This is a genomic window from Pseudomonas sp. NBRC 111139, from assembly GCF_001753955.1.
Taxonomy (GTDB): Bacteria; Pseudomonadota; Gammaproteobacteria; order Pseudomonadales; family Pseudomonadaceae; genus Aquipseudomonas; species Aquipseudomonas alloputida.
Window position 1 is genome coordinate 1 of the sequence record NZ_BCBP01000023.1, and the last position, 115,343, is coordinate 115,343.

Below are 115,343 nucleotides of genomic sequence, written 5' to 3' on the forward strand. Positions count from 1 at the left end.
GATGCTGCTGATGGTGTTGCAGCGCGACGAGGAGTGAACCGTGATAACCCAGGCAGGTCTTACGTTTTGATCGCTACGCCATACCTGTGAGCGCGGGTTTGCCCGCTGCCACAGGTTTTAGCGGCGACAGTAAGGCAGGGTTAACTTCAGGAGGATTTGTGAGCCTCGAAGCCGGCAGTAATGGTTTCGCCAGCGTCAGCCAGGCCCCAGCCGTGAAACGCCTGCGGGTACTGACGGTGAACACCCACAAGGGCTTCACCGCCTTCAACCGGCGCTTTATCTTGCCAGAGCTGCGCGAGGCCGTGCGCAGCACCCAGGCTGACATTGTCTTTCTTCAGGAAGTGCTCGGCAGCCACGACCGCCACGCCGCGCGCTACCCCGGCTGGCCACAGACCTCGCAGTACGAATTCCTCGCCGACAGCATGTGGAGCGACTTTGCCTACGGCCGCAATGCGGTCTACCCTGACGGCCACCACGGCAATGCGCTGCTGTCCAAATACCCGATCGTCGAGCACCGCAACCTGGACGTGTCGATCACCGGCCCCGAACGCCGCGGCCTGTTGCACTGCGTGCTGGAGGTGCCGGGGCAAGGCCAGGTGCATGCGGTCTGCGTGCACCTGTCGCTGCTGGAAAGCCACCGGCAAAAGCAGCTGCAGTTGCTGCGTAAACTGCTGGACGCCCTGCCGGCCAACGCCCCGGTGATCATCGCCGGCGACTTCAACGACTGGAAAAGCCACGGCAACCGCACCCTTGGCCTGCAACGCGACTTGCACGAAGCCTTCGAACGCCACCACGGCCACCTCGCCCGCACCTATCCTGCCCGCCTGCCACTGCTGCGACTGGACCGCATTTACCTGCGTAATGCCGAAAGCCATGGGCCGCGGATTCTGGGGCACAAACCTTGGTCGCACCTGTCAGATCATCTGCCACTGGCAGTGGAAGTGCGCCTTTAGCAATCATTCTTCATAGCCACGGCACGGCAAATAGCGATCCCCGCTATACCCTGCTGTTTTTACCAATAAAACAACAGGTTGAGCGTTACGACATACCTTGAACACTTCCTTCACGCTTTCTTGACGCAAGCGGTGACCTCTCCTTAGCTGAACGATACCAAGCTGTAAAAAACTTGCGCCGGGCCTCTAGCTCGCGCCTTCGTGCGCGCTTGCGATAACTGGCGTACTGGTTTGGGTCGCCCACTGTTTTTGCCGTACAGCTCGTGACAACAGGCCAGGTTCTCGGGCTGCACCACAAAAACAAAGGAGATCCGCCATGAAAAGCACCTCGAACCCCTCGCGCTTCGATAGCATTTTCTACGCGGTTTCCACGTCGCTGCTTCTGGCAACCCCAGTGGAAACGATCGCGTACGAACTGCAGGGTGACCCCACCTCCCCCGGCTTTCTGCAGCAACCCGTGGCGGCGCAACTGTCGCTCGACCCGCTCAGTGCCAGTGGGTTGAGCCTCGGCACCCTCAATGCGTTTTCGCAGCAGATGAGCGAACGCCACCAGCAGCCGGCACCGGACCTGATTGCCAGTCAGTGGGCGCAGTTCTTCCCCACCAGTGCGCGCGGCCGCGCGCTGCCCCCAGCACAGCTGGAGGCGCCCAGCCAGCAACTGATGATCGGCCCGGACCTGTTCGTGCGTGAAACTGCAGCGGGCGATGTGCACCGCGCAGGGATTTTCGTGGGGCACAACAACCTGCAAAGCAGCTTCAAAGGCGCGCGCCCTCTGCTGGGCGACAAGCAGCGCAAAGCGGTGAACTTGAGCGGTGAAAGCCTGGGGGTGTACTGGAGCATGACCCATGAACAGGGTTGGCACCTGGATGCCGTGGCCATGGGCTCGCGGATCGACGTGATGGGCCGTGGCGAAAACGGCCAGCGCCTGGACGACAGTGGCCACGCAATGACCTTCTCGGTAGAGGGCGGTTACCCGATCCGCCTGAGTGGCAACTGGGTCATCGAGCCCCAGGCACAGTTGATCAACCAGCAATTCTTCCCTGGCAACCAGGTGCAGGAGGAGACCTTGCAAGCCTTTGACAGCCAGCCGAGCTGGAGCGGCCGGGTCGGTGCCAAGTTGTCCGGGCGCTACGAAGTGCGCGGCATGCCCATCGAACCCTATGTGCGGACCAACGTGTGGTATGACTTCAGCAATGCCGATGAGGTGAAGCTGGACGAGGTCGACAAGATCTCCAGTTCGCGCTACTCCACCACGGTGGAGTTAGGCTTGGGGCTGGTGGCGCGGGTGACGCCTTCGGTGGCGTTGTTCGTCAGCGCCGATTACAGCAGTGATGTGGACGACAATGACCTGAACGGGCTGATCGGCAGCCTTGGGGTGCGGATGCGGTGGTAGGCAGGGCCGGCCTCTTCGCGGGTAAACCCGCTCCTACACACTGATCGGGGCCACACGCATCGGTGGCTCGGCACAGGCCGTTGTAGGAGCGGGTTCACCCGCGAAAGGGCCGGGCCTGCCGGCCAATTTCCAAAGGCCATTCACGGTTGCCGCCGCTACCGGATTCGCGGGTAAACCCGCCCCTACAGGCGAAAAGGCCAGTGCGGTCAACCGGTCAGGCGGGCTTCATGATCAACACCCCCAGCGGCGGCAAGTTCAGGGCCAGCGATAATGGCTGCCCGTGGCTGGCCACTGCCTCACTGGCCACCGCCCCCAGATTACCCACGTTCGACCCGGCATACAGCTCGGCATCGCTGTTCAGCAGCTCCTGCCAACGCTCGCCGAACGGCACGCCAATGCGGTAACCCTCACGGGGTACCGGGGTGAAGTTGGCCACCACCAGCACCGGCTCGCCGCTGCTGCTCCAGCGCAGCCAGGCGTACACGCTGTTTTGCGCGTCGTCACCGATCAGCCACTGGAAGCCCTGCGGCTGGCAATCCTGCTCGTGCAGCGCCGGCACTTCGCGGTACAGGCGGTTGAGGTCACCCACCAGGCGCTGCACGCCCTGGTGCTCGGGATACTGCAGCAGGTACCAGTCCAGTTCGCTGTCGTGGTTCCACTCACGCCACTGGCCGAACTCGCAACCCATGAACAGCAGCTTCTTGCCCGGGTGTGCCCACATGAAGGTGAGATAGGCACGCAGGTTGGCGAACTTCTGCCAGCGGTCGCCGGGCATCTTGTCGATCAGCGAATGCTTGCCGTGCACCACCTCATCATGGGAAATGGGCAGGATGAAGTGCTCGGAATAGGCATAGATCAGCCCGAAACTCATCTCGTTGTGGTGGTAGGTGCGGTGCACCGGATCGTTCTGGATGTAGTGCAGGGTGTCGTGCATCCAGCCCATGTTCCACTTGTAGGCAAAACCCAGGCCGCCCTGTTGGGTAGGCTGGCTGACCCCAGGCCAGGCGGTGGACTCTTCGGCGATGATCAGCGCACCCGGGGCCTCGTGGGCAGCGACGCCGTTAAGGTGGCGGATGAAGTCGATGGCTTCCAGGTTCTCGCGCCCGCCGTGACGGTTGGGTACCCATTCGCCAGCCTTGCGCGAGTAGTCGCGGTACAGCATCGAGGCCACCGCATCGACGCGCAGGCCGTCGATGTGGAAATGCTTCAACCAGTGCAGCGCCGAAGCCATCATGAAGCCGCGCACTTCATTGCGCCCGAGGTTGTAGATCAGCGTGTTCCAGTCCTGGTGGTAGCCCTCCAGGGGGTTATCGTATTCGTACAGCGCAGTGCCATCGAAGCGCGCCAGGCCATGTTCGTCGGTGGGAAAATGCGCCGGCACCCAGTCCAGCAGTACACCGATGCCTCCCTGGTGGCAGGCGTCGATGAACGCGGCGAAATCCTCGGCACTGCCGTAGCGCGAGGTGGGCGCGAACATCGACAATGGTTGATAGCCCCAGGAGCCGCCGAACGGGTGTTCCATGATCGGCAGCAATTCGATATGGGTAAAGCCCAGTTCCTGCACATAGGGCACCAGCCGCTCGGCCAGTTCGCGCCAGTTGTAGAAACGCCCGACTTCGCCCGCTTCGTCCAGCTCGCAGCGCCATGACCCTGGGTGCAGCTCGTAGATCGACAACGGCGCGTTGTAGGCATGGCGCTGGGCGCGTTGCGCCATCCAGTCATGATCCTGCCAGGCGTGGCTGAGTTCACCGGCTACCTTGGACGCCGTGCTCGGCGGCAGCTCGGTGGCACGGGCCAGCGGATCGGCCTTCAGCGGCAGTATGCCGTCCTTGCCAAGCACTTCGAACTTGTAGGTTTCGCCCACGCCCAGACGCGGAATGAACAACTCCCACACCCCCGCGCCGTGCCGCAGGCGCATGGGGTGGCGGCGGCCATCCCAGTTGTTGAAATCACCCACCACCGACACCCGCCGGGCATTCGGCGCCCAGACCGAGAAACATACGCCGTCGATGCCATCGACCTGAGTCGGCTGGGCACCGAAGCGCCCGGACAAATCGCGGTGATTGCCTTCCGCGAACAAGTGAAGGTCCATGTCACCCAGTTGCGGGCCGAAACTGTAGGGGTCTTCGGTAACCTGTTCGCCACCGGCCCAGACGATATGAAACTGGTAGGGCTGTGCCTCATCAAGGTGCGCGCTGAACAACCCAGGTAGGCTGCCCTGCTCCATTTCGGCAAGGACCCGCCCGTCATCCCGGGCCTGAACGCGCACTTTCAGGGCATTGGGCAGAAAGGCGCGGACCACCTGCCCGCCTGCGCCGTCGCCGTGGGGGCCGAGTACCGCAAAAGGATCGGCGTGTTCGGCGCGGGCCAGGGCGTCGAGGTCCCGTTGCCGAAGGCCACCGTTTTCACGCGTTGTAACGTTCATTCTGACTCTCCCCAGGTACTGATCAGTCCATGCAGACCATGCAAAGGCACGGCCAGCCAGCTCGGACGGTTTTCGGCTTCGTATGTAATCTCGTAGGCGGCTTTTTCCAGGCAGAACAATTCCAGCGCCGCGCGCTCACCCTCGGCGTGCTGCCAGGCGTGAGGCATGGCGGCGGTGGCCAGCCCATAGGCTTCGACAAAGGCATGCCGGGACTGGTGCAGGTACTGCCGGGCAACCCGCTGCCGGGCTTGCCGCGCCGGCTCGGAAAGGTCCACCGCAGACGCGCTGCGCAAGATCATCGCAGCAGCATAGTCGAAGGAACGCAGCACGCCGCTGACATCCTTGTAGGGGCTGTGTTTTGCCCGGCGCTCTTCAAGGGGCCGGGCGGGTTCACCTTCAAAATCGATGAGGTAGGCATCACCCTGCACCACGAGCACCTGACCCAGGTGCAGGTCGCCGTGCACACGCATCAGCAGGCCACCCTGAGCCTGCTTGCTCAGGGTGTCGATGTGCTGGGCCAGGCCGTCACGCTGTTGCTGCAGGTCGTCGACCAAGGACTGGCTGTCGCTGTCCAGCGTGTCGCGATGCTGCGCCAGCAGGTCGAGGGCGTGGGTCAGTTCGGCGCTGATCTGTGCACGCCAGCGCTCGCTGTCCTGCGCATCGCTGGGGCGCGGCTGGAAGGCCGGGTCTTCGGTGGGGGCGGCCAGCAGCAGGTGCATCTCGCCCAGGCGCTGGCCAAGCAAGGCCGCAAAGCCGCTGAGTTCGGCCAATGCGTCAGTGTGCGTTTCGGTGTCGTTGCGGGGGGGCTCCATCTGGTCACGGATGGCCCGTTCCAGCGTGTTCTGGGTCCAACCCCAGGCATCGCCCTGGTTGCTCAGGTAACCCTGGGCAATCATCAGCAGGTGCGGCGCGTGTTGTTCGTCCACCCGGCTGACCCAGGCCAGCAGCGGCGAGATGTTGGCAAAGCCGGCGGCGGTCAGGTAGGCACTCATTTCCAGCTCTGGATGGATGCCCGGGTTGACCCGGCGGATTAGCTTGAGCACCACGCGGTCGCCGATGACCACCGAACTGTTGGACTGCTCGGCACTGAGGTAGCGCACTTCGCTTTCGTCGTCGAGCGCCAGGCCGGCCAGCTGCTCTGTGCATTCAAAGCGCAATTCACCCTCACTGTCGCCACACGGCAGACGCAGGCCATCCTGGCAGGCTTGCATCACAGCGTGAATAAACGGCTCAAGGACGAAGGCGTCTGTGATCAAGCCAACCTGGTGGGTACGGCGCACCCGCGACAACGCCAGCTGCTGAGGCAGCGCGGTGTGGATCTGTTCCTCACGCAGCAGGCCGAAAGGCAGCTGGTAGCGGGTAGCCGTGCCGTCGCTGAGTACTTCGATTTCGCTGAGCAACACCGGCGTGGCGGCGGTGCCGAAACGCACGCCGTAACACAGGCGCACGGCGTCGATCGGCCCTTCCTTGCCGGCGAACCAGCGGCGCTTGGGCAGGTACTGCGGCAGGATGGTGCTTTGCAGCGTATCGCTTGCGGGGGCTTGCAGCAGTTCTTCCATGCGCTTGCGCAGTACCAATGTGGTCAATTCGGGTAACCCCTCGGTGGCCTGGATGTGCCAGCTGGGCATGCGATCGCGGCTGGCCAGCAGGAACCAGTAGAAGGCATAAGGTGGCAAGGTCAGCAGAAACGGCAGTTGGCCGATTGGCGGGAACGCGCTGCCGCCCAGCATCTCCACCGGTACTTTGTCGGCGTATTGTGACAATTCGAGTTCGGCAGCCTGGGCGGCGCGGGACACGTTGGCCACGCAGAGGATGACCTCGGTATTGCCGTCGGCGTCGGTGTACTCGCGGATATAGGCAAGGATGCGCCGGTTGCTGGGCGTGAGGGTACGCAGGCTGCCGCGGCCAAAGGCCTTCTGCTGCTTGCGCACCGCCAGCATGCGCCGGGTCCAGTTCAGCAGCGAATGCGGGTCGTGGCTTTGCGCCTCGGCGTTGACGGTCTGGTAACCGTAGAGCGGGTCCATGATCGGCGGCAGCACCAGGCGCTGCGGGTCGGCGCGAGAAAAACCGCCGTTGCGGTCTGGCGACCACTGCATGGGTGTGCGAACACCATCGCGGTCACCCAGATAGATATTGTCGCCCATACCCAGTTCGTCGCCGTAATACAGGGTTGGCGTGCCCGGCATCGACAATAGCAGACTGGTCAGCAGCTCTATGCGCCGACGGTCACGCTGCAGCAGGGGCGCCAGGCGCCGGCGAATGCCCAGGTTGATGCGCGCGCGGCGGTCTTCGGCGTAGTAGTTCCACAGGTAGTCGCGCTCGCGGTCGGTGACCATTTCCAGGGTCAGTTCATCATGGTTGCGCAAAAAGATCGCCCACTGGCAGTTGGCCGGGATTTCCGGGGTCTGGCGCAGGATATCGGTGATCGGGAAGCGGTCTTCCATGGCCAGGGCCATGTACATGCGCGGCATCAACGGAAAGTGGAAAGCCATATGGCACTCGTCGCCGTCGCCTTCGCCGAAGTACGGGCGCGTGTCTTCCGGCCACTGGTTGGCTTCGGCCAGCAGCATGCGATCGGGGTAGTTGGCGTCGATCTCGGCGCGGATCGCCTTGAGCACGTCGTGGGTTTCGGCGAGGTTTTCGTTGTTGGTGCCGTCGCGCTCGATCAGGTAAGGGATCGCGTCCAACCGCAGGCCATCTACACCCAGGTCGAGCCAGAAGCGCATGACGCCGATCACCGCCTTGAGCACCTGCGGGTTGTCGAAATTGAGGTCCGGCTGGTGGGAATAGAACCGGTGCCAGAAGTACTGGCCGGCGACCGGGTCCCAGGTCCAGTTGGACTTTTCGGTGTCGAGGAAGATGATGCGCGTACCGTCATACTTCTGGTCATCGTCCGACCACACGTAGAACTCACGCGCCTTGCTGCCGCGCTTGGCGTGGCGGGCGCGCTGGAACCACGGGTGCTGGTCGCTGGTGTGGTTGATGACCAGCTCGGTGATCACCCGCAGGCCGCGCTTGTGGGCCTCGGCGATGAAACGGCGGGCGTCGGCCATGCTGCCGTAGTCGGGGTGCACGGCCTTGTATTCGGCGATGTCGTAGCCGTCGTCACGGCGTGGCGAGGGATAGAACGGCAGCAGCCACAGGGTGTTGACGCCCAGCTCGGCGATATAGTCGAGCTTGCTGATCAGGCCGGCGAAATCACCGATGCCATCGTTGTTCGAGTCGAAGAATGACTTGATGTGCAGCTGATAGATGACAGCGTCCTTGTACCAAAGCGGGTCGTCGATGAAGGCTGCCGGGCGGGAACGCTTGGCCATGTGCGACTCCTTTCAATTGCATGCACAGACATCCGAGCTTGCTCGATCCCCCGTAGGAGCGGGTTTACCCGCGAACACCGGCGAAGCCGGTGCCATGCACCGCGGCACCGCGGTGTCATCTTCGCGGGTAAACCCGCTCCTACAGGGGCACAGTCTGAGCCTTGTTAACGGGCTTTCTCGATGCGCCAGATGCCGAACGGCAGGTGCCAGGGCTCTATGCGCATCCATTGGGTCTTGCCGTACCACGACCAGCGGTGGCCGTTCATCAGGTCTTCACCCCGGGTTTCGGCGTTGTCGTCCAGCCCCAGCTCCCACAGTGGCAACTCGAAGTGCGCCTCCTGGGCGTTGTGCGGGTCGAGGCTGACGGCCACCAGGATGTAGTTGTCACGCTCGGGCGTACGCTTGGCGAAGTACAGGATGTTGTCGTTCCAGCAATTGAAGAAGGCCACACCCAGGTGGGTTTGCAAGGCGCGGTTCTGCCGGCGGATGCGGTTGAGCTGGGCGATCTCGGCGATGATGTTGCCGGGCTGGGTGAAGTCGCGTGGGCGGATTTCGTACTTCTCCGAATCCAGGTACTCCTCCTTGCCCGGCAACGGCGTGCCCTCACACAGCTCGAAGCCCGAATACATGCCCCACAAGCCTGAGCCCATGGTCGCCAGCGCGGCACGGATAAGGAAACCTGCGCGGCCGGAGGTGTGCAGGAAGAACGGGTTGATGTCCGGCGTGTTGACGAAGAAGTTGGGCCGGTAGCACTGGCTCCACGGCGGCTGGTTGAGCTGCTCGAAATATTCGCGCAGCTCCTGCTTGTGGTTGCGCCAGGTGAAATAGGTATAGCTCTGTGCGTAGCCGACCTTGCCCAAGCGCGCCATCATCGCCGGTTTGGTAAAGGCTTCGGCAAGGAAGATGACGTCGGGGTGCTGGCTGCGCACATTGGCGATGAGCCATTGCCAGAACGGCAGCGGCTTGGTGTGCGGGTTGTCGACGCGGAAAGTCTTTACGCCCTCCTCGACCCAGCCGACCACCACATCGCGCAGGGCCAGCCACAGCGAGGGCACGGCCTCCGGCGCATAGAAATCGACGTTGACGATGTCCTGGTACTTTTTCGGCGGGTTTTCAGCGTAGCGGATGGTGCCGTCCGGGCGCCAGCTGAACCAGCCCGGGTGCTCCTTGAGCCAGGGGTGGTCCTGGGAGCACTGGATGGCGAAATCGAGGGCAATTTCCAGGCCGTGTTCCGCCGCTGCGGCCACCAGACGGCGGAAGTCATCGCGGTTGCCCAGTTGCGGGTGAATGGCCTCGTGGCCGCCTTCCGGGCTGCCGATGGCATAAGGGCTGCCCGGGTCGCCCGGCTCGGCCTTGAGGGCGTTGTTGCGGCCCTTGCGATGCTGCATGCCGATGGGGTGGATGGGCGGGAAGTACAGGACGTCGAAGCCCATGTCGCGGATCATCGGCAGCCGTTCGTGCACGTCGTTGAAGGTGCCGTGGCGCTGCGGGTCGTCGGTCATCGAGCGCGGGAACAGCTCGTACCAGCTGGCGAACAGGGCGGCCGGGCGGTCGACATCAAGGGGAAACTCAGGGCTGCGGGTCAGGTAGCTGCGGTGTTCGGCTTCGCCCATCAGGCGGGCGGTGGTCGGGTCGAGAAAGACGGCTACCTGGTCATCGGTACTGAGGGTGGCCAGGCGGTGTTGCACGGCCTCGAGCTCTTCGCGCAGGGCGCCGCTGCACAGCTCGATGCCTTTGCCCAGCATCAAACGGCCTTCTTCCAGCTCCAGTTTCACCTCGACGCCGGCGTGGTACTTCTTCTCCAGGTCGTGGCAATAGGTGGCAAACGGGTCGATCCAGGCCTCGATACTGAACAAGTGCGGGCCCAGCTCGGTGGGGGTGAATTCGGCCTGCCACAGGTCGTTGCCCGCCGCCTGCATCGGCACGCAATGCCAGCGCCTGCTGTGCGCCTGGCGCCAGTTGAGCATCACCGCCAGGCGGTCGTGGCCGTCGCTATAGGCCTTGGTGCTGACTGCCACAGGCTGGCCGCTGACGGCCTTGGCGGCGAAGCTGCCGGCGTCGAGCACGGGTTGGGTGTCTTCGATCACGATGCGTGGCGCCAACAGCGCCTGGGCCAGGCTAATGGCCTGGTCCGGGTGATCGTTCGCCATGGGCACGCTTTCAAAGGGCTCGTTTCGTGACATCGACCTTGCTCCCTCAGGCTGGTGGCGGTAAGGGTTCAGAGCCGGGCACAGGCGGGGGGTTCAAAATAATTGAGCGAACGGCAGCTGCCAGCGGTCAGAGCCTACAGCACCTCTTCACCCACCCACGCGAGGTCAGGCCATGAACATTCCCATTCCACCGGAGACACCCGATCCCAACATTGACGACCCAAGCTTGCCGCCACCCGTACCGGAAGAAGACCCGGACGAGCTGCCGATCAAGCCGACCGTGCCGCCGACAGTGGGCGACCCACCGAGCCAGGACCCACCGGTGAAGGCTTAAGGGTAGACCACGGAACTGATATGTCTGTCAGTTGCGTTCAACTGGAGCTCGCATGATCATCGGGCCTCCTCAAACCGGAGGTGGTTGAGTCATGTCAGAAGCGCGCGATTACATCAGGTAGCACGGGATGACGTGAGGGGCCAACTTTCGCAGTTTGGCGTCGCGGGTTCATCCCGGGCAATCTGGACTATACGTTATCGCTGCTTGAATTACGCTATACGGTAGGCGTGCGGCGGCATGCACTTCGCCCCATCAGGGCAATTATTTTCGACGCCCGCGCAACGCGGGATCTGTGGTCCCCTTTTACAACTGTTATTTTTACCAGTTTCGTAAGATCGCTGCTTGCGCTATATAAACCACACAACACCCGTCGGGAGAGCGACCACCGCCTTGTTGCTCAAACTCGTGAACTCGCCGAACCGATGAACACCACCTATTCAGCGCCAATAAAACTTGTCAGACGCCTCATTACTAGACTGAAGTTTCGACAATATTGATTTTCACACAGGGCAATACCATGTCAGCATCCAACACTGTCATCCCTGACACTCATGTCAGCTACTGCGTTTACGGCTACAGCAAAGCGCTGACCCTGAAACCTCGCCTAACCGGCTTTAATGGCGCACATTTTGACCCTCACGCACATTACTACCATTTGGGACAAGGCTATCGCGCCTTCAGCCCTACACTAATGAGATTCATCTCCCCGGATCGTATTAGCCCCTTTGGACGTGGAGGAATTAATAGCTACGCCTATTGCAATGGCGATCCAGTCAACCGCACAGACCCAAGTGGAGCCGTTGCTTTCGCTCGACTCGCTCATCTCGCTTTACGCCCCCTGAATTGGGCATACAAAATCTTTTTCAAAAAACCAAATATAAACGTTAATTTTAACAAGCAGAATGTACAGCTCCCCGGCCAAAGCCCTGAAGAAACTGCACGGCTCAGATTGATAGCTATGAAAAACGGCCTACGCGTAATGGATGGTCTTTTAGACAAGAAGCCCGATCTAGTAGAAAAAGTAGGCCAATATTTAGCACCTGGGGATTTAACCGCAGCAGCAGCAGCCTCAGACCCCTTCAAAACCGGTGTAACGCCAAGAATCGTCCACCGCATCACAACAGAAAGATATTTGAAACAAGCTGCAAACATCATGGGTGGAGAAGTAACCGACTATCGGAACGATGCCTTGCTAACCAAAGTAGATATATCCAGCCTTGACAGAATAGAAGCAGAGGTAAGAAAAATGCAAAACCCTAGTTATTTCGGAGATTCAGATCACTATATCAGCCCACAGGAGCGATATAGAAAGTTAATGGGACATATAAATATTATTCGTAGTACCTTGGAACATCCGGAACTCTGGTCTTAGTTAGGATGGCTTGACCAAAACGGGCTAGCTGTGCCGGCCATTCGCGGGTCTTGCCCTGCGGACCGGCACCGCTACAACGTTACTCGGTCGATCCCACCATAAACTCCACGACACTGATCTCCCGCATCCGGAACTTCTGCACCTTGCCCGTCACTGTCATGGGGTATTCGTCGACGAAACGGATATACCGCGGCACCTTGAAGTGGGCAATGCGCGCCTTGCACCAGCCCTGCAGTTCCTCGACCGTGGCGCTATGCCCCGGGTGCAGCTTGATCCAGGCGACGATCTCTTCGCCATAGCGGCTGCACGGAATGCCGATCACCTGCGCATCGGCCACCGCCGGGTGGGTGTAGAAAAACTCTTCCAGCTCACGCGGGTAAATGTTCTCGCCGCCGCGAATGATCATGTCCTTGTTGCGCCCGACGATGCGCACATAGCCCTGCTCGTCCATCACCGCCAAGTCACCCGAATGCATCCAGCCGGCCGGGTCGATAGCGTCCGCGGTGGCCTGGGTCGAGCGCGATCATTGTGTGCACGTTTAACCGCGAAATAGGGGCCGGACAGCCCAGCACATCATTCATGTTGACGCGGTTTAACTGTGCTCGCCGCTAGGACTGACCGTTACTGGATCACTGAGTCGCGAAAGCTATTAAATCCATTAGCCTAGGATTTACACAGAGTTCAATACAACTGACATTTCTGCCAGTAGCACAGGTGCTCTACTTTAGAGCATGCTTCCCGTGATTACCCTACTAAAAGCGGCTTGGCTTGGCCGTACATAGACCGAGGCGAAATCACAGCACTTTCAAGAAGCAAGCCGACAACTGCGCGAAGCAAAGGAGTCATGAATGCCCCCATCAACGCCACACACTCAAAGCCCTCAGCCGATATGCTTTACCCCCTATGGCCACAGGGGGGGGATCGGCGACGCGGCCATCGCCACTGGTTTCAATGGTGTTCCGTTTGATATTCACGCCAATTGCTACCACTTAGGCCAGGGCTATCGGGCATTCTTTCCTGGGTTAATGCGATTCTCCAGCCCCGATAGCCTGAGCCCGTTTGGGCTCGGTGGACTGAACGCGTATGCCTATTGTAATGGCGACCCTGTTAACTACGGCGACCCCCAGGGCACAGCCGGGGTGCCGATTGGGCGGACTGGGAACACCCCTCGTTCTGGGAGGGTCACCGCGAAAGGGCAATTTGGTATTGGCAACACATCGCATCAAGTAAAATCCTATAGGAACGCAATGCGGGAGAATGAGAAGGTGCAGGGAGTCGATATCGCTCTGGACCTCTTAGATCATGAAGTTGATCTATTCAATGCCGTGACAAAGGATCTGAAAAAATTGGATAATACCGCCGTTCGTAAAAACCCCTTCGTCCGGGAAAAGCTCATCAAGGCTAGTAACAAGGCGTTTTCAGAGCACACGAAGAATATATTAGGCGGCCGCACGCAACGGTATGCTAATGATGTTATTTTAACCGATAGGCACATTAACTACTTAACCCTCTTAGATGAAAGCTTGATAAACGCCTACGCGCCGTTCCGGGAAGAGCATAGCTGGAGGTACAATACTGGGTGGCTCGAGCATAGAGACCTGTCATCGGCACAATGGGGAATAAGAGATGCTGAATCCTTTCTCAATGGCGATGATAGTTTCCATTCCTTAGCAGTTCGAAGGTGAGTGCGCTTGCCAAAGGGTGACCTCTGTCTTTGACCACGACGAGCGACGTGGAAAGCTGAGGAATGCAACTCTTCCTGGTATGCAGTGACCTTACTATCGAGCCGATGTAAGGGTAGATCCGAAATCTCATGCTGGCATGGCTTGGCCTCATCGTGGGTTCACCCGCGAAGAGGCCGGATAACCCAGTGCATCAACCTGCAGAAACAGCCGAAATTTCTGCGACACTGATCTCCCGCATCCGGAACTTCTGCACCTTGCCCGTCACTGTCATCGGGTATTCGTCAACGAAACGGATATACCGCGGCACCTTGAAGTGGGCAATGCGCGCCTTGCACCAGCCCTGCAGCTCCTCGGCCGTGGCGCTGTGCCCTGGGTGCAGCTTGATCCAGGCGACGATCTCTTCGCCATAGCGGCTGCACGGAATGCCGATCACCTGCGCATCGGCCACTGCCGGGTGGGTGTAGAAAAACTCTTCCAGCTCACGCGGGTAAATGTTCTCGCCGCCGCGAATGATCATGTCCTTGTTGCGCCCGACGATGCGCACATAGCCCTGCTCGTCCATCACCGCCAGGTCACCCGAATGCATCCAGCCGGCCGGGTCGATGGCATCCGCCGTGGCCTGGGGGTTGTCCCAGTAGCCCAGCATCACGCTGTAGCCGCGGGTGCACAGCTCGCCAATCTCGCCGCGGGCGACGATGCAGCCATCAGTGTCCACCAGTTTGTTTTCCAGCTGAGGCTGGGTGCGGCCGACGGTGGTCACGCGCAGCTCCAGGTCATCGTCCGGGCCGGTCTGCAGTGACACCGGGCTGGTTTCGGTCATGCCGTAGGCGATCTGCACTTCAGCCATGTGCATCTGGTCGATGACCCGGCGCATCACCTCGATCGGGCAGGTGGCGCCGGCCATGATGCCGCTGCGCAGGGTGGACAGGTCCATCTGCGCGCGCGACGGGTGGTCGAGCATGGCGATGAACATGGTCGGTACGCCGTACAGGATACTGGCACGCTCCTCGGCCACGGCGCGCAGGGTGAGCTCGGCGTCGAAGGCGTCGTTGGGGTAGATCATGGTGCTGCCGTGGGTGATGCAGCCGAGGTTGGCCATGACCATGCCGAAGCAATGGTACAGCGGCACCGGGATCACCATACGGTCGCGGGCCGTCAGGCCTAGGCTTTCACCCACCATGAAACCGTTGTTGAGGATGTTGTAGTGACTGAGCGTGGCACCTTTGGGCGCACCGGTGGTGCCTGAGGTGTACTGGATGTTCACCGGCTGGTCGAATTGCAGGCTTTGCTGACGGGCGGTGAAGGCTTCGGCAGACGTCTGCCCTGCCCGCTCGGCCAGTGCGTGCCAGGGCAGGAAACCGGCAGGCGGGTTGGCGGCCAGGCTGATGACGCCACGCAACTGGGGCAGGCATTCACTGGCCAGCTCACCAGGCCGGGCGCTGGTAAGCTCAGGTATCAGCGCCTGCACCATGGCGTGGTAATCAGACGTCTTGAAGGCTTCAGCGCAGACCAGCCAGCGGCAGCCGGACTGACGCAACACGTATTCCAGTTCGCCCACACGGTAGGCCGGGTTGATGTTGACCAGGATGGCACCGACCTTGGCACTGGCCAGCTGCAAGATGCACCACTGGGCGCAGTTGGGCGACCAGATGCCAACACGATCGCCAGTGTTCACGCCCAGTGCGATCAGGGCGCGGGCATATATTTCGACCTGTTCGGCCAACTGCCGCCAGCTGTAACGCAGGCCCTGGTGGCGGGACACCAGGGCCTCGCTGTCGCAACAGCGGGCCACGGTGGCATCGAAGGCCTGGCCGATGGTCTGGGTCAGCAAGGGTCGGTCCTGGCGACCGCGGGTATAGCTCGGTTGACTCATGGGTGTCCCTTCTTGTGGTTGTTTTGGGCACGGCTGAAGCAAGCGGGAATACTCTGGCGCAGATTTACGTTTACGTAAAGGTGACGAGTGGATTGACAGTGCCTCCCCGCAGGTTTACGTTAACGTAAAGGTGATGAACGATACCGGAACCTCCGGCATGACGCCGACCCTTGCAGGAGCGGGCTTGCCCGCGAATGCGATCACCCAGGCAATGACGGTGGTCCTGCTGACGCATTCGCGGGCAAGCCCGCTCCTACAGGGGTCGGCGGTTAGGCTTTGAGCTACGGTGTTACCCAATTTCCAAGAACAAGAAGGTGCCCCAGCATGCATTACCCCTCCCTGAACTTCGCCCTGGGCGAGACCATCGACATGCTCCGCGACCAGGTGCGCACCTTCGTCGCCGCTGAACTGGCCCCAAGGGCCGCGCAGATCGACCACGACAACCTGTTCCCCGCCGACATGTGGCGCAAGTTCGGTGACATGGGCCTGCTGGGCATCACCGTACCGGAAGAGTACGGTGGCGCTGGCCTGGGCTACCTGGCCCATGTGGTGTCGATGGAAGAAATCAGCCGTGGCTCCGCCTCGGTGGCGCTGTCCTACGGCGCCCATTCCAACCTGTGCGTCAACCAGATCAACCGCAACGGCACCCATGAGCAGAAGCTCAAGTACCTGCCCAAGCTGATCAGCGGCGAGCACATCGGCGCCTTGGCCATGAGCGAGCCCAATGCCGGCTCCGACGTGGTGTCGATGAAACTGCGCGCAGAAAAACGCGGCGATCACTACGTGCTCAACGGCAGCAAGACCTGGATCACCAACGGTCCAGACGCCAACACCTACGTGATTTACGCCAAGACCGACCTGGACAAGGGTGCGCACGGCATCACCGCGTTCATCGTCGAGCGTGACTGGAAGGGCTTCAGCCGCAGCAACAAGTTCGACAAGCTTGGCATGCGTGGGTCCAACACCTGCGAGCTGTTCTTCGACGGCGTGGAAGTGCCGGCAGAGAACATTCTGGGCCAGCTTAACGGCGGCGTGCGCGTCCTGATGAGCGGCCTGGACTACGAACGTGTGGTGCTGTCCGGCGGCCCGACCGGCATCATGCAAAGCTGCATGGACCTGGTGGTGCCGTATATCCACGACCGCAAGCAATTCGGCCAGAGCATCGGCGAGTTCCAGCTGATCCAGGGCAAGATTGCCGACATGTACACCCAGCTGAACGCCAGCCGCGCCTACCTGTATGCCGTGGCCCAGGCCTGCGACCGTGGCGAGACCACCCGCAAGGATGCTGCCGGGGTGATCCTGTACACCGCCGAGCGCGCCACGCAAATGGCCCTGGAGGCGATCCAGATTCTTGGCGGCAACGGCTATATCAACGAATTCCCGGCTGGGCGCCTGTTGCGCGACGCCAAACTGTACGAAATCGGTGCCGGCACCAGCGAAATCCGCCGGATGCTGATCGGCCGCGAACTGTTCAACGAAACCCGCTGAACATAAGGGACGGGCGCACATGGCTACCTTGCACACCCAGATCAACCCGCGTTCGGCAGAATTTGCCGTCAACAGCGCGGCCATGCTCGAACAGGTCCAGGCCCTGCGCGGCTTGCTCGCCCAGGTTGCCCAGGGCGGCGGGCCCAAGGCCCAGGAACGGCATACCTCGCGTGGCAAACTGCTGCCGCGCGAGCGTATCGACCGCCTGCTGGACCCGGGCTCGCCGTTCCTCGAGATCGGCCAGTTGGCCGCCCATGAGGTGTACGGCGAAGACGTGCCAGCGGCGGGCGTGATTGCCGGCATCGGCCGCGTGGAAGGCGTGGAATGCATGATCGTGGCCAACGACGCCACGGTAAAAGGCGGTTCGTACTACCCGCTGACGGTGAAGAAGCACCTGCGTGCACAAACCATCGCCCTGCAGAACCGCCTGCCGTGCATCTATCTGGTGGACTCCGGCGGCGCCAACTTGCCACGCCAGGACGAAGTGTTCCCCGACCGCGAGCATTTCGGGCGCATCTTCTTCAACCAGGCCAACATGAGCGCGCAAGGCATCCCGCAGATCGCCGTGGTGATGGGCTCGTGCACCGCTGGCGGCGCCTACGTGCCGGCCATGGCCGACGAAGCGATCATGGTGCGCCAGCAGGCGACCATCTTCCTCGCCGGGCCGCCGTTGGTAAAAGCCGCCACCGGTGAAGTGGTGAGCGCCGAAGACTTGGGGGGCGCCGATGTGCATTGCCGCACCAGCGGCGTGGCCGACCACTATGCCGACAACGACGAACATGCCCTGGCCCTGGCCCGGCGCAGCGTGGCCAACCTCAACTGGCACAAGCAGGGCAAGCTACAACGCCTGGCACCGGTGGCACCGCTGTATGCGGCCGATGAGCTGTACGGCGTGGTGCCGGCCGATGCCAAGCAACCGTTCGACGTGCGCGAGGTGATCGCCCGCCTGGTCGATGGCTCGGTGTTCGATGAGTTCAAGGCGCTGTTCGGTACCACGCTGGTGTGCGGTTTCGCCCACCTGCATGGCTACCCGGTGGCGATCCTGGCCAACAACGGCATCCTGTTCGCCGAAGCCGCGCAAAAAGGCGCGCACTTCATCGAACTGGCCTGCCAGCGCGGCATCCCTTTGCTGTTCCTGCAGAACATCACCGGTTTCATGGTCGGCAAGAAATACGAAGAAGGCGGCATCGCCAAGCACGGCGCCAAACTGGTCACCGCCGTGGCCTGCGCCCAGGTGCCGAAGTTCACGGTGATCATCGGCGGCAGCTTTGGTGCCGGCAACTACGGCATGTGCGGCCGCGCCTACGACCCGCGCTTCCTGTGGATGTGGCCCAACGCACGGATTGGCGTGATGGGCGCCGAACAGGCCGCCGGGGTGCTGGCCCAGGTCAAGCGCGAGCAGAGCGAACGCAGCGGCCAGCCATTCAGTGCCGAAGACGAAGCCAGGCTCAAGCAGCCGATCCTCGACCAGTACGAGCGTCAGGGCCACCCCTATTATTCCAGCGCCCGCCTGTGGGACGACGGCGTCATCGACCCGGCACAGACCCGCGACGTCCTCGGCCTGGCGTTGTCTGCCGCGCTGAACGCGCCGATCGAACAGAGCCGCTTCGGCATTTTCCGGATGTGACCCATGAGCGATTTCAGCACCCTTGAAGTGATCCGCGACCCGCGCGGCTTTGCCACCCTGTGGTTAAGCCGCGAGGACAAGAACAACGCCTTCAACGCGCAGATGATCCGCGAGCTGATCGTGGCCATCGACCAGTTGGCCGAAGACGCCAGCCTGCGCTTTGTGCTGCTGCGCGGCCGTGGCCGGCACTTCAGCGCCGGTGCCGACCTGGCCTGGATGCAGCAGTCGGCACAACTGGACTTCAACACCAACCTGGATGACGCCCACGAACTGGGTGAGCTGATGTACGCCCTGCACCGCCTCAAGGCCCCGACCCTGGCCGTGGTGCAAGGCGCAGCCTTCGGCGGCGCACTGGGCCTGATCAGCTGCTGCGACATGGCCATCGGCGCCGAGGACGCCCAGCTGTGCCTGTCGGAAGTACGCATCGGCCTGGCCCCGGCGGTGATCAGCCCGTTCGTGGTCAAGGCCATTGGCGAACGCGCCGCGCGACGCTACGCCCTCACCGCCGAGCGTTTCACTGGCGTGCGCGCCCGCGAGCTGGGCCTGTTGGCCGAGGTATACCCGGCCAGCGAACTGGACGACCACGTGGAAGCCTGGATAAGCAACCTGCTGCAGAACAGCCCACAAGCATTGCGCGCCACCAAGGACTTGCTGCGCGAAGTGGACGACGGCGAACTCAGCCCGGCCCTGCGCCGTTACTGCGAAAACACCATCGCCCGTATCCGCGTCAGCGCCGAAGGCCAGGAGGGCCTGCGCGCTTTCCTGGAAAAACGCCGCCCTGCCTGGCAAACCGTTGACAAGAAGGAGCCGCGCCCATGAGCCGCCCCGCTTTGACCACCCTGCTGGTCGCCAACCGCGGCGAAATCGCTTGCCGGGTGATGCGCACCGCCAAGGCCATGGGCCTGACCACTGTCGCCGTGCACAGCGCCACCGACCGTGACGCCCGTCACAGCCGCGAAGCCGACATCCGCGTCGACCTGGGCGGCACCAAGGCTGCCGAAAGCTACCTGCTGGTCGACAAGCTGCTGGCCGCAGCCAAGGCCAGCGGCGCCCAGGCCATCCACCCTGGTTATGGCTTTCTGTCCGAGAACGCAGGTTTCGCCCGCGCCATCGAGCAGGCCGGGCTGATATTCCTCGGCCCACCGGCCAGCGCCATCGACGCCATGGGCAGCAAATCGGCAGCCAAGGCGCTGATGGAGGCCGCCGGCGTGCCGTTGGTACCGGGCTACCATGGCGAGGCCCAAGACCTGGACACCTTCCGCGCCGCGGCCGAACGCATCGGCTACCCGGTGCTGCTCAAGGCCAGCGCTGGCGGCGGTGGCAAGGGCATGAAAGTGGTCGAGGAAGAAAGCCAGTTGGCCGACGCCCTGGCGTCGGCCCAGCGAGAGGCACAGTCGTCGTTCGGCGATGCGCGCATGCTGGTGGAAAAGTACGTGCTCAAGCCGCGCCATGTCGAAATCCAGGTGTTTGCCGACCAGCACGGTAACTGCCTGTACCTTAACGAACGCGACTGTTCCATTCAGCGCCGCCATCAGAAGGTGGTGGAAGAGGCCCCTGCCCCCGGCCTGTCGCCCGAACTGCGCCGGGCCATGGGCGAAGCGGCGGTGCGTGCCGCCCAGGCTATCGGTTACGTGGGTGCTGGCACCGTGGAGTTTCTACTTGATGCACGTGGCGAATTCTTCTTCATGGAGATGAACACCCGCCTGCAGGTGGAACACCCGGTCACCGAGGCCATCACCGGCCTGGACCTTGTTGCCTGGCAAATTCGCGTGGCCTGTGGCGAAGCCCTGCCGATCACACAGGAACAGGTGCCGCTGATCGGCCATGCCATCGAAGTGCGCCTGTATGCCGAAGACCCGGCCAACGATTTTTTACCCGCGACCGGCAAATTGGCGCTGTACCGTGAATCGGCACCTGGCGAAGGTCGGCGGGTGGACAGTGGGGTCAGCGAAGGCGATGTGGTGTCGCCGTTCTACGACCCGATGCTGGGCAAGCTGATTGCCTGGGGTGAAAACCGCGAACAGGCACGCCTGCGCTTGCTGGCCATGCTCGACGAGTTTGCCATTGGCGGATTGAAGACCAACATCGCCTTCCTGCGCCGCATTCTCGCGCACCCTGCGTTCGCGGCGGCAGAGCTGGACACCGGCTTCATTCCCCGCCACCAGGATGTGCTGCTACCGGCGCCACGTGCGCTGCCGGCCGGCTTTTGGGAAGCGGCAGCCGAAGCCTGGCTGCAGGGCCAGGCGGGGCATCAGCGCGAAGACGATCGCCATTCGCCGTGGAGCGGGCGTAATGGACTTCGCTTGGGCCTGCCGGCACGCAGCAGCTTGCATCTGGTGAGTGCTGGGCACGATCAGGCAGTGGCCCTGGAACGCAGCGCTGCTTCTACCTGGCAGCTGCAAGGTGAGCAGTTGGTGCATGACCAGAACGGCGTGCGTCGCCAGCATCTGGCAATCCATCGGGGTGGCACGCTGTACCTGCACTGGGATGGCGAAATGCATGCCATCGAAGCCTTCGACCCGATTGCCGAGGCCGAAGCCAGCCACAGCCATCAGGGTGGGCTGGGTGCGCCCATGAACGGCAGTATCGTGCGGGTGCTGGTCGAACCTGGGCAGGTGGTGGAAGCCGGTACTGCGCTGGTGGTACTGGAGGCCATGAAGATGGAGCACAGCATTCGTGCGCCGCATGCCGGCACAGTGAAGGCGCTGTTCTGCCTGGAGGGGGACATGGTCAGCGAAGGGACTGTGCTGGTCGAACTGGTGGAATAACGGTGCCGTAGGGCCGCTTTGCGGCCCTAACGCAACACAAGGCCGCCCCTGCAACAGCCCGTAGGAGCGGGTTCACCCGCGAAGAGGCCGTGACTGCTGGCCAATTTCCACCCGCCGTTCACGGTTGCCGCCGCTACCGTATTCGCGGGTAAACCCGCTCCTACGCAGATTGGTGGTGGACACACACCGGAGGTTGGACACAGCCCGTCCTGTAGGAGCGGGTTCACCCGCGAAGAGGCCGTGCCTGCTGGCCAATCTCCATCCGCCGTTCACCGTTGCCGCCGCTACTCAAACCCTTTCAAAAGGCCCCATGCACCCGCACGATCACCCCAAGAAATTCGCAACCCTCTTCGCACAACAGCGCCGGGTAGTTACTGTTCAATGCCTTCAGATAACGCTGCCCACCTTCCTCGGCCAGCTCGCGGAAAAACGCCGGTTTGCCGGGCTGACGAGCGATAACCAAACGCCCCGCCTCAGCCTCTACACCCGGGTCCACCAGCATCCGCATGCCCTGCGGCACACTGCGGCCACTGACAGCGCTCATGGCATCGTTTTCCACGGTTAGCCAGAACGCCTTGCCCTGTGCCAGGTAGTCAGTCTGCTCGAAAACAGCAGGCTCTACAGCCGTTGCAGCCTCTAACTCACTCCAACCCAGCACCGGGTAACGGAAGCAGACGATGTATCGCATGAGGTCGGGTTCGTCATCATCGTCATCCACCCCAGAAACACAACGTTCACCATCAGCCTGCCCGTGAATACGCAATTGCAAGCGGACGCAGTAGTGGGGCATGCCAATCTCAACCAAAGTGCGGTTCATCGACTCGAGCTTCGGTTGGCGCCGCTTGTTCACCCAATGTCCTACACTGCCTTGCGACACGCCTACGCGCTCGGCAAGCTGCTCTTGGGTAAGCCCTAATTCCTCCATCCGGTCGCGAACGAGGGCAATCCACTTATCCATGTTCATGGCTGGCATGCCCCTCACGTATAGCGGCCTTGTGGCGTGACACAGCTTCGCAGCAACCCGGCAGCCTAGAAGGCCCCATGTACCCGCACCACCACTCCCAGAAACGCGCAGCCTTCTTCACACAAAACCGTCGGATAGCGCGTATTCAGTGGCCTGAGCATCTTGTCTCCACCCTCTTCGACCAACTGCCGCAATACCGCCGGGCGCCCCGGCTGCCGTGCAATGACCAACCTGCCGGGCTGTGCCTCCAGCCCGGTATCTACCAGCACGCGCATGCCCTCGGGCACGCTCTTACCACTGGCCGCGTTCATCGAGTCGTTTTCCACCACCAGCCAGAACGCATTGCCGGCGGGCATATAGTCCGTCTGCTCATGGGACGTGCTCGTTTCAGGCAATGGCCCCTGCAGGTCAGCCCAACTCAGCACCGGGAAGCGGAAGCTGGCATAGAGCAGCGCCTCGGCTGAAACCGGCTGCTCGGCCGTATAGAGCCCTTGCGCTTCACGCACGATGTCGCGCTCGACCACCATGACCTGGGCTTCCAGAAACACCAGCCCAAGCTTCTCCAGCTTTTCATTGATGGTTTCCAGCGTCGGCCGACGCGTGCCACGCAGCCAATGCCCCACGCCCCCCTGCGTCATGCCCAGGCGCTCGGCCAGTTGGAGCTGACTGAGGTTATGTTCGCGCTTGTAGCGCTTGAGAAATGCGTTCCAGTTTTCCATGAGCGGCAACAATACGGACTGTATTAACCGCTGCAATACACAATCTGAATTATTTATTTGGCACTACATAGTACAGCTTGACCTATTCTGTGATTCCAGTGTGCTTGAAGGGAAATCAGCAGGTATTGCCATGAAACCATCGAAAAACGACGAAACAGATCTCGACAGCGAAGCCGCACGCCGCGCGCTCGACTATTACCTCAACCCCAACCCACCGCGGCCCACCCTGGACAACAGAATCTGGACCCTGCACGAAGGCGTAACCGGCGACCAGGCCCAGGAACACGCCATCGCCCTGCTGCGCTGCGCTGCAGCCACCGCCCAGGAAACCGCCACTCACCAGCACGGCAGCCAGCGAGAACTGACGTTCGCGTTGATGCACATGATGGACATGGCTCGCGCACTGCTGGAGCACAAACGCACCGAGTGAGCGGGTTTATAGACAAAAAAGAAGGGAGAGAACGTGATGGCCAGGTAACGGCAAAGGCCCCGATTGCCGGGACAAGGAAGCGCGCCGGTAAAACTTTTTTACCGGATTAGCGAAAATTCATTTGACTGGCAAATGATAACGATTATTATTGCACTCAGCTGATCGCGAGATCCGCTGGATAACCTGAAAGCTTAGGTCGCTCTCAGATTATCTCCTCATCAGGCTAATCACGGTTTTTGACCCGGCTTTTTTGCCGGGTCTTTTTTTTTGGCTCTTCAGGCTAATGAAGATCGTGATGGCGCGCATGATAGCAAAGGTGTTTCAGGGCGTGAACGCTCGTTACAAAACTTTGCGGAATCAGCACTTGAGAATCAATCTCGTTTCGCCTACGCTGTTTCCGCATCAAGGAAGATGCCCCCCTCCTCCCCTTTATAGAGCAAGGAGCTGTCCATGACCCGTCTGCTGCTGCCCCTTGAGCACCCCACGCCTGCTGCCGAGCACGATGCCGACGATGCCCTGCTGCATGCACTGAAGCGGCTACCACGGCGCGTACAGCAAGTATTTCTGCTCAACCGCCTCGATCAGCTGGACTTCGCCAGCATCGCTGCGCGCCTTGACCTGCCACTGGCGACTATCGAGCGCAACATGGGCCAGGCGCTGCAGGCTGGCCGCTCGCGCCGGGATGTGCTGGCGAGCGTGGCCGGGCAATGGTATGTGCGCTTGCAGAGCCCGCAGGTGACGGCGTGCGAGCGTATCGACTTCCGCCGCTGGCTGGATGCCGATACAGCGAACTTGCAGGCGTTTCACGATACGGAACTGCGGTGGCGCAGCCTGCTGGCGCCGGCACGGCAACTGGGCCATGACGGCTGGTATCGGCAAGGCCGGGCGGCGCTGTCGCTGGGCGGCTGCTCGGTTGCGGTCGGGCTGGGTGTGGCGGCGTTGGTGCTGGTTGGGTTCTGGGCTTGATCAGCGCTTCAGCATGCCTGTACGTCCCCGCCCCTGAGCATGCACCGTGCGCATGTCCGACTTCAGCTGCTCGATAGCGTGGGTACAGTCATGCAGTGCCTGGACGCGCTCTTCGTTTCGCACCGCCTCCTGCTTACATGACAGGCACATCCGCCTGTTCGACCAACGCCACCCTGGCTGGCTGTTGCAACAACCCTCGGGGCAACCGAAAACCTTTGAACGGTTGTTGAGTAATTGGGTTGAAGGCCTTTTCCGCGTTCAGCCGATAGCGCATCACACCATCACCCGTCCTGAAGCTCAGGTCCACGCTGGTTGCCGTACGTCCATTGAGCGAACCGCGGCTGAGCAGGCGGAACATCGACCAAGGCCCTCGATACTCCAGGCTGCTGCTATTGCCGTTCTGCCTGAGCAGGGTCAGGTTGCTGCGCACGTGTTGCCCCAAGGTATTGGGCCAGACAATGCCGGTGATCTGACTTGGGCCGTGGGTGTAGGAAATCAGCTGGCCATCCAGATCCAGCAGGCTGGTGCGTTGATTTGCACTGAGCCCCAAAGGCTCGATGCTGAACTGCACGCTGAGGTTACCGCGCTGATCAAAGAACGTTTCGCGGATGCGATCAGCCAGTGCCAGCTGCTCGATCACATCGGGACGGATCAGGGAACGCCCCTGCAGACCAGCCTGCAAGGCTTCCAGATTGTCCTTGAGGAAAAGCTTCAGGTATTGATCCTGGAAATGCTGCAGTCGCCCCTTCGGTCCGAAGAACGCTTCAAAGTCTTCCAGCGAAGCGTCGGGTGCCCTGACGACGAATGGGTAGCGCTCGGCCAGGCGCTGCTGGAAGAAGCTGTAGACTTCAGCATCCCACCGTCGCTCCAGCTCGCGCAGCGCTTCAACGTTCAGCACTTGCGCCGTTTGCTCTGCCACCTTTCTGACGTGATGGTTGATTGGCTCCGGCAAGCCAGTGGCGATGCGTTGCAAGGTGCCGATGGGGTCGTGCCCGGTCATTGAAAAGCGCTGATGCACCGCGTGCAGCGCGGCCTTGCCCCGGTCTGGGCTACCCTGTACCGCCTTGGCATAGTCGTGGACGGCGGCTATGGCTGCGTGCATTTCATCGTAGTAGCTCGGTTTTTCGCCTGCAGCGTGCAACATGGCGCTCAAGCCTGCAAACGCCCGCTGGATGGCCAGCGCGTGTTGTTGCTCGGGCTTGCTGTTGACCGAAACAAGCGAGGGGGCCTCATCCGCCACGCCAACATTCACCGGTGATGACAGCGAACTGTTGTCGCGAACCGTCTCCAGCAATCGGTGCACCGGTGCCGCTGGCCCGGCCAACTGTTCAAGGATCGTGACGCCATGATCCAGGTCTCGAAAATCCGCCACGGAGAATGCGTTCAAGGCGCGGCGCCAGCTGTCGATGTAGTCGGCGCTGTACAGATTGCGCAGGCGCTCGTTCAGCGCAGCCTGGTCGGCATCGGAGTAGTCCAGTTGAGCACGTTCCCCCAGTGCCCACTGGTCGATCATTGCCATTTCCGTAAAGCGCTGACTACGCGGTTCAAAATACTCCTTGAAGCCTTTGGCGGTGAGCATGGCCGCCAGCAAAACACCGTTGTCGCCCTGGCTCGAGCCGGAAGACGGCTGGTAAACGACATCGAACGCAGGGCCCACCTGATGACGCAGGTCCAGACCAGTATGCAACTGCTCCTGGGCCTGCTGCTTCAGGCCCGCATACACGCGTTGTGGCAACGGCACCTTACGCAGGGTCTGCTGCACGTCGCTGACCCGCTGGCGATACTGCGGCAGGTCGGTATCCGCGTAGGCCAGGGCATACTTCAGGTGCCGCATGAGGTCACGTTGCAGCTGCCCCTGGCCGGGGAAGGCCTGTTGCCACTGTCGCGCCATCCAGTCCTCGACCCATTCCGCTCGGCGGTTCCGGCGATCCTCGAGCATCCGGTAAACCCGGAGCGCGGCCATTTGCTGCTCGCTGCCGGGGGGGCGCCGCATCCATGGTATCGATCACGCCACTGGCCAACGCAGGCAGGAAGCGCCTGGACAACAAACTGAGGTACGCCTCATCCACGGTCGGCCCGATGGCACGGCCCTGATACAGCCCCAGATCAGCAACACCCGGCCACGCAGCGCGGTAGTCGCCAAACACTGCTACCGCATCGCGGATCTGGTCCAGCGGCGCCAGCAAGTTGCGCCCGGTCGGGTCCAGACGCTGATCCACTTCGTGATGGCTGTATTCCCGGCTCTTGGCCAGCACGCTGGCGGCCTTGACGCCATTGATGTCGAAGTAACGATGCCAGCTGGCAATAGCGATACAGAAGGCCAGAACGCCTACAGAAGCACCCACCCACAGCAATTGGCGCTTGCGCCGTGCCACCCTGACGTTGTCGCCGGCAAGGCCGGCCTCCTTGTAGATGACCCGCCCAAAGGCCTGTTGAATGAAGTAGGCCAACGCCTTGCCCTGCGCCTTGCCCTCCAGCAAGGGGAGGCTGGTCTTGTAAGGCTGCGCCGCCTCACGGACAAAGGCGTTGCGCACGTCACCGTGCTGTACGACTGACGACCAATACACACCGCGCACCAGCGCCGGGGTGGTGAAACGGTCACTTGCCAAGGTCTCGCGCAGAAAACTCAACAGCATTGGACGCAACCCGAGCAACTGCCTATGCAGTGAGTAGAGACGTGAACGCAACGCAGGGCTACCCTGCACGTCCAGATGATCGATCACCTGCTCGAACAGCTGCTCCAGCAACCGATCGTAGTGTTCGCCATACTCGCCCAGCCAAGCGTCGAAGGTGTCGACAGCATCCAGCTTGAACGTGAATCCAAACAGGCTGTTGCGCTTGGCGGCCGAAAGCTTGTTGTAGAATTGGTCGAAGCCGTCCAGCAGATCGAATTTGCTCAACACGACATACAGCGGCAAGCGCGAGCCCAACTGGCTGCTCGCCTCGTAAAGACGTGTGCGCAGCAGGTGGGCAAGTGCCGTGCGTTGCTCGACGGTACCCTGCAGCAGCGCGGGCAGGTCGACAACCAGCACCAGGCCGTTTAGGGCTCTCTGGCTTCGATTGCGCTGCAGCCAATCCAACAGATGCTGCCACAGTTTGGCTTGGGTTCCAGACGGTACCGAAGACTCAACGTCAGTGGAGTCACTGCCCAGCGAATCTGCGGGGCCGTTCTGGCTGATAAAGGCACCGGGCGGGTCGATGATCACCGCGTCATTGCTGATCCACCACCCCACGGGGTAGGCGAGCGCCTGCGCTGGCCGTCCCCGTGCCTGCGCCTTGTCGATGCGGGTCAACGAGAAACTTTGATCGGTGCAGTCAATAAAGCTGCTCTTGCCGGCCTGCCTGGCGCCCAGCACGAGGTACCACGGCAATCGGTACAGCGCACGACGCCCACCGGCATTGTCCAGGTAGCGTGCGAGCCCTTGGCTCAACGCCTTCTCTTGTGCATGAACGAACGGTTGCGCCGGATCCACCTCGGCAGCCATCGCCTGCTGACGTTCTGCTTGCAAGCGGCGAAAGCGCGTTCTCAAGACAACCAGCCAGCACAACAGCGCCACCAACACGAACACCAGGCTGGCCATACTACGATGCGCCACACTGGCCAACGGCTGCTGATCGCGCCACGTCCATTGCGGGCCGAGCCACCAGATGGCGACCAGCATCAGCACAGCGCCAAGCCCAAGTAGCAGCGGCATTGCCAGACCGATACGACCTCAACGAGCAACTGCAAACCGTTCAGCAGTCACGCCCCAACTGGCAAGCCACGCAGGTCGAGGATTTCAAGTACGACAAGGCCGGCAATCTGTTCGACGGCCCCAAGCTCAATGGCCTGATCAAGCACAACCGGGTGTTGGTGTATCAGGACAAGCGCTACCGTTATGACCGCTTTGGGCGGCTGTGCGAGAAGCGGATCGGTAGCAATTGGGTACAGTATTTCGAGTATGACGCCGAGCAGCGGCTGGTTTGCGTGGAGCAGTACCGCAGTGGCGAGCGTGAGCGGGTGGTGTTTGCCTATGACCCGTTGGGGAGGCGGATTAGCAAGGAGGTTTATCAGAGGGACTATCCAGAACCGCGTCGGCGGGTGTTGTTTCACTGGCAAGGGTTGCGCTTGCTGCAAGAAGTGCAGAGTGGGCTGGCTAGCTTGTATGTGTATGCCACTCCGGACAGTTACGAAGCCCTGGCACGCATTGACGGGCGGCCCGGCAGCGAAGAAATCAATTACTTTCATACTTCTTTACCAGGTTTACCTGAGCAACTTACAGATAGTAAAGGGCGCACCATTTGGCGGAGTGAGTTCCGGGGATGGGGAACCCCTACAGACGAATGGCATTCTCAGGAAGAAGCGAGGGAACAAAATTTAAAATACCAAGGACAATACTACGATCGCGAAATAGCACTTTCCTACAACACATTCAGATTTTACGATGCCCACAGCGGTCATTTCACGCAACCTGATCCAATAGGAATTTCCGGCGGCGCAAATCTCTACAGATATGCACCGAGCACAACAAACTGGATAGACCCACTCGGTCTATCCTGCAATCAATCTACTCCAACAATACCTACTTTAATTTTGCGCCTACGTGCCACCCTAAGGCTTTACCCTAAAATTACAGATCCGAGAACTGGGCGCAGCATTCCATTCCCAACCCAAATAGACGGCAAAGTACCTCTCTCACATCGCGTACCATGGGGCGCATCCGAACGTGGTGCATTCATTAAAGGATGGTATGATCGGGGGTATGCGACGCCTCGCGGAGGTTGGGGCGAGTATGATATACATCACATAAAACCCCGTGAATATGGTGGCGATAATAAATTCTGGAACCTAGTTCCCGTTCAGCGTAAAACCCACCAAGAAATGTATAACAAATTCTGGCAAGAATATAATGAACCATGAAAAATTAAGATTGATAGTAAAAAAAATAAAGTCCGAATGGAGCAGCCCACGAACCGCCTTCCACTTCGGAGAGGAGTGCCCCTTTCTACTAACCTCCTCGTTTTCCGCTGGGGCCACCGAACGAAAAATATCTAAGATACCCACACAGATGCGTAGCGAACTTAAAGAGCTTTGGAGAATCAGCGAAAAAACAGAGTTATTTAAGGATCAGCTATACCAGCAGTGGGGAATTGAAATACTTACCCCAGAAGAGTGCATCACTGAAACAAGCAACCAGCAATACACAAGAGCCAAGGACGTACACGAAAACGATCTTATATTTGGCCGTTTTTACGGCGATTCCGAGCTTTTATTGATAACTGATAAAGGTAATATTTTGTTATGCATGCCTTTAGACCCAAGGAAAGAATGGCCAGAACTTGCGAAAACCTTGTCAGACTTCTTGGAAAATTTAATAAACTCCCAAGGAGCCAAATATTGGGAACCCCCAAAACCCAAGAACCCTTGAAACATTGAAACAATGAAACAATGAAACAATGAAACAATGAAATATAAAAGCACTGAAGCAATCTTCAAAATAGCGCTAAATAGCTGAGTCGCCTGAGCCCGAGTGATTCCTTTCGTCATTGACTTAGAAAGCTTGATCCTCTTCCATTTGTAGGTCGTTGAGCATGTAACTAAAGAGCTGAACCGGGCTTTCGACATCGGTCCATTGAATTCCAGTGCTCTCGCCTGAATTTCCAGACGAGCAGCCACCGCTGTCCGACAACGCCCCGCCGACACGGACGACTGCCATCCGCCACGACTTTGAACGGGACGCCATCGGCCGGCTTGTCAGCAAGCGCACTGAAGATGGCACCACCGACTATCGCTACGACGCGGCCGACAATCTGCTGTCCATCACCTTCACAGACAATCAAGGCAAGAAGCAGCAACTCGACTACACCTACGACGCCAACGGGCAACTGCTCAGCGAAACCAACAGCGCTGGCTTGCTGCAGTACCGCTACGACGAACTGGGCAACCTGCAGACGCTAGTCCTGCCCGACCAACGCGAACTCAACCACCTGTACTACGGTAGCGGGCACCTGCACCAGATCAACCTGAACGGCCGGGTCATCAGCGATTTCGAGCGTGATGCGGTGCACGACGAGGCCCTACATACTCAATGCAAGGCGGACTCTCCGTACTGCACCAGTAAACTCGCTCAGGATAGGGGGGCGTCCAAAGTGGCAATGGCAAACATCAGCGAGAATGCCATGCTCCTTAAGAACCTGCACAATCATCTGCTCGCCGTCATCGCGTGGAAAATCCGTTGATTCGTGCGTCAATCCAGATACGCAAGACAAGGCAACAGGACCAGAGAGTAACGCTTCAGCCGCTTGCCCGATTCGCCTTGGCCTACCTGAGGAATCAAACCGCGAATCCCCTCGCGAGCAAAACCGAAGCTCAGAAAAGCTGGCTGATTGAGCAGGGCTTCCAGGTTCAGGCATGCACCTGCGCTGACGCATGCTGCCTGCAGGCCATGCGTTTAAGGGGCAGCGGGACATCGTGTGAATTTACTTCCAAACCGCCGCGGCGCCACTTCTATCGAAAGCGTTTAACCCCGCAGCGTCCATCGTTGAAACAAAGAAGGAGCCGTAGCTCCGCACCGTGCCACCCGTTCGTAACTGGCACCGGCGATGACGGAACCTGAAGAGCAAGCCAGCGTCATAGCCTCATGCAGCAACTCGGCATCAGTGGACTCGATGCCGCCCTCCGCATGACTCAGGATGGAAACGGCGCAACGGTTTCGAGCCGTTCGATCTGGAATTGCCAGGAGCAACAACATGCGCAAACGGATGAGTGCAACCAACCTAAAGTGGGCCTGCGGCTGGCTCGCAGCTGCGGTTTTGGCACTGTGCTGGTGGCTGCCGCTACCTTTTCGTTCCACCGCCGATGATGGCCCGCCGCGGATCTACGGCAACCCCGAAGCGCGCTTCACCCTCACCCTCTACGCCGAACTCGAATGCCCGCACTGCCAGGCCTACCTGCCGCAACTGCAGCGCTGGATCGTCACCAACGATCACGTCAACCTGGCCTGGCATCACCTGCCCCTCCCCCAGCATGAACCGGCCGCCAGTCGGGAAGCGCGGCGGGTCGAATGCCTGGGCCAGCGTGAGGGGCGCGAAGGCGTTTGGGGGGCGGTGCTCTGGGTCTACCTGCATACTCAAGGCCACGGCCGTGGGTTGGCTGCTGGACACGACTATCCGGACATCGGCCCGTCCCTGCAACGCTGCCTGGCCGGCGAACAGGCTGCCCAAGTCGTGAACACGCAAAAAGCGCAAGCCTTGGAGAACGGATTCAACGCTACTCCCACGCTGCGCCTGACCGACAATCACACCCAGCACACCCTGATCCTGGAAGACCCAATCGATCCCGATGCCTTGCTGTCCGCAGTGGACCTGTTGAGCGCACCCGAGATCTTTGAAATGCCCGCTGACGTGATCAGCGATATGTCCAGGTAGCCCACGGCGTCACGGCCAGGGCGCCGCGTTGTGGTGTTTGTACTTGAATTTCGTGGAGGGAGGGGATTGAGACAGAATGCATTCGAACGAAAAAAGGCCCCGAAGGGCCTTTTTTCAACGACTTACAGACTTCGACTGAAACCTGTAGATCTTTATTTGGAGCGGGAAACGAGACTCGAACTCGCGACCCCGACCTTGGCAAGGTCGTGCTCTACCAACTGAGCTATTCCCGCGTCGTGATGGGTGCCATTCTAGCGATTTCTAAAACAGCGTCAACCCCTTGATTCAAAAAACTTTTATTTTTTTTCCGAGCCTTCGCGCAGGTGCGGCCAGGCGGCTAGCAGGTAGTGCACCATCGACCACAGCGTCAGCCCCGCTGCCACCAGCAGCAGCCCGTAGCCCAGGATCACCCAGAAGGTCACCGCCGGTGGGTTGCCCAGCAGGATCACCAGCGCCAGCATCTGCGCCGCAGTCTTCCACTTACCGAGGTTGGACACCGCCACATGCGCCCGCGCGCCTAGCTCAGCCATCCACTCGCGCAGCGCAGACACCACGATCTCGCGGCCGATGATGACCGCGGCGGGCAGGGTCAGCCAGAAGTTGGCGTGGGTCTGCACCAGCAGCACCAGGGCCACTGCCACCATCAGCTTGTCGGCCACCGGGTCGAGGAAGGCGCCGAACGGCGTGCTCTGCTGCAGTCGACGCGCCAGGTAGCCGTCCAGCCAATCGGTGGCGGCGGCTACGGCGAATACGCTGCTGGCGGCCATGTAACTCCACTGATAGGGCATGTAGAACAGCAGAATGAAGCACGGAATGAGCAGGACGCGTAGAACGGTGAGCAGGTTTGGAATATTCATCGGTACGACTGGCTGCAAGTTGAGCCCGGCATTCTACTCGCTATGCAGGCTGGCATAAATCGACTCGGCAAGCTTTTTACTGATGCCGGGGGCTTTGGCGATTTCATCGATACTGGCGCGGTTGAGCTCCTGCAGGCCGCCGAAATGTTTCAGCAGGTCGCGGCGGCGCTTAGGCCCTACCCCAGCCACATCTTCAAGGCTGGAGACTCGACGGGCCTTGCCACGGCGGGCGCGGTGGCCGGTGATAGCGAAGCGGTGGGCTTCGTCGCGGATCTGTTGGATCAGGTGCAACGCCGATGAATCGCCCTTGAGGGTAAATTCGTGATGCACATCGTTCAGGTACAGGGTTTCGAAACCCGCCTTGCGTGTAACGCCCTTGGCCACACCCAGCAGGGTGAGGTCGGTGAAGCCCAGCGCCTGCATCACATCGCGGGCCATGTTCAGCTGGCCCTTGCCGCCGTCCACCAGCAGTACGTCGGGCAGCTTGCCCTCGCCGTCCTTGATGCGCCCATAGCGGCGGGTCAGGGCCTGATGCATGGCCGCGTAATCGTCACCTGCGGTGACGCCTTCGATATTGAAGCGGCGGTAGTCGGACTTGATCGGCCCTTCGGGGCCGAACACCACGCAACTGGCCACGGTCGCTTCACCACTGGAGTGGCTGATGTCGTAGCATTCCAGGCGTTGCGGCACTTCATCCAGGCCCAGCACTTCGGCCAGGGCTTCGAAGCGCGCAGCCATGTGCTGGCGGTTGGCCAGGCGGGCATTCAGCGCCTGCTCGGCATTGGTCACGGCCAGTTGCTGCCAGCGGGCGCGGGTGCCGCGTACCCGGTGGCTGATGGTCAGTTCGCGGCCACGCAGCGTGTGCAGCGCTTCGGTGATGGCGTTGAAGTCTTCGTGAACAACGTTGACGATCAACTCACCGGGCAGTTCGCGCTCTGCGTTGCCCAGATAGTACTGGGACAGGAATGCGGCCATGACCTCGGCCACCTCCTCCTCGATGCCCACCTGCGGGAAGAAGTTCTTGCTGCCCAGTACTCGCCCGCCGCGCACGCTGATCAGGTGCACACAGGCACCACCCGGGTTGACGAAGGCGGCGATGACGTCGACATCGCCGCTGCCGCCCTCGATGTACTGCTGGTCCTGCACGCGGCGCAACAAGGCGATCTGGTCACGCAGCTCGGCGGCTTTTTCGAAATCGAGGGCCATGGCGGCCTTTTCCATCTCGGCGTTCAACTCATTGCCCAGTTGCTGGCTACGCCCTTCCAGAAACATCACCGAATGACGCACGTCCTCTGCGTATTCCTCGGCAGTCACCAGGTCGGTGCAGGGCCCTTTGCAGCGCTTTATCTGGTACTGCAGGCATGGCCGGGTGCGGTTGGCGTAGTAGCTGTCTTCGCACTGACGCACAGAAAAGGCCTTTTGCAGCAGGCTAAGGCTTTCGCGAATGGCCCCGGCGCTGGGGTACGGGCCAAAGTAACGGCCCTTGGCCTTTTTCGCCCCACGGTGAATGCCCAGGCGCGGGAACTCGCCATCGGACAGAAACACGTAGGGGTAGGACTTATCGTCGCGCAGCAGGATGTTGTAAGGCGGCCGCCACTCCTTGATCAGGTTCTGCTCCAGCAGCAACGCCTCGGTTTCGTTGGCGGTGATGGTGGTTTCAACCTGGGCGATGCGCGCAACCAGCGCGGCGGTCTTGGGCGCAAGGCCAGCCTTGCGGAAATAGCTGGCCAGGCGCTTCTTCAGGTTCTTGGCCTTGCCCACGTAAAGCAGCCGGGCTTCGCCGTCGAACATCCGGTAAACGCCCGGGCGACCGCTGCAGGTCGCCAGGAATGCGCTGGCATCAAAGACTTGGGACATGAGGTTTTACAGGCTTGCGTCAACCATACCGTGGCGAACGGCCAGCAAGGTCAATTCGACGTCGCTGGTGACCGAGAGTTTTTCAAAGATCCGATAACGGTAAGTATTGACGGTCTTGGGCGAGAGGCACAACTTGTCGGAGATGATCTGCACTTTCTGGCAGCCGACAATCATCAGGGCAATCTGGATTTCCCGCTCGGACAGCGCGTCGAACGGCGAGCCCTGCGGCTGGAACGGTTTCAGCGCCAACTGCTGGGCGATCTGTGGGCTGATATAGCGCTGGCCGGCAAAGGCCAGACGAATGGCCTGGACCATTTCGTCAAGGCCTGCACCCTTGGTCAGGTAGCCGGCAGCGCCGGCCTGCAACAAGCGTGTGGGGAACGGGTCCTCCTCGCACACCGTCACCGCCACTACCTTGATGTCAGGGTGGCTGCGCAGCAGCTTGCGGGTGGCCTCCAGGCCGCCGATGCCGGGCATTTTCACATCCATCAGCACAACGTCCGGTTTCAGCTCCCGGGCCAGTTTCAGCGCCGACTCGCCGGAATCTCCCTCACCCACCACCTGCAGGCCGTCTATGTCGGCCAACATGCGTGTAATACCGGTTCGTACCAGATCGTGATCATCGACCACTAAGACCCTAATCAAGCACACACCTCGTCAGCAGGGCGATTGGATCCCGCCACCTTAACAAAATTTTTCACGGTGGGCCTAACGCATTGCTTCCGTCAGAAACGACTGACGTTCGACTGTGAGAGGCCGCACTATTTGCCGGGGCTTGGCGTCGTTGGCCAACCGCTCCAAAAGGTGCAAGAGCGCCGCCTGATCATCCGACCGCAATTTCCGAAAAGCCCCCAGCAAACCGGACTCATCCGTGTTCAAACCTTCGTGTGCTGCCGGGGTGCGCAGGCCGCTGAGGACATACAACGCATCCACGCCCCGGGTCGCCAATGCCGCCAGGTAATCTAGCCGCGGCGTGCGCTCACCGCTTTCGTACTTGCCCTGAGCGTTGGGCTCGACGCCACCGATATCGCCAAATACACGCTGGGTCATACCCAGCCGCTCACGCTCTTCCCGCAGCCGTGGACCGATTCCGTTCATAGGGGCTTCTCCTTTTCCCTTATCCTCTCAAGTACGGCCTGCCCGCCTGCAGGCAGCCGTAAAGGTGCGGATCCACTATGCCCATGCTCTGCGGTCGCGACAAGCCATCATTTAGCTACTACGTTGATATCCCGCTGCATCCGCACAAAGCATTCGTCTTCACCCATTTCGATGAAGCCATGGCGCTGGTACAGCAGGCGGGCCGGGTTGCTGCGGAACACCATCAGCCGCAACAGAGGAAGGCGCCGCTGCCTGGCCCACAGCGCCAGTTCTTCCAGCACCCAGCTACCGACGCCCCGCCCACGGTGCTCAGGCAACAGGTGCAACTCGCGGATGAACAGCGCCTGGCGGTCCTGGCTGAGGCTGCAAAAACCCAACAGCGTATCGCCTTCGATCACCAGCCACTGCTCGCGCCAGCCCCAGGCCGCGTCGAAGGCGTCCTCGATCCACAGCAGGTCGTATTCACGGTAGTAGGGCAACATGGCGCGGCGCGTAAGGTCGCGGGCGAAGGTGCAGTGGATGTCTTGGGCGGGAATCAACTGTAAGAACATCGCATCGCACTCATTGGGCATAACAAACTGGCGAACTGCCAGGGCCACTCCTGTCCAGTTCGTTTTCCAACCAGTCGGCCAGCACCCGGGCATTGTTGTGCTCGCTGTCCTTGCCGGCATAAAGCAATGTCAGCGTCCCCTTCCTGGCCATGTCCAGCAGCGGGTACCAGTGTTCGGGGTGGGCCGCCAGCGCTTGCTGGTACCGCTGGGTAAAACCGGCGAAATCCACTTCACCCTGATGGAACGCCTTACGCAATTCATTCGAAGGTGCCACTTCGCGCAACCACTGCCCATGGAGGTCTTCCTTGCGTTTGTTGCGCGGCCAAAGGCGGTCGACCAGCACACGCTGGCCATCTTCATCCTCAACCGCATCATAGACACGTTTGCAGCGAATCATGGGCGTCTCCTGCCATTACCGTCCGTCTTGAGCCTAGATAATTCATTGATCGAGGTCACGGCCGGGTTACGAATTGTTTCTATGCTCAAGGCCTTCGGCACTTTCGCCCAACGCCAACCGGAGCCCCCATGGCAACCCCGTCAGTGGCCAGCAGCCCACTACTGGCCAAACACGACGCTCGCCCGCAGCTCTCCCACAAACCTGGGCGTGCCACCTTAACGTTGTTCTTCAGCCTGCTGCTGGCGGGTATCGCCTACACCGCCTGGAGCCTCAAGCAGGATGTGACCGCAAGCGGTACGGTCATCACCACGGCCACACCGTTCCTTCTGCTGGGCCTGGCGCTGGTGATTGCCCTGGGCTTCGAGTTCGTCAACGGCTTCCACGACACCGCCAACGCGGTAGCCACCGTGATATACACCCATTCATTGCCGGCGCCGGTAGCGGTGGTGTGGTCTGGGCTGTGCAATTTCCTGGGCGTGCTTTTTTCCAGTGGCGCGGTGGCTTTCGGCATCATCGCCTTGCTACCGGTAGAACTGATTCTGCAGGTGGGTTCTTCGGCCGGCTTCGCCATGGTCTTCGCCCTGCTGCTGGCGGCGATCATCTGGAACCTTGGCACCTGGTGGCTGGGCCTGCCGGCATCGTCCTCGCACACCCTGATTGGCTCGATCATCGGCGTGGGCGTGGCCAATGCGCTGATGCATGGGCGTGACGGCACCAGCGGCGTGGACTGGGCCCAGGCCAGCAAGGTGGGTTATGCCCTGCTGTTCTCACCGCTGATCGGTTTTGCTTGTGCAGCCCTGCTGCTGCTGGCCCTGCGCGCGCTGGTCAAACGCAAGGCGCTTTACCAGGCACCGGAAGGCCAAACACCGCCACCGTGGTGGATCCGCAGCCTACTGATTCTGACGTGCACCGGGGTCTCTTTTGCCCACGGCTCCAACGATGGCCAGAAAGGCATGGGGCTGATCATGCTGATTCTGGTCGGCACCCTGCCGATGGCCTATGCGCTGAACAAGACCATGCCCAACGCGCAGGCCCTGCAGTTTTCCGCCGTCGCCGAGGTGACCCGCCAGGCACTGGTGCGCAGCAACCCGCAAGCGGCCCCGGATGACCCGCGCCAGGTTCTTACCCTGTTCATTGCCCAGCCCAAGGCCAGCCCGCACCTGGTACCGGCATTGGCGGCGCTGACCGGGATGATCGGCGAAGAGGTCAAAGGCTATGGCTCGCTCAAACGCGTACCGGCTGAAGCCATGGCCAACGTGCGCAACGACATGTACCTGACCAGTGAAGCCATCCGCCTCATGGAGAAAAACCACCTGGTGACATTCGATGCCGACACCCGCAGCCAAGTGCTGTTGTTCAAGGCCCAGCTGGACGACGCCACCCGCTATATTCCGTTGTGGGTGAAGGTGGCTGTAGCCATCGCGCTCGGGTTGGGGACCATGGTTGGCTGGCGGCGTATTGTGGTCACCGTTGGCGAGAAGATCGGCAAGACCCACCTCAGCTATGCCCAAGGCGCATCGGCTGAAGTGGTGGCGATGTGCACCATTGGCGCGGCGGATATGTTCGGGTTGCCGGTGTCGACCACGCATGTGCTGAGTTCGGGGGTGGCCGGCGCCATGGTCGCCAATGGGTCGGGGATTCAGAAACGCACGTTGTTCAATCTGCTGATGGCCTGGGTGCTGACCCTGCCAGCGGCAATGCTGTTGGCTGGCAGCCTGTACTGGCTGCTGAACCACATCTTCTGAACCCGTACGCCGCCTTCTGTAGGAGCGGGTTTACCCGCGAATACGGTAGCGGCGGCAACCGTGAACGGCGGGTGGAGATTGGCCAGCAGGCCCGGCCCTTTCGCGGGTAAACCCGCGCCTACACGACGGCCTGCGCCCAATCACCGACATGTGTCCACCCCCGATCAGGTGTAGGAGCGGGTTTACCCGCGAATACGGTAGCGGCGGCAACGCTGAACGGCGGGTGGAGATTGGCCAGCAGGCCCGGCCCTTTCGCGGGCGAACCCGCGCCTACGGGCCACCGCGCAGGCCTTTCAACGTTTGCACAAGGCAGTTGTCCCTGCACAGGTTGATCAGCCCGGGATTTTCAGGCCACGCTGCACGGCTGGCCGTTCGAGGAAATTCGCCAGCACGCGCTGCACTTCCTTGAACTGGTCGAAGCCCACCAGGTCACGGGCGTTGTAGCGCTCCACCAGGTTGCGCACCCAAGGGAAGATGGCGATGTCGGCAATGCTGTATTCCTCAGCCATCCACTGCCGACCTTTCAAATGCCGATCCAGCACGCCCAGCAGCCGCTTGGACTCGTTGACATAGCGGTCGCGCGGGCGCTTGTCTTCATATTCCTTGCCCGCAAAGAAATGGAAGAACCCGACCTGGCCGAACATCGGCCCGATGCCGCCCATCTGGAACATCAGCCACTGCAGGGTCTGGTAGCGCTGGGCGGGGTCCTGGCTGAGCAGCTGGCCGCTCTTCTCCGCCAGGTACTGCAAGATCGCCCCCGACTCGAACAGCGGCAGCGGCTGACCGCCCGGCCCGTTCGGGTCGAGGATGGCGGGGATCTTGTTGTTCGCGCTGAGCGAGATGAACTCGGGGCTCAATTGGTCATCGTTGTCGAAGCTGACCTTGTGCGCCTCGTAAGCCAAGCCGATCTCTTCGAGCATGATCGACACCTTCACCCCGTTGGGCGTCGGCAGCGAGTACAACTGCAGGCGTTCGGGATGTTTGGCGGGCCATTTGCGGGTAATGGGAAAAGCACTGAGTTCGGTCATGATCAACCTTGCCAAGGGAATGAGCCTGTCACTCTAGAGACATCCCCAGCCGCTGACCATCACCGACCACTCATCAGCGTTGGCAGCTCAGGCCTGGCCGTGGGCCTTGAGCTTGAGCTTTTCGGTATCGACGCGGACAAACACGGAGTCGGCCGTCACCGTCAGTACATCCTCTGCCCAGACTTCGCAGATGACCCGGCTCTTGCGCCCCACTTCGCCTTCGACACGCGCCTTGAGCAACAGCTCGACGCCCATCGGCGTAGGTTTCAGGTAGGTCAGGTTGAGCGTGCCGGTAACGCAGTCGATACGCGGCAGGCTGCCCGGTTCTCGGCCTTCGTTACGGTAGTGGTAGGCCATCGCCGTCCAGTTGGAGTGGCAGTCGACCAGCATCGCCAGCAGGCCACCGTAAACCAGGCCAGGCCAGCCAATGAAGGTGCTGTCGGGCGAGTGCCGGCACACCAGGTGAACACCGTCGGCGTCCCAGTGGCTTTGCAGGTGCAGGCCGCTGGGGTGGGAACAGCCGCAGCCATAGCAAGTACCCTCAGGGGCCGCGAGGGCTTGAAGGGAAAGTGTGTGATCAGTCATACGCTTCCTGTGCTTGTTGGAATGGGGGCGCGCAACGCCCCCATTAAAGCAGAAACATCAGACCGTCTGGGCAACCATCTTCGTACGCCGCTGGGTCAGTGAAACCAGCAGGATGAACGCGGTCACCCCGGCAGTCATCAGCGTCTCATAGCGGTAGGCGTCGCTGAACAGCATGTAGCCCAGCACCATGACGATGGTGCCGATCACCAGCCAGGTCAGCCATGGGAACAGCCACATCTTCAGTTCCAGCGGGCGCCCTTCACGCTCGGCACGGGCACGCATGCGCAGCTGCGACACGGCAATGACCAGGTACACCAGCAAAGCGATGGCGCCAGTGGTCGACAGCAGGAAGCCAAACACCTTGCCCGGGAACACATAGTTGACGAGGCAGCCAGCGAAACCCGCCAGGGTCGAGAAGATCACTGCCACGGTCGGCACGCCGGAACCGGAGATGCGCTTGGTCACGCTCAGCGCCTGGCCACGCGCGCCAAGCGAATAGAGCATGCGCGACGCCGTGTACAGCCCCGAGTTCATGCAACTTGTCACCGCCACCAGCACCACCAGGTCAACCAGCAACTTGGCGCCCGGCACGTTCAGCACTTCCAGTACACGCTGGAACGACCCTACTGCTTTCAGCCCGGGGTCGTTCCAGGCCACCAGCGACACCACCAGGAAGATCGACGCCAGGTAGAAAATGGCGATGCGGTACACCACAAGGTTGGTGGCGCGGCGAATCTTGTCTTTCGGGTTGGCGGTTTCGTCCGCCGCGATGGTGACAATTTCGGCACCGAAGAACGAGAAGATGGTGATCAGCACGCCCCCAAGCACCGTCCCGAACCCATTGGGCATGAAACCACCGCTGTCCCACAGTCGGCTGACCCCGGAGACCTCGGCCAGCGGCCAGAAACCGAACACCGCCAAGGTGCACACCCCGATGAAGCCAATGATCGCGACCACCTTGACCAACGCGAACCAGTACTCGAAAGCACCGAAGTTCTTCACGCTGACCAGGTTGGTGCCCGACAGCACCAACATGATCAGGAAGGCGAACAGCCAGGACGGCACGCCAGGGAAGTAGGCATGCAGGATGTCAGCACCGGCAATGGCTTCCACCGGAATGATCAACACCCAGAACCACCAGTACAGCCAGCCAATGGTAAAGCCCGCCCAAGGCCCGATGGCCTCCGAGGCGTAGGTGGAAAAAGAGCCGCTGTTGGGGTTTGCGATGGCCATTTCACCCAGCATGCGCATCACCAGCAAGACCAGCAGGCCAGTCATGGCGTAGGAGATGAGGATGGCCGGGCCGGCGGTGGCAATGGCGTTGGAGGACCCGATGAACAGCCCGGCGCCGATGATGCCGGCAATGGAGATCATGGAAACCTGACGGGAAGTCAGGCCGTGCTGCAGTGAGCGCTGTTTCTTGTTGTCTTGCGAAGCCATGAAGAACCCTCGAATGGGTCGGCCGCAGCAAAGCGGCTGAAGGTCTGAGCAGAATTCTTATAAATTTCTGATGTGTGTTGTTGTTGTTTTTTGCAGATGACCGAAGCGGGTATTGACCTCCTCTTCGCATGACCGGTTGTAATCGTTGATCCAGGTCAGTATTAATCTATAGGCCGGGGTCAACAAACGACCTTTTCGAACCACATAATTCCTTTATGGAATGAACTCCTTCCTTTTTTGCTCGGTATTCGCCCGTCATGTCCAAACGCCTGATGCCTTCGACCACCGCCCTTCAGTGCTTCGAAGCGGCCGCTCGCCACCTCAGCTTCACCCGCGCGGCCCAGGAACTGCACCTGACCCAGAGCGCCGTCAGCAAGCAGGTCGCGCAGCTTGAAGACATGCTCTCGCACTCGCTGTTCCAGCGCATTCGCCGGCGCCTGCACCTGACCCCGGCCGGCGCGCTGTACCTCACCGAAGTGAACAAGATCCTCACCCAGATCGACATATCCAGCCGCTATATCCTCAGCTACGGCGACGAAACCGAAGTGCTGCGCATCGCCACCCAGCCGACCTTCGGCGCCCGCTGGCTGGTGCCCCGGCTCAAGGGTTTTGGTGACCGCTACCCACGCATTCACCTGGATGTGCGCAACGAGCTGGAGCCATTCGACCTGGTACAGGCCAAGGCTGACGTCGCCTTTTTCTTCGGCCAGGGCACCTGGCCCGGGGCGACCTGCATCGAGTTGTTCAGCGAAGAAGTGGTGCCGGTGTGCAGCCCGCAGCTGCTGGCCAGCCACCGTTTCGACAGCGCCCAGGCATTGACTGAGCACCGCCTGTTGCAATGCGTGTCACGGCCGGAGGCCTGGCATGAGTGGTTCCTGGGGCTTGGCTTGCATAGCCAGAACAGCTACCACGGGCCGCGCTTCGACACGTTCTACCTGTGTATCCGCGCGGCCATCTCCGGCTGCGGCATAGCCCTGATTCCCCGCTATCTGGTGGCCGAAGAGCTGAGCGAAGGCAAGCTGGTGGTGGCCTGGGACCACCCTGTGGCAAGCAACGGGAGGCACTTCATTGCGCATGCCGAGCATGCGGCCGAAGTGCCCAAGATCAGGGCCTTCGTGCAGTGGATCCGGGAGCGGGTGGCTGAAGGCGATTGATTTGACCTGCCGTGGCCTCTGGTAGGAGCGGGCTTGCCCGCGAAGAGGCCGGCACAGCCAACCCAAAAAACCGGCCAGATCACGAATCCATGGAATGATCGCAATCGAATAATTCGTTTGCGGAATAACCCGCCGACACGCTTGGATAATAAGAAACTCGAACAAGGTCCGCGTGCCCCCATGAACCAGGAAAGTATCAGCCAATCCATTGCCATCGTTCACCCGATCACACTTTCCCATGGCCGTAACGCCGAAGTCTGGGACACTGACGGCAAACGTTACATCGACTTCGTCGGCGGTATCGGCGTGCTCAACCTGGGCCACTGCAACCCCGATGTAGTCGAGGCCATCCAGGCTCAGGCCACCCGCCTGACCCACTACGCCTTCAACGCGGCCCCTCACGGCCCGTACCTGGCCCTGATGGAGCAACTGAGCCAGTTTGTGCCAGTCAGCTACCCACTGGCCGGCATGCTCACCAACAGCGGCGCGGAAGCGGCGGAAAACGCCCTGAAAGTGGCCCGCGGCGCCACCGGCAAACGCGCCATCATCGCGTTCGACGGCGGCTTCCATGGCCGCACCCTGGCCACCCTGAACCTCAATGGCAAGGTCGCCCCCTACAAGCAGCGGGTCGGCGAACTGCCCGGGCCGGTGTATCACCTGCCCTACCCTGGCGCGGATACCGGAGTTACCTGCGAGCAAGCGCTCAAGGCCATGGATCGCCTGTTCAGCGTCGAGCTGGCCGTGGAGGACGTCGCGGCGTTCATCTTCGAGCCGGTGCAGGGTGAAGGCGGCTTCCTTGCCCTGGACCCGGCCTTCGCCCAGGCCCTGCGCCGCTTCTGCGACGAGCGTGGCATCCTGATCATCATCGACGAGATCCAGTCGGGCTTCGGCCGCACCGGCCAGCGCTTCGCGTTTCCGCGCCTGGGTATCGAGCCCGACCTGCTGCTGCTGGCCAAGAGCATCGCTGGCGGTATGCCGCTGGGTGCAGTGGTCGGGCGCAAGGAATTGATGGCGGCGCTGCCCAAGGGCGGCCTGGGTGGCACCTATTCGGGCAACCCGATTGCCTGTGCGGCGGCCTTGGCCAGCCTGGCGCAGATGACCGACGAAAACGTTGCAACCTGGGGTGAACGGCAGGAACAGGCCATCGTCAGCCGTTATGAGCGCTGGAAGGCTTCGGGCCTGAGCCCGTACATCGGCCGCCTGACCGGCGTGGGCGCCATGCGAGGGATCGAGTTCGCCAATGCCGATGGCAGCCCGGCACCGGCACAACTGGCCAAGGTGATGGAAGCGGCCCGCGCCAAGGGCCTGCTGCTGATGCCCAGCGGCAAGGCGCGGCACATCATTCGCCTGCTGGCGCCGTTGACCATCGAGGCCGAGGTGCTCGAGGAAGGGCTGGATATCCTCGAGCAGTGCCTGGCAGAACTGAACTGAGGCTTACAGGCCGAGTTCTTCCGGGGTAAGCATGTCGGACTCGAAGGCGATCCAGCCGCCTTCCAGTTCGGCATGGCCGTTGACGATCGGGCCGTAATAGGTCAGGCCGTTCTCCAGGGTCACGCAAATGTGCGTGGCCGGTTTCTCAGGGGCCGCGAGCGTACCGACGAAATGCACCTTCTTCAGGGTTTCGGTCACCGCTTCCAGGCCCACGCGCATCCTGGGGTTTTCCGAAGCCTCGGTATCTCCGCCACGGTCTTCAGCGCTGATGGTCACGGTGGCGATGTACGGGTACTTGATGCTCAAACGGGGTTACCTCGGTGGGTGTATAGGCGTACGGGCGCGTAGAGTACGGCAGGCCGTCTCTGTTGTCTCTACTGGCCTCTTCGCGGGCACGCCCGCTCCCACGGGGATCGCATGTTGCTCAGGGTATGCAGGACACCTGCAACAGGTGATCTGAATGCCCCGATCTGTTAGGGTGCCCGCCGATGCACGCCACACCACACGAGGATCCCGAGTGAGCGCCGAAGAACCCCTGATCGCCGACCTGTTCGAAGTCGACAAACGCCTGTCCCTCAAGCCCGTCGTGGACTTCAACAGCTACCTGCGCAATGCCTTCGGCGAGGGCCCATGCCGCTGCCACCGCTGCGTAGAAGGCGCCGACCAAAGCACCTACAGCCACGCGCACAACTTCACCTTCGAAGGCCGCCAGTGGCACCGCCGGTTCGCCACCACCGCCGGCAGCGACGTCGCCCAGGTGTTGAAAAAAGCCTGGCTGTCGTACACCAAGGCTGATCTCAACCTGGTCGGCGCGCTGGACCTGACCACCCTCAAGACCTTCACCGAGGCCGCCCTGCACACGCGCCTGCTGGCCTTGCTGCCGGCCAGCGGCCTGGCCCGTGAAGTAGATGGCCAGTGGATGCTGCAAGCCCAGGCCGACTGACGGCCCGGTGGCAGGGCAGGATTCCACCGGTCTGCTAACTTGGTGGAATCCGTCCACCCACAGGTAGTCCGCCATGGCCCGCACAACGCCCATCGAGCTGTACCGCAATATCGGCATCGTCGCCCACGTGGATGCCGGCAAGACCACGACCACCGAGCGGATCCTGTTCTACACCGGGGTCAACCACAAGATGGGCGAAGTGCACGATGGCGCGGCGACCATGGACTGGATGGCCCAGGAGCAGGAACGCGGCATCACCATCACCTCGGCGGCGACCACAGCGTTCTGGCAAGGCTCGACCAAGCAGTTCGCCCACAAGTACCGTTTCAACATCATCGACACCCCAGGCCACGTCGATTTCACCATCGAGGTGGAGCGCTCATTGCGCGTGCTCGATGGCGCGGTCGTGGTATTCAGCGGCGCGGACGGCGTCGAGCCGCAGTCCGAGACAGTCTGGCGCCAGGCCAACAAGTACCACGTGCCACGCTTGGCCTACATCAACAAGATGGACCGCCAGGGGGCCGACTTCCTGCGCGTGGTCAAGCAGATCGATCAGCGCCTGGGGCACCACCCGGTACCCATCCAGCTGGCCATCGGCAGCGAAGAAAACTTCATGGGCCAGATCGACCTGGTGAAGATGAAGGCCATCTACTGGAACGATGCCGACCAGGGCACCAGCTACCGCGAAGAAGAAATCCCCGCCGATCTGCAGGCGCTTGCCGACGAATGGCGCGCGCACATGATTGAAGCAGCCGCCGAGGCCAATGACGAACTGCTCAACAAGTTCCTCGAAGGCGAAGAGCTGAGCGTCGACGAAATCAAGGCCGGATTGCGCAAACGCACCATCGCTAACGAAATCGTGCCGACCATCCTCGGCTCCTCTTTCAAGAACAAGGGCGTGCCGCTGATGCTCGATGCGGTAATCGATTACCTGCCCGCCCCCTCGGAAATTCCTGCCATCCGCGGCACCGACCCGGACGATGAAGAAAAGCACCTGGAACGGCACGCCGACGACAAAGAGCCGTTCTCGGCACTGGCTTTCAAGATCGCCACCGACCCGTTCGTCGGCACCCTCACCTTCGCCCGCGTTTATTCCGGCGTGCTCAGTTCAGGCAATGCGGTACTCAACTCGGTCAAAGGCAAGAAGGAACGCATCGGCCGCATGGTGCAGATGCACGCCAACCAGCGCGCAGAAATCAAGGACGTGTGTGCCGGCGATATCGCCGCGCTGATCGGCATGAAGGACGTGACCACCGGTGACACACTGTGCGACATGGACAAACCGATCATCCTCGAACGCATGGACTTCCCCGACCCGGTGATTTCCGTCGCAGTAGAGCCGAAAACCAAGGCCGACCAGGAAAAAATGGGTATCGCGCTGGGCAAGCTGGCCCAGGAAGACCCCTCATTCCGCGTGCGTACCGATGAAGAGACTGGCCAGACCATCATCTCGGGCATGGGCGAGCTGCACCTGGATATCATCGTCGACCGCATGCGCCGCGAGTTCAACGTCGAGGCCAACATCGGCAAGCCGCAGGTGGCCTACCGGGAAAAAATCCGCAATACCTGCGAGATCGAGGGGCGTTTCGTGCGCCAGTCCGGTGGCCGTGGCCAATACGGCCATTGCTGGATCCGTTTCGCCCCCGGTGATGAAGGCAAAGAAGGCCTGGAGTTCATCAACGAGATCGTCGGCGGCGTGGTACCCCGCGAGTACATCCCGGCAATCCAGAAGGGTATCGAAGAGCAAATGAAGAACGGCGTGCTTGCCGGCTACCCCCTGATCAACCTCAAGGCCGCCGTGTTCGATGGCTCGTACCACGATGTCGACTCCAACGAGATGGCCTACAAGATCGCCGCGTCAATGGCCACCAAGCAGTTGTCGCAGAAAGGCGGCGCAGTGTTGCTGGAGCCGGTGATGAAGGTAGAGGTGGTGACGCCCGAGGAATATCAGGGCGACATCCTCGGCGACTTGAGCCGACGTCGCGGCATGATCCAGGACGGTGATGAAACACCGGCAGGCAAGGTGATACGTGCCGAAGTGCCGCTGGGTGAAATGTTCGGCTACGCCACCTCGATGCGCTCGATGACCCAGGGCCGGGCCAGCTTCTCGATGGAGTTCACCCGCTATGCCGAGGCCCCGGCGAGCATTGCCGATGGCATCGTCAAGAAGAGCCGCGGAGAGTAAGTGGTTCTCCTGTGCCGGCCTCTTCGCGGGTAAACCCGCGCCTACAGGGGTATGCGATCCCCCGTAGGCGCGGGTTTACCCGCGAAGAAACCGACACAGACAGCAACCGTTTTCAGTGCTGCTCGCCCGCCCGCTTCAACAGCTTCTTGCACCGCTCGGACAAATGCACCACGCGCAAATGCTTGCCCGCCTTGGCATAGCGCTCGCGCAGGGTTTTCAGCGCCGCAACCGCCGAATAGTCGACAAAGCTCAAATGCTGGCAATCCAGCGTGACCTGGGCCGGGTCCCCGGCCGTGTCGAACTGGTTGAGGAACGAGGTGGTCGAGGCAAAGAACAGCGTGCCATGCAGTTGATAACGCTTGCCGCCCTCCGCGTCCTCATGGGTGTCGGCATACAGCTCCCGCGCATGCTGCCAGGCAAAGTTGAGCGCCGCGATGATGATACCGAACAGCACTGCCATGGCCAGGTCGGTGAGCACCGTGACCACAGTCACCGCAACGATCGCCAGCACATCATTCACCGGCACCTTGTGCAACACCCGCAACGACGCCCAGGCAAAGGTCTGCTGGGCCACCACGAACATCACCCCAACCAGCGCCGCCAGGGGAATGCGCTCGATCAGCGGCGACAGGAACAGCACAAACAGCAGAATCATCACCCCGGCCACTACCCCCGACAACCGGCCCCGGCCATTGGAGCTGAGGTTGATCACCGTCTGCCCGATCATCGCGCAGCCGCCCATGCCGCCGCACAGGCCCGACACCATGTTCGCAGCGCCCAATGCCACACACTCGCGGTCCGGGAAGCCACGGCTCTCGGTGATCTCATCGGTCAGGTTGAGGGTGAGCAGGGTTTCCAGCAGGCCGACCATGGCCATCAGCACCGCGTAGGGGGCGATGATCTTCAGGGTTTCCAGATTCCAGGGCACATCCGGCAGTGCCAGCCCCGGCAGGCCACCGGCGATATGCGCCATGTCGCCCAGGGTGCGGGTAGGCAGCCCGAGCACGTACACCAGCAGGCCAACACCGAGGATCGCCACCAGGGCCGGCGGCACCGCACGGGTCAGTTTCGGCAGCACATAAACCACCGCCATGGTCAGCGCGACCAGGCCGATCATCAGGTACAGCGGCGTGCCACTGAGCCAGTGTTCGCCGTCCTTGAAATGCTCCAGCTGAGCCATGGCGATGACGATGGCCAGGCCGTTCACGAAGCCAAGCATGACCGGGTATGGCACCAGGCGCACCAGTTTGCCCAGACGCAGCAGGCCGAACAGGATCATCACCACACCGCCCAGCAGCACCGTGGCCAGCAGGTACTGCACGCCGTGCTGCACCACCAAGGCGACGATCACCACCGCCATCGAGCCGGCAGCGCCTGAGATCATCCCCGGCCGCCCGCCGAACAGCGCCGTCAGGGTACAAATGATGAACGCGCCATACAGGCCCATCAGCGGGTTGAGATGGGCCACCAGAGCAAAGGCGATGCACTCGGGGACCAAGGCAAACGAGGTAGTGAGGCCGGCGAGCAGGTCGGCGCGTAGTCGGGCGGGCTTCATGGGCTTCCTGTGGTGCAGTCCTGACGGACGATAGAAAAACGAGGGGCGCGATGTTACGGAATTTGTCTGACAGCGGCCACCGCTCAACGCACCCGTTCCAGGCTCTGCACGGCCAGGTCCAGCGCACGCTGCATGTCCAGGCGCGCCGAACGGCCCAGGTCCGGGTCGTTCAGGCGGCCACCACGCTCTGAGGGCAGGATCGGCGCCGTCAGGTCTTCGGCATCCATCGCTTCAAAATCCTGTTCGGCGCCCAGGGTCAAGGCACTGCGCCGCAACAGCATGCGCACCTGTTCCGGGGTAAGTGCCGGGTTGATCGACAGCATCGTCGCCACAGTGGCAGTCACCAAGGGTGTTGCGTACGACGTGCCGCAATGCGCAGTCTCGGCAGACACTGGGCGTATGCAGGCAGCAGCACTGACGTCCACGCGCATGTCGATATTGGAACTGTGACGCTTGCGCACGTGATCGTGGGCTTCAACTGCCGTAGCCTTGTCACTGCGCTGATGCCCGCCCACCACCAGCAATTGCTCGGTGATAAACGACGAAGGCAGGCGATATTCATCGGTCCCCGACCAGGACGCACCATTGCCCGCCGAATTCACCACCACCACATCAGGGTGCTCCTTGCGCAGCCAGAGGAAGAACTCCTCAAGTAACTCCTCGTAGCCACTCATTGCCAGCCCGGAGCGCACCAGCGAATCGACCTCATCACCCTTCACATTGCGTGCCCCGACCCGGTGAATGCCCCAGCTCCAGTTCAGCACCCGCACGCCATCTTCGACCAGGTTCACCGAGGCAGCGATGTTGGCGGTGATACCGGCATCCGAGTTGCGCTCTACCACCACCTCGAAGCCAGGGCTGTGCTTGCCCAGCCCTGGCAAAAAGCCCTCACCCTGCGCAGCGAGAATGCCTGCGACATGGCTGCCGTGGCCTGCCGGGCGATCACCGTCGCGCGCGTAGAGGCATGTCTGGCCTTGTTCGCAGCCCCCTCGATAATGGCTGAACCCTGGGGCGTCAAAGTCCACTTCGCGCTCGATTACCCCGACCCGCACGGGCTTCACCGGCAAGCGAGATGCGGCAATCCGGCGCCGGTAGAAATACAGCGCGTCCATGAAGCGGTTGGCGGCCCATTCGTCCGCCTGGTCGATGGCCCGGGTGCTGCGCCCATTGCCCTCCTCCCCGCGCTCGGGGCCGGACTCTTCGACAATCACGGCATCCACGCTGACTTCACTGCCCATGCGCAGGACCATCGCATCGCGCTGCACCAGGTCATCTACCGGCAAGCGCAACTGGTAGACATTCAGCGGCGGTATGGCACCGACAACCTGGGCGCCGTATTTGCCGGCGATGCGCCGGGCCTCGTCGAGGCCGTCGTATTTTTCTTCGATCAACAGGCTGACCAGATCGACATAGGTGATCAGGCCATCCATGTTCTTCGCCACTTCATCGGGCCCTGCGGCGATCACATGACTGCGTTGGCGGCTCAGCCATACCGGGTTGCTGGTGCGGCCGCCATCGGCCAGCCAGAGCGGGGCACTGCGCTGGGCTTGTCTCGCCAGTTTCAGCATTAGCCGGTCACCTTGGCGCTCGATATCGGCTTCTGACAGCCGCGTACCGCCGAGCCATACCGTTGGCAGATTTGCCCGGAGCCCTTCGGCACGCAGGCACCATCGCTGCTGGCTATCGCTGAACAAGTCGCCGCAACGCTGCAGCTGCTTGATGCGCAACGTGTCCGCTGCAGCCTGTGCACCAAGACTGCAAAGCCATAACAGCAAGATCAGGACACCCTTCATGCAATCACCCCACGCGCTCCCTGTGAGTGCGACTTACGGGGCACCTCAAAGGTTCACCTGTGGCCGGCGACTGCCTGGTCACGGGCGAGCCATTCGGCCATGGCAGTATCCTCCAACGCGTACTCGCCACGATTGGCCTTCCATACCAGCTCCTTGTCGCGCAGGGCATCGAGGGCCTTCTGTACGTTTGCCGTGTTGACGTTGGCTACCGCCTGGGCCTGCTCCAGCTTGCGGCTGACCTCAACCAGGGTTTGCTCGGTAAACGGGGAAAACGGCTGCCGACCCAGCGTGCGCTCAGCCATGATCTCTAGCACGGCCTGCTGCAACGGCGTAAGTTCGTTCCAAGCGCTTTCGTAGTCGCTCCACACCCCGGCTTGATGGTTCAGCGCCCCATTGCGCAGCAGTTCACCCAGGTTGCCCGCCTCCCCCAGGCCGACACTGACTTCGGCCAACAGTTTGTTGAGCATTTCCGGGCGCCGGCCGACCAATTCGAACGCGTATGCCAGGTCCTCTACCTTGAACTGGTTACTGTCGGCCAGGCGACGGTTCCACAAGGCGGTGATGAATTCGACATATTCACGCCCCAGCAACGGAAAAGGCGTGATGCTGGCACCAAAGAATGGCTGCTTGCTCTTGAGTACCAGGTTGGCCAGCTTGTCGCGACTAGAGCCCGTGAACACCAGGCGCAAGCCGTCCGGACGGTCGCCACGGTTAAGGTGGTCACGCGCGGCTTTCAGCGCGAACATCGCATTGAGGCCATCTTCGCTGTTAAGGGCGTGCTGAGCCTCGTCGATGATCAGTACTACCAACTGCCCTGACACTTGATGCAACACGGCAAGCGCCTGGGCCAGGGTAGTACCCGCAGGCAGTTGCGGGCGGGTGAAATCCCAGCTCAGGGTGCGCAGCAGGTTGATCTTGTCGACACCGGCCTTTTTCGCCGTCCTGGCCAGCGCACCTTCGAATCTGGCCAGCGCAGTACCGATGGCGCCGCTGATGAGCTGCGCAGGGGCGGCGTCGCGATCCGACCACAGGTCGACGTAAACCGGTAGCCAGCCGCGCTGTACGCATTCCGGTATGAAGTCGTTGTTGAGGAAGGTGCTCTTGCCCGTACGCCGGGGCGCGGCCAGGAACATGCCCGAGCTGTAATCGACCAACGACTCGCCGGCCAGGTCTTGGGCCAGTGCGGTGGCCAACTGATGACGGCGTAGGAGCGGGCGAACGGGAGACATGCAATTAACCTCAATTATCTTGCCTACTATAATTTATAGCCTACAAGATAAACTAGGATAATACGACCGTCCGCAACAGGGCCGGCGTGATCCAGATCCGGCAAAAAGTCAGCAAATTTGCCATCATGTTGATTCCACCTGCGGAGATCATGGACATGCCGCTACGCCCCCTTTTCACCTCCCTGTTGCTGGTCGCCAGCCTCACCGCCCATGCCGCCACCGAGGTGGTGCCACTTCAGCATCGCAGCAGCGCCGAACTGCTGCCCGCTCTGCATGCCTTCATCGGCAAGGACGGCACGGTCAGCGCCTTCGAGAACAAACTGATCGTCAACGCCAGCCCCGAGCGCATCGACGACCTGCGCGCCCTGCTGCAACAGCTGGACACCGCGCCCAAGCGCCTGCTGATCAGCGTCGACAACAACGACAGCAACTTCCAGGACAACCGCGGCAACGCACGCGTCATTCACTACGGCACCAGCAACCGCGACGGCGGCATGCAGCAGGTACAAGCCAGCGAAGGGCAACCGGCACTGATCCAGGTGGGCCAGAGCATCCCCATTACCAGCACCAGCACAGACGGCTATGGGCGCATTCAAAGCAACACCGAATACCGCAACGTGACCCAAGGCTTCTACGTAACCCCGAGCCTGAGCGGCGAAACGGTTCGTCTGCAAATAAGCAGCAATAATGACCGCATCAGCCACGAACGTGCAGATGTAGTGAAAGTACAAAGTACCGACACGACTGTCACGGGCAAGCTCGGCGAGTGGATCACCCTGGCGGGGTTCAACCAGCAGAGCCAAGCCGATCGCAGCGCATCAAGCCATACGTACAGCACCCAACGGGGTGAAAACATGACATTGCGGGTCAAAGTCGACCTTGTCGACTGATACCAGGCAATTCAAGGCTTCGACCAAAGGCCTTGAAACTGACTGCCAAGTCGCATTAGACCAAAGATGTAGTAAGTACAAAAAAGCACTACAAAACATTTGACAGGGTCTTTTTCCCAAGGGCATGATGGCCTCGCTCCCGCTAATCAGGGGCCCTGGCAAGGGCCTTCGAGGCGTACTCCTCCCACCCCTGGAGGCGCCTCGTGTCTATACAGCCCACAAGGCGGTTCGACGGGATTGCGACTGCAACGAAGAAGTTGTCCCGAGGGACGGAAGCGCATCACCGCAGTACTGGCAATCGCGTCGCACCGCAGCAAGGCAACCACGAGCCGACCTGCCGGAGCACACCTTCGCCTGGTCTGCCCACCCTTCCCCTTCGAGCCTTCGCGTTCGCCGCCGCATTCCTGCGAACAGGACAGCCGCCAGGCACCTGATCTGCTCCGAGCATCAGCACAATTAACCCAAGATCGATGCGACGAGGTTTATTTCCATGGCACTGACACGCGAACAGCAAATTGCAGCCCTCGAGAAAGACTGGGCCGAAAACCCGCGCTGGAAAGGCGTGACCCGTACCTACACCGCCGCTGATGTCGTTCGCCTGCGTGGCTCCGTGCAACCTGAGCACACCTTTGCGCGTCAGGGCGCAGAAAAACTGTGGAAGCTGGTCACCGAAGGTGCCCACCCGTCCTTCCGCCCCGAAAAAGATTTCGTCAACTGCATGGGCGCCCTGACGGGCGGCCAGGCTGTACAACAGGTCAAGGCCGGCATCCAGGCCATCTACCTGTCCGGCTGGCAGGTTGCCGCCGACAACAACTCGGCCGAGTCGATGTACCCTGACCAGTCGCTGTACCCGGTCGACTCGGTACCGACCGTGGTCAAACGCATCAACAACGCGTTCCGCCGCGCCGACCAGATCCAGTGGAAAGCCGGCAAGAACCCGGGCGACGACGGCTACATCGACTACTTCGCGCCCATCGTGGCCGACGCCGAAGCCGGTTTCGGTGGCGTACTGAACGCCTACGAGCTGATGAAGAACATGATCGAAGCAGGCGCCGCCGGCGTGCACTTCGAAGACCAGCTGGCCTCGGTTAAAAAATGCGGCCACATGGGCGGCAAGGTGCTGGTACCGACCCAGGAAGCCGTACAGAAGCTGGTAGCCGCGCGCCTGGCCGCTGACGTGTCGGGCGTACCGACCATCATCCTGGCGCGTACCGACGCCAACGCCGCCGACCTGCTGACCAGCGACTGCGACCCGTACGACCAGCCGTTCGTGGTTGGCGAGCGCACCCGCGAAGGCTTCTACAAGGTCCGTGCCGGCCTCGATCAGGCCATTGCCCGCGGCCTGGCCTACGCCCCGTACGCCGACCTGATCTGGTGTGAAACCGCCAAGCCGGACCTGGACGAAGCCCGCCGCTTCGCCGAGGCAATCAAGAAGGAGTACCCGGACCAGATCCTGTCGTACAACTGCTCGCCTTCCTTCAACTGGAAGAAAAACCTGGACGACGCCACCATCGCCAAGTTCCAGCGCGAATTGTCGGCCATGGGTTACAAGCATCAGTTCATCACCCTGGCTGGCATCCACAACATGTGGCACGGCATGTTCAACCTGGCGCACGACTACGCCCGCAACGACATGACCGCCTACGTGAAGCTGCAGGAGCAGGAATTCGCTGACGCCAGCAAGGGCTACACCTTCGTGGCGCACCAGCAGGAAGTGGGCACTGGCTACTTCGACGACATGACCACCGTGATCCAGGGTGGCGCTTCGTCGGTGACTGCACTGACCGGCTCGACCGAGGAAGAGCAGTTCCACTGATAGTGGGCTGCGGTTGAACCAAGGCCCGGGGCTTGTGAAAGCTCCGGGCTTCTTTAATGCAACGCTACTCTGATGAAGTAAGGCCTTGAGTTACAGACGCCCCACCAAAACTCCGAGTAAACCCTAAGCGCGGAATCCACCATCGATTGGTACCGCCACACCAGTTACGTAAGAAGCTGCTTCCGAGCTAAGCCAGTACACAAGCTCAGCAACTTCATGGGCTTCACAGACCCGCCCCATAGGCTGCGAGGCGCACACCGCATCAAACTTGCTCCCCAATACATGCCTTGCCAATGGCGTTGACACAAATCCCGGACAAACGGCATTGACCCGTACGCCATAAGGGGCATATTCCTTTGCAACGGCCTTGGTAATTCCAACTAGTGCGTGCTTGCTGGCGGTGTATACAGAACCACCCGTGACACTGGCATTCAGACCCGCTAGCGAGGCGACATTGACAATGGTGCCACGCCCCGCCTCACGCATTGCAGGCAACACCGCCTTCATGCATCGCCATGGCGCACTTACATTCGTGGACATGACATCTTCAAAATCAGCCTCGGGATATTCCTCGGTCATCGTGAACGATTGACCATCAATACCAATGCTGTTGACGAGACAATTTATGGGTGGATGATCGAGAGTCAGTCGCCTGAAGAGGTCGGTCAACTCGGTAGGGCTACGCAAATCAACCGAGTACGGATACGCACACCCTGCCTCCCTGTTGATACTCTCACACACACGGACGTTCCTAACATGATCTCGTCCGCACACAATGACTGTGTATTGCTCTCTGGCAAATTTCCAGGCACACGCCTCTCCGATACCGGAATTGCCACCAGTAATAACAACTACCTTACTCATGCGCTCAAATCCCTTCTGCTAATGATCAAGCCTTGCACGTCGCAGAAATAGACAGGTCATGCCAAAAATCACACCAACGCAACCAAAAGCCGCCCAAGTAACACTGAAGCCAAGGCTATCCAGCATCGGCACAGCCAAGGTCACACATAGCACTCGTGCCGCAGCCTGAATCACAGGTATCAACGAAAACAAAAAACCTTGTCGCGACACCGGCGCTCCCTGGGCAATCAAGGTCGCCATGTAGGTGATACCGATGATCTCGCCCAAGGTCCAGACCACCACTAACAGCAGTATTGCGGGCCAAGTATCGACCAAGGCATAAGCACCGAAACCAATGCCGTAGCAGATCGCCGCTAGCGCCATGTTGACCATGGCAGACCAACGGCGGCTCAAGGCGATCAGCGGTCGAGTCAGAACGATGACCAGTAACCCATTAACAATACCTGCCACTCCAAACAGATGCGCCGCGTCCCCCGCCCCCAATGCTCCTAGCCAGAGAGGGAACTGGTATTCACGCTGGCCATCGAGCAAGGACAATACGAAAAATATCATACCCGCCAAGATCACCGCCGAAGGTATCGGCACATCCTTAGCCTTAAGCTGCGTATCTTTAGTATCAAGATGACTTCCAGTTATCGGCAGAGCTAAGGTAGCGCTCGTCACCAGGCAAACCAGGCTTATCGCCGCGGTAAACCACAAGAGATACTGGCTTTGCCAACTCAGCAGAACACCCCCTACGACGAACAGCAGGACACCACCCGCATTACTGGCTAGATGTAGATATGCAAAAGCCCCCACCTGATCGCCAGACGGTGCAGCCTGGGCCGTCATCACGCTGAAAAGCGGCGTGATGGCGCCCGCACTGAACATAAAAAGCAAAATCATCGCAATTGCGATGGGTAAGATCGGCAGAAGGCTGCCCAACAGCGCGAGCAGCGCCGTCGACGAGCAGCCCAACAAGAGAATTCGACTACCCACTCGTCCTGGCAGTTGCCCGCCAAGCAGGTTTCCGGCCAGATAGCTGATAATCATCAGCGATACCGTAGTCGCCAGTTCAGCATCCACCAAAGCGAAGTGCCGACTCATGAATAACGCCGCAAATGACCCGACCCCGTTGGCCAGGACAAATAGCAATTTGAGCAATGCCACCTTATGCATCAGCGGGCTCATTCGCTTAATGCTGTGGCTTACGGCGCTATCCATGAGGGCCTAGGCACAACGTCGTGCCGTCCTTGAGCCTTGAAATCCAGCGACGCTCGCTTCCAACTCGAATGTTCCATAGCCCCAGCAACTCATCGACATCCAGCAAACTCGCCTGACGAGCCAACCGCAGGTACAAGCGCACAGCCTTCACGCTGGTGCAACACTGGAGTAGTTGGCCACTGGCCAATGGACAGACCTCGCCAACGGCATAGAAATACTCCCTAGCCTTCAGCAAATCACGACTGCTGCCGACTTCATATAGCATCTCCAGCAACGCACGTTCGGGCACTGACCTGAGCAGCCCACCCCGCCGCTCAAGGGTCGCCGTGCGCAGAGATATCTCCCCGCCCCAATCAAACAATCTTGCATACACATAGCGCACCGAATAACGTTCGGTAAACCACCGAGGCAATGAGACTCGGTTATCGCCCCACAACACTAGCGAAGTATCATTTTCATAAATTTCGCGAAACGCACTGCTACCTCCTAAATGCAGGCAGGTGATCCGACGCTCCAGATAGCAGCACCCCACCGCAAGGTTCAACTCACTATCTGGAAAGGCATAGATACCGCGAGCTACGCGATTCAGCCAACCATTCCTGGCATAGCTGGCAGCCCTCTGGCTCGATATCCCAATGCGTTGCAAGATGCTTAGGTCGAGCAACATCTCGCGTGGCTGGGAGGTATAGAGTTTTCTGATCAAAGAATATTGTTGTTGTATAGGCATACCTGCATCCTGCGACTTCTTGGCTAACGCCGGTGACTGTTAGTGCGGGGCGTCCCTTCCCCGGACACTAGATTCATGCTTCTTGCAATGCCTGGATAAACGACTGCAGATCGTCGCCCTTTGGAATTGCCACTCGCAGCACGTTGGTCAGTAATGAACCAGCATGGGGATATCCTGAGCAATCGCTGAAACGTATCCTCGCCCTGTGCAAAGCTTTGGCCAAACGCTGATCAGGGCCGTCATCGAGTAGCAGGAAGTTGGCAAGAGTATCGATGACACCAATTCCCAAGCCTTGGCAACACTTAACAATCCGCGTACGTACCCAATCTTGGCTACCATGCGCCGCTGCGATTTCTGGCTGATTGGCCAGACAATGCAGGGCCGCCTTAACTGCCGCATGGTTGATATCCCAGGGGCCACGCAATTTGAGCAACTGCCTGACAGCATGCGTGCTGGCGACCACATAGCCGAGACGCAAACCTGCCAACCCGAAGTACTTGGAAAACGAGCGAATAACGAACAACTGCTCAAGGCCACTGAAGGCTCCAACGCAAGAGTGGCGCAGGTACTCGTAATAGCACTCATCAACAATAACCGGCTTATCCAGTTCAACGCAGCGAACTATCAAGCGCTGCAGATCATCAGGCTCAATTTGCACTCCCAACGGATTATTCGGATTGCACAAAATCAGCCCATCACTACCTGACAAGGCTTCGAGCACTACATCCTTTGGGCCAGTCGTTTATCGACCTCAAGCCCCAAGTAGGAGCATGAGCACATATTCATAAAGACATGCCCGTCTTGGTCGCGCAGGCGGCTGGATGGACAGTGGACCACACTGCGATCTGTCAGGCCAGACGCTTGGGCGAGTTCCCAAGACGCGTTACCCAACTCAATAGTGCGCTCGGTATTGATGAACAGGTTTCTTTGCTCTGACATAGCACCTCCATAAGCATGCACGCATACTTTACTGACAAAGGAAAAGGAAACTTCCTACAACAACCAATACAAACTATTTCTTGCCGCACCTCAATAAGTCAAGCTTGAGATACAATACCAACACCTTCCAACCAGGAAGGTCAACCCCAAAACAAAACCAGAGCATTCAGACGCGAAAAAATTCATGCCACAGGTGATTTCCAATGAAAAGATCAAACAATCACCCCGCACCCGAAACTGCGAAGATAGAGCAAAATACAACCACACCAACCCAGAAATTATTTGTTGCACTTAGCCTTGGCAAGCCACCTAAAAACCTTCTCTGCCTCTGGACTTAGTTGATTATATTCACCCCAATTTTGAGCACACCTACCGATAAGTCGCCCAACAGCTTTGGGCAGGCCATTACCCGTGACCTGCCCACCCGTACGCCGACCTGATCTGGTGCGAAACCGCCAAGCCGGACCTGGACGAAGCCCGCCGCTTCGCCGAGGCGATCAAGAAGGAGTGCCCGGACCAGATCCTGTCGTACAACTGCTCGCCTTCCTTCAACTGGAAGAAAAACCTGGACGACGCCACCATCGCCAAGTTCCAGCGCGAGCTGTCGGCCATGGGTTACAAGCATCAGTTCATCACCCTGGCCGGCATCCACAACATGTGGCACGGCATGTTCAACCTGGCGCACGACTACGCCCGTAACGACATGACCGCCTACGTGAAGCTGCAGGAGCAGGAATTCGCTGACGCCAGCAAGGGCTACACCTTCGTGGCGCACCAGCAGGAAGTGGGCACCGGCTACTTCGACGACATGACCACCGTGATCCAGGGTGGCGCTTCGTCGGTGACTGCACTGACCGGTTCGACCGAGGAAGAGCAGTTCCACTGATAGTGGGTTGCGGTTGAACAAAGGCCCGGGGCTTGTGAAAGCTCCGGGCCTTTGTTTTTACCCGAGCAAGGGCCGGGCCTGCTGGCCAATTTTTACCAGCCGTTCACCGTTGCCGCCGCTACCGTATTCGCGGGTAAACCCGCTCCTACGCTGATCGGGAGGAGACACACATCGGCGATTGGGCGCAGGCCGCTGTAGGAGCGGGTTTACCCGCGAAAGGGCCGGCACGGGCCACAGCAAAACCCTGGATCAGGTCTATGCTTGTGGCAGCCCAGCAGCAAGGACCGCCCATGCCTCGTCCAAGCCACCTGATGATTCTCGCCCTGACCGCCGCTGCCCTCTATATATATGCACTGGCCAGCGACAACACCCTGCTCGCCCTGATGGCCAAACCCATCCCGGTGCTGGCCTTGATTGCCTGGCTGCGCAGCACCCCGGTTTCGCCTTATCGCACGTGGATCTCGATCGGCCTGGGCTTCTCGGTACTCGGTGACATCCTGCTGGCCATCCCCGCCGACCTGTTCGTGTTCGGCCTGGCCGCCTTCCTTTGCGCCCACCTTGCTTACCTGCGCGGCTATTGCGGCATTACCCTGCGCCCCGCCCTGCCCGCACTGATCTTCAGCGCAATCAGTGGCATCGCGCTGCTCGGCGTACTGGCCAGCAACGGCCTCGGCCCGCTGCTGATCCCGGTAGCGCTCTACGCCCTGGCTATCAGCGCCATGCTCTGGCGCGCACTGGCCTGCGGGGGATTGGCCGCGCTCGGTGCCGGCCTGTTCGTGTTCTCCGACAGCCTGATCGGCATCGACCGCTTCGTCAGCCCGTTCGCCGCCGCACCGTACCTGATCATCCTCGCCTACTGGCTCGGCCAATGGGCCATCGCTTCATCAGTCGGTCATCGCTCAACCGATAAAGTATTGACCCAGAGCGGTGCGCGCAGGACCGAGAGCTGCTAGAACAAGGGTTTTTTGCAATTGCAAGTAGGGGGAATCGCCAGATGAACTTTACAAGGCACAGAAGAGCCAAATTCAACGGCAGCAGCTCAAATGATATTAATTATCATTACAGGACTTGCAATTCGTTACCTGCAGCAAGAAACATAATTAACAAAACCGCGCGTAATGCCCGAATCTCAAGGCCCTCAGCCAGTTACGAACGGTTTTTGTACTTAATCCTACGAATAAATTTGCGACAGAAATTTTACTTGCACCAGGTTTACCCATAAAATCAGCGCGATTGATTCGGCTGCGACATTTGGTCACTGCATGTGCGACGCCAAGTCGCCGCTCTACACTTATTTCAGACTGCAGAGCTGGGTCTCTGTATAAGGATCTCTAGCATGTCCGATTCGGCAGGACTCATCGCCCACAACTGGGGCTTTGCCATCTTCCTCCTGGGTGTCGTCGGCCTGTGCGCCTTCATGCTCGGCCTGTCCAGCCTGCTCGGTAGCAAGGCTTGGGGCCGCGCCAAGAACGAACCCTTCGAATCCGGCATGCTGCCCGTCGGCAGCGCTCGCCTGCGCCTGTCCGCCAAATTCTATCTGGTCGCGATGCTGTTCGTGATCTTCGATATCGAAGCCCTCTTTCTCTTTGCATGGTCTGTGTCCGTCCGCGAAAGCGGCTGGACCGGATTCGTCGAAGCACTCGTTTTCATAGCAATTCTGTTGGCAGGTCTTGTCTACCTATGGCGCGTCGGGGCACTTGATTGGGCTCCCGAAGGTCGCCGCAAGCGGCAAGCGAAGCTGAAACAATGAGGCTTTGGCATGCAATACAATCTCACCAGAATCGATCCGGATGCGCCCAACGAGCAGTACCCGGTCGGTGAACGGGAAACCGTCACCGATCAACTGCTAGAGGACCAGGTCCACAAGAACATCTTCATGGGCAAACTTGAAGATGTGCTGCGTGGCGCGGTCAATTGGGGCCGCAAGAACTCCCTCTGGCCGTACAACTTCGGCCTGTCCTGCTGCTACGTGGAAATGACCACGGCCTTCACGGCACCCCACGACATCGCCCGCTTCGGCGCCGAAGTCATCCGGGCCTCGCCGCGTCAGGCCGACTTCATGGTCATTGCCGGTACCTGCTTCGTGAAGATGGCGCCGATCATCCAGCGCCTGTACGAGCAGATGCTCGAACCAAAATGGGTCATTTCCATGGGTTCGTGCGCCAACTCCGGTGGCATGTACGACATCTACTCGGTCGTTCAGGGGGTCGACAAGTTCCTCCCCGTGGACGTCTATGTGCCTGGCTGCCCGCCACGCCCTGAGGCTTTCCTGCAAGGCTTGATGCTGTTGCAGGAGTCGATCGGCCAAGAACGACGCCCGCTTTCCTGGGTTGTTGGTGATCAAGGTATTTACCGTGCCGAGATGCCAGCCCAGAAAGACCTGCGTCGTGAGCAGCGCATTGCAGTAACCAACCTGCGCAGCCCCGACGAAGTCTGATCCAGCGACCTGCCGCCCGCTCCCGAAGGAGCCGGCGGCCTGGCTTCATTCTTAACGTTGACCCAAAGCGACCGAGACCATGACAGCGGACAACGCTATTTTCATTCCGCCCTACAAGGCTGACGACCAGGATGTGGTCGTCGAACTGAACAACCGTTTTGGCGCCGAAGCATTCGTCGCCCAGGAGACCCGCACCGGCATGCCCGTGCTGTGGGTAAAACGCGCCCAGCTCAAAGAGGTGCTCAGCTTCCTGCGCGGCGTCGCCAAGCCTTACAGCATGCTGTACGACCTGCATGGCGTCGACGAGCGCCTGCGCACCCAGCGCCGTGGCCTGCCAGCCGCCGATTTCAGTGTGTTCTACCACCTGTTGTCGATCGAGCGTAACAGCGATGTGATGATCAAGGTGTCGCTCAGCGAAGGCGACCTGAACCTGCCGACCGTGACGGGCATCTGGCCAAACGCCAACTGGTACGAGCGCGAAGTCTGGGACATGTTCGGCATCGACTTTGCCGGCCACCCGCACCTCAGCCGCATCATGATGCCGCCGACCTGGGAAGGTCACCCGCTGCGCAAGGACTACCCTGCCCGTGCGACCGAGTTCGACCCCTACAGCCTGACCCTGGCCAAGCAGCAGCTTGAAGAGGAATCGGCACGCTTCAACCCGGAAGCCTGGGGCATGAAACGTCAGGGCGCCAACGAGGACTACATGTTCCTCAACCTCGGCCCCAACCACCCTTCGGCGCACGGTGCGTTCCGTATCGTCCTGCAGCTGGACGGTGAAGAAATCGTCGACTGCGTACCGGACATCGGCTACCACCACCGTGGTGCCGAAAAAATGGCCGAGCGCCAGTCCTGGCACAGCTTCATCCCCTATACCGACCGTATCGATTACCTCGGCGGGGTGATGAACAACCTGCCGTACGTGCTTGCGGTAGAGAAGCTGGCCGGCATCAAGGTGCCGCAGAAGGTCGACGTGATTCGCATCATGCTGGCCGAGTTCTTCCGCATCACCAGCCACCTGCTGTTCCTGGGTACCTACATCCAGGACGTCGGCGCCATGACCCCGGTGTTCTTCACCTTCACCGACCGCCAGCGCGCCTACACCGTGATCGAAGCGATCACCGGTTTCCGCCTGCACCCGGCCTGGTACCGCATCGGTGGCGTCGCCCACGACCTGCCACGTGGCTGGGACAAGCTGGTCAAGGACTTTGTCGAGTGGCTGCCCAAGCGCCTCGACGAATACACCAAGGCCGCCCTGCAAAACAGCATCCTCAAGGGCCGTACCATCGGCGTTGCCGCGTACAACACCAAGGAAGCGCTGGAATGGGGCACCACCGGTGCCGGCTTGCGTGCCACCGGTTGCAACTTCGACCTGCGTAAAGCCCGTCCTTACTCCGGCTACGAAAACTTCGAGTTCGAAGTACCGCTGGCCCACAACGGCGATGCCTACGATCGCTGCATGGTCCGTGTCGAGGAGATGCGTCAGAGTATCCGCATCATCGACCAGTGCCTGCGCAACATGCCGGAAGGCCCGTACAAGGCGGATCACCCGCTGACCACGCCGCCGCCGAAAGAGCGCACCCTGCAGCACATCGAAACCCTGATCACGCACTTCCTGCAAGTCTCGTGGGGCCCGGTCATGCCGGCCAACGAGTCGTTCCAGATGATCGAAGCGACCAAGGGCATCAACAGTTACTACCTGACGAGCGATGGCGGCACCATGAGCTACCGCACCCGGATCCGCACCCCGAGCTACCCGCACCTGCAGCAGATCCCTTCGGTGATCAAAGGCAGCATGGTTGCCGACCTCATTGCGTACCTGGGCAGTATCGACTTCGTTATGGCTGACGTGGACCGCTAAGCATGAACAGCACGCTTATCCAGACAGACCGTTTCGCCCTGAGCGAAACCGAGCGCTCGGCCATCGAGCACGAAATGCATCACTACGAGGACCCGCGCGCGGCGTCCATCGAAGCCCTGAAGATCGTCCAGAAGGAGCGTGGCTGGGTGCCGGACGGCGCCATTCACGCCATCGGCGAAGTGCTGGGCATTCCGGCCAGCGACGTCGAGGGTGTCGCCACCTTCTACAGCCAGATCTTCCGCCAACCGGTCGGCCGCCACATCATCCGCGTGTGCGACAGCATGGTCTGCTACATCGGCGGCCATGAGTCGGTGGTCAGCCAGATCCAGAGCGAGCTGGGCATCGGCCTCGGCCAGACCACCGCCGACGGCCGTTTCACCCTGCTGCCCGTGTGCTGCCTGGGCAACTGCGACAAGGCCCCGGCACTGATGATCGACGACGACACCTTCGGTGACGTGCAGCCGGCTGGCGTTTCCAAACTGCTGGAGGGTTACGTATGACCATTACTTCCTTCGGCCCGGCCAACCGCATCGCGCGCTCGGCCGAAACCCACCCGCTGACCTGGCGCCTGCGCGACGACGGCGAGCCGGTCTGGCTGGCCGAGTACGAATCGAAGAACGGCTACGCCGCAGCCCGCAAGGCGCTGGCGCAAATGTCCGCCGACGACATCGTGCAGAGCGTCAAGGACTCCGGCCTCAAAGGCCGTGGCGGCGCAGGCTTCCCCACTGGCGTGAAGTGGGGCTTGATGCCCAAAGACGAATCCATGAACATCCGCTACCTGCTGTGCAACGCGGACGAAATGGAGCCGAACACCTGGAAGGACCGCATGCTGATGGAGCAACAGCCCCATCTGCTGGTCGAGGGCATGCTGATCAGCGCCCGCGCCCTGAAGGCCTACCGCGGTTACATCTTCCTGCGTGGCGAGTACACCACCGCAGCGAAAAACCTCAACCGTGCCATCGATGAAGCCAAGGCCGCCGGCCTGCTGGGCAAGAACATCCTGGGCAGCGGTTTCGATTTCGAGCTGTTCGTGCACACCGGTGCCGGCCGCTACATCTGCGGTGAAGAAACCGCGCTGATCAACTCGCTGGAAGGCCGCCGCGCCAACCCGCGCTCCAAGCCGCCCTTCCCTGCCGCCGTTGGCGTGTGGGGCAAGCCGACATGCGTGAACAACGTCGAAACCCTGTGCAACGTCCCGGCCATCGTCGCCAACGGCAACGACTGGTACAAGTCGCTGGCCCGCGAAGGCAGCGAGGACCACGGCACCAAGCTGATGGGCTTCTCCGGCAAGGTGAAGAACCCAGGCCTGTGGGAACTGCCATTTGGCGTTACCGCACGCGAATTGTTCGAAGACTACGCCGGTGGCATGCGTGATGGCTTCAAGCTCAAGTGCTGGCAGCCAGGCGGCGCCGGTACCGGCTTCCTGCTGCCCGAGCACCTTGATGCACAAATGTACGCCGGTGGCATCGCCAAGGTCGGCACCCGTATGGGTACTGGCTTGGCCATGGCGGTCGACGACAGCGTCAACATGGTGTCGCTGCTGCGCAACATGGAAGAGTTCTTCGCCCGCGAATCGTGCGGCTGGTGCACCCCATGCCGTGACGGCCTGCCGTGGAGCGTGAAGATGCTGCGCGCACTGGAAAACGGCCAAGGCCGCGCCGAGGACATCGAGACGCTGCTGGGACTGGTCAACTTCCTCGGCCCGGGCCGTACCTTCTGTGCTCACGCACCAGGTGCCGTCGAGCCGCTGGGCAGTGCCATCAAATACTTCCGCTCGGAGTTCGAGGCCGGTGTGGCGCCAGAAAGCGCTGCCACCCTGCGCCCCGACCTGGCGAAGCCGATCGTGGTCGGCGCATAACAAGATGATTAGGCGGGTGGTCCGTGCCACTCGCCAGCTTACCGGCAGGCCCGAGCAATCGAGGCGTGTCGCAAGCTCACCGATTTCCATTAGCCACGCCCGCTCACGCGGGCCAACGAAGAACTTTGAACAATGGCCACTATCCACGTAGACGGCAAAGCGCTCGAAGTCAACGGTGCAGACAACCTGTTACAGGCATGTCTGTCGCTCGGCCTCGACATCCCTTATTTCTGCTGGCACCCGGCGCTTGGTAGCGTTGGCGCCTGCCGGCAGTGCGCAGTCAAGCAGTACACCGACGAGAACGACACCCGTGGTCGTATCGTCATGTCCTGCATGACCCCTGCTTCCGACGGCACCTGGATTTCCATCGACGATGAAGAGTCGAAGGCGTTCCGCGCCAGCGTCGTCGAATGGCTGATGACCAACCACCCGCACGACTGCCCGGTGTGCGAGGAAGGCGGTCACTGCCACCTGCAGGACATGACGGTAATGACCGGCCACAACGAGCGCCGCTACCGTTTCACCAAGCGTACCCACCAGAACCAGGACCTCGGCCCGTTCATCGCCCATGAGATGAACCGCTGCATCGCCTGCTACCGCTGCGTGCGCTATTACAAGGACTACGCCGGTGGTACCGACCTGGGCGTCTACGGCGCCCACGACAACGTGTACTTCGGCCGCGTCGAAGACGGTGTGCTGGAAAGCGAGTTCTCCGGCAACCTGACCGAGGTCTGCCCGACCGGCGTATTCACCGACAAGACCCACTCCGAGCGCTACAACCGCAAGTGGGACATGCAGTTCGCCCCGAGCATCTGCCATGGCTGCTCCAGCGGCTGCAACATCAGCCCGGGTGAGCGCTACGGCGAACTGCGCCGTATCGAAAACCGCTTCAACGGTTCGGTCAACCAGTACTTCCTGTGCGACCGCGGCCGCTTCGGCTACGGCTACGTCAACCGCAAGGACCGCCCACGCCAGCCACAACTGGCCGACGGTACCAAGCTAGGCCTGGACGCCGCCCTGGACAAGGCCGCCGACCTGCTGCGCGGCCGTACCATCGTCGGTATCGGCTCGCCACGCGCCAGCCTCGAAAGCAACTACGGCCTGCGTGAGCTGGTCGGCGCCGAGTACTTCTACTCGGGCATGGAAGCGGGCGAACTGGCCCGCGTACGCCTGGCCCTGAACGTGCTGAACAACAGCCCGCTGCCCGTGCCGACCCTGCGCGACATCGAAGACCACGACGCCGTGTTCGTGCTCGGTGAAGACCTGACCCAGACCGCTGCCCGCGTTGCCCTGGCCGTGCGCCAGGCCACCAAAGGCAAGGCCGAGGCCATGGCCGAAGCAATGAAAGTGCAGCCTTGGCTCGACGCTGCCGTGAAGAACATCGGCCAGCACGCGCTGTACCCGCTGTTCATCGCGTCCCTGGCGGAAACCAAGCTGGACGACGTCGCCGAAGAGTGCGTACACGCCGCGCCGGCCGACCTGGCCCGCATCGGTTTCGCCGTGGCCCACGCCATCGACCCGAGCGCCCCTGCCGTCGCCGGCCTGGACGACGAAGCCAAGGCCCTGGCCCAGCGCATCGCCGACGCCCTGGTCGCCGCCAAGCGCCCACTGGTCGTTGCCGGTACGTCGCTGGCCGACCCAGCGCTGATCGAAGCCGCCGCTAACATCGCCAAAGCCCTGAAACTGCGCGAGAAAAACGGCTCGCTGAGCCTGGTGGTACCTGAGGCCAACAGCCTTGGCCTGGCCATGCTCGGTGGCGAGTCAGTCGATGCCGCGCTGGACGCGGTCATCAGCGGCAAAGCAGACGCCATCGTCGTGCTGGAAAACGACCTGTACGCCCGCGTACCGGCCGCCAAGGTCGATGCAGCCCTGGCTGCGGCCAAGGTGGTGATCGTTGCCGACCACTCCAGAACTGCCACCGTCGACCGCGCCCACCTGGTGCTGCCGGCCGCCTCGTTCGCCGAGGGTGACGGTACCCTGGTCAGCCAGGAAGGCCGTGCCCAGCGCTTCTTCCAGGTGTTCGACCCGCAGTACCTGGACAGCAGCATCCAGATCCACGAAGGCTGGCGCTGGATGCACGCCCTGCGTGCCACCCTGCTGAACAAGCCGGTCGACTGGACCCAGCTGGACCACGTCACCAGCGCCTGCGCCGAAGCCGCCCCGCAACTGGCCGGCATCGTCAACGCCGCGCCAAGCGCTGCGTTCCGCATCAAGGGCATGAAGCTGGCCCGTGAGCCGCTGCGCTACTCCGGCCGTACCGCCATGCGTGCCAACATCAGCGTGCACGAGCCGCGCACCCCGCAAGACAAGGACACCGCGTTCGCCTTCTCCATGGAAGGCTACTCGGGTTCGGCCGAACCGCGCCAGCAGGTGCCGTTCGCCTGGTCGCCGGGCTGGAACTCCCCACAAGCCTGGAACAAGTTTCAGGACGAGGTCGGTGGCCACCTGCGTGCCGGTGACCCGGGCGTGCGCCTGATCGAATCGCAAGGTGACCGCCTGAACTGGTTCAACGCCATTCCGGGGGCCTTCAACCCGGCCCGTGGTACCTGGACTGCCGTACCGTTCTTCCACCTGTTCGGCAGCGAAGAAAGCTCCTCGCGCGCCGCCCCGGTTCAAGAACGCATCCCGGCTGCCTACGTGGCCCTGGCCAAGTCCGAAGCCGACCGCCTGGGCGTCAACGAGGGTGCCCTGCTGAGCCTGAACGTCGCCGGTGTGGCCCTGCGCCTGCCGCTGCGTATCAATGAAGAGCTGGGCGCTGGCCTGGTCGCGCTGCCGAAAGGCCTGGCTGGCATTCCGCCTGCCATCTTCGGTGCATCCGTCGAAGGTCTGCAGGAGGCAGCACAATGAGCTGGTTCACCCCCGAAGTGATCGATGTGATCCTCACCGTGCTGCGGGCCATCGTGGTCCTGCTGGCCGTGGTGGTCTGCGGTGCGCTGCTCAGCTTCGTCGAGCGCCGCCTGCTGGGCTGGTGGCAGGACCGCTACGGTCCGAACCGCGTCGGCCCGTTCGGCATGTTCCAGATCGCTGCCGACATGCTGAAGATGTTCTTCAAGGAAGACTGGAACCCACCCTTCGTCGACCGCGTGATCTTCACCCTGGCACCGGTAGTGGCCATGAGCGCCCTGCTGATCGCCTTCGTGGTCATCCCGATCACCCCGACCTGGGGCGTTGCCGACCTGAACATCGGCCTGCTGTTCTTCTTCGCCATGGCCGGCCTGTCGGTCTACGCGGTGCTGTTCGCCGGCTGGTCGTCGAACAACAAGTACGCTCTGCTGGGCAGCTTGCGTGCTTCGGCACAGACCGTGTCGTACGAGGTGTTCCTGGGCCTGGCGCTGATGGGCGTGGTGGTGCAGGTGGGCTCGTTCAACATGCGCGACATCGTTGAGTACCAGGCGCAGAACCTGTGGTTCATCATTCCGCAGTTCTTCGGCTTCTGCACCTTCTTCATCGCTGGCGTCGCCGTGACTCACCGTCACCCGTTCGACCAGCCGGAAGCAGAACAGGAACTGGCCGACGGCTACCACATCGAGTATGCCGGCATGAAGTGGGGCATGTTCTTCGTCGGTGAGTACATCGGCATCATCCTCATCTCGGCGCTGCTGGTAACCCTGTTCTTCGGCGGCTGGCACGGCCCGTTCGGCATCCTGCCGCAACTGTCGTTCCTGTGGTTCGCCCTGAAGACCGCGTTCTTCATCATGCTGTTCATCCTGCTGCGCGCCTCGATCCCGCGCCCACGCTATGACCAGGTGATGGACTTCAGCTGGAAGTTCTGCCTGCCGCTGACCCTGATCAATTTGCTGGTGACCGCTGCGATCGTGCTCTACAACACGCCAGCCGTCGCGGCCCAGTGAGGATTTGACCCATGTTCAAGTATATCGGCGACATCGTTAAGGGCACCGGCACCCAGCTGCGCAGCCTGGCAATGGTGTTCTCCCACGGGTTCCGCAAGCGCGACACCCTGCAGTACCCCGAAGAACCCGTGTACCTGCCGCCGCGCTACCGCGGCCGCATCGTCCTCACCCGCGACCCCGATGGCGAGGAGCGCTGCGTAGCGTGCAACCTCTGCGCGGTGGCCTGCCCGGTTGGCTGCATTTCGCTGCAGAAGGCCGAGACAGAGGACGGCCGCTGGTACCCGGAGTTCTTCCGCATCAACTTCTCGCGTTGCATTTTCTGCGGCCTGTGTGAAGAAGCGTGCCCGACCACCGCGATCCAGCTGACTCCGGATTTCGAAATGGCCGAGTTCAAGCGTCAGGACCTGGTGTACGAGAAAGAAGATCTGCTGATCTCCGGCCCCGGCAAGAACCCTGACTACAACTTCTACCGTGTTGCGGGTATGGCAATCGCTGGCAAGCCGAAGGGCTCTGCACAGAACGAAGCCGAGCCGATCAACGTGAAGAGCTTGCTCCCATAAGGACAGAAAGATGGAATTCGCTTTCTACTTCGCATCCGGGATCGCCGTGGTCTCCACCCTTCGGGTGGTAACTGGCACCAACCCCGTGCACGCCTTGCTTTACCTGATCATTTCGCTGATTTCCGTGGCCATGATCTTCTTCGCCCTGGGTGCGCCGTTTGCCGGCGCCCTGGAAGTGATCGCCTACGCCGGCGCCATCATGGTGCTGTTCGTGTTCGTGGTGATGATGCTCAACCTCGGGCCGGCTTCGGTCGCCCAGGAACGGGGCTGGCTCAAGCCCGGTATCTGGGCAGGGCCGGTGATCCTCGGCACCCTGCTGCTGGCGGAGCTGCTGTACGTCCTGTTCGTCGCCCCGAGCGGCGCCGGCATCAGCGGTACCACCGTGGGCCCGAAAGCCGTGGGCATCAGCCTGTTCGGCCCGTACCTGCTGGTGGTCGAACTGGCGTCGATGCTGCTGCTGGCTGCAGCCGTCACCGCCTTCCACCTGGGCCGCAACGAGGCGAAGGAGTAAATCATGGGTGCTATCCCTCTCGAGCATGGTCTGGCGGTCGCCGGCATCCTGTTCTGCTTAGGTCTGGTTGGCCTGATGGTCCGCCGCAACATCCTCTTCGTGCTCATGAGTCTGGAAGTCATGATGAACGCCTCTGCCCTGGCGTTCGTCGTCGCCGGTGCCCGTTGGGTCCAACCCGACGGCCAGGTGATGTTCATTCTGGTGATCAGCCTGGCAGCCGCCGAGGCCAGCATTGGCCTGGCCATCCTGCTGCAGCTGTATCGCCGCTTCCACACTCTCGACATCGATGCTGCCAGTGAGATGCGCGGATGAACCTTCTCTTCCTGACTTTCGTCTTTCCCCTCATCGGCTTCCTGCTGCTGTCGTTCTCGCGCGGACGGTTCTCGGAGAACCTGTCCGCCCTGATCGGCGTCGGCTCGGTAGGCCTGTCGGCCGCCACGGCCGCTTACGTCATCTGGCAGTTCAACGTCGCCCCGCCTGAGGGCGGCGCGTACAGCCAGCTGCTGTGGCAGTGGATGTCGGTGGACGGCTTCGCGCCGAACTTCACCCTGTACCTGGACGGCCTGTCGGTCACCATGCTCGGTGTGGTGACCGGTGTCGGCTTCCTGATCCACCTGTTCGCATCCTGGTACATGCGTGGCGAAGCCGGCTACTCGCGCTTCTTCTCGTACACCAACCTGTTCATCGCCAGCATGCTGTTCCTGATCCTTGGCGATAACCTGCTGTTCATCTACTTCGGCTGGGAAGGCGTGGGCCTGTGCTCGTACCTGTTGATCGGTTTCTACTACAGCAACCGCAACAACGGTAACGCGGCACTCAAGGCATTCATCGTCACCCGTATCGGCGACGTGTTCATGGCCATCGGCCTGTTCATCCTGTTCGCCCAGCTGGGCACCCTGAACGTGCAGGAACTGCTGGTGCTGGCACCGCAGAAGTTCCAGGCTGGCGACACCTGGATGGTGCTGGCCACGCTGATGCTGCTGGGTGGTGCGGTCGGTAAATCGGCACAGCTGCCACTGCAGACCTGGCTGGCCGACGCCATGGCGGGCCCGACTCCGGTTTCGGCACTGATCCACGCCGCAACCATGGTGACCGCGGGCGTGTACCTGATCGCCCGTACCAACGGCCTGTTCCTGCTGGCGCCGGACATCCTGCACCTTGTTGGTGTGGTCGGTGGCGTGACCCTGGTACTGGCAGGCTTCGCTGCGCTGGTACAGACCGATATCAAGCGTATCCTCGCCTACTCGACCATGAGCCAGATCGGCTACATGTTCCTGGCCCTGGGCGTGGGTGCCTGGGACGCGGCGATCTTCCACCTGATGACCCACGCCTTCTTCAAGGCCCTGCTGTTCCTTGCCTCCGGTGCGGTGATCGTTGCCTGCCACCACGAGCAGAACATCTTCAAGATGGGCGGCCTGTGGAAGAAGCTGCCGCTGGCCTACGCCAGCTTCGTGGTCGGTGGTGCGGCACTGGCGGCCCTGCCGATCGTGACCGTGGGCTTCTACTCCAAGGACGAGATCCTCTGGGAAGCCTTCGCCAGCGGCAACACCGGCCTGCTGTATGCCGGCCTGGTAGGCGCGTTCATGACCTCGCTGTACACCTTCCGCCTGATCTTCATCGCCTTCCACGGCGAAGCCAAGACCGAAGCCCACGCGGGCCACGGCATCAGCCACTGGCTGCCGCTGGGCGTGCTGATCGTGCTGTCGACCTTCGTCGGCGCCTGGATCACCCCGCCGCTGGCCGGTGTGCTGCCAGAAAGCGCCGGCCATGCCGGTGGCGAAGCCAAGCACGCGCTGGAGATCACCTCGGGTGCCATCGCCATCGCCGGTATCCTGCTGGCCGCCCTGCTGTTCCTGGGCAAGCGCCGCTTCGTCAGCGCCGTCGCCAACAGTGGCATCGGTCGCGTCCTGTCGGCCTGGTGGTTCGCTGCCTGGGGCTTCGACTGGATCTACGACAAGCTTTTCGTCAAACCGTACCTGCTGATCAGCCACATCCTGCGCAAGGACCCGGTTGACCGCACCATCGGCCTGATTCCTCGGATGGCGCGTGGTGGCCACGTGGCCATGAGCAAGACCGAGACTGGCCAACTGCGCTGGTACACCGCCTCTATCGCCGTGGGTGCCGTGCTGGTGCTCGGTGCCGTGGTAGTGGCTGCGGTATGACTATGAATCTTGCGACTTTGCCAAAGGAAACCAACCCGTCATGATTTTGCCTTGGCTGATCCTGATCCCCTTCATCGGCGGCTTCCTGTGCTGGCTGGGTGAGCGCTTCGGCGCCACCCTGCCGCGCTGGATCGCGCTGCTTACCATGTCCCTGCTGCTTGGCATCGGCCTGTGGCTGTGGGGTACCGGCGACTACACCCTTGCTCCCGCCCCGGGCGCCGAACCGGCCTGGGCCCTGGAATACAAAGTCCAGTGGATCCAGCGCTTCGGCATCAGCATCCACCTGGCCCTTGATGGCCTGTCGCTGCTGATGATCCTGCTCACCGGCCTGCTCGGTGTGCTGTCGGTACTGTGTTCCTGGAAAGAGATCCAGCGCCACGTCGGCTTCTTCCACCTCAACCTGATGTGGATCCTCGGCGGCGTGGTCGGTGTGTTCCTGGCCCTGGACCTGTTCCTGTTCTTCTTCTTCTGGGAAATGATGCTGGTGCCGATGTACTTCCTCATCGCGCTCTGGGGTCACAGCTCGGCAGACGGCAAGAAGACCCGGATCTACGCGGCGACCAAGTTCTTCATCTTCACCCAGGCCAGCGGCCTGATCATGCTGGTGGCGATCCTGGGCCTGGTGCTGGTCAACTACAACACCACTGGCGTGCTCACCTTCAACTACAGCGACCTGCTCAAGGCCGAGTTGCCTGCCGGTGTCGAGTACGTGCTGATGCTGGGCTTCTTCATCGCCTTCGCGGTGAAGCTGCCGGTGGTGCCGTTCCACTCCTGGCTGCCTGACGCTCACGCCCAGGCACCGACCGCAGGCTCGGTGGACCTGGCGGGTATCTTGCTGAAGACCGCGGCCTACGGCCTGCTGCGCTTCGCCCTGCCGCTGTTCCCGAACGCCTCGGCCGAGTTCGCGCCGATCGCCATGACCCTGGGCCTGATCGGTATCTTCTACGGTGCCTTCCTGGCCTTCGCACAAACCGACATCAAGCGCCTGATCGCCTTCTCCAGCGTCTCGCACATGGGCTTCGTGCTGATCGGTATCTACTCCGGCAGCCAGCAGGCCCTGCAAGGTGCGGTGATCCAGATGCTGGCCCACGGCCTGTCGGCTGCGGCACTGTTCATCCTGTCTGGCCAGCTGTACGAGCGCCTGCACACCCGTGACATGCGCCAGATGGGTGGCCTGTGGCACCGCATCGCTTACCTGCCGGCCATCAGCCTGTTCTTCGCAGCGGCATCGCTGGGCCTGCCAGGCACCGGCAACTTCGTCGGCGAGTTCCTGATCCTGATCGGCAGCTTCGTGCATGTACCGTGGATCACCGTGATTGCCACCACCGGCCTGGTGTTCGGTTCGGTGTACTCGCTGATCATGATCCACCGCGCCTACTTCGGCCCGGCCAAGACCGACACCGTGCTGGCCGGCATGGACGGTCGCGAACTGATCATGGTTCTGGGTCTGGCGGTATTGCTGATCCTGCTGGGCGTGTATCCGCAGCCGTTCCTCGACACCTCTGCCGCCACCATGAGTGGTGTGCAGCAGTGGCTCGGATCCGCTTTCACTCAACTCGCTTCGGCCCGGTAAGAGCGCTATGGAATTCACCACTCAACACTTCATCGCATTGGCGCCGATGCTGATCACCACCATCACCACGGTGGTGGTGATGCTGGCGATCGCCTGGAAGCGCAACCACTCGCAGACCTTCCTGCTGTCCACCGTGGGCCTGAACCTGGCCCTGCTGTCGCTCCTGCCGGCGCTTAAGGTCGCGCCGCTGGCGGTCACCTCGCTGATCACCATCGACAAATTCGCCTGCCTGTACATGGCGATCATCCTCATCGCGACGCTGGCCTGCGTCACCCTTGCCCACGCCTACCTCGGCGAGGGTTCCAAGGGTTTCCCGGGCAACCGTGAAGAACTGTACCTGTTGCTGCTGATGTCGGCCCTCGGTGGCCTGGTGCTGGTCAGCGCCAACCACCTGGCCGGCTTGTTCATCGGCCTGGAGCTGCTGTCGGTACCGGTCTACGGCCTGGTGGCGTATGCCTTCTTCAACAAGCGATCGCTGGAAGCCGGCATCAAGTACATGGTGCTGTCGGCCGCAGGCTCGGCTTTCCTGCTGTTCGGCATGGCCCTGCTGTACGCCGACGCCGGCAGCCTGAGCTTCGACCAGATCGGCAAAGCCCTGGCTACCACCAGCATGCCAAGCCTGGTGGCCCAGCTGGGCCTGGGCATGATGCTGGTCGGCCTGGCCTTCAAGCTGTCGCTGGTGCCGTTCCATCTGTGGACCCCGGACGTGTACGAAGGCGCTCCGGCGCCGGTCGCCGCGTTCCTGGCAACCGCCAGCAAGGTGGCAGTATTCGCCGTTGTCGTACGCCTGTTCATGCTCTCCCCTGCTGCCAGCAGCGGCGTGCTCAGCACCGTACTGGCGGTGATTGCCGTAGCCTCGATCCTGATTGGTAACCTGCTGGCGCTGACCCAGAGCAACCTCAAGCGTCTGCTGGGTTACTCGTCCATCGCCCACTTCGGTTACCTGGTCATCGCGTTGGTCGCCAGCAAGGGCCTGGCCCTGGAAGCCATGGGCGTTTACCTGGTCACCTACGTGATCACCAGCCTGGGCGCCTTCGGCGTCATCACCCTGATGTCCTCGCCATACGGCGGCCGTGACGCCGATGCACTGTACGAGTACCGCGGCCTGTTCTGGCGCCGCCCGTACCTGACAGCGGTACTGACCGTGATGATGCTGTCGCTGGCGGGTATCCCGCTGACCGCCGGCTTCATCGGCAAGTTCTACATCATCGCTACCGGCGTCGAATCGCACCTGTGGTGGTTGGTCGGTGCACTGGTGATCGGTAGCGCCATCGGCGTGTACTATTACCTGCGCGTCATGGTTACCCTGTACCTGGTCGAGCCGAATCTGCGTCGTCACGACGCCCCGCTGAAGTGGGAACAGCGCACCGGCGGCGTCATGCTGCTGGCTATCGCCATTCTCGCTTTCGTACTGGGCGTGTACCCGCAGCCCCTGCTGGAACTGGTTCAGCAAGCGGGCCTGCAACTGATCGGTTGATCACCCCGGCAGCCCCGGTAACAGAAAACACCCCGCCTAGGCGGGGTGTTTTTTTATCTGCACGTTTTGCTACCTGCGCCCAATGGTGCCTCACTCACTCGGGCAGCCCTGGCCTGCGCCCGGCAAGGCGGCCTTGCGCAAATCACCATTGGCCGAAGGCAGGTACACTTCCGGATTGGGCATGCCGCTGGGGGAGAGTTCATGGGTCATTTCGAATTCGGCGCGCACTGACCAGCCACACGCCTCGGTGGTGCATTGCAAATAAGCGATTCGCAGGAAAATATGGCGCCCTTCGCTAGTACGTATGCGCATCCGGCTGTGGCAATGCGGGCAAACCAGCTTGTAAGTACTCACGGCAAGTACCTGCTAGCATTGCCCAGGCTAGCCTGTGTATCAGTATTGGCTGCAACTGTGGGTGTATTCTTCAATTTGATGGTTCTCATTGCAGAAGTGCTCCTTAAAACGCAGGGCTGTATTCATAACGAGTAGTTTAAGCCCATGGAATATCATTAAACCAGTCATGGATATTTGTTATGAGTACTCACATACTTGCTGAGGTGCTCACCCGCCTTAAGCTTCTCACTGGCGCAAACACAGATGCCGAGCTGTCACGTGCACTGTCGGTCAGCCCGCAAACGCTGAGCAGCTGGAAGGTTCGCGAAAGCATCCCTTACTCACTTTGCATAGACATCGCCAAAAAGCATGCATGCTCACTGGACTGGCTATTGCTGGGCCATGCCGAGCACAACGCCGCACCAAGTGATGCGGGTTGGGAGTGCGACATGCTCGAACGGCTGCGCACGCTCTCGCACAGCGATCGCCAGGCCATCCTGCTGTTCATCAAGGACAAGCAGCGCATCCAGCAGTTGGAACAGCAACTGAGTGAGCTCGGCGTCGCAACCAATGGCTAACCCCGACGGCGCCAGCGCTGGATAAGCTCGCGCGGGTCGAGTGTATCCAGCCAGACCATGACCTTGAGGCTGATGGGGATCACCACCACAGCGGCCACGAATGCCGACATGCCCCGAGTCAGCAAAGGCACCAATGACGAAACCAGTGGCTCAAACAAATGGCCCACGCCCACGGTCACGAATACCAGCAGGAGTTTCTTGGCCAGTGTCAGGCGCCTGGTCTCATTGGTGATCAATCGATCGCGTGCCGCGCTCACCAGCAATGCCCCCAGCAACGCGGCGAACAACACATCGCCATCCACCCCCAGGAACGCCACCAATGCCGAGGTCAAACTGTCTAAAACAGGTCGCTCAGGCATGGGCTTGCCCTCCGCGCGGAACAGGCAGGCAGGCGGTTGCCCCCAAGCTATACATGACCGCCGCTTCGACAAAACGGATGTAGCACACCCGCAAGGCACGCCCATGATCATGCCCGGCCACATCCTCGAGGCGCTTGTAGCCCCGCTCTCGCAGCACTGACCGCCAGCGGGCGAATTCGCGTGCTGCCTCGATAGCAGCGCAGCGCGCGGCCACTTCCAAAGCAGCATCACTGACAGCCCGCGGCAGTTGCAGATGCTCACGCAAACTGCCCAAATCCACTCGCGGCCAGAACGGGTCATGGCAATCGACAAAGCGCGGTAGCCGAGGATCGTTGCTCATGCTCTACCCCCCTTACTGCTCGGCCAGCATGCCGTAGCGAATGGCCTTGATCACAGCTGCCACCCGGGTAGGCACTTCAAATTTGCGCAGGATGTTGGACACGTGAAAGTTCACCGTCGACTCCTTGCATTCAAGGATCTGGCCGATCTCCCACGAGCTCTTGCCATAAGCACACCACAACAGCACTTGCTGTTCACGTGGCGTCAGGCGAACCGGGGCGTCCGCCAAGGGTTGCTGCGAGTGTCGAGCGTTGTCAGTCATGTTTGAACTCCACGGGTGATTGAGCGAGGCATTACTGCCTACCTGCAGTCACCTTACGAAGCACAGGCCACCCACCTCCACCGCCGTGGTTTGTAAAGAACTTTCGTACAAGACCGTATGACGAAGGTTACGCACGATTTGCTGACTTTCTGCGTGCTCCAAGCCGCATTTCGCTCGTCTCAACGCCGTTGTCCATTCGCCTTTCGCCTGGAGTCGTACAATGCGTTCCGATTTACCCCTCTCGTCCTGCCTCGGTCTGCTGGCGGCCTTGGCTGCTACTCAGCCCGCTCTGGGGGCATCCTCGGTCGAATTGGGCCGAGTGCTGATCACCGATGAGGAGCAGAACGAGCTGACGGCAGCCAGCGAGCGCCTGCGTGAAATACCGGGAGCCAGCAACCTGGTGGACATGCAGCGCGTGGGGCAAGGCCGAGTGGCCAGCAACCAGGACGTGCTGGCCTACCAGCCTGGGGTGTTCGCCCAATCGGCAGGCAACGACGGCATCAAGCTGTCGATACGCGGCTCGGGCCTCAACCGCGCGCCGGGGGCGCACGGTTCCGGCGTTTACACGATGTTCGACGGCCTGCCGCTGACCGGCCCGGGCGGCACGCCTTACGAATTGTTCGAACCGCTGTGGCTGAGCCGTGCCGAAGTGCTGCGTGGCGCCAATGGCTTTGACCAAGGCTCCCTGGCCTTGGGCGGTGCCATCAACTACGTCACCCACACCGGCTACGACGCGCCTGCACTGCAAGTACGCTACGAGGTCGGTAGCCGCGGCTACCAGCATCGGCACATCAGTTCGGGCCAGGTGCTGGGCAATCTCGACTATTACGTGGCCCTGACCGACTCGGAATATGACGGCTACCAGGCGCACAGCAGCGGCAGCGCCAAGGGCATTGCCGCCAATGTCGGTTACCGCTTCAACCCCGACCTGGAAACCCGCTTCTACCTGCGCTACCGGGAAACTGAAAACGAACTGCCTGGGCGCCTGACCAAAGACCAGATCAAGCACCACCCACGCGCGGCCAACCCCAACTATCTGGCACGCGACGACAGCCGCCCGCAACCAGGCAGCACCTGGGTGGGCAACAAGACCACCTTCTACCTCGACGACGAGGCGCGCCTGGAAGCCGGCCTGGTCTATCACGACTACCCGATGGACCTGCGCGAAGGCCCCATGCGCCTGAAGGTCGCCTATACCGATGTCAGCGGTACGCTGAACTATTTCCGCCGCGACACACTGTTCGGGCGCGAGAGCAAGACCACCGTCGGTTGGCGTACCACCAAGCACCTGCCAAACAGCGGCGCTTCGCAATTTACCCGCAATGGCGATGTGTTCGGCGAGCGCACCCGTGACTTCACCTACCAGGGCTCGGACACCGTGCTGCATGTTGGCAACGATCTGGAACTGGTCCCCAACCTGTGGCTGAGCACCGGCCTGGCCATGATCTACACACGCCGCGAAAGTGACGTGACCTACCCCGCTGAAGGCGGCAAGGTGAGCATGCATGACTGGGACTATGCACCCCGCCTGGGGCTGCGCTACGACATCCGCCCGGACTTGCAGGTGTACGGCAACCTGAGCCGCTCGGTAGAGCCGCCCCATCCCTGGGCCCTGATCTGGAGTGCGCCCACAGCGAACCAACCGATCGAAATGCAAAACCAGACCGCCACCACACTGGAATTGGGCACACGCGGCGAATCGGCATTGGGGCATTGGGACCTAGCGTGGTACTACTCGCAGGTTCGCCATGAATTGCTGGCGGTGGAAATCGTGCAAGGCGCCCCGGCCAAGGAATTCAACGCCAGCGCTACCGTGCACCAAGGCGTGGAAGCCGGCCTCGACAGCACCCTGTGGGAACGCGCGGGCACTGGCAAGCTGAGCTTGCGCCAGGCCTACACCTTCAGCGACTTCCACTACCGTGATGACGACACGTTTGGCGACAACCGTCTGCCCGGCATCCCCATGCACTACTACCAGGCCGAGCTGCGCTATGACTGGCCGAGCGGCTTCTATGCCGGGGTCAACACACAAATGGCTTCGAAGGTGCAGGTGGACTACGCCAATAGCTACCACGCCGATGAATATGCCTTGCTCGGCGCACGCGTTGGCTGGGACTCACCGAAACAGGACTGGCAGACCTGGCTGGACCTGCGCAACCTGACCAACCAGCGCTATGCAGCGACCGTGACGCCGGCCTACAACGACGCTGGCAAGGACAATGCCCGTTCGACACCGGGCGAAGGATTTGGCGTATATGCCGGGGTTTCCTACAGCTTCCGCTGACGGGTAGGCGCGGATTTACCTGCGAATGCGTCGGCAAATTCAATGCCGCATTCGCGGGTAAACCCGCGCCTACACGGGGGCGCTGCACAGCATCATTCGGGGCTCAGACCGCCCTGTTCAACTTCACCCATGAAGCAAACCTGTCGACAAACGCCTGCAAGAACGGTCGCGTCTTGTCGTTGAGCTTGCCCGAATCCTCGAACAAGCTCGCCGCACCGCCAAGGTAAGCCTCGGGCATCTGCATGCAGGGCATGTCGAGAAACACCAGCGACTGGCGCACCGCATGGTTGGCGCCAAAGCCACCAATCGCCCCCGGCGACACACTCACCACCGCCGTCGGCTTGCCGCTCCAGGCACTTTGCCCGTAAGGACGCGAACCCACATCGATGGCATTTTTCAGGCAGCCTGGCACCGAGCGGTTGTATTCCGGGGTGACGAACAACACCGCATCACTGTGGCGGATTTCATCGCGAAAACGCTTCCAGGTTTCCGGCGGTGCCTCGGCTTCGATATCTTCGTTGTACAGCGGCAGGTCGCCAATCTCGACGATCTTCAGCGCAAGGCTGGACGGCGCCAGCTCCGAAAGTGCGCGGGCGACCTTGCGGTTGTAGGACTCCTTGCGCAAGCTGCCCACGACGACTGCTACCGAATACACCTGGCTCATGGCAATTCCAACCTTTGCGGGTTAAATAGACGTTGTAGTTATAGATGACCGTTCTCCAGTGCCTAAGTTTTTTTTCCGCAGGGCGAAAACTTCCGCGTCTGTTTCACGGTCTATGCCTTCATACATTTCCTACGTAATTCAGAGGTTTCCACCCAAATGGCAGCAGTAATGGTCGGCCAATTCCACGCCCGTGACGCCGAAGGCCGCATCTACCCCGTGCACGAGTTTCAGGAATCCACCCTGCAACTCGACGGCAGCACGCTGGGCGCCCCCATCACCACCTACCGCCTGGCCATCGGCGACAAGGTCAACCACCTGGGTGATAACCGTTTCGAACTGGCACGCTCCGGCGTCGAGATCACGCGCATTCCGTGATGCAATCCACCGTGTAGCGGCCCCCTTCGTGCTGCAGGCCGTGCACATCGGCGACAAACCCGGGAAAGCCCTGGTTGAATGCTCGGGCGAATGCCAAGTAGTCCAGGATCGAGCGGGTCGCCTCGGTGAACCGCTCACCCGGCATGATCAACGGAATGCCAGGCGGGTACGGCACCAGCATCACTGCCGCCACACGCCCCAGCAGCGCCTCGATCGGTACCGCCTCCACCTCGCCACGCACCATCTTGTCATAGGCCTGGGCCGGGCTTACGGCCACCTCCGGCAAACGAGTGAACAGCCGCTTCAGCTGCTTGGCCGTGGCATTGACGCGGTAGCAGTCATGTAACTGGTCGCACAGGTCGCGCAGGCCCATGCCCTGGTAGCGGAGGGCGTCGGCAGCCCCCACACTTGGCAGGCAATTGCTGAGCGGGGTGTTGCCGTCATAGTGGCGCTTGAACTCCAGCAGTTCGGTGAGCAAGGTGCTCCACTTGCCCTTGGTGATGCCCATGGAAAACAGCACCAGAAAGCTGTACAGGCCGGTTTTTTCCACCACCAGCCCGCGCTCCCAGAGAAACTTGCTGACTACTGCCGCCGGGATGCCGTGCGCGCCCAGTACACCATCAGCGCTCAGGCCCGGCATCACCAAAGTCACTTTCAGCGGGTCGAGCAGCACATAGTCGGCCGCCACTTCACCAAAACCATGCCATTGCGCCCCCGGCTGCAACAACCAGTCCTGCGCGGCCAGACGGGGGATGCCCTCGGCACTTGGCGGCTGCCAGATGCTGAACCACCAGTCCTCTGCGGCAATGTGCTCACGCAGGTTGGCCAGGGCACGACGAAAACTCAACGCCTCGTCGAACATCTCCTGCAGCAGCGAGCGCCCGGCCGGCCCTTCCATCATGGCCGAAGCCACATCCAGCGAGGCGAGAATGCTGTACTGCGGCGAGGTAGAGATGTGCATCATGAACGCTTCGTTGAAACGGTCCCGGTCCAGCTGCCGCCTGGCCCCGTCCTGCACATGAATCATCGAAGCCTGGCTGAACGCCGCGAGCAGCTTGTGGGTGGAATGGGTACTGAACACCAACGGGCTGTCTGCCGCGCAGGCGGTGCCCATGGCGTAGCGCCCGGTGAAAAAGTCGTGGAACGCGGCATAGGCAAACCAGGCCTCGTCGAAGTGCAGCACCTCGACACTGGCACCCAGGGCCTGCTTGATCAGCCCGGCGTGGTAACACAGCCCGTCGTAGGTGGAGTTGGTCACTACCGCCAGCTTGATACGCTGCCCACGATCACGGGCAAGGGGGTTGGCCTGAATCTTCGCGGCGATCGCCTCGGGGCTGAACTCGCTGAGCGGGATCGGGCCGATGATGCCCAGTTCGTTGCGCTCCGGGCACAGGTACAGCGGGATGGCACCCGTCATGATGATCGCGTGCACCACCGACTTGTGGCAGTTGCGGTCCACCAGCACCAGGTCGTCACGACCGACCATGGCGTGCCAGACGATCTTGTTGGCCGTGGAGGTACCATTGATGACGAAGAAGGTGTGGTCGGCGCCGAAGTTGCGCGCCGCCCTGGCCTCGGCTTCGGCCAGCGGGCCTGTGTGGTCGAGCAGCGAACCCAGCTCCGGCACGGAAACGGACAGGTCCGAGCGCAGGGTGTTTTCCCCGAAGAACTGGTGAAAGGCTTGGCCTACCGGGCTTTTATGATAGGCCACACCGCCACCATGGCCCGGGGTGTGCCAGGAGTAGTTGGACTGCGCGGTGTGCTGCACCAGCGCCTTGAAGAACGGCGGCAGCAGGCCGTCGAGGTAGGTGTGTGCAGCACGCGCCACCTGGCGGGCGAGAAACGGCACGGTGTCTTCGAACAGGTAAAGGATGCCACGCAGCTGGTTGAGCTCGCTCATGGCTTCGGCGGGGGCATTTTCCAGGGTCACCTGCTCGCCCAGGGCGAAGATCGGCAGGTTGGGTGCACGCAGGCGGGCCAGGCCAATCAGCTCGGCCATGTTCTGCAGTAAATGGGTATTCTCGCCAGCGCCTTCGGCCGCGATGAGCATGCAGGCCAGGCCGTGGTGGGTGGCGGCGACCAGGCGCGCTTCGGCGTGGTCAGCGGCGGCGAGAATGGCAAAGCCATCCTGGCGCAATTCCTCGGCGATGCCCCGCACGCGCTCGCCGGCAACACTGTCGGCCTTGATGGCGCGGTGGACGATGAGGATCGGGAACTTGAGGTCCTTGTACATCAGGTGGCTACCTCCGAAGGACGTGGCGTCCATTTCAGGGTAGTTGAGCCTTGTATTGCCTGTACTGGACCTTTCGCGGGTAAACCCGCTCCTGCTGGGCACCGGTCGGTGATTGGACACAGGCGTCGTAGGAGCGGGTTTACCCGCGAAAGGGCCGGGCCTGCTGGCCAATCTGCCCCCGCCATTCACCGCCGCAGCCGCCACCGTATTCGGCAGGTAAACCCGCGCCTACAACGATCTCCACTTCATGTTGCAGGGCGAAAGATCAGCCGGCTGGCGTCTCAGTCAGGGCCTGCCACAGCGAAGGCCCACCCGCCGACTTGGCAATGGCCGCCAGCCGCTCGGCATGCGCCTCCAGCTCTTCAGCGCTGGCCATGATCACCCGCCCTGGCGCACGCCCGACAATCCGGCGGATCTCGCTGCCGCCAGCGCCCTGCCCGTCCTCTTCGGCATCTGCGCCATTCCCAGCCAACGACAGGCTGGTCTGGCCACCGGTCATTGCCAGGTAAACGTCGGCCAGCAGTTCCGAGTCGAGCAGTGCGCCGTGCAACTCACGGCCCGAGTTGTCGATGTCGTAGCGTTTGCACAGCGCATCCAGGCTGTTGCGCTGCCCCGGGTGGCGCGAACGTGCCAGCAACAGGGTGTCCAGAATGGTGCAGTGCTGCGAAATGTCAGCACGGTCCTGCTGGCCCAGCAAGGCGAATTCGTTGTTGATGAAACCAACGTCGAACGCCGCGTTGTGGATGACCAGCGTGGCACCCTGGATGAACTGGAAGAACTCCTCGGCGACATCGCCAAAGCGGGGCTTGCCGACCAGGAAGGCATCCGTGATGCCGTGAACGTTGATCGCGCCCTCGTCACTCTCGCGGTCGGGCTGCAGGTAGACGTGGAAGTGCCGCCCGGTCAGGCGCCGGCCGATGACCTCGACACAGCCGATCTCGATGATCCGGTGGCCTTCGCCAAGCGGCATACCCGTGGTTTCGGTATCGAGAATGACGAACCGTTTATCTTGCTGCTGCTCCACGCGGGCGCTCCAACTTGCATCCGTTACAAAGGTCGCGATTGTACCCCAGCTCAACGCTGGGCGCGCACCTCATCGACCCCACGGTTGGCCAGCTGGTCGGCGCGTTCGTTGCCGGGGTGGCCGATATGGCCGCGTACCCACTTCCAGGTCACCTTGTGGCGGTTGACCTGCTCATCGAGCTGCTGCCACAAGTCAGCGTTCTTCACCGGCTCCTTGGCGGCGGTCTTCCAGCCGCGCTTCTTCCAGTTGACCATCCATTCGTTGATGCCCTTCATCACGTACTGCGAGTCGGTGGTCAGCACCACCTCGCATTCACGTTTGAGCGACATCAGGCCCTGGATCGCGGCCATCAGCTCCATGCGGTTGTTGGTGGTCTCACGTTCGCCGCCCCACAGTTCCTTCTCGACGCCCTTGTAGATCATCAGCACGCCCCAGCCACCCGGGCCAGGGTTGCCCTTGCAGGCACCATCAGTAAACATCTCGACGCTATCGCTCATGTACCACTCTTGAATTCAGTGCTTGTCAGTTTCGGGGTTGGCTGCGGTGCGGTTGACTTTCGCCAGTGGCAGCGGCAGCAGCTTGCCCATTGGCTCGCGGCGTTCCGGCCGCAAAGGCCGCAGGCCTACCACCATCTTGCGCGCCACCAGCAGGTACACCCCGCCACCGGAGCCCTGCCAGCCGCCGGCCAGTCGCTCCCAGCCCTCCAGGCGTTGCTGCCAGGCAGGTGAGGCAAGCGGCGGACGATAGCACCCGAAGCGGCGTTTCTCCAGCGCGAAGCCCAGCAGGTTGAGCCAGTCGCCCACCCGGGACGGCGAGATGCAGCGCGCCTTGCGCAGAGCACCGTGACTGAAGAAATGGCGCATGCCCCAGCTGCTCCAGGGGTTGATCCCCACGATCAGCAGGTGCCCGCCCGGGCGGACGGCACTGGCGGCCTCGCGCAGCAGGCCATGGGGCGACAGGCAGAAGTCCAGGCCATGCTGCAGCACCACCACATCGGCAGCGTGCTCGCTCAACGGCCAGGCCTGTTCTTCGCAGACAATCTCCACACCCGGCAAGGGCGCACCAAGGCGCACGTTACGCTGCACCTGGGGGGCTCTGGGCGGTGGCTCGGCGCAGGGCCCGTAATGCACGAGATAGCCGCCAAAGAAGCGCCCGAGCTCTTCTTCCAGCAGTTTGTCCTCCTCCTTGAGCATCAGTTGCCCAAGTGGGCCGTTGAACCACTCACGGGCCAGGCTGATCAGCTCGACCCAGTCCGGGTCGGCCTGTGCAAAAGCTTGGTCGGTCATTGCGCTCTCCCTCGAAGGTTCTCCCACCGCGCCATCGCGGCTAAGATGCCCTCATGTGCCACGCTAGGCGAATCGGATCCGCACCATGATACAGATCGATGCTCTCCCCGCTTTCTCCGACAACTACATCTGGTTGTTACAGGATACTGCCAAACGCCGTTGTGCGGTGGTCGACCCGGGCGATGCCGGCCCGGTGGAGCGCTGGCTGGCTGCCAACCCCGAATGGGTGCTGAGCGACATCCTCGTCACCCACCACCACAATGACCATGTCGGCGGTGTGGAGCGGCTCAGGCAATTGACCGGCGCACGGGTCTGTGGCCCCGCCAACGAACGCATTCCCGGCCGCGACCTGGCACTGGACGAAGGCGACAGGGTGGACGTGCTGGGTGTGACTTTCCAGGTGCTGGCGGTACCCGGCCACACCCTGGGGCATATCGCCTTCTTCAGCGACCAGCCAGCAACGCCCATCCTGTTCAGTGGCGATACCCTGTTCGCCGCCGGTTGCGGGCGCATGTTCGAAGGTACACCCGAACAGATGCAGCCTGCCCTCGCCCGCCTGGCGGCCCTGCCAGAGCAGACAGCAGTGTACTGCGCCCATGAGTACACCCTCAGCAACCTGCGTTTCGCCAAGGCGGTGGAACCGACCAACCCGCACGTTCAACAACGGTTCGAGGACGTTAGCCGTTTGCGCGCCGAAAATCGCATCAGTTTGCCATCAACGATCGGCCTGGAGCGCCTGACCAACCCCTTTCTGCGTACCTCTGAAACATTAGTTAAACAAAAAGCAGACGAATGGAAGGGACATTCAAACACCACGCATGTCGCTGTTTTTGCTGCCTTGAGGTCTTGGAAGGACACCTTCTGATAACCGCAAGATATATCGCAAGTGATGGTCAAAGGTTGACCAGGCCCGGAGCGGTTTCTAGAATCGCCGAACTTTTTCGCCCGGATACCTGTATCAGCCGATGTCTTCCCGTAGCCGCAGAACCTCTCATTCCGTCGCCCTGACGCGCCTGGCCCAAATCAGTGCGCTGGCCCTGGCCGCCACCTTGGTGGGCTGCCAGAGCACCCGTCAGCTCGACGAATCCGATAGCGTTCGCGCGCACAACTACCAGGCGCGGATCAAGCACAAGCCTTCTCCGCTGCTGGTCAAGCCGGCCGAGCAGGCGCCGCAGGATGTCTGGGAGCGCATGCGCCAGGGCTTCGCCCTGCAGGACAGCATCGACGTCAACCCGCGCATCGAACAGCAGCGCTTGTGGTTCGCCAGCAACCCGACCTTCATCGAAAGCGCCGGGGAACGTGGCAGCCTCTACCTGCACTACATCGTCGAGCGCCTTGAAGAACGCGACATGCCGCTGGAACTGGCCCTGCTGCCAGCCATCGAAAGTGCCTACAACCCCATGGCCTACTCACGCGCCAGCGCTGCCGGCATGTGGCAGTTCATGCCGGCTACCGGTCGCCACTTCAACCTGCGCCAGACCAACTTCTATGACGGCCGCCGCGATGTCACCGCGTCGACCAACGCCGCGCTGGACTACCTGACCCGCCTGCACGACATGTTCAACGGCGACTGGCTGTTGGCCCTGGCGGCCTACAATGCCGGCGAAGGCACCGTCAGCCGAGCCATCGAGCGCAACGAAAGGCTCGGCCTGCCGACCGACTACTGGAACCTGCCGCTGCCACAGGAAACCCGCGACTACGTACCCAAGTTGCTGGCATTGTCGCAGGTGGTGTCCACGCCAGAAGCCTATGGTGTCAATCTCACCCCGATCGCCAACGAACCGTACTTCGAAGCGGTGGCGATCAATGACCGCCTGGACCTTACCCGGGTCGCGGCCTTTGCCAACATCGACGAGGACGAGCTGATCCAGCTCAACCCGGCATTCAAGAAACGCATGACCGTCGATGGCCCGAAACAGCTGCTGGTGCCCACCGCCAAGGCGCAGTTGCTCAGTGCCAGCCTGTCCAACCTCAACCCGGAGCAACTGGTCAGCCTGCAACCGCCGAAAGCAGCGTTTGCCCGGGCCGTGGCCGAAGCCAAGGCACCGACGGCGCGCAGCTACCGGGTCAAGCGTGGCGATAACCTGAGCGCCATCGCCAAGGTCAACCGTGTGTCGGTCAAGGACATCAAGCGCTGGAACCGTTTGTCCGGCAACAGTCTGCGTGCTGGCCAGGTTCTGGCCCTGCGCGGTGGCAGTGCACCGAGCGCCGCCGGCAACCGGGTTGCCGCCTCCGGAAAGCGCTCCACGCAATACAAGGTCCGCAAGGGCGATTCCCTGTACCTGGTGGCCAAGCGCTTCAATGTGGAAATGAAGCACCTCAAGCGCTGGAACCCACGCAGCGGCCATGCCCTCAAGCCAGGCCAGACCCTGACCGTCTACCTCGGACATTGATCCCGCAACCAGGGCCCTCACGCGGCCTTGTGAGAGCGGCCTGGTGTCGCGATAGGGGCGCGGAGCGGCCCCAGTGTTTCAACTTTTCAGCATAAACTGCCGGGGCTGCTGCGCAGCCCTTTCGCGACACAAGGCCGCTCCCACAGGTACCGTGGCACCTGTTGCCCCCGGCTTGGGGCCCGCACCTTCAAAACCTCTCTTTTTCCAACCCCACCAAGCTGTTACTGTACTCGATCAAAGCCCAACGCCTCTGGATCGGATGCCGACTTGATACGTCCCCTCCTGCTGTCACTCAGCCTGGCCTTGAGCTTTCCCGCAGCCGCGATGGTGAGCGAAAGCCACGGATACGCGCAGTTCGGCACGCTCAAGTACCCGGCCACCTTCACCCACTTCGACTGGGTCAACCCGCAAGCGCCCAAGGGCGGCACGTTGCGGGCCATGGCTTTTGGTACCTTCGACACGCTCAACCCCTACACCTTCAAAGGGTCGAGCCCGATTACCACGCCCAATTTCCAGCAGTACGGCATCAGTGAGCTGAACGAGCCACTGATGGTCGGCACGGGCCAGTACGACCCGTCCGGTGACGAGCCAACCTCCAGCTACGGCCTGATCGCCCGCTCGGTGGAGTACAGCGAGGACCGCAGCTGGGTGGTGTTCAACCTGCGCCCCGAAGCCCGCTGGCATGACGGCCAGCCCATCACCTCGGCTGACGTGGCCTTCTCGTACCGCACGCTGCTCAAGGATGGCCACCCGATCTACCGCACCAACCTGCAGGAAGTGCAGCGGGTAGACATCCTCGGCCCGCTACGCATCCGCTTCGTGTTCAAACGCGCCGGCAACCCGCTGCTGATCCTGCGTCTGGGCGAAATGCCGGTGCTGCCCAAACACTACTGGCAGAAGCGCGACTTCAAGGCCACCACCTTCGAGCCCCCGTTGGGCAGCGGCCCCTACCGCATCACCCAGGTACAACCCGGACGACGCCTGGTGTTTGAACGGGTGAAGAACTACTGGGGCAAAGACCTGGCGGTCAACCGTGGCAAGTACAATTTCAATCGGGTCGAATACGAGTTCTATCGCGACGCGACGGTGGCCTTCGAAGCCTTCAAGGCCGGCGAGTTCGACATCTATATCGAGCACCAGGCAAAAAACTGGGCCAACGGATACAACTTCCCTGCCGTGCGCCGGGGTGAAGTGATCAAGGCACAAATCCCGCACAGCATCCCCACGCAAACACAGGGCCTGTTCATGAACAGCCGCCGGGCCGCATTCAGTGACCCGCGGGTACGCCAGGCGCTGGGGCTGATGCTGGACTTCGAGTGGACCAACCGCGCGCTGTTCAGCAGCGCCTACCGCCGCTCGACCAGCTACTACCCCAACAGCGAGTTCGCCGCCAGCGGCCTGCCCACCGGCAAGGAGTGGCTGCTGCTGGCGCCGTTCCGTGACCAGTTGCCGGCCAAGCTGTTCAGCGAACCGTACAAGGTCAGCCACACCGATGGCCGTGGCATTAGCCGTCAGACCCTGCGCCAGGCCTTGGGCCTGCTCGCTGAAGCCGGGTGGAAGCTGAACGGCCAGCGCCTGGTCGACAGCAAGGGCCAGCAGCTGCGCATGGAGCTGCTGTTGGTAAACCCCAACCTTGAACGCATCCTGCAACCTTATGTCGAAAACCTGTCCAGCATCGGCATCGATGCGCGCTTGCGCACCGTGGACCGTGCCCAGTACAAACAACGCCTGGACCAGTTCGATTTCGACATGATTCTGATGACCCTGAACCAGACCCTCAGCCCCGGCCTCGAACAGTGGCTGTATTTCCATTCCAGCCAGGCCGCGACAAAGGGCAGCAAGAACTATGCTGGGGTCAAGGACCCGGTGGTCGACCACCTGCTCGACACCCTGCTCGCCGCCCGCACCCGCGATGACCAGGTCGCCGCTGCCCGCGCCCTGGACCGCGTGCTTTCATGGCACTACTACATGATCCCCAACTGGTACCTCGACAACCATCGCCTGGCCTACCGCAACCGGTTCGCCTTCGTCACCACGCCGCCCTACACCCTTGGGCTGAACAGCTGGTGGATCAAGACTTCGGAGAAAGCCCAATGACGCCAACGCACCGTCTGCGCCGGCTGGCAGGCAGCCTGTTGCTCGCCTGCCTGAGCCTTCCCGCGCTGGCCGCACCGCAGCACGCGCTCACCCTTTACGACGAGCCACCCAAGTACCCCGCCGACTTCAAGCACTTCGACTACGTCAACCCGGATGCGCCCAAGGGCGGCACCTTCCGCCAGTCCAGCTTCGGCGGGTTCGACAGCCTCAACCCGTTCATCAACAAAGGCGTGGCGGCCGAGAACATCGGTATTATCTATGACACCCTGATGCGCCAGAGCCAGGATGAACCGTTCACCGAATACGGCCTGGTGGCCGGCAAGATCGAAAAGGCCCCGGACAACAGCTGGGTACGCTTCTACCTGCGCCCCGAAGCGCGCTTCCATGACGGCCATCCGATGCGCGCCGACGACGTGGTGTTCACGTTCAACGCCCTGATCAAGGATGGCGCCCCGCTGTACCGCCAGTACTACGCCGACGTCGCCGAAGTGGTCGCCGAAGATCCACTCAAGGTGCTGTTCAAGTTCAAGCACAAGAACAACCGCGAGCTGCCATTGATTCTCGGCCAGCTGCCGGTACTGCCCAAGCACTGGTACGAAAACCGCGAGTTCAACCGCGGCAACCTGGAAATCCCGTTGGGCAGCGGCCCGTACAAGGTCGCCGAGGTCAAGGCCGGGCGCTCGGTGCGCTACGAGCGGGTCAAGGACTACTGGGCAAAGGACCTGCCCATCAACCGCGGCTTCTACAACTTCGATGCCATGACGTTCGACGCCTACCGCGACACCACCGTCGCCCTGGAGGCCCTCAAGGCCGGGGCATTCGACTATGGCCTGGAAGTCAGTGCAAAGAACTGGGCCACCGCTTACAACGTGCCCGCCGTGCGCGACGGCCGGCTGATCAAGGAAGAGCTGCCCAACGGCAACCCCACCGGTATGCAGGGCTTCATTTTCAACATCCGCCGCCCGGTATTCCAAGATGTGCGTGTGCGCCAGGCCCTGAGCCTGCTGCTGGACTACGAGTGGACCAACAAGCAGCTGTTCAACGGCGCCTACACCCGTACCGGCAGCTACTTCGACAACTCGGAAATGGCCGCCCACGGCCTACCCAGCCCCAACGAGCTGAAAATCCTCGAACCACTGCGCGGCAAAGTGCCCGAGCAAGTATTTACCGAGGTCTTCCACAACCCGGTCAGTGACGGCAGCGGCATGATCCGCGAGCAACAGCGCCAAGCCTACAAGCTGTTGCAGGAAGCCGGCTGGAAAATCGTCGACGACAAGATGGTCGACGCCCAAGGCAAGCCGGCAAGCATCGAGTTCCTGCTGGCGCAGACCGAGTTCGAACGCATTCTGCTGCCGTTCAAGCGCAACCTTGCCGACCTCGGTATCGAGCTGAACATTCGCCGCGTCGACGTTTCGCAGTACATCACCCGCCTGCGCTCGCGTGACTACGACATGATCGTTGGCGGCTACCCGCAATCCAACTCGCCAGGCAACGAGCAGCGCGAGTTCTGGTCCAGCGCCGCCGCCGACAACCCCGGCAGCCGCAACTTCATCGGCCTGCGCGACCCGGCCATCGACCAACTGGTGGACCAGTTGATCAACGCCGACTCGCGCCAGAGCCTGATCGACCACTGCCGCGCCCTCGACCGCGTGTTGCTGTGGGGCTACTACGTGATACCCAACTGGCACATCAAGACCTGGCGTGTGGCCTACTGGAACCACATCGGCCACCCGAGCGTGTCGCCCAAGTACGACATCGGCATCGACACCTGGTGGATCAAGCCCGGTGTAACCCCGGCGGTCAGCGAAGCGCCTGCGGACGAGGCCAATTAAGATGCTGGCCTACATCCTGCGCCGCCTGCTGCTGATCATTCCGACCCTGTTCGGCATCCTCATCATCAACTTCATCATCGTCCAGGCCGCCCCCGGTGGCCCGGTCGAGCAAATGATCGCCAAGCTCGAAGGCTTCGAAGGCGCCACCAGCCGCATTGCAGGTGGCGGCGCCGAGGTTTCCGTGGCCGGCTCCAACTACCGCGGCGCCCAGGGCCTGGACCCGGCCCTGATCGCTGAAATCGAGCGCATGTATGGCTTCGACAAGTCGCCGCCCGAGCGCCTGTGGATCATGGTCAAGAACTACGCCCGGCTGGACTTCGGCGACAGCTTCTTCCGCGACGCCAAGGTCATCGACCTGATCGCCGAGAAGATGCCGGTTTCGATCTCGCTGGGGCTGTGGAGCACGCTGATCATGTACCTGGTGTCGATCCCGCTGGGGATCGCCAAGGCGGTGCGCCACGGCAGCCACTTCGACGTGTGGACCAGTTCGGCGATCATCGTCGGCTACGCCATCCCGGCCTTCCTGTTCGCCATCCTGCTGATCGTGCTGTTCGCCGGTGGCAGCTACTTCGACTGGTTCCCCCTGCGTGGCCTCACCTCCAACAACTTCGACGAACTGAGCACCACCGGCAAGGTGCTGGACTACTTCTGGCACCTGGTGCTGCCGATCACCGCGCTGGTCATCGGCAACTTCGCCACCATGACCCTGCTGACCAAGAACAGCTTCCTCGACGAGATCAACAAACAATACGTGGTCACCGCCAAAGCCAAGGGCCTGAGCCGATCACGGGTGCTGTACGGTCATGTGTTCCGCAACGCCATGCTGCTGGTGATCGCCGGTTTCCCTTCGGCGTTCATCGGCATCTTCTTCACAGGCTCCTTGCTGATCGAGGTGATCTTCAGCCTCGACGGCCTGGGCCTGATGAGTTTCGAAGCGGCCATCAACCGCGACTACCCGGTGGTCTTCGGCACCCTGTTCATCTTCACCCTGCTAGGGCTGGTGGTGAAACTGATCGGCGACCTGACCTACACCTTGGTCGATCCGCGCATCGACTTTGCCAGCCGGGAGCACTGACATGGCCTTGTCCCCCCTCAACCGCCGGCGCTTCGAGCGCTTCAAGGCCAACCGCCGTGGCTGGTGGTCGCTGTGGCTGTTCCTGATTCTGTTCGGGCTGAGCCTGGGCGCCGAACTGATCGCCAACGACAAACCGATCGCCGTACGTTACGACGGCCAATGGTACTTCCCGGCGTTCAAGCGCTACCCGGAAACCACCTTCGGCGGGGAATTCCCGCTGGAAGCCAACTACAAGAGCCCCTACATCCGCGAGCTGCTGGCGAAGAAAGACAGCTTCGTGCTGTGGGCACCCATACCGTTCAGCTACCAGAGCATCAACTATGACCTGCGCGTCCCCGCCCCCGCCCCACCTTCGGCGGACAACTGGCTGGGCACCGACGACCAGGGCCGCGACGTGCTGGCGCGGGTGATCTACGGCTTCCGCATTTCGGTTCTGTTTGCCCTCACCTTGACCGTGGCCAGCTCCATTATCGGCGTCATCGCAGGCGCCCTGCAGGGGTTCTACGGTGGCTGGGTCGACCTGGCCGGGCAACGCTTTCTGGAAATCTGGTCAGGCCTGCCTGTGCTGTACCTGCTGATCATCCTGGCCAGCTTCGTGCAACCCAACTTCTGGTGGCTGCTGGGCATCATGTTGCTGTTCTCGTGGATGAGCCTGGTGGATGTGGTACGCGCCGAGTTCCTGCGCGGGCGCAACCTGGAATACGTGCGCGCCGCACGCGCCCTTGGCATGCGCAACGGCGCAATCATGTACCGGCACATCCTGCCCAACGCCATGATCTCGACCATGACCTTCATGCCGTTCATCCTCACCGGCGCCATCGGCACCCTCACCGCCCTGGACTTCCTCGGCTTCGGCCTGCCCGCCGGTTCGCCCTCGCTGGGCGAACTGGTGGCGCAGGGCAAGTCCAACCTGCAAGCGCCATGGCTGGGCATCAGCGCCTTTGCCGTGCTGGCGCTGATGCTGAGCCTGCTGGTGTTCATCGGCGAATCCGCCCGCGACGCCTTCGACCCGAGGAAGTGACATGAGTGAACAGAACCTGATCGAAGTGCGGGACCTGGCCGTGGAGTTCGTGACCGGGGACCAGGTCAACCGAGTGGTGGACGGCGTCAGCTTCGATATTCGCAAAGGCGAGACACTGGCCCTGGTGGGCGAAAGTGGCTCGGGCAAATCGGTCACCGCGCACTCGATCCTGCGCCTGCTGCCCTATCCCCTGGCCAGGCACCCCAGCGGCAGCATCCGCTACGAAGGCAAGGACCTGCTCCAGCAGAGCGAGAAGACCCTGCAGCGCATTCGCGGCAACCGCATTGCGATGATCTTCCAGGAGCCGATGACCTCGCTCAACCCGCTGCATTGCATCGAGAAGCAGATCAACGAAATCCTCCTGCTGCACAAGGGCCTGACGGGCAAGGAAGCGACTGCGCGCACCCTGGAGTTGCTGGATATGGTCGGCATTCCAGAGCCGCGCAAGCGCCTCAAGGCCCTGCCCCACGAATTGTCGGGCGGCCAGCGCCAGCGGGTAATGATTGCCATGGCGCTGGCCAACGAGCCCGAGCTGCTGATTGCCGACGAGCCGACCACGGCGCTGGATGTGACCGTGCAGCTGAAGATCCTCGAGCTGCTCAAGGAATTGCAGGCGCGGATGGGTATGGCCCTGCTGCTGATCAGCCATGACCTGAACCTGGTGCGCCGCATCGCCCATCGTGTGTGCGTGATGCAGCGTGGGCAAATTGTCGAGCAAGCCGAATGCGCCACGCTGTTCAGCTCGCCACAGCATCACTACACACAGATGCTGATCAATGCCGAGCCCAGTGGGCTGCCGGCACACAACCCGGTGGGTGCGCCATTGCTGGAGGTGGATGACCTCAAGGTCTGGTTCCCGATCAAGAAGGGCTTTCTGCAGCGCACGGTCGACCATGTGAAGGCGGTGGACGGGGTCAACTTCAGCTTGCCCCAGGGCCAGACGCTGGGCATTGTTGGCGAATCCGGGTCGGGCAAGTCCACATTGGGCCTGGCCATCTTGCGGCTGATTTCCAGCCAGGGCGGCATTCGCTTTCATGGGCAGAACCTCCAAGGGCTTAACCAGAAAGCCGTGCGCCCCCTGCGGCGGGAAATGCAGGTGGTGTTCCAGGACCCGTTTGGCAGCCTGAGCCCGCGCATGTGCGTGGCGGACATTGTCGGTGAAGGGCTGCGCATCCACGGCATTGGCACCGCGCAGGAACAGGAAGCGGCGATTATCGCGGCCCTGGAGGAAGTAGGCCTGGACCCCCGCACGCGCCATCGCTACCCCCATGAGTTTTCCGGCGGGCAGCGTCAGCGCATTGCCATTGCCCGGGCGCTGGTGTTGAAGCCAGCACTGATTCTGCTGGATGAACCCACGTCCGCACTGGACCGCACCGTACAGCGGCAGGTGGTGGAATTGCTGCGTAATCTGCAGCAAAAGTACAACCTGACCTACCTGTTCATCAGCCATGACCTGGCGGTGGTGAAGGCGTTGAGTCACCAGTTGATGGTGATCAAGCATGGGCATGTGGTGGAGCAAGGGGACGCGCAGGCGATCTTCCATGCGCCGCAGCATCCGTATACCCGGCAGTTGCTGGAGGCGGCGTTTTTGGAGGTTGGGGGTTCGTAGGGAAAGGGGGCGTGTTCGCCAAGCAATCATCCTTTGATCGGTCGTTTCGTTTATTGCGATTTTCGAATATTTCGAATATAACTCGAACTCAGGCTGTTGCATCGTTGCCACAGCCCCGCAATCGATACCCCCCTGGAGATGCCCATGACCACCGCCAACCTCTCTCGCCATGTGCTTCCTGATGAGAAAGAAATTGCCGTGGCAGTCGAGTCAAGCCGCACGCTGGCAGCGTTCCTCTCGACAAAATCAGATACCCAACGGATCGAACTGCTCAACGAGGAAAATCAGCGCCAGGTTGTTGAAGTACCTACTTTCGCCCTACGCCTATTCGGCGAGATTCTCAGCGAACTGGCCCTGGGTAACTCAGTCAAAGTCGTTCCAATCCACGCCGAACTAACTACCCAGGAAGCAGCAGACCTGCTTAACGTCTCCCGGCCGCACTTGGTAAAGCTGCTCGACGAAGCGGTGATTCCGCACACCAAGACAGGCCGCCATCGTCGTGTCAAATTCTCCGACCTGGTTGCCTACAAGGACAAACGTGATGGGGTGAGCCGGACTGCGATGGATGCGCTAGCAGCCCAAGCTCAGGAATTGAAGATGGGGTACGAATGAAGCACTCGCCCTTCACGGCCATATACGACGCGAAAGTACTTTACAGTCCTCGAAGCTGCCCAGCGGCAGCGAATATCGCTGAAGAACCCACCGCACAACGTACAGCAGTATCTCGACAGGCTGCTTCAGCAGAAGCTTCCCGAGACTGTGAAACTGCTTTCAGCATTCAAGTTCCTCCTCTGAGTATGTCCAGCAGACTTTCTTTGGCAGCAAGGCAATCATCCGGGATTGATCAGCCATGCACGTAAAACCAAGCCTATGAAAAGCCTCGCTCGTTACCACGCCAACAGAATCAAGCAGCGGTGATCAATTTTTCTGACAATAATCGTCTTCCATCATCAGCCGAATAGGGCATAAATTCTCCGCCGTCAACTCCCAGTACCCACGGTAGAGCCCATGTCCAGTCCACAACACCAGCCCGCTTCCCCTGCCCTGGCCACCCTGATCCAGCGCTCCGGCCTGCCCAGCCCAACGCTGAGCGAAGCCCAGGCACACGCCGTGCTGCAGGCCCACTATGGCCTTGCCGGCAACCTTTCGGTACTGGGCAGCCAGCAAGACCTGAACTTTCGCGTGGTCACACCGCAGGGTGGCTATGTGCTGAAGGCCTGCCACGGCAGCTACGCCCAGCTGGAGCTTGAAGCCCAGCACGCCGCCCTGGCCTTCCTGCGCGATCAAGGTTTGCCGGTACCCGCCGTGCGCTCAGCCCACAACGGCATGGGGTTGCTGGAACTGGACATCGACGCGCAACCACTGCGCCTGCGCCTGCTCGATTACATCGAAGGCCAACCGCTGACCCGCCTCAAGCACATGGAGCCGCGCCTGATGGCTGAACTGGGCGGGCTCTGTGCAAAGCTGGACAAGGCGCTTGCCCATTTCGATCACCCGGGCCTTGCGCGTACCTTGCAATGGGACCCGCAGCATGCCGGGGCACTGATCGATCACCTGCTACCGGTGCTGCAGGACAGCGGGCAGCGCGCCCGCATCGAACACGCCACGCGACAGGCCAACGAGCGCCTGATGCCGCTGGTCGATCAACTGCCCAGTCAGGCCGTGCACCTGGACATCACCGACGACAACACCGTGTGGGCCCGTGATGCCCAGCGTCAGTGGCAACTGCAAGGCGTGATCGATTTCGGCGACCTGCTGCGCACCTGGCGTATCGCCGACCTGTCGGTGACCTGCGCTGCGCTGTTGCACCACGCCGAGGGCGACCCACTGCGCATCCTGCCCGCCGTGCAGGCCTACCAGGCGCTCAACCCGCTGACCGAGGCCGAACTGCGCGCCTTGTGGCCGCTGGTGGTGAACCGCGCTGCCGTGCTGGTGCTGAGCAGCGAACAACAGCTAACCGTCGACCCGGGCAACCAGTACACCCGCGATAACATTGCCCACGAATGGGAAATTTTCGACACGGCCACCGCCGTGCCTTTCGCCCTGATGGAGGTGGCCATTCTGCAGGCTGCAGGCCTGCAACCCACGGCGCCGGACTGGAGCGACTGCGCCCCCCTGCTCCCCGAGCTGGCCGGGCAGGCTGTCACACGGGTGGACCTGGGGGTCCTGAGCAAACACTTCGAGGCCGGCAACTGGGAGCAACCCGGTTACGACCTGCATCTGCTGACGTCGCAAGCCGCCCCGGCCTGCAGCCTGCACGGGCAGTACCGCCTGTCGCAAACCCATATCGATCGCCCCGAAGAGCCCGCCACCTGCGCCCTTTTCGTCGAGCTGCATGTGCCCAACGGCAGCCCGGTGCAAGCGCCGGCAGCCGGCACCTGGCAGCACCGCGGCGACGGCCGGGGCTGCCTGCGCACCCCGCATTGGGCTTTGTGGCTGCAAGGCCTGGAAGACGCACCGGCAGACGGCCAGGCCGTGGAGAAAGGCCAGCCCCTGGGCAGCAGCTGCGGCTTCCTCAGCGTGCAGGTATGCCTGGACAATGGCACCCAGCCGCCGCGCTTTGCCACGCCGTCACAAGCCGCCGCCTGGCTGGCCCTGTGCCCGTCACCGGCCGCCCTGCTGGGCTTCGATTGCGATGCCGAGCCGCTACCCGATCCGCAAGCGCTGCTGGCCCGCCGCGATGCCAGCTTCGCCCGCTCGCAGAAGCACTACTACGCGCAACCGCCGCACATTGAACGTGGCTGGCGCAACTACCTGATCGACATGCAGGGCCGTTCCTACCTGGACATGCTCAACAACGTCGCGGTGCTGGGCCATGGCCATCCACGCATGGTTGCCGAGTCGGCGCGGCAGTGGTCGCTGCTGAACACCAACTCGCGCTTCCATTACGCAGCAATCACCGAATTCTCCGAGCGCCTGCTGGAGCTGGCCCCCGAAGGTTTCGACCGGGTGTTCATGGTCAACAGCGGCACCGAGGCCAACGACCTGGCGATTCGCCTGGCCTGGGCCTACAGTGGCGGGCGCGATCTGCTCAGTGTGCTGGAGGCCTACCACGGCTGGTCGGTGGCCACCGATGCCATCTCCACGTCGATCGCCGACAACCCGCAAGCCCTGGAAACCCGCCCGGACTGGGTACACCCAGTCGAAGCGCCGAACACCTTCCGCGGCCGCTTCCGCGGGGCCGACAGCGCCGCCGACTACCTGCAGGACGTCGACGCCAAGCTGGCTGACCTCGACGCCCGTGGCCGTCAGCTGGCGGGCATCATCTGCGAACCGGTGTACGGCAATGCCGGCGGTATCTCGCTGCCCGCAGGCTACCTGCGCGCAGCCTATGCCAAGGTCCGCGCCCGCGGCGGGGTGTGCATCGCCGACGAAGTGCAGGTGGGCTATGGCCGCCTGGGCGAGTACTTCTGGGGCTTCGAGGAACAGGGCGTGGTGCCGGACATCATTACCATGGCCAAGGGCATGGGTAACGGCCAGCCACTGGGCGTGGTCATCACCCGTCGCGAAATCGCCGAGGCGCTGGAGGCCGAGGGCTACTTCTTCTCCTCGGCCGGTGGCAGCCCGGTCAGTTGCCGCATCGGCATGGCGGTGTTGGATGTCATGCAGGAGGAAGGCCTGTGGGACAACGCCCGTGACACCGGGCGCTACTTCAAGGCACGCCTGCAGGCGCTGGTCGACAAGCACCCGCTGGCCGGCGCGGCACATGGCTCGGGCTTCTACCTGGGGCTGGAACTGGTGCGCGACCGCACCACCCTGGAGCCAGCCACCGAAGAAACCATGATGCTGTGCGATCGCCTGCGTGACCTGGGCATCTTCATGCAGCCGACCGGCGACTACCTGAACATCCTCAAGATCAAGCCACCGATGTGCACCAGCCGGGCCAGCGTGGACTACTTTGTCGACAGCATTGACCGGGTGCTGGACGAAGGCCTGTAAGTGTCAAGGCGTGGGCCCGACGGCTGCGGCCCACGCCTGTAATGCCTCACACGCGGCCATGGCCACCTGTTCATCGGTGCGCCCGGTGAACTGCCGCTCGATCGCATCGGCGGCAATCAGCCCGGCAATGGTGGGCTTGCCGACAGCATCGGTCAGGTCCAGCCATTCCCCCCAACTGGCGGGTACGTCGTACCAGCGCAGGTAGCCTGAGGGTGAGCACGGCCACCATCGCTCATCGAACTGCAGAATCACTTTCTCCAGCTTGCCCATCCCCAGATGCGCCAGCGCTCCCTGCTGTGTTTCAGGTAACGCAGGGGTAAAGTGCAACGTTTTCAGAACCCCCACCGGGACTGTGCAAATGCAGAAGTCGCACACCTCTTCATTTACCTTGACGCGCGCGCTCGACCAGTCGATGTGGGTGACAGGACTGTTCAGGCGGATATCCAGGTGCTTCGACAGCAAGCCGACAAGCTCGCTGTAGCCGCCTGGCAGCATACGATCACCATGCCCGACCCCCTCTTCATCCAAGGCACAGACCGACAGTTGCTCGACGGGCAAACACGCTTCCAGTACAAGGTTGGCGTCGATGGCGAACTGCGTGGCACGCGCGAGCGCGGGGTCGAGTGTGGCCATGTAGCCATCGATCGCCTCAGACAAAGGTTGTTGCCGATCGAGACGCCTGGTCAAGGCATCCCAGGCGGCGTCGATATCCGGCACCGCCCCGCCGCGTGCTGCCGCAAGCGGGCAACTGAAATCGGTCTCGACGCAAACCAAGCCATGCTGAAGTGCAACAGCGGCCAATGGATTCTCGGCGAAATGCTGAAGCCATGCCGCACCTTCATCTGCTTTCACGCCGCCCAACTCGACAGTGTGCGTGCGCCCACCCGTTCGCCCACGCGCCTCCAGCACCGTGCAATCGACCCCCCTTTCCCGCAAGCGTTGAGCGGCAGCCAGGCCTGCACACCCCGCACCGATCACGATCACCTTGCTCGCACCGGCACTCACGGCTGCCTCGGCGGCACGCAGCCCATCATTCCACGCACCATGAGTCATTGCCGGAGCGCTGGCATTACAAGCTTCTCCAGCGATGACCAAGCGCCCATGCAGCACTTGGCCCAGGGCGCTTCGATGCAACGGCGACCCTCCAGGCAGCAAGGCACTGTAGGCACCGAGGCTGAATGGGTCGCAGCTCCAGTGGGTGACATGCCACGCGGTTGGTCTGTGCACGCTTTTCTCCATTGAGGGGGCTGTCCTGCAGGTGCATTAATGTTCATAATTTTTAGCAATAAAAGATGATCATCATCAGGTTTACTGACAATGGCCTTTACCAGCGACTCCCTGGCGATTTTCCTCGCGGTGCTCGATGCCGGCTCGTTCTCCGCCGCCGCCCGCAAGCTGGGCCGTGTGCCTTCAGCCGTGAGCATGGCAATCGCCCAACTGGAAGCGGAACTGGACCTGCCCCTGTTCGACCGGGCCACGCGCAAAGCCTTGCCCACCAACGCCGCCCTGGCGCTGGAGCCCCAGGCCAGGCAGGTCATCTGCCAACTCAACCTGCTGGATGCCCAGGCCCTGCAATTGCACAAAGGCCTGGAAAAGCGCCTGACCATCGCCATGGCGCCCGAGTTGCAGACCGGCCGCTGGAGCCAGCCGCTGGAAATCCTCGCCCAGGCATTTCCCAGCCTGGAAGTCGAGGTACGTTCGGCCACCCAGACCGAAGCCATTCGCCTGCTGCATGACGGCAGTGTGCAATTGGCATTGGTGTTCGAACGGCCCGGCATCGATGAGCGCGAATCCTTCCTCGAAGCCGGCAGCCAACTGCTGGTGGCCGTTGCCTCACCACGCCATCCGGCCGGGCAGAACAGCGGTACGCCATTGCCTGAAGAGGCCTTTGCCGAACAACGGCAGATCATCGTGGCTTCGGGCAAGGCCACCGGATCGGACCCACGCATGGTGCTGTCCCGGCGCATCTGGCTGACCGACAGCTACCTGGCCACGCTGGACCTGGTGCAGTCCGGGCTGGGCTGGGCCTACCTGCCGCAGCCATTGGTCGAACCGCTGATTGCCTCGGGCGCGCTGGCCGAGGTGCGCTTCGACAACATGGCCAGCCGCCTGCGCTTGTGGGTAGACATCATCTGGATCAAGTCGCGCCCGTTGGGCCTGGGCGCGCGACGCTACCTGGAAGTCATTCGCCAGCTGTTCGAGAAGGAGCCCCCCAGGGCCTGACACCCTTGCGCACGTCCAGGCCCTGCAGGCGATCGCCTTTGGGAGGGTTATGCTGTCGGCGCTACTAACCTGTAGCCAACCCCCGCCTCGGTAATGATGAACCGCGGCGCCGTGGGGTCATCGCCCAGCTTCTGTCGCAGATGCCCGACCACGATGCGCAGGTAGTGGGTATCCTCCGCATGGGTCGGCCCCCAGATATCCTTGAGCAACTGCTGCTGGGTAATCACCCGCCCAGGGTGCCCGGCCAATAGCGCCAGCAAAGCATACTCCTTGCGTGTCAATGCCACCTCCACGCCGTCGAGCGTCACCCGGCGGAAGGCAAAATCCACCGTCAGCGGCCCAAAGCTGGCCGCCACTTCCGAGCCGCCGGCTTGTGGCACCTGGCGCAGCAACGCCCGCACGCGCGCGAGAAACTCCTGGATACCAAACGGCTTGGTCACATAGTCATTGGCGCCACCATCCAGCGCATCGACCTTCTGCACTTCACTGGCACGCACCGACAACACCATCACCGGCACTGCACTCCATTCGCGCAACTCACGCAGTACCTGCTGGCCGTCCATGTCCGGCAGCCCCAGGTCGAGCACCACCAGGTCCGGCTTGCCCAGTGCCGCCTGGGCCAACCCTTCGGCACCGGTGGCGGCCTCCAGCACCTTGTAGCCTTGCGAGGCCAGGCTGATACGCAGGAACTTGCGGATCTGCGGTTCATCGTCGATGACCAACAGGGTGGCGGAGTGGCTCATGGGGTTTCGCTTTCGGCTTCAGGTTGAGGAGGCAGCGGCAAGCATAGAGTGATGCTGGTGCCTTGGCCATCAATGCCTTCGCCCACCAGAATCTGCCCGCCATGGGCACCGATCATGCCCTGGCAGATAGCCAGGCCCAGCCCGGTACCCTGCCCGCCGCGATCGCCACGGGCGGCGGTGTAGAACATGTCGAAGATTTTCTCGCGGTCGGCTACGGGAATGCCGGGGCCCTGGTCGCTGACGGTCAAGCGCAGCTGGTCGTCATGCACGGCCACCTGCAGCTCAAGCCGACCATTGACCGGCGAAAAGCGTGCGGCGTTTTCCAGCACGTTGACCAGTGCCTGCTCGATCAACGCCGCATGCACGAACAGCAATGGCAGCTCGGCCGGCACGTCCGTGTGCACACGCAGCGGCGCCAGCACCACCCGCAGGCGGTTAAGCGCACTGCCGACGATATCCGCCGGGGCCACCCAGTCGCGGGCCAGCTTGAGGCCGCCATGGCCCAGGCGGGTCATGTCCAGCAGGTTCTGGATGTAGCGATCGAGGCGTTCGGCCTCGTTGCGGGTGCCCTCCAGCAGCTCGCGACGGTCTTCGGCCGGGATCGCGTCGCCCAACGCCAGCAGGCTGTCGATACTGCCACGCATGGCGGTCAACGGCGTGCGCAAGTCATGGGATACGGAAGCCAGCAGGGCGCTGCGCAGTTGCTCGGTTTCGCCGTGCAGGCGTGCGGCTTCCAGCTGTTCGGCCAGGCGTGCGCGGGCCAGGGCCTGGGCCAGGGGCTGGCCCAGGGCGGTGAGCAGGCGCCGCCGTGGGTCGCTGAGCGGCTGCCCGTTGCGCGGGCGCACGCCCAGCAGCGCCAGCGGCTGATCGTCCACCGCCAATGGCCACCACCACCAGCGGCCATTAGGCAGGGTATCGCTGCCGTGGCCGGCGGCCTGCCCGTGCTGCCAGGCCCAATCGGCAGCCGCCCGTTCGGTGTCGCTGAAGGTGCAGGCTTCCCCGCTGGCCACTTGCAACTGGCCTTCGGCGTTGCGCTCCAGCAAGCACACCTGGGTGTCCTGCCAGCCGTCCAGGTGCTGGCCGGCAGCCTTGAATATGGCTTGGCGGTCGGTGGCTACCGTCAAGCGGCGAGACAGGTCGAGCAACTGGCTGGTCTGCGCCTGGGTCTCGCGCAGCGCCTGCAACTGGCGACGCTGGCGCGCGGCCAGGTTGCCGGTGAGCGCAGCCATCAACAGAAAGAACACCAGGGTCAGCACGTCTTCTTCGCGCTGAATGGTGAACGAGAAGTTGGGCGGTATGAACAGGAAGTCATAGGCCAGGAACGACAGCGCGGCGCAAGCCAGCGCAGGTCCCAGGCTACTGCGCACTGCGACCAGCAACACCGCCGCCAGGAACACCAGCGAGATATTGGGCAGCGCCAGCACACTGGACACCGCCCAGGCCAGACCCGCAGCCATCACGGTGGCCAGCAGCGCCAGCAGGTAATGACGCCACACCCACACCCGCCGCACGGCTGAACGCGGCGCTGGCGGCTGCACGTCGCGGTCCAGCACGTTGATTTCCAGGCCACGGCTTTCGCGCAGCAGCCGCGCCGCCACACCCGCGCCGAACAAACGCCGATGCAGGCGGTTGCGGGATTGCCCGACCAGCACCAGGCTGGCCCGCCGCTCGACAGCATGCTGGATCAGCGTGCGGGCCACTTCCCCAGCCCGCAGCAGCACCACCTCCCCGCCCAGTCGCTCGGCCAGTTGCTGCGCGGCTTGCAAACGATGCCGTGCGGTTTCGTCACGCAGGCGGCCGTTGTCCACATGCACCAGGCTCCAGGGCAGGTGGCGGCGCTGGGCCACGCGGCTGGCATGGCGCACCAGGCGTTCGGCCTGGTCGTCACCGTCTATGCCCACCAGCAACCGGCCGCGCAAGGCCGGCGCCTCCTGGCCGCGCTGACGATAGCCGTGGGCCAGGTCGGCATCGACCTGAGCAGCGGCGGTCTGCATGGCCAGCTCGCGCAGGGCGGTGAGGTTGGTTTGCGAAAAATACGCATCAATGGCCGCCCGAGCCTGCTCGGGCACGTACACCTTGCCTTCACGCAGGCGTTCGAGCAGCTCTCGCGGAGGCAGGTCGATCAGCACCAGCTCGAACGCCTCCTGCAGCACCCAGTCCGGCAGGGTCTCGCGCACTTGCACGCCGGTAATGTCGCGGACCTTGTCGTTGAGGCTTTCCAGGTGCTGGACGTTGACCGTGGTGTACACGTCGATGCCTGCGGCCAAGAGTTCTTGCACGTCCTGCCAGCGTTTGGCGTGGCGGCTGCCGGGGGCGTTCGTGTGGGCCAGTTCGTCCACCAGGGCCAAGGCCGGCGCGGCACGCAACAGGCCGTCAAGGTCCATTTCCTCGAGGGTGACGCCACGGTACTGGCTACGCAACAAGGGCTGCTGATGCAGCCCTCCGAGCAACGCTTCGGTTTCGGCGCGGCCATGGGTTTCGACCACCCCGGCCAACACCTGCACGCCCTGGCGTTGCTGGGCGTGTGCGGCCTGGAGCATGGCGAAGGTCTTGCCGACGCCGGGGGCAGCGCCGAGGAACACCTTCAGCCGGCCCCGGCCGGTGCGTGGGAGGTTGGCCAACAGCGCATCGGCGCGGGCGGAGTCACTCATGTTTCATCCTTTGCTTTTTCCAGCAGCCGGCCACTTCAGGGAAAGCCCCCTTAACGTGTAGGAGCGGGTTTACCCGCGAATACGTCAGTGGCACCACCACCGCATTCGCGGGTGAACCCGCTCCTACAGGCTTCCTGCCAGCGCTTCGATTACCTGACAATGGCGAGCTTTTCCAAGGCCTGGTTCAACGCCAGCACGTTGACCACCGGCGGGCCGATCAATGGGTGGAGGGTGGCCTGTTCCAGCAAGGCTTGCAAGCGCTCGACCGGCAGCTGCCGTGCCGCCGCCACCCGCGGGATCTGATAGGCCAAGGCCTCCGGTGGCAGGTGCGGGTCCAGGCCGCTGCCCGAGGTGGTCAGCAGCGCCTGCGGCACTGGCCCCTGCTGCGCCTGATACAACGTGGCCGCATCGCCCTTTACCCGCTCAGCCAGCGCCGGGTTGCTCGGCGACAGGTTGCTGGCGCCGCTGGCCACGGTCGCGTAGGCACCTGCCGAGGGCCGCGAGTGGAACCAGCCATCGCCCTGGAAGTCCTGGGCGATCAATGCCGACCCCCGCACCTGGCCTTGCGCATCGCGTACCAGGCTACCGTTGGCCTGGTTCGGGAAAGCGACTTGGGCAATACCGGTCACCGCCAGCGGATACAGGGCGCCCGTCACCAGGGTCATCAACAAAGCCAGGCTCAATGCCGGGCGTAGATAAGCAGTCATGGCGGCCTCCTCAGACCAGGTTCAGGGCGTTGAGCAGCAGGTCGATCAGCTTGATCCCGGCAAACGGCACCACAATGCCACCCAGCCCGTAGATCAGCAGGTTGCGCCGCAACAGGTGCGCCGCACTGGCCGCCTGCACGCGCACCCCACGCAGCGCCAGCGGGATCAGCACGATGATGATCAGCGCGTTGAACACGATCGCCGACAGGATGGCGCTCTGCGGGCTGGCCAGTTGCATCAGGTTGAGCACACCCAGTTGCGGGTAGATGGCAGCGAACAGCGCCGGCAGGATGGCGAAGTATTTGGCCACGTCGTTGGCAATGGAGAACGTTGTCAACGCACCGCGGGTGACCAGCAGCTCCTTGCCGACCTGGACTACGTCCAGCAGCTTGGTCGGGTCGCTGTCCAGGTCGACCATGTTGGCGGCCTCCCGCGCAGCCTGAGTGCCGTCATTCATGGCCATGCCTACGTCAGCCTGGGCCAGTGCCGGGGCGTCGTTGGCACCGTCGCCACACATGGCAACCAGGCGGCCGTCATTCTGCTCCTGGCGAATACGCGCCAGCTTCTTCTCGGGCGTGGCCTCGGCCAGCACGTCATCGACCCCCGCTTCGGCGGCGATGGCGGCCGCAGTCAACGGGTTGTCGCCGGTTACCATCACCGTGCGGATGCCCAGCTTGCGCAGCTCGGCGAAGCGCTCGCGGATGCCAGGTTTGACCACGTCCTTGAGGTGGATCACACCCAGCAAGCGCTTGTCGACGCACACCAGCAACGGGGTGCCACCACTCTGCGCGATGCGTTCGACTTCACGGGCCAGCGCCGCCGGCATTTCCAGGCGTTGCATACCGACGAAGGCCAGCACCGCATCGACGGCGCCCTTGCGGTACCGGTGCTGCTGGAAGTCGATGCCCGACAGGCGTGTCTCGGCGCTGAAAGCCACCGCGTCGAACTGCCCGGCAGGCGGGTCGACAAAGTCGTGCAACTGGCGCAGGTATTCGACAATCGATTTGCCTTCAGCGGTGTCGTCGGCCAGCGAGGCCAGCAAGGCGCCCCCCCCCAGCTCCTTGGCGGTAATGCCCGGTGCAGCATGCAGTGCGCTGCAGCGGCGGTTACCGAAGGTGATGGTGCCGGTCTTGTCGAGCATCAGCGTATGCACGTCCCCGGCCGCCTCGACGGCGCGGCCCGAGCGGGCAATGACATTCAGCCGTACCAGCCTGTCCATGCCGGCGATACCGATGGCCGACAGCAGGCCGCCGATGGTGGTCGGGATCAGCGTCACCAGCAGCGCGGCCAGGAAGATCAGCGGCAGGCTGCCACCCACGAAGTGGGCGAACGGCTGCAAGGTCACCACCACGATCAGGAAAATCAGGGTCAGGCCGATCAGCAGGATGTCGAGGGCGATTTCGTTCGGGGTCTTCTGCCGCTTGGCCCCTTCAACCAGGGCGATCATGCGGTCCAGGGTCGACTCGCCCGGGTTGCTGGTGATGCGGACAAGCAGCCAGTCGGAGACCAGCCGCGTATTGCCGGTCACCGCCGAGCGGTCGCCACCTGATTCGCGTATTACCGGCGCGGACTCGCCGGTAATGGCGGCCTCGTTGACGGCCGCAATGCCTTCAATCACCTCGCCGTCGCCGGGGATCATTTCGCCGGCGACCACGCGTACCACGTCATCCTTGCGCAGCGCGCTGGCAGCTACCGTCTCGTAGCTGCCATCACGCAGACGACGCTGGGCGGTCAGGCCCTGGCTGCCGGCCTTGAGGCTGTCGGCGCGGGCCTTGCCACGGCCCTCGGCCAACGCCTCGGCGAAGTTGGCGAACAACACGGTGAACCACAGCCACAGGGCAATCTGCACCGCAACGCCGGTGCTCACGCCGCCGCCGGGGGCAAAACACAGCACGGTGGTCAGCACCGCGGTCAGGGCCACCACCAGCATTACCGGGGAGCGCTTGAGCTGACGCGGGTCGAGCTTGACGAACGCCTGCACCAGCGCCGGGCGCCACAGCGCGGCGAAGCGGGTCTGGTCCTTGGCATTGTGCCGGCTATTCACTTCAGGAATGGGCATGTTCATGATCGGTCCTCAAAAACCCAGGCTAAGGTGTTCGGCGATTGGCCCAAGGGCCAGGGTCGGCAGGAAGGTCAGGCCACCGACCAGCAGGATGGTCACCAGCAGCAAGCCGGTGAACAGCGGGCCGTGAGTCGGGAAGCTGTTCTGCCCCAGCGGCGCGCTTTTTTTCGCCGCCAGGCTGCCGGCCAACGCCAGTATCGGCAGGATGTAGCCGAAGCGGCCGATGAGCATGGCCAGGCCGATCATCAGGTTGTGGTACACGGTGTTGGCGCCAAACCCGGCAAAGGCCGAGCCGTTGTTGGCCGAGCCCGAGGTATAGGCGTACAGCAACTGGCTGAAACCATGCGCCCCCGGGTTGGTGACCGCCCCGGCCGGGCCGGGCAGGCTGGCGGCGATGGCGCCAAGTACCAGCACGCCGACCGGCATCACCAGCAGGGTTGCCACCAGAAGCTGCACTTCACGGGCCTGCAGCTTCTTGCCCAGGTATTCCGGGGTACGGCCAATCATCAGCCCGGCCAGGAACACCGCGATAAGGACGAACAGCAGCATGCCGTAGAGGCCCGCGCCGACGCCGCCGAATATCACCTCGCCGACCATCATGTTGACCATCGCCACCATACCGGTCAGCGGGTTCAGGCTGTCGTGCATGGCGTTGACCGAACCGTTGGAGGCGGCGGTGGTGGTGACCGTCCACAGCACCGAACCGGTGGTGCCGAAGCGGCTTTCCTTGCCCTCCAGGGGGGCGGTCTGCTGCACCTGCGTGCTTTCCAGGGCCGGGTTTGGCTGGTGCTCGGACCACAGCGCCGTGCTACCGCCGATCAGGAACAGGGCAAGCATGCAGGCGAGGATGGCGCGGCTCTGACGCAGGTCCTTCACGTAGTGACCGAAGGTGAACACCAACGCCACCGGAATGAGGATGATCGATGCCACCTCGAACAGGTTGCTCCAGGCCGTTGGGTTTTCGAACGGGTGCGCCGAGTTGACGCCGAAGAAGCCACCGCCATTGGTACCCAATTGCTTGATGGCGATCTGGCTGGCGGCCGGCCCCAGCGGAATGGTCTGGTCGGCACCTTGCAAGGTCAGCGCGTGGGCGTAGTCGGCAAAGGTCTGCGGTACGCCCTGCCACACCAGCAACAGTGCCAGCAGCAAGCACAGCGGCAGCAGGCCGTAGAGGGTGGCACGGGTCATGTCGACCCAGAAGTTGCCCAGCGTCGTCGCGCTGCGCCGGGCGATACCGCGGCACAGGGCAACCAGCACGGCCAGGCCGGTGGCAGGGCTGACAAAGTTCTGCACGGTCAGGCCAAGCATCTGGCTCAGGTAGCTGACCGACGCCTCACCGCTGTAGGCCTGCCAGTTGGTGTTGGTAACGAAACTGACGGCGGTGTTGAACGCCAGCGACCATTCCTGGCCAGGCAGGTGCTGAGGGTTGAGTGGCAGGTAGCCCTGCAACAGCAGCACGCTGAACAGCAGCAGGAAGCCGACCAGGTTGAACGCCAGCAGGGCCAGGGTGTATTGCCGCCAGTTCTGCTCCTGGCTGGCGTTCACACCCGCCAGCCGGTAACAGCCCTGCTCGACCGGCCCCAGCACAGGCGTCAGCCAGGTACGCTGGCCTTCCATAACCTTGAAGTAGAACCGCCCGAGCCAGGGTGCTGGTAGCAGCACAATGGCAAAGAATGCCAGGAGCAAGGCGAAATCGTAACTGTGCATGGCCGCTCCCTAGCTGCGATCGGCGCGCAGCAGCGCCACCAGCAGATAAAACGCCAATGCCACTGCCAGCAGCAGTGACAGCCCGTCGAGCATGTTCATGTGTGGTTCTCCCCGTGTTACGGCTTGGGCCGCTTTGGGGAAATTGTCCGAGGGAGGGGCGTAAAGGGGCGAGATCGGGGGATGGGGGTGGGGATAAAGAATGCGTAAAGATCAGCGTTGTGGTTTGCCTGTAACGGCCTCTTCGCGGGTTCGCTCGCTCCCACAGGTACTGCACAGCCTTCAAGGCCTGTGTGGTAGATGTGGAAGCGGGCAAACCCGCAAAAGGGCCGTTACAGGCTTATTGTTGTGGCGGCTGCTGCGCCGCGTTACGGCTCCAGTCCAGCAGCAGGCTGTAGCCTACCGCCAGCAAGGTCGGCCCGATGAACAGGCCAATGAAGCCGAAGGCAAGCAAGCCGCCGAACACGCCCAGCAGCACGATCACCAGCGGCAGGTTGCCACCACGGCTGATCAGGTAGGGTTTGAGCACGTTGTCCACGCCGCTGATGACGAAGGTGCCCCAGACGCCCAGGAACACCGCCATGCCGTATTCGCCCTTCCACACCAGCCAAGCGGTGGCCGGGATCCAGGCCAGTGGCGGCCCCATGGGGATCAGGCTGAGCATGAAGGTCACCAGCCCCAGCACGATCGCCCCAGGCACCCCCGCGATCAGGAAGCCGATCAGCGCCAGCAGGGCCTGCGCGGCCGCCGTGCCGATCACCCCGTTGACCACCCGCTGCACGGTAGCGGCTACCAGGTCCAGGTAATACTCGGCGCGTTCGCCCACCAGCCGGTGCAGCAAGCGCAGCACGAATGCCGCCAAACGTGGCCCGTCGCGGTAGAAGAAGAACACGAACACCAGACTCAGGGTCAGTTCCAGCACGCCGCTGCCGATCTGCGCGCTGCGCGCCAGCAACCAGTTGCCCACCTGCCCAAAGTAAGGCTTGATCGAGGTAAGCAAGGCTGCGCCTTGCTGGTCCAGCGATTGCCAACCGTTGACCAGACGCTCGCCAACGAATGGAATGCCACCCAACCAGGCCGGCGCATCGGGCAGGCCGTCGACCTGCACGTCACGCACAAACGCCGTAGCGTCGCGAATGTGATCGGCCAGGTTGAACCCCAGCCACACCAGCGGCAGTGCCACGATCAGGATCCAGGCCATGGTCAGCAGGCCGGCTGCCAGCGTCTCACGACCGCCCAGCAGGCGCGTAAGGAAGCGCATCAACGGCCAGCTGGCAAAGGCCAGGATGGCCCCCCACAACAATGCCGATATGAACGGTGCCATCACCCACAGGCCGGCACCTAGCAACGCCACCAGCAGAATCTGGACCAGCAGGCGATCATTGTTAACCATGAGGGTGCTCGTTCAAGGGATCAGTTCAAGGTGCAGGCCGTCTGTAGGCGCACTGCCGACTTCAAGACGGCGATTGCGCACCCCGGCCTTGACCAGCGCCTCGCGCCAGGCCTCAGCCTGGGCGCCACTGAGGCTGACACGCAAGGTGCTGTCAAGGTTCAGGCTGCGGGCCAGCAGGTTTACCCAGGCGTCTTGCGGCGCAGCAAGGTCAGGGTAGTCGAGCTTGCCGGTGTCACGCATTTCGCGCAGCACCGTGGCAGCGGTTGGCAGCAGCTCGCCCAGCGGGCTGCCTGCGATGAACTCTTCCACATGCAGATAGGCACGGCGGTTGCCACGGGTAACGCTGTACAGCGCGACCAGGGTGTCGGCCTCGTCTGCCGAGCGGCGTAGCAGGATGAACGCCTGCTGCTCGTCGCCTCCGTTGAGGCGGGCATTGGCGAACACATCATTGGCCCACAGGCTGGCCTCACCGCAATCACGCCCCTGACACCAGAACAACGGGTAGCCACCGTCGCGCACAAGTGCTTCGCGGGCACTGGTGAAGGCCTCGCGTGCAGTCCGCTCGACGGGCAATTCGTAGGTTACCGAGCTGACCTGACCGCGGCTTTCGACTTTGTCATCGACCCGCAGGCGGCCACTGATCTTGCGTAGCGGGCCCATCGGGTAGACCCGCTCCTGTTCCGTCGCCGGGCGTTGATCGACCACCTTGGCGTCCTGCGGGACCGGCAGGACGCCGGCCCACGACACGGGGGTGGCGAGCACCAGACAGGCAGCCAAGGCAGTGCGAATGGAAACGGGTACGCTCATTGGCGAACCAGGCGGCGCTCAGCGCCGAATTGAAGCTCCAGGATGTCTGGCAGTTGCATGGTTGTCTCCCTGTTCAACCCGCCAAGCCTCGACACTTGTCCGGTGCAAGTCAAGCAAAGCCAAAGAAGCGATTGATACAGTCTGCAACAAGGGCCGCGCCCTGCGCATCGTTCAGGTGCAGGTGATGGCCGCCGGGTAGTGTCACCTGTTCAAAGGGTAGCTGCTCCAGCAACCCGGTGTGGCGCGCCAGCATACCGTCGGCGGCCACCACCAAGAGCGCCGGGCAACTCACCCGCCGCACATAGGCCATGGCCTGGGCCTCGCTCAGGCGCACCGGCGAGGGCAGGGTCAGCCGGCTGTCGCTGCGCCAGCTGTAGCCACCGGGCACCGGCATCAGGCCACGTTGGGCCAGCAGCTCGGCCGCTTCACGGCTGACCGCGACCATGCCTTTCATCCGGGCTTGCACCCCTGCTTCCAATGTCGCATACACCGACTTGCGCTTGCCATCCAGCCGCAACTGGGCTTGCAGTGCCATCCCTAAGCGCTCACCTGCGTCCTGCTCGGCGCCAGTCGGCGGGATCACGCCGTCGATTAGCGCCAGGTGACTGACCCGATCGGGCAATGCACCGGCCAGTTGCACCGAAATGATCGCGCCCAGCGAATGCCCCAGCAGGGCGAAACGCGGCCAACCCAGTTGCTCGGCCACGCGCAGCACGTCATGGGCATAGTCGGCCAGGGCATAACCGGCGCCAAGCGGGCGGTGCTCCGAATAACCATGGCCGGCCAGGTCCAGGGCGACGAGGCGCAGACCTTTCAGTTGCGGTGCCAGGCGGGCAAAGCTGTTGGCATTGTCCAGCCAGCCATGCAGGGCAATCACCGGCAGCCCGTCTTCGGGGCCGAACAGGTGTGCAGCCAGTTCGATATGGCCCAGGCTCAGACGAATTTCCTCAACGTGTGCGCTCATGCCTGGCTCCAGCGGTCGAACAGGCCCTTGATCAGGCTGGCAGTGTCGGCCGGGCGCTCCAGCGGGAACATGTGCCCACCCGGTACACTGTGGTATTCACCTTTGGGCATACTGCGCACGGCCAAGGTGTGGTGGCGACGAATGACGTTGCTCCGGTTGCCGCGCACCATGGCCAGCGGCACCTGCAACTGGCGCGCGGGGGCGGGGCTGGTGTGCGGGATGCTGCGGTAGATGCTGATTTCAGTAGCAGGGTCGAAGCGCAACTGTAGCCCTTGCTCCACCACCTGCAGGCCATGTTCTACATAAGCGTCGAGGCAATCGGGATCGAAATGGCGGAACAGTGATTTGCCAGCGAAATAGTCCCGGGCGCTGTCGCGGTCATTGAACGTTTCGCGACGCCCCAGGGTGCGCCCGGCCGGTGTGATGCGGTCGATGAAACCAAAGCGCTTGGCTGTGCGCAGCAGCCATTGATCAGCGCGGGTGAGCACCGGGGAGTCGAGCATCACCAGCCCCCGGTAGTACTCGGGGCAGCGCAATGCCGCGTGCAGGTGCAACACGCCACCCAGCGAATGGCCGACGCCCCAGACCGGCTGGTCCTGCTGCGCCAGGTGATGCAACAATTCATCGACCAGGCTTTGCCAGTTTTCGTCCACGGGAAAGCGCGGGTCATGCGCATGCTGGGCCAGGTGCTGCACCTGATAGTCCGGCGCCAGCGCGGCAAACAGCTTGCCGTAGGTGGCCGATGGGAAACCGTTGGCATGGGCGAAGAAGATCTGCTGCGACATGGCGCCTGATCCGGACCGGAATGATGGCCCATTGTCTGCATCGCGGGGCGGTTCGGCAATGTCCATAAAGGTCATCGGCGAGGGGGATCAGGTCATGCCGAGCGGTCGAAACTGCTCAGCGACCGACGCAGGCAGGCCTGCATGTAGGCCACTTGGCTCTCCAGCGCCTCGCGGGCCAGACGCTGGTCCTGGTAGTCCAGTTGCAGGCGGCGCAAGGCCAGACAACTGGTTTGCAGCAAGTGCGAAACCCGCAGGCAGGCATCCTGCAGCGTCCGCAGGTCCTGTTCGCATTGTTGCCTCGCAGCAGGGTCCAGCCCGGGGTTGTCGGTCACCTTGCGCATCAGGTGGTAAAGCTTGGCATCGGCCGATTCACGCAGCAGGCTGTATTGGGCGAAATCCAGCGAGGTACCTTGGTCAACCTGTTCCAGGGTGGGTTGCAGGTCCAGGGAACTCAACAGCTCCAGCATTTCACCCCTCATTCGCCGTTCCCTGATATTTGCCATGTGGCAACGCTAGCAAGCGGTGGTGAAGTGCGACAACTGACAAAAATGCCAGTTGCCTTATCGCTCTTTACCCATGCCAGCATTCAGAATGCGAGCGAAACAGTGGCCTGCACAAGCCATGGGAAGTTCACGCGGGTGAGTGGATGGCCCGAAGCGTCATCAGCCCGGCCAGCGGCCACTCCCCTTCCAGTTCTGCCAGGCTGGCAGTGCTCATGGCTGCCGGCTGTTGCCTGTGGCCGTGCTCCAGTGCACCGACCAAGGTACCTACCAGCGGCTGGTGGCTGACCAGCAGCACATGCTCAAGCCCCAGGCGCTCGATTTCGCCGATGACCTGCTGTACATCACCCTCGGGCGTCAGCCAGGGCACGGTGCGCACCGGTTCGGCGAAACCCAGGGTGTCATGCACCAGCGCGGCGGTCTGCTGGGCGCGTACGTAAGGGCTGGCGACAATCGCCTGCAATGGCTGCCCGATCAGGTAAGCCGCACTGTGCAGCACCTGCTCGCGACCATGGGCCGTCAACCGGCGCTCGGCATCTGTCTTGGCCCGCGGCTCAGCTTCACCGTGGCGCAGCACCCACAGCTTCACAGCTTGGGTTCCTCGTCACGCACCGGATGCGCGGCCGGTGCCACGGCGTGCGCGGCTTCACCTTCCGGCGCACGCGGGGCCGGCCAGTCTGCGAACGGCCATGGCTTCTGGTCGCTGTGGAAACTGCCGAAGCGACCAATCTGTGCCAGGTACTGGCTCAGGCTGTCGCCGAAGTTCATCAGGCTGGCGCTGGGCGCGCCATACACCAGTCGGTAGATCAGCTGTACCAGCACCAGGCCACCCAACAGCAACTCGGCCAGTTGCCAGACCACCAGGAACACCAGCATCCACAGCACCCGCAGGATGATCGACTCGCGCTGGGCGCGTTCGGGCGTATCGTTCATGTGTTGCTCCTTGCTCGTGTCAGAGCCGCCAAGGGCTCAGTTGAAACCGCTGATGGAAATGAAATCGACATCGGTCTTGGGCTCGGCGCGCATCAGGTGCTCGATCACCTGGTTCAGCGTGCGGCCTTCGAACAGGATGGCATGCAGGCCGGCCACCAGCGGCATGTACACCTGCACTTGCTGGGCCTTGGTCTTGAGCACCTTGAGCGTGTTGACCCCCTCGGCCACTTCGCCCAGGCGGTTGACTGCCTCTTCCAGGCTTTGACCCTGCCCCAGTGCGTAGCCAACCTGATAGTTGCGGCTCTTGGGCGAGGAGCAGGTGACGATCAGGTCACCGACACCGGCCAGGCCGAGGAAGGTCATGGGGTTGGCGCCCTGGCTGACGGCGAAACGGGTCATCTCGGCCAAGGCCCGGGTAATCAGCATGCTCTTGGTGTTCTCGCCCATCCCCAAGGCCACAGCCATGCCGGCGATGATCGCGTAGACGTTCTTCAATGCACCGCCCAGTTCGACGCCGAAACGGTCGGCACTGGCGTAGACGCGGAAGGTGCGCCCGTGCAGCACGGCCTGTACCTGCTGGCACAGATCTTCGTGCTCACTGGCCACCACTGTGGCAGTCAGTGCATGTTCGGCGATTTCGCGCGCCAGGTTGGGCCCTGACAAAACGCCGATGCGCGCCTCGGGGGCGATTTCTTCGAGGATCTGGCTCATCAGCTTGAAGCTTTGCGCTTCGATGCCCTTGGTCAGGCTGACCAGGCCTTTGCCGCGCAGCAGCTCGGCATGCGGTGCCAGCACGCTGCGCAAGGCACTCGATGGCAGGGCAACGAAGATCAG

At 62.0% G+C, this 115,343-nt stretch carries 95 protein-coding genes, 1 tRNA gene and 4 pseudogenes (1 of these 100 running past the window's edge); 50 read left to right on the plus strand and 50 right to left on the minus strand.

Going from position 1 to position 115,343, the window contains the following annotated elements; translation table 11 throughout:
- The first annotated feature begins 158 nt into the window (after positions 1-158).
- Together BJQ17_RS07445 and BJQ17_RS07450 are read left to right on the plus strand one after the other, a co-directional pair.
- Positions 159-953, plus strand: coding sequence for an endonuclease/exonuclease/phosphatase family protein (locus BJQ17_RS07445; protein ID WP_014860821.1), 795 nt, complete (start codon positions 159-161; stop codon positions 951-953).
- A gap of 316 nt (positions 954-1,269) precedes the next feature.
- Positions 1,270-2,346, plus strand: coding sequence for an autotransporter outer membrane beta-barrel domain-containing protein (locus BJQ17_RS07450; protein WP_070095822.1), 1,077 nt, complete (start codon positions 1,270-1,272; stop codon positions 2,344-2,346).
- Between the two features lie 214 nt (positions 2,347-2,560).
- Here BJQ17_RS07450 and glgB read toward each other — a convergent pair whose 3' ends face one another.
- The 3 genes from glgB to BJQ17_RS07465 form a co-directional block, all read right to left on the minus strand.
- A complete protein-coding gene (gene glgB / locus BJQ17_RS07455) occupies positions 2,561-4,771 on the minus strand; it encodes a 1,4-alpha-glucan branching protein GlgB (RefSeq protein WP_003251302.1) in 2,211 nt (736 codons plus the stop codon).
- On the minus strand, positions 4,768-8,088 hold the full coding sequence (treS, locus tag BJQ17_RS07460) for a maltose alpha-D-glucosyltransferase (protein WP_070095823.1): 3,321 nt from the start codon (positions 8,086-8,088) through the stop codon (positions 4,768-4,770). Before treS ends, glgB begins: the two co-directional genes overlap by 4 nt.
- A 164-nt stretch (positions 8,089-8,252) precedes the next feature.
- Positions 8,253-10,271 (minus strand): alpha-1,4-glucan--maltose-1-phosphate maltosyltransferase, encoded by a 2,019-nt coding sequence (locus BJQ17_RS07465; RefSeq protein WP_070095824.1) that lies wholly within the window; start codon positions 10,269-10,271, stop codon positions 8,253-8,255.
- 139 nt (positions 10,272-10,410) lie between these two features.
- Here BJQ17_RS07465 and BJQ17_RS31590 point away from each other — a divergent pair, with 139 nt between their 5' ends.
- Positions 10,411-10,572, plus strand: coding sequence for a hypothetical protein (locus BJQ17_RS31590; protein ID WP_004576087.1), 162 nt, complete (start codon positions 10,411-10,413; stop codon positions 10,570-10,572).
- Between the two features lie 517 nt (positions 10,573-11,089).
- Positions 11,090-11,944 carry an RHS repeat-associated core domain-containing protein gene (locus BJQ17_RS29760; RefSeq protein ID WP_083285021.1) on the plus strand — a complete coding sequence of 285 codons (855 nt, stop codon included), beginning with the start codon at positions 11,090-11,092 and terminating at the stop codon, positions 11,942-11,944.
- Positions 11,945-12,023: 79 nt separating this feature from the next.
- Here the strand turns inward: BJQ17_RS29760 and BJQ17_RS07470 are convergent.
- Positions 12,024-12,455: pseudogene (locus BJQ17_RS07470) on the minus strand (AMP-binding protein); the annotation flags it as partial.
- A 337-nt stretch (positions 12,456-12,792) separates the two neighbouring features.
- Here BJQ17_RS07470 and BJQ17_RS07475 point away from each other — a divergent pair.
- Positions 12,793-13,629 (plus strand): RHS repeat-associated core domain-containing protein, encoded by an 837-nt coding sequence (locus tag BJQ17_RS07475; RefSeq protein WP_070095825.1) that lies wholly within the window; start codon positions 12,793-12,795, stop codon positions 13,627-13,629.
- Positions 13,630-13,819: 190 nt separating this feature from the next.
- On the opposite strand, the gene BJQ17_RS07480 is transcribed toward BJQ17_RS07475, so the two are convergent.
- Positions 13,820-15,502 carry an AMP-binding protein gene (locus BJQ17_RS07480; protein WP_070095826.1) on the minus strand — a complete coding sequence of 561 codons (1,683 nt, stop codon included), beginning with the start codon at positions 15,500-15,502 and terminating at the stop codon, positions 13,820-13,822.
- Positions 15,503-15,826: 324 nt separating this feature from the next.
- Here BJQ17_RS07480 and BJQ17_RS07485 point away from each other — a divergent pair, with 324 nt between their 5' ends.
- From BJQ17_RS07485 to BJQ17_RS07500, 4 genes are read left to right on the plus strand one after another with little or no spacing between them, the layout of a single operon-like run.
- Positions 15,827-16,990, plus strand: a complete 1,164-nt coding sequence (locus BJQ17_RS07485) for an isovaleryl-CoA dehydrogenase (RefSeq protein WP_003251317.1) — start codon at positions 15,827-15,829, stop codon at positions 16,988-16,990.
- A gap of 19 nt (positions 16,991-17,009) precedes the next feature.
- Positions 17,010-18,617 (plus strand): carboxyl transferase domain-containing protein, encoded by a 1,608-nt coding sequence (locus tag BJQ17_RS07490; protein ID WP_004576464.1) that lies wholly within the window; start codon positions 17,010-17,012, stop codon positions 18,615-18,617.
- A gap of 3 nt (positions 18,618-18,620) precedes the next feature.
- A complete protein-coding gene (locus BJQ17_RS07495; protein ID WP_070095827.1) occupies positions 18,621-19,436 on the plus strand; it encodes a gamma-carboxygeranoyl-CoA hydratase in 816 nt (271 codons plus the stop codon).
- Positions 19,433-21,385 carry an acetyl/propionyl/methylcrotonyl-CoA carboxylase subunit alpha gene (locus BJQ17_RS07500; RefSeq protein ID WP_070095828.1) on the plus strand — a complete coding sequence of 651 codons (1,953 nt, stop codon included), beginning with the start codon at positions 19,433-19,435 and terminating at the stop codon, positions 21,383-21,385. The genes BJQ17_RS07495 and BJQ17_RS07500 overlap by 4 nt, the downstream gene beginning before the upstream one ends.
- 298 nt (positions 21,386-21,683) lie before the next feature.
- Here the strand turns inward: BJQ17_RS07500 and BJQ17_RS07505 are convergent, their stop codons facing one another.
- Together BJQ17_RS07505 and BJQ17_RS07510 are read right to left on the minus strand one after the other, a co-directional pair.
- Positions 21,684-22,349 carry a LexA family transcriptional regulator gene (locus BJQ17_RS07505; protein WP_175442713.1) on the minus strand — a complete coding sequence of 222 codons (666 nt, stop codon included), beginning with the start codon at positions 22,347-22,349 and terminating at the stop codon, positions 21,684-21,686.
- A 65-nt stretch (positions 22,350-22,414) separates the two neighbouring features.
- A complete protein-coding gene (locus tag BJQ17_RS07510; protein WP_003251326.1) occupies positions 22,415-23,068 on the minus strand; it encodes a LexA family transcriptional regulator in 654 nt (217 codons plus the stop codon).
- A gap of 130 nt (positions 23,069-23,198) precedes the next feature.
- Here BJQ17_RS07510 and BJQ17_RS07515 point away from each other — a divergent pair, with 130 nt between their 5' ends.
- Both BJQ17_RS07515 and BJQ17_RS07520 read left to right on the plus strand, forming a co-directional pair.
- Positions 23,199-23,498 (plus strand): DUF6124 family protein, encoded by a 300-nt coding sequence (locus BJQ17_RS07515; RefSeq protein WP_003251328.1) that lies wholly within the window; start codon positions 23,199-23,201, stop codon positions 23,496-23,498.
- A gap of 450 nt (positions 23,499-23,948) precedes the next feature.
- Positions 23,949-24,464: a DUF4880 domain-containing protein gene (locus BJQ17_RS07520; RefSeq protein WP_004576461.1), complete on the plus strand. Its 516-nt coding sequence runs from the start codon at positions 23,949-23,951 to the stop codon at positions 24,462-24,464.
- Positions 24,465-24,597: 133 nt separating this feature from the next.
- Here the strand turns inward: BJQ17_RS07520 and tssM are convergent.
- Positions 24,598-28,159 (minus strand): annotated as a pseudogene (gene tssM / locus BJQ17_RS07525) (type VI secretion system membrane subunit TssM).
- Between tssM and BJQ17_RS29775 the strand changes: the two are divergent.
- The 4 genes and pseudogenes from BJQ17_RS29775 (at position 28,159) to BJQ17_RS07545 (ending at position 31,871) form a co-directional block, all read left to right on the plus strand.
- Complete coding sequence (locus BJQ17_RS29775; RefSeq protein WP_256559498.1) at positions 28,159-29,364, plus strand: RHS repeat-associated core domain-containing protein; 1,206 nt, start codon at positions 28,159-28,161, stop codon at positions 29,362-29,364. The pseudogene tssM and the gene BJQ17_RS29775 overlap by 1 nt on opposite strands.
- Positions 29,354-29,872: a hypothetical protein gene (locus tag BJQ17_RS07535; protein ID WP_070095830.1), complete on the plus strand. Its 519-nt coding sequence runs from the start codon at positions 29,354-29,356 to the stop codon at positions 29,870-29,872. Before BJQ17_RS29775 ends, BJQ17_RS07535 begins: the two co-directional genes overlap by 11 nt.
- Before the next feature lie 232 nt (positions 29,873-30,104).
- Positions 30,105-30,533: pseudogene (locus BJQ17_RS07540) on the plus strand (type IV secretion protein Rhs); the annotation flags it as partial.
- A 660-nt stretch (positions 30,534-31,193) separates the two neighbouring features.
- A complete protein-coding gene (locus BJQ17_RS07545; protein ID WP_070095832.1) occupies positions 31,194-31,871 on the plus strand; it encodes a DsbA family protein in 678 nt (225 codons plus the stop codon).
- A gap of 157 nt (positions 31,872-32,028) precedes the next feature.
- Here the strand turns inward: BJQ17_RS07545 and BJQ17_RS07550 are convergent.
- The 7 genes from BJQ17_RS07550 to BJQ17_RS07580 form a co-directional block, all read right to left on the minus strand.
- A tRNA-Gly gene (locus tag BJQ17_RS07550) sits at positions 32,029-32,104 on the minus strand.
- Between the two features lie 63 nt (positions 32,105-32,167).
- Positions 32,168-32,728 (minus strand): CDP-diacylglycerol--glycerol-3-phosphate 3-phosphatidyltransferase, encoded by a 561-nt coding sequence (pgsA, locus tag BJQ17_RS07555; RefSeq protein WP_003251374.1) that lies wholly within the window; start codon positions 32,726-32,728, stop codon positions 32,168-32,170.
- A gap of 33 nt (positions 32,729-32,761) precedes the next feature.
- Positions 32,762-34,585 carry an excinuclease ABC subunit UvrC gene (gene uvrC, locus BJQ17_RS07560; protein ID WP_003251376.1) on the minus strand — a complete coding sequence of 608 codons (1,824 nt, stop codon included), beginning with the start codon at positions 34,583-34,585 and terminating at the stop codon, positions 32,762-32,764.
- Between the two features lie 6 nt (positions 34,586-34,591).
- Positions 34,592-35,230, minus strand: coding sequence for a UvrY/SirA/GacA family response regulator transcription factor (uvrY, locus tag BJQ17_RS07565; protein ID WP_003251380.1), 639 nt, complete (start codon positions 35,228-35,230; stop codon positions 34,592-34,594).
- A gap of 63 nt (positions 35,231-35,293) precedes the next feature.
- Positions 35,294-35,683 carry a helix-turn-helix domain-containing protein gene (locus BJQ17_RS07570; protein WP_070095833.1) on the minus strand — a complete coding sequence of 130 codons (390 nt, stop codon included), beginning with the start codon at positions 35,681-35,683 and terminating at the stop codon, positions 35,294-35,296.
- Positions 35,684-35,790: 107 nt separating this feature from the next.
- Entirely contained in the window at positions 35,791-36,234 is a 444-nt protein-coding gene (locus BJQ17_RS07575; protein WP_070095859.1) for a GNAT family N-acetyltransferase, read from the minus strand.
- A 10-nt stretch (positions 36,235-36,244) separates the two neighbouring features.
- The gene (locus BJQ17_RS07580) at positions 36,245-36,631 is read right to left on the minus strand and encodes a DUF488 domain-containing protein (protein ID WP_070095834.1); all 387 of its coding nucleotides are present in this window, start codon (positions 36,629-36,631) and stop codon (positions 36,245-36,247) included.
- Positions 36,632-36,759: 128 nt separating this feature from the next.
- On the opposite strand from BJQ17_RS07580, the gene BJQ17_RS07585 reads away from it, so the two are divergent.
- Positions 36,760-38,376 carry an inorganic phosphate transporter gene (locus BJQ17_RS07585; protein ID WP_003251390.1) on the plus strand — a complete coding sequence of 539 codons (1,617 nt, stop codon included), beginning with the start codon at positions 36,760-36,762 and terminating at the stop codon, positions 38,374-38,376.
- Between the two features lie 332 nt (positions 38,377-38,708).
- Here the strand turns inward: BJQ17_RS07585 and BJQ17_RS07590 are convergent, their stop codons facing one another.
- The 3 genes from BJQ17_RS07590 to BJQ17_RS07600 all read right to left on the minus strand — a co-directional run bounded on the left by BJQ17_RS07590 (position 38,709) and on the right by BJQ17_RS07600 (position 41,429).
- Positions 38,709-39,404 (minus strand): glutathione S-transferase N-terminal domain-containing protein, encoded by a 696-nt coding sequence (locus BJQ17_RS07590; RefSeq protein ID WP_003251392.1) that lies wholly within the window; start codon positions 39,402-39,404, stop codon positions 38,709-38,711.
- An 87-nt stretch (positions 39,405-39,491) separates the two neighbouring features.
- Complete coding sequence (locus BJQ17_RS07595) at positions 39,492-39,989, minus strand: PaaI family thioesterase (protein ID WP_003251394.1); 498 nt, start codon at positions 39,987-39,989, stop codon at positions 39,492-39,494.
- Between the two features lie 57 nt (positions 39,990-40,046).
- Positions 40,047-41,429 carry an amino acid permease gene (locus BJQ17_RS07600; RefSeq protein ID WP_003251396.1) on the minus strand — a complete coding sequence of 461 codons (1,383 nt, stop codon included), beginning with the start codon at positions 41,427-41,429 and terminating at the stop codon, positions 40,047-40,049.
- 257 nt (positions 41,430-41,686) lie between these two features.
- On the opposite strand from BJQ17_RS07600, the gene gcvA reads away from it, so the two are divergent.
- Positions 41,687-42,583: a transcriptional regulator GcvA gene (gene gcvA / locus BJQ17_RS07605; protein ID WP_003251398.1), complete on the plus strand. Its 897-nt coding sequence runs from the start codon at positions 41,687-41,689 to the stop codon at positions 42,581-42,583.
- A gap of 180 nt (positions 42,584-42,763) precedes the next feature.
- Entirely contained in the window at positions 42,764-44,014 is a 1,251-nt protein-coding gene (locus tag BJQ17_RS07610) for an aspartate aminotransferase family protein (protein ID WP_070095835.1), read from the plus strand.
- 3 nt (positions 44,015-44,017) lie between these two features.
- Here the strand turns inward: BJQ17_RS07610 and BJQ17_RS07615 are convergent, their stop codons facing one another.
- Positions 44,018-44,320 (minus strand): hypothetical protein, encoded by a 303-nt coding sequence (locus tag BJQ17_RS07615; RefSeq protein WP_003251402.1) that lies wholly within the window; start codon positions 44,318-44,320, stop codon positions 44,018-44,020.
- A 211-nt stretch (positions 44,321-44,531) separates the two neighbouring features.
- Here BJQ17_RS07615 and BJQ17_RS07620 point away from each other — a divergent pair, with 211 nt between their 5' ends.
- The gene (locus BJQ17_RS07620; RefSeq protein ID WP_014755923.1) at positions 44,532-44,957 is read left to right on the plus strand and encodes a hypothetical protein; all 426 of its coding nucleotides are present in this window, start codon (positions 44,532-44,534) and stop codon (positions 44,955-44,957) included.
- Positions 44,958-45,030: 73 nt separating this feature from the next.
- Complete coding sequence (gene fusA / locus BJQ17_RS07625) at positions 45,031-47,142, plus strand: elongation factor G (RefSeq protein WP_004576937.1); 2,112 nt, start codon at positions 45,031-45,033, stop codon at positions 47,140-47,142.
- 112 nt (positions 47,143-47,254) lie between these two features.
- On the opposite strand, the gene BJQ17_RS07630 is transcribed toward fusA, so the two are convergent.
- From BJQ17_RS07630 to BJQ17_RS07640, 3 genes are all read right to left on the minus strand, one after another.
- Complete coding sequence (locus tag BJQ17_RS07630; protein ID WP_020191995.1) at positions 47,255-48,697, minus strand: SulP family inorganic anion transporter; 1,443 nt, start codon at positions 48,695-48,697, stop codon at positions 47,255-47,257.
- Between the two features lie 83 nt (positions 48,698-48,780).
- The gene (locus BJQ17_RS07635) at positions 48,781-50,490 is read right to left on the minus strand and encodes a S8/S53 family peptidase (protein WP_070095836.1); all 1,710 of its coding nucleotides are present in this window, start codon (positions 50,488-50,490) and stop codon (positions 48,781-48,783) included.
- 53 nt (positions 50,491-50,543) lie between these two features.
- Positions 50,544-51,719 carry a hypothetical protein gene (locus BJQ17_RS07640; RefSeq protein WP_070095837.1) on the minus strand — a complete coding sequence of 392 codons (1,176 nt, stop codon included), beginning with the start codon at positions 51,717-51,719 and terminating at the stop codon, positions 50,544-50,546.
- A 125-nt stretch (positions 51,720-51,844) separates the two neighbouring features.
- Here BJQ17_RS07640 and BJQ17_RS07645 point away from each other — a divergent pair, with 125 nt between their 5' ends.
- Both BJQ17_RS07645 and aceA read left to right on the plus strand, forming a co-directional pair.
- Positions 51,845-52,609: a secretin N-terminal domain-containing protein gene (locus tag BJQ17_RS07645; RefSeq protein ID WP_175442714.1), complete on the plus strand. Its 765-nt coding sequence runs from the start codon at positions 51,845-51,847 to the stop codon at positions 52,607-52,609.
- 490 nt (positions 52,610-53,099) lie between these two features.
- Positions 53,100-54,425: an isocitrate lyase gene (gene aceA, locus BJQ17_RS07650; protein ID WP_003251416.1), complete on the plus strand. Its 1,326-nt coding sequence runs from the start codon at positions 53,100-53,102 to the stop codon at positions 54,423-54,425.
- A 123-nt stretch (positions 54,426-54,548) separates the two neighbouring features.
- Here the strand turns inward: aceA and BJQ17_RS29790 are convergent, their stop codons facing one another.
- From BJQ17_RS29790 to BJQ17_RS07665, 4 genes are all read right to left on the minus strand, one after another.
- Positions 54,549-55,289, minus strand: a complete 741-nt coding sequence (locus BJQ17_RS29790) for an SDR family NAD(P)-dependent oxidoreductase (protein ID WP_080756731.1) — start codon at positions 55,287-55,289, stop codon at positions 54,549-54,551.
- Between the two features lie 18 nt (positions 55,290-55,307).
- Positions 55,308-56,459 carry an MFS transporter gene (locus BJQ17_RS07655; protein WP_070095861.1) on the minus strand — a complete coding sequence of 384 codons (1,152 nt, stop codon included), beginning with the start codon at positions 56,457-56,459 and terminating at the stop codon, positions 55,308-55,310.
- A gap of 25 nt (positions 56,460-56,484) precedes the next feature.
- On the minus strand, positions 56,485-57,219 hold the full coding sequence (locus BJQ17_RS07660) for a type IV toxin-antitoxin system AbiEi family antitoxin domain-containing protein (protein WP_047603547.1): 735 nt from the start codon (positions 57,217-57,219) through the stop codon (positions 56,485-56,487).
- Positions 57,220-57,292: 73 nt separating this feature from the next.
- The gene (locus BJQ17_RS07665) at positions 57,293-57,940 is read right to left on the minus strand and encodes an aminotransferase class I/II-fold pyridoxal phosphate-dependent enzyme (RefSeq protein WP_070095838.1); all 648 of its coding nucleotides are present in this window, start codon (positions 57,938-57,940) and stop codon (positions 57,293-57,295) included.
- Positions 57,941-58,582: 642 nt separating this feature from the next.
- On the opposite strand from BJQ17_RS07665, the pseudogene BJQ17_RS07675 reads away from it, so the two are divergent.
- The 15 genes and pseudogenes from BJQ17_RS07675 to nuoN form a co-directional block, all read left to right on the plus strand.
- Positions 58,583-59,044: pseudogene (locus BJQ17_RS07675) on the plus strand (isocitrate lyase); the annotation flags it as partial.
- 290 nt (positions 59,045-59,334) lie between these two features.
- On the plus strand, positions 59,335-59,997 hold the full coding sequence (locus BJQ17_RS07680; protein ID WP_175442715.1) for a lysoplasmalogenase: 663 nt from the start codon (positions 59,335-59,337) through the stop codon (positions 59,995-59,997).
- A gap of 383 nt (positions 59,998-60,380) precedes the next feature.
- Positions 60,381-60,794: an NADH-quinone oxidoreductase subunit A gene (locus tag BJQ17_RS07685; protein WP_003251427.1), complete on the plus strand. Its 414-nt coding sequence runs from the start codon at positions 60,381-60,383 to the stop codon at positions 60,792-60,794.
- Between the two features lie 9 nt (positions 60,795-60,803).
- Positions 60,804-61,481 (plus strand): NADH-quinone oxidoreductase subunit B family protein, encoded by a 678-nt coding sequence (locus tag BJQ17_RS07690; protein WP_003251429.1) that lies wholly within the window; start codon positions 60,804-60,806, stop codon positions 61,479-61,481.
- 79 nt (positions 61,482-61,560) lie between these two features.
- Complete coding sequence (gene nuoC, locus BJQ17_RS07695) at positions 61,561-63,342, plus strand: NADH-quinone oxidoreductase subunit C/D (RefSeq protein ID WP_003251431.1); 1,782 nt, start codon at positions 61,561-61,563, stop codon at positions 63,340-63,342.
- Between the two features lie 2 nt (positions 63,343-63,344).
- A complete protein-coding gene (gene nuoE / locus BJQ17_RS07700; RefSeq protein WP_003251433.1) occupies positions 63,345-63,842 on the plus strand; it encodes an NADH-quinone oxidoreductase subunit NuoE in 498 nt (165 codons plus the stop codon).
- On the plus strand, positions 63,839-65,200 hold the full coding sequence (gene nuoF, locus BJQ17_RS07705; RefSeq protein WP_003251436.1) for an NADH-quinone oxidoreductase subunit NuoF: 1,362 nt from the start codon (positions 63,839-63,841) through the stop codon (positions 65,198-65,200). The genes nuoE and nuoF overlap by 4 nt, the downstream gene beginning before the upstream one ends.
- A gap of 132 nt (positions 65,201-65,332) precedes the next feature.
- Entirely contained in the window at positions 65,333-68,047 is a 2,715-nt protein-coding gene (nuoG, locus tag BJQ17_RS07710) for an NADH-quinone oxidoreductase subunit NuoG (protein ID WP_054888915.1), read from the plus strand.
- Positions 68,044-69,051: an NADH-quinone oxidoreductase subunit NuoH gene (gene nuoH, locus BJQ17_RS07715; RefSeq protein WP_003251440.1), complete on the plus strand. Its 1,008-nt coding sequence runs from the start codon at positions 68,044-68,046 to the stop codon at positions 69,049-69,051. The genes nuoG and nuoH overlap by 4 nt, the downstream gene beginning before the upstream one ends.
- Before the next feature lie 11 nt (positions 69,052-69,062).
- On the plus strand, positions 69,063-69,611 hold the full coding sequence (gene nuoI / locus BJQ17_RS07720) for an NADH-quinone oxidoreductase subunit NuoI (protein ID WP_003251442.1): 549 nt from the start codon (positions 69,063-69,065) through the stop codon (positions 69,609-69,611).
- A gap of 10 nt (positions 69,612-69,621) precedes the next feature.
- The gene (gene nuoJ / locus BJQ17_RS07725) at positions 69,622-70,122 is read left to right on the plus strand and encodes an NADH-quinone oxidoreductase subunit J (RefSeq protein WP_003251444.1); all 501 of its coding nucleotides are present in this window, start codon (positions 69,622-69,624) and stop codon (positions 70,120-70,122) included.
- Positions 70,123-70,125: 3 nt separating this feature from the next.
- Entirely contained in the window at positions 70,126-70,434 is a 309-nt protein-coding gene (gene nuoK, locus BJQ17_RS07730) for an NADH-quinone oxidoreductase subunit NuoK (RefSeq protein ID WP_003251446.1), read from the plus strand.
- Complete coding sequence (gene nuoL, locus BJQ17_RS07735) at positions 70,431-72,284, plus strand: NADH-quinone oxidoreductase subunit L (RefSeq protein ID WP_003251447.1); 1,854 nt, start codon at positions 70,431-70,433, stop codon at positions 72,282-72,284. The genes nuoK and nuoL overlap by 4 nt, the downstream gene beginning before the upstream one ends.
- Before the next feature lie 40 nt (positions 72,285-72,324).
- On the plus strand, positions 72,325-73,857 hold the full coding sequence (gene nuoM / locus BJQ17_RS07740; RefSeq protein WP_003251448.1) for an NADH-quinone oxidoreductase subunit M: 1,533 nt from the start codon (positions 72,325-72,327) through the stop codon (positions 73,855-73,857).
- A gap of 7 nt (positions 73,858-73,864) precedes the next feature.
- Positions 73,865-75,334, plus strand: a complete 1,470-nt coding sequence (gene nuoN, locus BJQ17_RS07745; RefSeq protein ID WP_003251449.1) for an NADH-quinone oxidoreductase subunit NuoN — start codon at positions 73,865-73,867, stop codon at positions 75,332-75,334.
- Positions 75,335-75,424: 90 nt separating this feature from the next.
- Here the strand turns inward: nuoN and BJQ17_RS07750 are convergent, their stop codons facing one another.
- On the minus strand, positions 75,425-75,688 hold the full coding sequence (locus tag BJQ17_RS07750) for an ogr/Delta-like zinc finger family protein (protein WP_004576942.1): 264 nt from the start codon (positions 75,686-75,688) through the stop codon (positions 75,425-75,427).
- 179 nt (positions 75,689-75,867) lie between these two features.
- Here BJQ17_RS07750 and BJQ17_RS07755 point away from each other — a divergent pair, with 179 nt between their 5' ends.
- Positions 75,868-76,245, plus strand: a complete 378-nt coding sequence (locus tag BJQ17_RS07755) for a helix-turn-helix domain-containing protein (RefSeq protein WP_012051766.1) — start codon at positions 75,868-75,870, stop codon at positions 76,243-76,245.
- Here BJQ17_RS07755 and BJQ17_RS07760 read toward each other — a convergent pair.
- From BJQ17_RS07760 to BJQ17_RS07770, 3 genes are read right to left on the minus strand one after another with little or no spacing between them, the layout of a single operon-like run.
- On the minus strand, positions 76,242-76,604 hold the full coding sequence (locus tag BJQ17_RS07760; protein WP_004576943.1) for a hypothetical protein: 363 nt from the start codon (positions 76,602-76,604) through the stop codon (positions 76,242-76,244). The two genes, BJQ17_RS07755 and BJQ17_RS07760, sit on opposite strands and share 4 nt — an antisense overlap.
- Positions 76,597-76,944 (minus strand): head completion/stabilization protein, encoded by a 348-nt coding sequence (locus tag BJQ17_RS07765; RefSeq protein WP_070095841.1) that lies wholly within the window; start codon positions 76,942-76,944, stop codon positions 76,597-76,599. Before BJQ17_RS07765 ends, BJQ17_RS07760 begins: the two co-directional genes overlap by 8 nt.
- A 12-nt stretch (positions 76,945-76,956) precedes the next feature.
- Positions 76,957-77,205 carry a helix-turn-helix domain-containing protein gene (locus tag BJQ17_RS07770; protein ID WP_003251454.1) on the minus strand — a complete coding sequence of 83 codons (249 nt, stop codon included), beginning with the start codon at positions 77,203-77,205 and terminating at the stop codon, positions 76,957-76,959.
- Positions 77,206-77,425: 220 nt separating this feature from the next.
- Here BJQ17_RS07770 and BJQ17_RS07775 point away from each other — a divergent pair, with 220 nt between their 5' ends.
- Positions 77,426-79,489, plus strand: a complete 2,064-nt coding sequence (locus BJQ17_RS07775; protein WP_070095842.1) for a TonB-dependent receptor domain-containing protein — start codon at positions 77,426-77,428, stop codon at positions 79,487-79,489.
- A gap of 103 nt (positions 79,490-79,592) precedes the next feature.
- Here BJQ17_RS07775 and chrR read toward each other — a convergent pair whose 3' ends face one another.
- A complete protein-coding gene (chrR, locus tag BJQ17_RS07780) occupies positions 79,593-80,153 on the minus strand; it encodes a class I chromate reductase ChrR (protein ID WP_070095843.1) in 561 nt (186 codons plus the stop codon).
- A 156-nt stretch (positions 80,154-80,309) separates the two neighbouring features.
- On the opposite strand from chrR, the gene BJQ17_RS07785 reads away from it, so the two are divergent.
- Positions 80,310-80,528, plus strand: a complete 219-nt coding sequence (locus tag BJQ17_RS07785; RefSeq protein ID WP_003251457.1) for a hypothetical protein — start codon at positions 80,310-80,312, stop codon at positions 80,526-80,528.
- On the opposite strand, the gene BJQ17_RS07790 is transcribed toward BJQ17_RS07785, so the two are convergent.
- The 4 genes from BJQ17_RS07790 to BJQ17_RS07805 all read right to left on the minus strand — a co-directional run bounded on the left by BJQ17_RS07790 (position 80,512) and on the right by BJQ17_RS07805 (position 85,071).
- Positions 80,512-82,761 (minus strand): Orn/Lys/Arg decarboxylase N-terminal domain-containing protein, encoded by a 2,250-nt coding sequence (locus BJQ17_RS07790; RefSeq protein ID WP_070095844.1) that lies wholly within the window; start codon positions 82,759-82,761, stop codon positions 80,512-80,514. The genes BJQ17_RS07785 and BJQ17_RS07790 overlap by 17 nt on opposite strands.
- A gap of 265 nt (positions 82,762-83,026) precedes the next feature.
- A complete protein-coding gene (gene dnaQ, locus BJQ17_RS07795; protein ID WP_070095845.1) occupies positions 83,027-83,785 on the minus strand; it encodes a DNA polymerase III subunit epsilon in 759 nt (252 codons plus the stop codon).
- 50 nt (positions 83,786-83,835) lie between these two features.
- Positions 83,836-84,282 (minus strand): ribonuclease HI, encoded by a 447-nt coding sequence (gene rnhA / locus BJQ17_RS07800; protein ID WP_003251460.1) that lies wholly within the window; start codon positions 84,280-84,282, stop codon positions 83,836-83,838.
- Positions 84,283-84,297: 15 nt separating this feature from the next.
- Complete coding sequence (locus BJQ17_RS07805) at positions 84,298-85,071, minus strand: class I SAM-dependent methyltransferase (RefSeq protein WP_003251461.1); 774 nt, start codon at positions 85,069-85,071, stop codon at positions 84,298-84,300.
- An 85-nt stretch (positions 85,072-85,156) separates the two neighbouring features.
- Between BJQ17_RS07805 and gloB the strand changes: the two genes are divergently transcribed.
- From gloB to BJQ17_RS07850, 9 genes are all read left to right on the plus strand, one after another.
- Complete coding sequence (gene gloB, locus BJQ17_RS07810) at positions 85,157-85,936, plus strand: hydroxyacylglutathione hydrolase (protein WP_004576947.1); 780 nt, start codon at positions 85,157-85,159, stop codon at positions 85,934-85,936.
- A gap of 100 nt (positions 85,937-86,036) precedes the next feature.
- A complete protein-coding gene (locus tag BJQ17_RS07815; protein WP_070095846.1) occupies positions 86,037-87,464 on the plus strand; it encodes a lytic transglycosylase domain-containing protein in 1,428 nt (475 codons plus the stop codon).
- A gap of 267 nt (positions 87,465-87,731) precedes the next feature.
- On the plus strand, positions 87,732-89,561 hold the full coding sequence (locus BJQ17_RS07820) for an extracellular solute-binding protein (RefSeq protein WP_041168382.1): 1,830 nt from the start codon (positions 87,732-87,734) through the stop codon (positions 89,559-89,561).
- Positions 89,558-91,393, plus strand: a complete 1,836-nt coding sequence (locus tag BJQ17_RS07825) for an extracellular solute-binding protein (protein WP_070095847.1) — start codon at positions 89,558-89,560, stop codon at positions 91,391-91,393. Before BJQ17_RS07820 ends, BJQ17_RS07825 begins: the two co-directional genes overlap by 4 nt.
- A gap of 1 nt (position 91,394) precedes the next feature.
- Positions 91,395-92,468, plus strand: coding sequence for a microcin C ABC transporter permease YejB (locus BJQ17_RS07830; RefSeq protein ID WP_003251466.1), 1,074 nt, complete (start codon positions 91,395-91,397; stop codon positions 92,466-92,468).
- A gap of 1 nt (position 92,469) precedes the next feature.
- Positions 92,470-93,489: an ABC transporter permease gene (locus BJQ17_RS07835; RefSeq protein WP_003251467.1), complete on the plus strand. Its 1,020-nt coding sequence runs from the start codon at positions 92,470-92,472 to the stop codon at positions 93,487-93,489.
- Between the two features lies 1 nt (position 93,490).
- A complete protein-coding gene (locus BJQ17_RS07840; RefSeq protein ID WP_070095848.1) occupies positions 93,491-95,098 on the plus strand; it encodes an ABC transporter ATP-binding protein in 1,608 nt (535 codons plus the stop codon).
- A 144-nt stretch (positions 95,099-95,242) separates the two neighbouring features.
- On the plus strand, positions 95,243-95,710 hold the full coding sequence (locus tag BJQ17_RS07845; protein ID WP_003251469.1) for a helix-turn-helix domain-containing protein: 468 nt from the start codon (positions 95,243-95,245) through the stop codon (positions 95,708-95,710).
- A 396-nt stretch (positions 95,711-96,106) separates the two neighbouring features.
- Entirely contained in the window at positions 96,107-99,037 is a 2,931-nt protein-coding gene (locus tag BJQ17_RS07850) for an aminotransferase (protein WP_070095849.1), read from the plus strand.
- Between the two features lie 3 nt (positions 99,038-99,040).
- Here BJQ17_RS07850 and BJQ17_RS07855 read toward each other — a convergent pair whose 3' ends face one another.
- Positions 99,041-100,276, minus strand: a complete 1,236-nt coding sequence (locus tag BJQ17_RS07855; RefSeq protein ID WP_070095850.1) for an NAD(P)/FAD-dependent oxidoreductase — start codon at positions 100,274-100,276, stop codon at positions 99,041-99,043.
- Between the two features lie 78 nt (positions 100,277-100,354).
- On the opposite strand from BJQ17_RS07855, the gene BJQ17_RS07860 reads away from it, so the two are divergent.
- Positions 100,355-101,260 carry a LysR family transcriptional regulator gene (locus tag BJQ17_RS07860; protein WP_003251473.1) on the plus strand — a complete coding sequence of 302 codons (906 nt, stop codon included), beginning with the start codon at positions 100,355-100,357 and terminating at the stop codon, positions 101,258-101,260.
- Positions 101,261-101,307: 47 nt separating this feature from the next.
- On the opposite strand, the gene BJQ17_RS07865 is transcribed toward BJQ17_RS07860, so the two are convergent.
- The 14 genes from BJQ17_RS07865 to BJQ17_RS07930 all read right to left on the minus strand — a co-directional run.
- Positions 101,308-102,003, minus strand: coding sequence for a response regulator (locus tag BJQ17_RS07865; protein WP_003251475.1), 696 nt, complete (start codon positions 102,001-102,003; stop codon positions 101,308-101,310).
- A complete protein-coding gene (locus BJQ17_RS07870; protein ID WP_003251477.1) occupies positions 102,000-104,654 on the minus strand; it encodes a sensor histidine kinase KdpD in 2,655 nt (884 codons plus the stop codon). Before BJQ17_RS07870 ends, BJQ17_RS07865 begins: the two co-directional genes overlap by 4 nt.
- Positions 104,655-104,803: 149 nt before the next feature.
- Positions 104,804-105,361 carry a potassium-transporting ATPase subunit KdpC gene (kdpC, locus tag BJQ17_RS07875; protein WP_003251480.1) on the minus strand — a complete coding sequence of 186 codons (558 nt, stop codon included), beginning with the start codon at positions 105,359-105,361 and terminating at the stop codon, positions 104,804-104,806.
- A 10-nt stretch (positions 105,362-105,371) separates the two neighbouring features.
- Positions 105,372-107,426 (minus strand): potassium-transporting ATPase subunit KdpB, encoded by a 2,055-nt coding sequence (kdpB, locus tag BJQ17_RS07880; RefSeq protein WP_070095851.1) that lies wholly within the window; start codon positions 107,424-107,426, stop codon positions 105,372-105,374.
- A 9-nt stretch (positions 107,427-107,435) separates the two neighbouring features.
- Entirely contained in the window at positions 107,436-109,130 is a 1,695-nt protein-coding gene (kdpA, locus tag BJQ17_RS07885; protein WP_070095852.1) for a potassium-transporting ATPase subunit KdpA, read from the minus strand.
- Positions 109,131-109,139: 9 nt separating this feature from the next.
- On the minus strand, positions 109,140-109,229 hold the full coding sequence (gene kdpF, locus BJQ17_RS07890; protein ID WP_003251485.1) for a K(+)-transporting ATPase subunit F: 90 nt from the start codon (positions 109,227-109,229) through the stop codon (positions 109,140-109,142).
- Between the two features lie 238 nt (positions 109,230-109,467).
- Positions 109,468-110,520 carry an AI-2E family transporter gene (locus BJQ17_RS07895; RefSeq protein WP_019750854.1) on the minus strand — a complete coding sequence of 351 codons (1,053 nt, stop codon included), beginning with the start codon at positions 110,518-110,520 and terminating at the stop codon, positions 109,468-109,470.
- Positions 110,521-110,532: 12 nt separating this feature from the next.
- Positions 110,533-111,327 carry a DUF4892 domain-containing protein gene (locus tag BJQ17_RS07900; protein WP_003251489.1) on the minus strand — a complete coding sequence of 265 codons (795 nt, stop codon included), beginning with the start codon at positions 111,325-111,327 and terminating at the stop codon, positions 110,533-110,535.
- Between the two features lie 109 nt (positions 111,328-111,436).
- Complete coding sequence (locus tag BJQ17_RS07905; protein WP_003251491.1) at positions 111,437-112,291, minus strand: alpha/beta hydrolase; 855 nt, start codon at positions 112,289-112,291, stop codon at positions 111,437-111,439.
- A complete protein-coding gene (locus BJQ17_RS07910) occupies positions 112,288-113,076 on the minus strand; it encodes an alpha/beta fold hydrolase (protein ID WP_003251493.1) in 789 nt (262 codons plus the stop codon). The genes BJQ17_RS07905 and BJQ17_RS07910 overlap by 4 nt, the downstream gene beginning before the upstream one ends.
- A gap of 92 nt (positions 113,077-113,168) precedes the next feature.
- Positions 113,169-113,543 carry a hypothetical protein gene (locus BJQ17_RS07915; protein WP_070095853.1) on the minus strand — a complete coding sequence of 125 codons (375 nt, stop codon included), beginning with the start codon at positions 113,541-113,543 and terminating at the stop codon, positions 113,169-113,171.
- Between the two features lie 163 nt (positions 113,544-113,706).
- Positions 113,707-114,165 carry a phosphohistidine phosphatase SixA gene (sixA, locus tag BJQ17_RS07920; protein WP_012051746.1) on the minus strand — a complete coding sequence of 153 codons (459 nt, stop codon included), beginning with the start codon at positions 114,163-114,165 and terminating at the stop codon, positions 113,707-113,709.
- On the minus strand, positions 114,162-114,509 hold the full coding sequence (locus BJQ17_RS07925) for a DUF4389 domain-containing protein (RefSeq protein ID WP_003251499.1): 348 nt from the start codon (positions 114,507-114,509) through the stop codon (positions 114,162-114,164). The genes sixA and BJQ17_RS07925 overlap by 4 nt, the downstream gene beginning before the upstream one ends.
- A 36-nt stretch (positions 114,510-114,545) precedes the next feature.
- Positions 114,546-115,343, minus strand: partial view of an NAD(P)H-dependent glycerol-3-phosphate dehydrogenase gene (locus BJQ17_RS07930; RefSeq protein WP_010954935.1) — the 3' portion only. Its footprint extends 228 nt past the window's final position; only the last 798 of its 1,026 coding nucleotides appear in the window; its start codon lies off the right edge, out of view; its stop codon occupies positions 114,546-114,548.

Bases quoted from the DNA above. Each gene is read 5' to 3' on its own strand.
- kdpA (WP_070095852.1), bottom strand. From the start codon at position 109,130: ATGCACAGTTACGATTTCGCCTTGCTCCTGGCATTCTTTGCCATTGTG.
- nuoL (WP_003251447.1), top strand. From the start codon at position 70,431: ATGAACCTTCTCTTCCTGACTTTCGTCTTTCCCCTCATCGGCTTCCTG.
- BJQ17_RS07815 (WP_070095846.1), top strand. From the start codon at position 86,037: ATGTCTTCCCGTAGCCGCAGAACCTCTCATTCCGTCGCCCTGACGCGC.
- aceA (WP_003251416.1), top strand. From the start codon at position 53,100: ATGGCACTGACACGCGAACAGCAAATTGCAGCCCTCGAGAAAGACTGG.
- BJQ17_RS07660 (WP_047603547.1), bottom strand. From the start codon at position 57,219: ATGCCTATACAACAACAATATTCTTTGATCAGAAAACTCTATACCTCC.
- BJQ17_RS07775 (WP_070095842.1), top strand. From the start codon at position 77,426: ATGCGTTCCGATTTACCCCTCTCGTCCTGCCTCGGTCTGCTGGCGGCC.
- BJQ17_RS07825 (WP_070095847.1), top strand. From the start codon at position 89,558: ATGACGCCAACGCACCGTCTGCGCCGGCTGGCAGGCAGCCTGTTGCTC.
- nuoM (WP_003251448.1), top strand. From the start codon at position 72,325: ATGATTTTGCCTTGGCTGATCCTGATCCCCTTCATCGGCGGCTTCCTG.
- BJQ17_RS07855 (WP_070095850.1), bottom strand. From the start codon at position 100,276: ATGGAGAAAAGCGTGCACAGACCAACCGCGTGGCATGTCACCCACTGG.
- BJQ17_RS07685 (WP_003251427.1), top strand. From the start codon at position 60,381: ATGTCCGATTCGGCAGGACTCATCGCCCACAACTGGGGCTTTGCCATC.
- BJQ17_RS07640 (WP_070095837.1), bottom strand. From the start codon at position 51,719: ATGTCTCCCGTTCGCCCGCTCCTACGCCGTCATCAGTTGGCCACCGCA.
- BJQ17_RS07760 (WP_004576943.1), bottom strand. From the start codon at position 76,604: ATGCCTGAGCGACCTGTTTTAGACAGTTTGACCTCGGCATTGGTGGCG.
- kdpB (WP_070095851.1), bottom strand. From the start codon at position 107,426: ATGAACATGCCCATTCCTGAAGTGAATAGCCGGCACAATGCCAAGGAC.
- BJQ17_RS07515 (WP_003251328.1), top strand. From the start codon at position 23,199: ATGAAACCATCGAAAAACGACGAAACAGATCTCGACAGCGAAGCCGCA.
- treS (WP_070095823.1), bottom strand. From the start codon at position 8,088: ATGGCCAAGCGTTCCCGCCCGGCAGCCTTCATCGACGACCCGCTTTGG.
- BJQ17_RS07570 (WP_070095833.1), bottom strand. From the start codon at position 35,683: ATGAACGGAATCGGTCCACGGCTGCGGGAAGAGCGTGAGCGGCTGGGT.
- BJQ17_RS07900 (WP_003251489.1), bottom strand. From the start codon at position 111,327: ATGAGCGTACCCGTTTCCATTCGCACTGCCTTGGCTGCCTGTCTGGTG.
- BJQ17_RS07860 (WP_003251473.1), top strand. From the start codon at position 100,355: ATGGCCTTTACCAGCGACTCCCTGGCGATTTTCCTCGCGGTGCTCGAT.
- uvrC (WP_003251376.1), bottom strand. From the start codon at position 34,585: ATGTCCCAAGTCTTTGATGCCAGCGCATTCCTGGCGACCTGCAGCGGT.
- glgB (WP_003251302.1), bottom strand. From the start codon at position 4,771: ATGAACGTTACAACGCGTGAAAACGGTGGCCTTCGGCAACGGGACCTC.
- BJQ17_RS07490 (WP_004576464.1), top strand. From the start codon at position 17,010: ATGGCTACCTTGCACACCCAGATCAACCCGCGTTCGGCAGAATTTGCC.
- nuoK (WP_003251446.1), top strand. From the start codon at position 70,126: ATGGGTGCTATCCCTCTCGAGCATGGTCTGGCGGTCGCCGGCATCCTG.
- BJQ17_RS07635 (WP_070095836.1), bottom strand. From the start codon at position 50,490: ATGAAGGGTGTCCTGATCTTGCTGTTATGGCTTTGCAGTCTTGGTGCA.
- BJQ17_RS07765 (WP_070095841.1), bottom strand. From the start codon at position 76,944: ATGAGCAACGATCCTCGGCTACCGCGCTTTGTCGATTGCCATGACCCG.
- BJQ17_RS29760 (WP_083285021.1), top strand. From the start codon at position 11,090: ATGTCAGCATCCAACACTGTCATCCCTGACACTCATGTCAGCTACTGC.
- BJQ17_RS07630 (WP_020191995.1), bottom strand. From the start codon at position 48,697: ATGAAGCCCGCCCGACTACGCGCCGACCTGCTCGCCGGCCTCACTACC.
- nuoG (WP_054888915.1), top strand. From the start codon at position 65,333: ATGGCCACTATCCACGTAGACGGCAAAGCGCTCGAAGTCAACGGTGCA.
- BJQ17_RS07680 (WP_175442715.1), top strand. From the start codon at position 59,335: ATGCCTCGTCCAAGCCACCTGATGATTCTCGCCCTGACCGCCGCTGCC.
- BJQ17_RS07840 (WP_070095848.1), top strand. From the start codon at position 93,491: ATGAGTGAACAGAACCTGATCGAAGTGCGGGACCTGGCCGTGGAGTTC.
- BJQ17_RS07895 (WP_019750854.1), bottom strand. From the start codon at position 110,520: ATGGTTAACAATGATCGCCTGCTGGTCCAGATTCTGCTGGTGGCGTTG.
- nuoE (WP_003251433.1), top strand. From the start codon at position 63,345: ATGAACAGCACGCTTATCCAGACAGACCGTTTCGCCCTGAGCGAAACC.
- BJQ17_RS07785 (WP_003251457.1), top strand. From the start codon at position 80,310: ATGGCAGCAGTAATGGTCGGCCAATTCCACGCCCGTGACGCCGAAGGC.
- BJQ17_RS07910 (WP_003251493.1), bottom strand. From the start codon at position 113,076: ATGTCGCAGCAGATCTTCTTCGCCCATGCCAACGGTTTCCCATCGGCC.
- kdpF (WP_003251485.1), bottom strand. From the start codon at position 109,229: ATGAACATGCTCGACGGGCTGTCACTGCTGCTGGCAGTGGCATTGGCG.
- BJQ17_RS07545 (WP_070095832.1), top strand. From the start codon at position 31,194: ATGCGCAAACGGATGAGTGCAACCAACCTAAAGTGGGCCTGCGGCTGG.
- BJQ17_RS07465 (WP_070095824.1), bottom strand. From the start codon at position 10,271: ATGTCACGAAACGAGCCCTTTGAAAGCGTGCCCATGGCGAACGATCAC.
- BJQ17_RS07505 (WP_175442713.1), bottom strand. From the start codon at position 22,349: ATGAACATGGATAAGTGGATTGCCCTCGTTCGCGACCGGATGGAGGAA.
- BJQ17_RS07590 (WP_003251392.1), bottom strand. From the start codon at position 39,404: ATGACCGAACTCAGTGCTTTTCCCATTACCCGCAAATGGCCCGCCAAA.
- BJQ17_RS07575 (WP_070095859.1), bottom strand. From the start codon at position 36,234: ATGTTCTTACAGTTGATTCCCGCCCAAGACATCCACTGCACCTTCGCC.
- BJQ17_RS07755 (WP_012051766.1), top strand. From the start codon at position 75,868: ATGAGTACTCACATACTTGCTGAGGTGCTCACCCGCCTTAAGCTTCTC.
- BJQ17_RS07835 (WP_003251467.1), top strand. From the start codon at position 92,470: ATGGCCTTGTCCCCCCTCAACCGCCGGCGCTTCGAGCGCTTCAAGGCC.
- BJQ17_RS07865 (WP_003251475.1), bottom strand. From the start codon at position 102,003: ATGAGCCACTCCGCCACCCTGTTGGTCATCGACGATGAACCGCAGATC.
- BJQ17_RS07600 (WP_003251396.1), bottom strand. From the start codon at position 41,429: ATGGCTTCGCAAGACAACAAGAAACAGCGCTCACTGCAGCACGGCCTG.
- BJQ17_RS07495 (WP_070095827.1), top strand. From the start codon at position 18,621: ATGAGCGATTTCAGCACCCTTGAAGTGATCCGCGACCCGCGCGGCTTT.
- BJQ17_RS07830 (WP_003251466.1), top strand. From the start codon at position 91,395: ATGCTGGCCTACATCCTGCGCCGCCTGCTGCTGATCATTCCGACCCTG.
- chrR (WP_070095843.1), bottom strand. From the start codon at position 80,153: ATGAGCCAGGTGTATTCGGTAGCAGTCGTCGTGGGCAGCTTGCGCAAG.
- nuoF (WP_003251436.1), top strand. From the start codon at position 63,839: ATGACCATTACTTCCTTCGGCCCGGCCAACCGCATCGCGCGCTCGGCC.
- nuoC (WP_003251431.1), top strand. From the start codon at position 61,561: ATGACAGCGGACAACGCTATTTTCATTCCGCCCTACAAGGCTGACGAC.
- pgsA (WP_003251374.1), bottom strand. From the start codon at position 32,728: ATGAATATTCCAAACCTGCTCACCGTTCTACGCGTCCTGCTCATTCCG.
- BJQ17_RS07610 (WP_070095835.1), top strand. From the start codon at position 42,764: ATGAACCAGGAAAGTATCAGCCAATCCATTGCCATCGTTCACCCGATC.
- BJQ17_RS07480 (WP_070095826.1), bottom strand. From the start codon at position 15,502: ATGAGTCAACCGAGCTATACCCGCGGTCGCCAGGACCGACCCTTGCTG.
- BJQ17_RS07770 (WP_003251454.1), bottom strand. From the start codon at position 77,205: ATGACTGACAACGCTCGACACTCGCAGCAACCCTTGGCGGACGCCCCG.
- BJQ17_RS07520 (WP_004576461.1), top strand. From the start codon at position 23,949: ATGACCCGTCTGCTGCTGCCCCTTGAGCACCCCACGCCTGCTGCCGAG.
- kdpC (WP_003251480.1), bottom strand. From the start codon at position 105,361: ATGACTGCTTATCTACGCCCGGCATTGAGCCTGGCTTTGTTGATGACC.
- BJQ17_RS07580 (WP_070095834.1), bottom strand. From the start codon at position 36,631: ATGATTCGCTGCAAACGTGTCTATGATGCGGTTGAGGATGAAGATGGC.
- gcvA (WP_003251398.1), top strand. From the start codon at position 41,687: ATGTCCAAACGCCTGATGCCTTCGACCACCGCCCTTCAGTGCTTCGAA.
- nuoJ (WP_003251444.1), top strand. From the start codon at position 69,622: ATGGAATTCGCTTTCTACTTCGCATCCGGGATCGCCGTGGTCTCCACC.
- BJQ17_RS07870 (WP_003251477.1), bottom strand. From the start codon at position 104,654: ATGAGTGACTCCGCCCGCGCCGATGCGCTGTTGGCCAACCTCCCACGC.
- gloB (WP_004576947.1), top strand. From the start codon at position 85,157: ATGATACAGATCGATGCTCTCCCCGCTTTCTCCGACAACTACATCTGG.
- BJQ17_RS07510 (WP_003251326.1), bottom strand. From the start codon at position 23,068: ATGGAAAACTGGAACGCATTTCTCAAGCGCTACAAGCGCGAACATAAC.
- BJQ17_RS07500 (WP_070095828.1), top strand. From the start codon at position 19,433: ATGAGCCGCCCCGCTTTGACCACCCTGCTGGTCGCCAACCGCGGCGAA.
- nuoI (WP_003251442.1), top strand. From the start codon at position 69,063: ATGTTCAAGTATATCGGCGACATCGTTAAGGGCACCGGCACCCAGCTG.
- BJQ17_RS07790 (WP_070095844.1), bottom strand. From the start codon at position 82,761: ATGTACAAGGACCTCAAGTTCCCGATCCTCATCGTCCACCGCGCCATC.
- BJQ17_RS07915 (WP_070095853.1), bottom strand. From the start codon at position 113,543: ATGCTGGAGCTGTTGAGTTCCCTGGACCTGCAACCCACCCTGGAACAG.
- BJQ17_RS07805 (WP_003251461.1), bottom strand. From the start codon at position 85,071: ATGACCGACCAAGCTTTTGCACAGGCCGACCCGGACTGGGTCGAGCTG.
- BJQ17_RS07690 (WP_003251429.1), top strand. From the start codon at position 60,804: ATGCAATACAATCTCACCAGAATCGATCCGGATGCGCCCAACGAGCAG.
- nuoN (WP_003251449.1), top strand. From the start codon at position 73,865: ATGGAATTCACCACTCAACACTTCATCGCATTGGCGCCGATGCTGATC.
- BJQ17_RS07850 (WP_070095849.1), top strand. From the start codon at position 96,107: ATGTCCAGTCCACAACACCAGCCCGCTTCCCCTGCCCTGGCCACCCTG.
- BJQ17_RS07925 (WP_003251499.1), bottom strand. From the start codon at position 114,509: ATGAACGATACGCCCGAACGCGCCCAGCGCGAGTCGATCATCCTGCGG.
- nuoH (WP_003251440.1), top strand. From the start codon at position 68,044: ATGAGCTGGTTCACCCCCGAAGTGATCGATGTGATCCTCACCGTGCTG.
- BJQ17_RS07595 (WP_003251394.1), bottom strand. From the start codon at position 39,989: ATGACTGATCACACACTTTCCCTTCAAGCCCTCGCGGCCCCTGAGGGT.
- BJQ17_RS07585 (WP_003251390.1), top strand. From the start codon at position 36,760: ATGGCAACCCCGTCAGTGGCCAGCAGCCCACTACTGGCCAAACACGAC.
- BJQ17_RS07655 (WP_070095861.1), bottom strand. From the start codon at position 56,459: ATGAGCCCGCTGATGCATAAGGTGGCATTGCTCAAATTGCTATTTGTC.
- rnhA (WP_003251460.1), bottom strand. From the start codon at position 84,282: ATGAGCGATAGCGTCGAGATGTTTACTGATGGTGCCTGCAAGGGCAAC.
- BJQ17_RS07475 (WP_070095825.1), top strand. From the start codon at position 12,793: ATGCCCCCATCAACGCCACACACTCAAAGCCCTCAGCCGATATGCTTT.
- BJQ17_RS07485 (WP_003251317.1), top strand. From the start codon at position 15,827: ATGCATTACCCCTCCCTGAACTTCGCCCTGGGCGAGACCATCGACATG.
- BJQ17_RS07535 (WP_070095830.1), top strand. From the start codon at position 29,354: ATGAACCATGAAAAATTAAGATTGATAGTAAAAAAAATAAAGTCCGAA.
- fusA (WP_004576937.1), top strand. From the start codon at position 45,031: ATGGCCCGCACAACGCCCATCGAGCTGTACCGCAATATCGGCATCGTC.
- BJQ17_RS31590 (WP_004576087.1), top strand. From the start codon at position 10,411: ATGAACATTCCCATTCCACCGGAGACACCCGATCCCAACATTGACGAC.
- BJQ17_RS07645 (WP_175442714.1), top strand. From the start codon at position 51,845: ATGTTGATTCCACCTGCGGAGATCATGGACATGCCGCTACGCCCCCTT.
- BJQ17_RS07845 (WP_003251469.1), top strand. From the start codon at position 95,243: ATGACCACCGCCAACCTCTCTCGCCATGTGCTTCCTGATGAGAAAGAA.
- BJQ17_RS07905 (WP_003251491.1), bottom strand. From the start codon at position 112,291: ATGAGCGCACACGTTGAGGAAATTCGTCTGAGCCTGGGCCATATCGAA.
- BJQ17_RS29790 (WP_080756731.1), bottom strand. From the start codon at position 55,289: ATGAGTAAGGTAGTTGTTATTACTGGTGGCAATTCCGGTATCGGAGAG.
- BJQ17_RS07450 (WP_070095822.1), top strand. From the start codon at position 1,270: ATGAAAAGCACCTCGAACCCCTCGCGCTTCGATAGCATTTTCTACGCG.